This window comes from Sphingomonas sp. AC411 (assembly GCF_979253035.1).
Map to the genome: position 1 here is coordinate 1,434,114 of NZ_CEEDAQ010000001.1, position 103,387 is coordinate 1,537,500.

General features: G+C 64.6%; 84 protein-coding genes, 1 tRNA gene, 2 rRNA genes and 26 pseudogenes (2 of these 113 only partly in view). 59 read left to right on the forward strand and 54 right to left on the reverse strand.

Annotated elements, in window-relative coordinates:
* The 3 genes and pseudogenes from AC0IX7_RS07260 to AC0IX7_RS07270 form a co-directional block, all read left to right on the forward strand.
* Window positions 1-17: pseudogene (locus AC0IX7_RS07260) on the forward strand (GntR family transcriptional regulator) (its annotated part extends 139 nt beyond the left edge of the window); the annotation flags it as partial.
* A gap of 96 nt (window positions 18-113) precedes the next feature.
* Window positions 114-605: a GntR family transcriptional regulator gene (locus AC0IX7_RS07265; RefSeq protein WP_471813786.1), complete on the forward strand. Its 492-nt coding sequence runs from the start codon at window positions 114-116 to the stop codon at window positions 603-605.
* Window positions 606-622: 17 nt separating this feature from the next.
* Window positions 623-1,438 (forward strand): HpcH/HpaI aldolase/citrate lyase family protein, encoded by an 816-nt coding sequence (locus tag AC0IX7_RS07270; protein ID WP_471811012.1) that lies wholly within the window; start codon window positions 623-625, stop codon window positions 1,436-1,438.
* A 99-nt stretch (window positions 1,439-1,537) separates the two neighbouring features.
* Here AC0IX7_RS07270 and AC0IX7_RS07275 read toward each other — a convergent pair whose 3' ends face one another.
* The 5 genes and pseudogenes from AC0IX7_RS07275 to AC0IX7_RS07295 form a co-directional block, all read right to left on the reverse strand.
* On the reverse strand, window positions 1,538-2,275 hold the full coding sequence (locus tag AC0IX7_RS07275) for a DUF885 domain-containing protein (protein WP_471811013.1): 738 nt from the start codon (window positions 2,273-2,275) through the stop codon (window positions 1,538-1,540).
* 10 nt (window positions 2,276-2,285) lie between these two features.
* Window positions 2,286-3,029: a DUF885 family protein gene (locus AC0IX7_RS07280; RefSeq protein ID WP_471811014.1), complete on the reverse strand. Its 744-nt coding sequence runs from the start codon at window positions 3,027-3,029 to the stop codon at window positions 2,286-2,288.
* Entirely contained in the window at window positions 2,921-3,349 is a 429-nt protein-coding gene (locus tag AC0IX7_RS07285) for a hypothetical protein (protein ID WP_471811015.1), read from the reverse strand. Before AC0IX7_RS07285 ends, AC0IX7_RS07280 begins: the two co-directional genes overlap by 109 nt.
* 87 nt (window positions 3,350-3,436) lie before the next feature.
* A complete protein-coding gene (locus tag AC0IX7_RS07290) occupies window positions 3,437-3,694 on the reverse strand; it encodes a dienelactone hydrolase family protein (RefSeq protein ID WP_471813787.1) in 258 nt (85 codons plus the stop codon).
* Between the two features lie 119 nt (window positions 3,695-3,813).
* A pseudogene (locus AC0IX7_RS07295) lies at window positions 3,814-4,209 on the reverse strand (dienelactone hydrolase family protein); the annotation flags it as partial.
* 248 nt (window positions 4,210-4,457) lie between these two features.
* On the opposite strand from AC0IX7_RS07295, the gene AC0IX7_RS07300 reads away from it, so the two are divergent.
* The 15 genes and pseudogenes from AC0IX7_RS07300 (at window position 4,458) to AC0IX7_RS07370 (ending at window position 21,537) form a co-directional block, all read left to right on the forward strand.
* Window positions 4,458-5,516, forward strand: a complete 1,059-nt coding sequence (locus AC0IX7_RS07300) for an AraC family transcriptional regulator (protein ID WP_471811016.1) — start codon at window positions 4,458-4,460, stop codon at window positions 5,514-5,516.
* A 252-nt stretch (window positions 5,517-5,768) separates the two neighbouring features.
* A complete protein-coding gene (locus tag AC0IX7_RS07305) occupies window positions 5,769-6,743 on the forward strand; it encodes an efflux RND transporter periplasmic adaptor subunit (protein ID WP_471813788.1) in 975 nt (324 codons plus the stop codon).
* Between the two features lie 3 nt (window positions 6,744-6,746).
* The gene (locus AC0IX7_RS07310) at window positions 6,747-6,881 is read left to right on the forward strand and encodes a hypothetical protein (RefSeq protein WP_471811017.1); all 135 of its coding nucleotides are present in this window, start codon (window positions 6,747-6,749) and stop codon (window positions 6,879-6,881) included.
* Between the two features lie 5 nt (window positions 6,882-6,886).
* Complete coding sequence (locus AC0IX7_RS07315) at window positions 6,887-9,796, forward strand: efflux RND transporter permease subunit (RefSeq protein WP_471811018.1); 2,910 nt, start codon at window positions 6,887-6,889, stop codon at window positions 9,794-9,796.
* Entirely contained in the window at window positions 9,789-11,210 is a 1,422-nt protein-coding gene (locus tag AC0IX7_RS07320; RefSeq protein ID WP_471811019.1) for an efflux transporter outer membrane subunit, read from the forward strand. Before AC0IX7_RS07315 ends, AC0IX7_RS07320 begins: the two co-directional genes overlap by 8 nt.
* Window positions 11,211-11,383: 173 nt before the next feature.
* Window positions 11,384-12,103, forward strand: a pseudogene (locus AC0IX7_RS07325) (MipA/OmpV family protein).
* A gap of 73 nt (window positions 12,104-12,176) precedes the next feature.
* Complete coding sequence (locus AC0IX7_RS07330; RefSeq protein WP_471811020.1) at window positions 12,177-12,707, forward strand: RNA polymerase sigma factor; 531 nt, start codon at window positions 12,177-12,179, stop codon at window positions 12,705-12,707.
* On the forward strand, window positions 12,704-13,579 hold the full coding sequence (locus tag AC0IX7_RS07335; protein ID WP_471811021.1) for a FecR family protein: 876 nt from the start codon (window positions 12,704-12,706) through the stop codon (window positions 13,577-13,579). The genes AC0IX7_RS07330 and AC0IX7_RS07335 overlap by 4 nt, the downstream gene beginning before the upstream one ends.
* On the forward strand, window positions 13,576-13,752 hold the full coding sequence (locus AC0IX7_RS07340) for a hypothetical protein (protein WP_471811022.1): 177 nt from the start codon (window positions 13,576-13,578) through the stop codon (window positions 13,750-13,752). The genes AC0IX7_RS07335 and AC0IX7_RS07340 overlap by 4 nt, the downstream gene beginning before the upstream one ends.
* A 108-nt stretch (window positions 13,753-13,860) precedes the next feature.
* The gene (locus AC0IX7_RS07345) at window positions 13,861-14,175 is read left to right on the forward strand and encodes an STN domain-containing protein (RefSeq protein WP_471811023.1); all 315 of its coding nucleotides are present in this window, start codon (window positions 13,861-13,863) and stop codon (window positions 14,173-14,175) included.
* Between the two features lie 32 nt (window positions 14,176-14,207).
* Window positions 14,208-14,633: pseudogene (locus AC0IX7_RS07350) on the forward strand (TonB-dependent receptor plug domain-containing protein); the annotation flags it as partial.
* Window positions 14,634-15,409: 776 nt separating this feature from the next.
* Window positions 15,410-17,116, forward strand: coding sequence for a TonB-dependent receptor domain-containing protein (locus AC0IX7_RS07355; protein ID WP_471811024.1), 1,707 nt, complete (start codon window positions 15,410-15,412; stop codon window positions 17,114-17,116).
* Window positions 17,117-17,210: 94 nt separating this feature from the next.
* Window positions 17,211-19,946, forward strand: coding sequence for a glycoside hydrolase family 95 protein (locus AC0IX7_RS07360; RefSeq protein WP_471813789.1), 2,736 nt, complete (start codon window positions 17,211-17,213; stop codon window positions 19,944-19,946).
* A pseudogene (locus AC0IX7_RS07365) lies at window positions 19,828-20,607 on the forward strand (alpha-L-fucosidase); the annotation flags it as partial. The gene AC0IX7_RS07360 and the pseudogene AC0IX7_RS07365, both read left to right, overlap by 119 nt.
* 513 nt (window positions 20,608-21,120) lie before the next feature.
* A complete protein-coding gene (locus tag AC0IX7_RS07370) occupies window positions 21,121-21,537 on the forward strand; it encodes a discoidin domain-containing protein (RefSeq protein WP_471813790.1) in 417 nt (138 codons plus the stop codon).
* Between the two features lie 74 nt (window positions 21,538-21,611).
* Here AC0IX7_RS07370 and AC0IX7_RS07375 read toward each other — a convergent pair whose 3' ends face one another.
* From AC0IX7_RS07375 to AC0IX7_RS07405, 7 genes and pseudogenes are all read right to left on the reverse strand, one after another.
* A complete protein-coding gene (locus AC0IX7_RS07375; RefSeq protein ID WP_471811025.1) occupies window positions 21,612-22,679 on the reverse strand; it encodes an ATP-binding protein in 1,068 nt (355 codons plus the stop codon).
* Entirely contained in the window at window positions 22,676-22,978 is a 303-nt protein-coding gene (locus AC0IX7_RS07380; protein ID WP_471811027.1) for a hypothetical protein, read from the reverse strand. Before AC0IX7_RS07380 ends, AC0IX7_RS07375 begins: the two co-directional genes overlap by 4 nt.
* Window positions 22,975-23,700: a response regulator gene (locus AC0IX7_RS07385; RefSeq protein ID WP_471811028.1), complete on the reverse strand. Its 726-nt coding sequence runs from the start codon at window positions 23,698-23,700 to the stop codon at window positions 22,975-22,977. Before AC0IX7_RS07385 ends, AC0IX7_RS07380 begins: the two co-directional genes overlap by 4 nt.
* A complete protein-coding gene (locus tag AC0IX7_RS07390) occupies window positions 23,693-23,935 on the reverse strand; it encodes a hypothetical protein (protein ID WP_471811029.1) in 243 nt (80 codons plus the stop codon). The genes AC0IX7_RS07385 and AC0IX7_RS07390 overlap by 8 nt, the downstream gene beginning before the upstream one ends.
* Entirely contained in the window at window positions 23,932-25,233 is a 1,302-nt protein-coding gene (locus AC0IX7_RS07395; protein ID WP_471811031.1) for an efflux transporter outer membrane subunit, read from the reverse strand. Before AC0IX7_RS07395 ends, AC0IX7_RS07390 begins: the two co-directional genes overlap by 4 nt.
* 91 nt (window positions 25,234-25,324) lie before the next feature.
* A pseudogene (locus AC0IX7_RS07400) lies at window positions 25,325-28,441 on the reverse strand (efflux RND transporter permease subunit).
* A 1-nt stretch (window position 28,442) separates the two neighbouring features.
* Complete coding sequence (locus tag AC0IX7_RS07405) at window positions 28,443-29,495, reverse strand: efflux RND transporter periplasmic adaptor subunit (RefSeq protein ID WP_471811033.1); 1,053 nt, start codon at window positions 29,493-29,495, stop codon at window positions 28,443-28,445.
* A 130-nt stretch (window positions 29,496-29,625) separates the two neighbouring features.
* Here AC0IX7_RS07405 and AC0IX7_RS07410 point away from each other — a divergent pair, with 130 nt between their 5' ends.
* The gene (locus tag AC0IX7_RS07410) at window positions 29,626-29,796 is read left to right on the forward strand and encodes a hypothetical protein (protein WP_471811035.1); all 171 of its coding nucleotides are present in this window, start codon (window positions 29,626-29,628) and stop codon (window positions 29,794-29,796) included.
* A gap of 378 nt (window positions 29,797-30,174) precedes the next feature.
* On the opposite strand, the pseudogene AC0IX7_RS07415 reads toward AC0IX7_RS07410, so the two are convergent.
* A pseudogene (locus AC0IX7_RS07415) lies at window positions 30,175-31,968 on the reverse strand (M14 family metallopeptidase).
* A gap of 3 nt (window positions 31,969-31,971) precedes the next feature.
* Window positions 31,972-34,148: pseudogene (locus AC0IX7_RS07420) on the reverse strand (TonB-dependent siderophore receptor).
* Window positions 34,149-34,320: 172 nt separating this feature from the next.
* Here AC0IX7_RS07420 and AC0IX7_RS07425 point away from each other — a divergent pair.
* The 5 genes and pseudogenes from AC0IX7_RS07425 to AC0IX7_RS07445 all read left to right on the forward strand — a co-directional run bounded on the left by AC0IX7_RS07425 (window position 34,321) and on the right by AC0IX7_RS07445 (window position 39,299).
* Window positions 34,321-35,048, forward strand: a pseudogene (locus AC0IX7_RS07425) (ABC transporter ATP-binding protein).
* Window positions 35,045-36,480, forward strand: a pseudogene (locus AC0IX7_RS07430) (DUF3526 domain-containing protein). Before AC0IX7_RS07425 ends, AC0IX7_RS07430 begins: the two co-directional pseudogenes overlap by 4 nt.
* Window positions 36,480-37,741 (forward strand): annotated as a pseudogene (locus AC0IX7_RS07435) (DUF3526 domain-containing protein). Before AC0IX7_RS07430 ends, AC0IX7_RS07435 begins: the two co-directional pseudogenes overlap by 1 nt.
* A gap of 260 nt (window positions 37,742-38,001) precedes the next feature.
* Window positions 38,002-38,763, forward strand: a complete 762-nt coding sequence (locus AC0IX7_RS07440) for a hypothetical protein (RefSeq protein ID WP_471811036.1) — start codon at window positions 38,002-38,004, stop codon at window positions 38,761-38,763.
* Complete coding sequence (locus AC0IX7_RS07445; RefSeq protein ID WP_471811038.1) at window positions 38,739-39,299, forward strand: mechanosensitive ion channel family protein; 561 nt, start codon at window positions 38,739-38,741, stop codon at window positions 39,297-39,299. Before AC0IX7_RS07440 ends, AC0IX7_RS07445 begins: the two co-directional genes overlap by 25 nt.
* A 31-nt stretch (window positions 39,300-39,330) precedes the next feature.
* Here the strand turns inward: AC0IX7_RS07445 and AC0IX7_RS07450 are convergent, their stop codons facing one another.
* Complete coding sequence (locus AC0IX7_RS07450) at window positions 39,331-40,482, reverse strand: endonuclease/exonuclease/phosphatase family protein (RefSeq protein WP_471811040.1); 1,152 nt, start codon at window positions 40,480-40,482, stop codon at window positions 39,331-39,333.
* A gap of 83 nt (window positions 40,483-40,565) precedes the next feature.
* On the opposite strand from AC0IX7_RS07450, the gene AC0IX7_RS07455 reads away from it, so the two are divergent.
* From AC0IX7_RS07455 to AC0IX7_RS07465, 3 genes are all read left to right on the forward strand, one after another.
* On the forward strand, window positions 40,566-40,757 hold the full coding sequence (locus AC0IX7_RS07455; protein WP_471811042.1) for a hypothetical protein: 192 nt from the start codon (window positions 40,566-40,568) through the stop codon (window positions 40,755-40,757).
* Window positions 40,758-40,865: 108 nt separating this feature from the next.
* A complete protein-coding gene (locus tag AC0IX7_RS07460; protein ID WP_471811044.1) occupies window positions 40,866-41,381 on the forward strand; it encodes a hypothetical protein in 516 nt (171 codons plus the stop codon).
* A gap of 37 nt (window positions 41,382-41,418) precedes the next feature.
* Window positions 41,419-42,018 carry an MFS transporter gene (locus tag AC0IX7_RS07465; protein WP_471811045.1) on the forward strand — a complete coding sequence of 200 codons (600 nt, stop codon included), beginning with the start codon at window positions 41,419-41,421 and terminating at the stop codon, window positions 42,016-42,018.
* Between the two features lie 529 nt (window positions 42,019-42,547).
* On the opposite strand, the pseudogene AC0IX7_RS07470 reads toward AC0IX7_RS07465, so the two are convergent.
* Window positions 42,548-42,810, reverse strand: a pseudogene (locus tag AC0IX7_RS07470) (hypothetical protein).
* Window positions 42,811-42,971: 161 nt separating this feature from the next.
* On the opposite strand from AC0IX7_RS07470, the gene AC0IX7_RS07475 reads away from it, so the two are divergent.
* On the forward strand, window positions 42,972-43,250 hold the full coding sequence (locus tag AC0IX7_RS07475; RefSeq protein WP_471811047.1) for a hypothetical protein: 279 nt from the start codon (window positions 42,972-42,974) through the stop codon (window positions 43,248-43,250).
* Window positions 43,251-43,421: 171 nt separating this feature from the next.
* Here AC0IX7_RS07475 and AC0IX7_RS07480 read toward each other — a convergent pair.
* A pseudogene (locus AC0IX7_RS07480) lies at window positions 43,422-44,707 on the reverse strand (glycoside hydrolase family 130 protein).
* 124 nt (window positions 44,708-44,831) lie between these two features.
* A pseudogene (locus AC0IX7_RS07485) lies at window positions 44,832-45,603 on the reverse strand (class I SAM-dependent methyltransferase).
* Window positions 45,604-46,144: 541 nt separating this feature from the next.
* On the opposite strand from AC0IX7_RS07485, the gene AC0IX7_RS07490 reads away from it, so the two are divergent.
* From AC0IX7_RS07490 to AC0IX7_RS07510, 5 genes are all read left to right on the forward strand, one after another.
* Entirely contained in the window at window positions 46,145-46,408 is a 264-nt protein-coding gene (locus AC0IX7_RS07490) for a DUF1488 family protein (protein WP_471811049.1), read from the forward strand.
* A 66-nt stretch (window positions 46,409-46,474) separates the two neighbouring features.
* Entirely contained in the window at window positions 46,475-46,873 is a 399-nt protein-coding gene (locus AC0IX7_RS07495) for a barstar family protein (protein WP_471811051.1), read from the forward strand.
* Between the two features lie 114 nt (window positions 46,874-46,987).
* A complete protein-coding gene (locus tag AC0IX7_RS07500; protein ID WP_471811053.1) occupies window positions 46,988-47,194 on the forward strand; it encodes a hypothetical protein in 207 nt (68 codons plus the stop codon).
* Between the two features lie 2 nt (window positions 47,195-47,196).
* Window positions 47,197-47,370: a hypothetical protein gene (locus AC0IX7_RS07505; RefSeq protein WP_471811054.1), complete on the forward strand. Its 174-nt coding sequence runs from the start codon at window positions 47,197-47,199 to the stop codon at window positions 47,368-47,370.
* Window positions 47,371-47,506: 136 nt separating this feature from the next.
* Window positions 47,507-48,580 (forward strand): M20/M25/M40 family metallo-hydrolase, encoded by a 1,074-nt coding sequence (locus tag AC0IX7_RS07510; protein WP_471811055.1) that lies wholly within the window; start codon window positions 47,507-47,509, stop codon window positions 48,578-48,580.
* A 93-nt stretch (window positions 48,581-48,673) separates the two neighbouring features.
* On the opposite strand, the gene AC0IX7_RS07515 is transcribed toward AC0IX7_RS07510, so the two are convergent.
* The 12 genes and pseudogenes from AC0IX7_RS07515 to AC0IX7_RS07570 form a co-directional block, all read right to left on the reverse strand.
* The gene (locus AC0IX7_RS07515) at window positions 48,674-51,481 is read right to left on the reverse strand and encodes a TonB-dependent receptor (RefSeq protein WP_471811056.1); all 2,808 of its coding nucleotides are present in this window, start codon (window positions 51,479-51,481) and stop codon (window positions 48,674-48,676) included.
* Window positions 51,482-52,542: 1,061 nt separating this feature from the next.
* The gene (locus AC0IX7_RS07520; RefSeq protein WP_471811058.1) at window positions 52,543-53,706 is read right to left on the reverse strand and encodes an FtsX-like permease family protein; all 1,164 of its coding nucleotides are present in this window, start codon (window positions 53,704-53,706) and stop codon (window positions 52,543-52,545) included.
* On the reverse strand, window positions 53,676-53,843 hold the full coding sequence (locus AC0IX7_RS07525) for a hypothetical protein (protein ID WP_471811059.1): 168 nt from the start codon (window positions 53,841-53,843) through the stop codon (window positions 53,676-53,678). The genes AC0IX7_RS07520 and AC0IX7_RS07525 overlap by 31 nt, the downstream gene beginning before the upstream one ends.
* Window positions 53,840-54,412, reverse strand: coding sequence for an ABC transporter permease (locus AC0IX7_RS07530; protein WP_471811061.1), 573 nt, complete (start codon window positions 54,410-54,412; stop codon window positions 53,840-53,842). Before AC0IX7_RS07530 ends, AC0IX7_RS07525 begins: the two co-directional genes overlap by 4 nt.
* Complete coding sequence (locus AC0IX7_RS07535; protein WP_471811063.1) at window positions 54,409-54,942, reverse strand: ABC transporter permease; 534 nt, start codon at window positions 54,940-54,942, stop codon at window positions 54,409-54,411. The genes AC0IX7_RS07530 and AC0IX7_RS07535 overlap by 4 nt, the downstream gene beginning before the upstream one ends.
* A gap of 10 nt (window positions 54,943-54,952) precedes the next feature.
* The gene (locus tag AC0IX7_RS07540; protein ID WP_471811065.1) at window positions 54,953-55,243 is read right to left on the reverse strand and encodes an ABC transporter permease; all 291 of its coding nucleotides are present in this window, start codon (window positions 55,241-55,243) and stop codon (window positions 54,953-54,955) included.
* Complete coding sequence (locus tag AC0IX7_RS07545; protein ID WP_471811066.1) at window positions 55,240-56,103, reverse strand: ABC transporter permease; 864 nt, start codon at window positions 56,101-56,103, stop codon at window positions 55,240-55,242. Before AC0IX7_RS07545 ends, AC0IX7_RS07540 begins: the two co-directional genes overlap by 4 nt.
* Window positions 55,998-56,831, reverse strand: coding sequence for an ABC transporter permease (locus AC0IX7_RS07550; protein ID WP_471811068.1), 834 nt, complete (start codon window positions 56,829-56,831; stop codon window positions 55,998-56,000). The genes AC0IX7_RS07545 and AC0IX7_RS07550 overlap by 106 nt, the downstream gene beginning before the upstream one ends.
* Window positions 56,720-57,196 (reverse strand): hypothetical protein, encoded by a 477-nt coding sequence (locus AC0IX7_RS07555; RefSeq protein ID WP_471813983.1) that lies wholly within the window; start codon window positions 57,194-57,196, stop codon window positions 56,720-56,722. The genes AC0IX7_RS07550 and AC0IX7_RS07555 overlap by 112 nt, the downstream gene beginning before the upstream one ends.
* The gene (locus AC0IX7_RS07560; RefSeq protein ID WP_471813984.1) at window positions 57,196-57,366 is read right to left on the reverse strand and encodes a hypothetical protein; all 171 of its coding nucleotides are present in this window, start codon (window positions 57,364-57,366) and stop codon (window positions 57,196-57,198) included. Before AC0IX7_RS07560 ends, AC0IX7_RS07555 begins: the two co-directional genes overlap by 1 nt.
* 359 nt (window positions 57,367-57,725) lie before the next feature.
* A pseudogene (locus AC0IX7_RS07565) lies at window positions 57,726-58,171 on the reverse strand (ABC transporter ATP-binding protein); the annotation flags it as partial.
* 9 nt (window positions 58,172-58,180) lie between these two features.
* Window positions 58,181-58,891 (reverse strand): efflux RND transporter periplasmic adaptor subunit, encoded by a 711-nt coding sequence (locus AC0IX7_RS07570; RefSeq protein WP_471811069.1) that lies wholly within the window; start codon window positions 58,889-58,891, stop codon window positions 58,181-58,183.
* Window positions 58,892-59,019: 128 nt separating this feature from the next.
* Here AC0IX7_RS07570 and AC0IX7_RS07575 point away from each other — a divergent pair, with 128 nt between their 5' ends.
* The 4 genes from AC0IX7_RS07575 to AC0IX7_RS07590 all read left to right on the forward strand — a co-directional run bounded on the left by AC0IX7_RS07575 (window position 59,020) and on the right by AC0IX7_RS07590 (window position 62,006).
* Window positions 59,020-59,499 (forward strand): hypothetical protein, encoded by a 480-nt coding sequence (locus tag AC0IX7_RS07575; RefSeq protein ID WP_471811071.1) that lies wholly within the window; start codon window positions 59,020-59,022, stop codon window positions 59,497-59,499.
* 158 nt (window positions 59,500-59,657) lie between these two features.
* Window positions 59,658-60,065 carry a response regulator gene (locus tag AC0IX7_RS07580; protein WP_471811073.1) on the forward strand — a complete coding sequence of 136 codons (408 nt, stop codon included), beginning with the start codon at window positions 59,658-59,660 and terminating at the stop codon, window positions 60,063-60,065.
* Entirely contained in the window at window positions 60,065-60,823 is a 759-nt protein-coding gene (locus AC0IX7_RS07585; protein ID WP_471813791.1) for a sigma-54-dependent transcriptional regulator, read from the forward strand. The genes AC0IX7_RS07580 and AC0IX7_RS07585 overlap by 1 nt, the downstream gene beginning before the upstream one ends.
* Complete coding sequence (locus tag AC0IX7_RS07590) at window positions 60,813-62,006, forward strand: sensor histidine kinase (protein ID WP_471811074.1); 1,194 nt, start codon at window positions 60,813-60,815, stop codon at window positions 62,004-62,006. The genes AC0IX7_RS07585 and AC0IX7_RS07590 overlap by 11 nt, the downstream gene beginning before the upstream one ends.
* A gap of 32 nt (window positions 62,007-62,038) precedes the next feature.
* Here AC0IX7_RS07590 and AC0IX7_RS07595 read toward each other — a convergent pair whose 3' ends face one another.
* Window positions 62,039-62,656, reverse strand: a complete 618-nt coding sequence (locus AC0IX7_RS07595) for a DsbA family protein (RefSeq protein WP_471811076.1) — start codon at window positions 62,654-62,656, stop codon at window positions 62,039-62,041.
* 38 nt (window positions 62,657-62,694) lie between these two features.
* Between AC0IX7_RS07595 and AC0IX7_RS07600 the strand changes: the two genes are divergently transcribed.
* Window positions 62,695-62,865, forward strand: coding sequence for a hypothetical protein (locus tag AC0IX7_RS07600; RefSeq protein ID WP_471811078.1), 171 nt, complete (start codon window positions 62,695-62,697; stop codon window positions 62,863-62,865).
* On the opposite strand, the gene AC0IX7_RS07605 is transcribed toward AC0IX7_RS07600, so the two are convergent.
* The 7 genes and pseudogenes from AC0IX7_RS07605 to AC0IX7_RS07635 all read right to left on the reverse strand — a co-directional run bounded on the left by AC0IX7_RS07605 (window position 62,840) and on the right by AC0IX7_RS07635 (window position 68,470).
* On the reverse strand, window positions 62,840-63,472 hold the full coding sequence (locus AC0IX7_RS07605) for a TlpA family protein disulfide reductase (protein WP_471813793.1): 633 nt from the start codon (window positions 63,470-63,472) through the stop codon (window positions 62,840-62,842). The two genes, AC0IX7_RS07600 and AC0IX7_RS07605, sit on opposite strands and share 26 nt — an antisense overlap.
* 32 nt (window positions 63,473-63,504) lie before the next feature.
* A pseudogene (locus tag AC0IX7_RS07610) lies at window positions 63,505-64,279 on the reverse strand (sulfite exporter TauE/SafE family protein).
* Window positions 64,280-65,237: 958 nt separating this feature from the next.
* Window positions 65,238-65,966 (reverse strand): annotated as a pseudogene (locus tag AC0IX7_RS07615) (protein tyrosine phosphatase family protein); the annotation flags it as partial.
* Window positions 65,963-66,670, reverse strand: coding sequence for a peroxiredoxin (locus AC0IX7_RS07620; protein ID WP_471813794.1), 708 nt, complete (start codon window positions 66,668-66,670; stop codon window positions 65,963-65,965). The pseudogene AC0IX7_RS07615 and the gene AC0IX7_RS07620, both read right to left, overlap by 4 nt.
* A 42-nt stretch (window positions 66,671-66,712) precedes the next feature.
* Window positions 66,713-67,113: pseudogene (locus AC0IX7_RS07625) on the reverse strand (DUF6691 family protein); the annotation flags it as partial.
* Window positions 67,113-67,551 (reverse strand): annotated as a pseudogene (locus AC0IX7_RS07630) (YeeE/YedE family protein). The pseudogenes AC0IX7_RS07625 and AC0IX7_RS07630, both read right to left, overlap by 1 nt.
* A pseudogene (locus tag AC0IX7_RS07635) lies at window positions 67,551-68,470 on the reverse strand (MBL fold metallo-hydrolase). Before AC0IX7_RS07635 ends, AC0IX7_RS07630 begins: the two co-directional pseudogenes overlap by 1 nt.
* Before the next feature lie 89 nt (window positions 68,471-68,559).
* Between AC0IX7_RS07635 and AC0IX7_RS07640 the strand changes: the two are divergent.
* The 4 genes from AC0IX7_RS07640 to AC0IX7_RS07655 all read left to right on the forward strand — a co-directional run bounded on the left by AC0IX7_RS07640 (window position 68,560) and on the right by AC0IX7_RS07655 (window position 71,063).
* Entirely contained in the window at window positions 68,560-69,225 is a 666-nt protein-coding gene (locus AC0IX7_RS07640; RefSeq protein WP_471811079.1) for a peroxiredoxin, read from the forward strand.
* Window positions 69,222-69,623, forward strand: coding sequence for an ArsR/SmtB family transcription factor (locus AC0IX7_RS07645; protein WP_471811080.1), 402 nt, complete (start codon window positions 69,222-69,224; stop codon window positions 69,621-69,623). Before AC0IX7_RS07640 ends, AC0IX7_RS07645 begins: the two co-directional genes overlap by 4 nt.
* 267 nt (window positions 69,624-69,890) lie before the next feature.
* Complete coding sequence (locus tag AC0IX7_RS07650) at window positions 69,891-70,847, forward strand: hydroxypyruvate isomerase family protein (RefSeq protein ID WP_471811081.1); 957 nt, start codon at window positions 69,891-69,893, stop codon at window positions 70,845-70,847.
* 66 nt (window positions 70,848-70,913) lie between these two features.
* Window positions 70,914-71,063 (forward strand): hypothetical protein, encoded by a 150-nt coding sequence (locus AC0IX7_RS07655; protein WP_471811083.1) that lies wholly within the window; start codon window positions 70,914-70,916, stop codon window positions 71,061-71,063.
* A 605-nt stretch (window positions 71,064-71,668) separates the two neighbouring features.
* Here the strand turns inward: AC0IX7_RS07655 and AC0IX7_RS07660 are convergent.
* The 4 genes and pseudogenes from AC0IX7_RS07660 to AC0IX7_RS07675 all read right to left on the reverse strand — a co-directional run bounded on the left by AC0IX7_RS07660 (window position 71,669) and on the right by AC0IX7_RS07675 (window position 76,457).
* Window positions 71,669-73,117 carry a porin gene (locus tag AC0IX7_RS07660; protein ID WP_471811084.1) on the reverse strand — a complete coding sequence of 483 codons (1,449 nt, stop codon included), beginning with the start codon at window positions 73,115-73,117 and terminating at the stop codon, window positions 71,669-71,671.
* 185 nt (window positions 73,118-73,302) lie between these two features.
* Window positions 73,303-75,353 (reverse strand): annotated as a pseudogene (locus tag AC0IX7_RS07665) (putative bifunctional diguanylate cyclase/phosphodiesterase).
* A 677-nt stretch (window positions 75,354-76,030) separates the two neighbouring features.
* The gene (locus tag AC0IX7_RS07670) at window positions 76,031-76,183 is read right to left on the reverse strand and encodes a hypothetical protein (RefSeq protein ID WP_471813986.1); all 153 of its coding nucleotides are present in this window, start codon (window positions 76,181-76,183) and stop codon (window positions 76,031-76,033) included.
* A complete protein-coding gene (locus tag AC0IX7_RS07675) occupies window positions 76,125-76,457 on the reverse strand; it encodes a globin domain-containing protein (RefSeq protein ID WP_471813796.1) in 333 nt (110 codons plus the stop codon). The genes AC0IX7_RS07670 and AC0IX7_RS07675 overlap by 59 nt, the downstream gene beginning before the upstream one ends.
* Before the next feature lie 269 nt (window positions 76,458-76,726).
* Here AC0IX7_RS07675 and AC0IX7_RS07680 point away from each other — a divergent pair, with 269 nt between their 5' ends.
* The 10 genes and pseudogenes from AC0IX7_RS07680 (at window position 76,727) to AC0IX7_RS07725 (ending at window position 87,972) form a co-directional block, all read left to right on the forward strand.
* Window positions 76,727-77,026: a hypothetical protein gene (locus tag AC0IX7_RS07680; RefSeq protein WP_471811086.1), complete on the forward strand. Its 300-nt coding sequence runs from the start codon at window positions 76,727-76,729 to the stop codon at window positions 77,024-77,026.
* Window positions 77,027-77,084: 58 nt separating this feature from the next.
* A complete protein-coding gene (locus AC0IX7_RS07685; RefSeq protein WP_471811087.1) occupies window positions 77,085-78,107 on the forward strand; it encodes a TonB-dependent receptor plug domain-containing protein in 1,023 nt (340 codons plus the stop codon).
* Window positions 78,068-78,394 (forward strand): hypothetical protein, encoded by a 327-nt coding sequence (locus AC0IX7_RS07690; protein ID WP_471811088.1) that lies wholly within the window; start codon window positions 78,068-78,070, stop codon window positions 78,392-78,394. The genes AC0IX7_RS07685 and AC0IX7_RS07690 overlap by 40 nt, the downstream gene beginning before the upstream one ends.
* A gap of 2 nt (window positions 78,395-78,396) precedes the next feature.
* On the forward strand, window positions 78,397-79,920 hold the full coding sequence (locus tag AC0IX7_RS07695) for a TonB-dependent receptor (RefSeq protein WP_471813797.1): 1,524 nt from the start codon (window positions 78,397-78,399) through the stop codon (window positions 79,918-79,920).
* A gap of 245 nt (window positions 79,921-80,165) precedes the next feature.
* Window positions 80,166-80,728 (forward strand): annotated as a pseudogene (locus AC0IX7_RS07700) (family 43 glycosylhydrolase); the annotation flags it as partial.
* A gap of 47 nt (window positions 80,729-80,775) precedes the next feature.
* Window positions 80,776-81,039 carry a family 43 glycosylhydrolase gene (locus AC0IX7_RS07705; RefSeq protein WP_471811089.1) on the forward strand — a complete coding sequence of 88 codons (264 nt, stop codon included), beginning with the start codon at window positions 80,776-80,778 and terminating at the stop codon, window positions 81,037-81,039.
* 247 nt (window positions 81,040-81,286) lie between these two features.
* On the forward strand, window positions 81,287-81,628 hold the full coding sequence (locus tag AC0IX7_RS07710) for a hypothetical protein (protein WP_471811091.1): 342 nt from the start codon (window positions 81,287-81,289) through the stop codon (window positions 81,626-81,628).
* A 733-nt stretch (window positions 81,629-82,361) separates the two neighbouring features.
* Window positions 82,362-82,757, forward strand: a complete 396-nt coding sequence (locus tag AC0IX7_RS07715; RefSeq protein ID WP_471811092.1) for a hypothetical protein — start codon at window positions 82,362-82,364, stop codon at window positions 82,755-82,757.
* A gap of 276 nt (window positions 82,758-83,033) precedes the next feature.
* Window positions 83,034-85,940, forward strand: coding sequence for a TonB-dependent receptor domain-containing protein (locus AC0IX7_RS07720; protein ID WP_471811094.1), 2,907 nt, complete (start codon window positions 83,034-83,036; stop codon window positions 85,938-85,940).
* Between the two features lie 355 nt (window positions 85,941-86,295).
* Entirely contained in the window at window positions 86,296-87,972 is a 1,677-nt protein-coding gene (locus AC0IX7_RS07725; RefSeq protein ID WP_471811095.1) for a DUF885 family protein, read from the forward strand.
* A gap of 403 nt (window positions 87,973-88,375) precedes the next feature.
* Here the strand turns inward: AC0IX7_RS07725 and AC0IX7_RS07730 are convergent, their stop codons facing one another.
* The 5 genes from AC0IX7_RS07730 to AC0IX7_RS07750 all read right to left on the reverse strand — a co-directional run bounded on the left by AC0IX7_RS07730 (window position 88,376) and on the right by AC0IX7_RS07750 (window position 91,696).
* Entirely contained in the window at window positions 88,376-88,528 is a 153-nt protein-coding gene (locus tag AC0IX7_RS07730; protein ID WP_471811096.1) for a hypothetical protein, read from the reverse strand.
* Window positions 88,529-88,938: 410 nt separating this feature from the next.
* The gene (locus AC0IX7_RS07735) at window positions 88,939-89,379 is read right to left on the reverse strand and encodes a S41 family peptidase (RefSeq protein WP_471811098.1); all 441 of its coding nucleotides are present in this window, start codon (window positions 89,377-89,379) and stop codon (window positions 88,939-88,941) included.
* Window positions 89,304-89,819 (reverse strand): S41 family peptidase, encoded by a 516-nt coding sequence (locus AC0IX7_RS07740; RefSeq protein ID WP_471811100.1) that lies wholly within the window; start codon window positions 89,817-89,819, stop codon window positions 89,304-89,306. The genes AC0IX7_RS07735 and AC0IX7_RS07740 overlap by 76 nt, the downstream gene beginning before the upstream one ends.
* A gap of 257 nt (window positions 89,820-90,076) precedes the next feature.
* The gene (locus AC0IX7_RS07745; protein ID WP_471811102.1) at window positions 90,077-90,529 is read right to left on the reverse strand and encodes a MarR family winged helix-turn-helix transcriptional regulator; all 453 of its coding nucleotides are present in this window, start codon (window positions 90,527-90,529) and stop codon (window positions 90,077-90,079) included.
* 933 nt (window positions 90,530-91,462) lie between these two features.
* Window positions 91,463-91,696 (reverse strand): hypothetical protein, encoded by a 234-nt coding sequence (locus tag AC0IX7_RS07750; RefSeq protein ID WP_471811104.1) that lies wholly within the window; start codon window positions 91,694-91,696, stop codon window positions 91,463-91,465.
* A gap of 55 nt (window positions 91,697-91,751) precedes the next feature.
* Between AC0IX7_RS07750 and AC0IX7_RS07755 the strand changes: the two genes are divergently transcribed.
* From AC0IX7_RS07755 to AC0IX7_RS07775, 5 genes and pseudogenes are all read left to right on the forward strand, one after another.
* Window positions 91,752-91,949: a hypothetical protein gene (locus AC0IX7_RS07755; RefSeq protein WP_471811106.1), complete on the forward strand. Its 198-nt coding sequence runs from the start codon at window positions 91,752-91,754 to the stop codon at window positions 91,947-91,949.
* Window positions 91,919-92,502 (forward strand): annotated as a pseudogene (locus tag AC0IX7_RS07760) (aldo/keto reductase). The gene AC0IX7_RS07755 and the pseudogene AC0IX7_RS07760 overlap by 31 nt, the downstream one beginning before the upstream one ends.
* On the forward strand, window positions 92,499-92,789 hold the full coding sequence (locus AC0IX7_RS07765; RefSeq protein ID WP_471811108.1) for a hypothetical protein: 291 nt from the start codon (window positions 92,499-92,501) through the stop codon (window positions 92,787-92,789). Before AC0IX7_RS07760 ends, AC0IX7_RS07765 begins: the two are co-directional and overlap by 4 nt.
* 390 nt (window positions 92,790-93,179) lie before the next feature.
* Complete coding sequence (locus AC0IX7_RS07770; protein WP_471811110.1) at window positions 93,180-93,944, forward strand: PQQ-dependent sugar dehydrogenase; 765 nt, start codon at window positions 93,180-93,182, stop codon at window positions 93,942-93,944.
* A gap of 11 nt (window positions 93,945-93,955) precedes the next feature.
* On the forward strand, window positions 93,956-94,441 hold the full coding sequence (locus AC0IX7_RS07775; RefSeq protein WP_471813799.1) for a PQQ-dependent sugar dehydrogenase: 486 nt from the start codon (window positions 93,956-93,958) through the stop codon (window positions 94,439-94,441).
* Window positions 94,442-94,463: 22 nt separating this feature from the next.
* Here AC0IX7_RS07775 and AC0IX7_RS07780 read toward each other — a convergent pair.
* The 4 genes and pseudogenes from AC0IX7_RS07780 to AC0IX7_RS07795 all read right to left on the reverse strand — a co-directional run bounded on the left by AC0IX7_RS07780 (window position 94,464) and on the right by AC0IX7_RS07795 (window position 99,205).
* A pseudogene (locus tag AC0IX7_RS07780) lies at window positions 94,464-95,296 on the reverse strand (23S rRNA (adenine(2030)-N(6))-methyltransferase RlmJ).
* 582 nt (window positions 95,297-95,878) lie between these two features.
* A pseudogene (locus tag AC0IX7_RS07785) lies at window positions 95,879-97,803 on the reverse strand (CocE/NonD family hydrolase).
* A gap of 72 nt (window positions 97,804-97,875) precedes the next feature.
* Window positions 97,876-98,619, reverse strand: a pseudogene (locus tag AC0IX7_RS07790) (GH92 family glycosyl hydrolase); the annotation flags it as partial.
* Window positions 98,620-98,959: 340 nt separating this feature from the next.
* Window positions 98,960-99,205 carry a helix-turn-helix domain-containing protein gene (locus AC0IX7_RS07795; protein WP_471811112.1) on the reverse strand — a complete coding sequence of 82 codons (246 nt, stop codon included), beginning with the start codon at window positions 99,203-99,205 and terminating at the stop codon, window positions 98,960-98,962.
* A gap of 285 nt (window positions 99,206-99,490) precedes the next feature.
* Here AC0IX7_RS07795 and AC0IX7_RS07800 point away from each other — a divergent pair, with 285 nt between their 5' ends.
* Window positions 99,491-99,628, forward strand: a complete 138-nt coding sequence (locus AC0IX7_RS07800) for a hypothetical protein (protein ID WP_471811114.1) — start codon at window positions 99,491-99,493, stop codon at window positions 99,626-99,628.
* Window positions 99,629-99,639: 11 nt separating this feature from the next.
* A complete protein-coding gene (locus tag AC0IX7_RS07805) occupies window positions 99,640-101,010 on the forward strand; it encodes a recombinase family protein (RefSeq protein ID WP_471811116.1) in 1,371 nt (456 codons plus the stop codon).
* A 255-nt stretch (window positions 101,011-101,265) separates the two neighbouring features.
* Here AC0IX7_RS07805 and AC0IX7_RS07810 read toward each other — a convergent pair.
* From AC0IX7_RS07810 to AC0IX7_RS07820, 3 genes are all read right to left on the reverse strand, one after another.
* Window positions 101,266-101,341, reverse strand: a tRNA-Met gene (locus tag AC0IX7_RS07810).
* A gap of 116 nt (window positions 101,342-101,457) precedes the next feature.
* A 5S ribosomal RNA gene (rrf, locus tag AC0IX7_RS07815) occupies window positions 101,458-101,572 on the reverse strand.
* A 218-nt stretch (window positions 101,573-101,790) separates the two neighbouring features.
* Window positions 101,791-103,387, reverse strand: a 23S ribosomal RNA gene (locus AC0IX7_RS07820); it runs 1,197 nt beyond the window's last position.

A 103,387-nucleotide genomic window follows, 5' to 3' on the forward strand; every position in this document is an offset into this window, starting at 1 on the left:
TCACCGTGCGCGAGGCGATCAAGCGGCTCGTGCAATCGGGCATGGTCTCGCGTCAGGCCGGAGTCGGCACGCGCGTCCTTGGGCTGTCGCGCCCGGCCGCTTACCGACAGGTGATGGAGGGGCTTTCCGACCTCCAGCAATACACCAACGAAACCAGCCTCACGATCATCGCGCGTGAAACGATCGCGCTGGACGGACCGCTCGCCGAGCAAGTCGGCGCGACATCGGGCCAGACCTGGCTGCATCTCATGGCGCTGCGCCGCGCCGCCGGGACCAGCCCGATCTCCTATTCGGATATCTACCTCCACCCCGCGTTCCGCAGCCTGAAGCTCGACGACGATGTCGGCGACGTGCCGATCTTCAACCGGATCGAGGAACAGTTCGGCGAGCGCGTCGCCGAGGTCCGCCAGCATATCGAAGCGGTGGCGATCCCCGCGCCGATCGCAAGGCTGCTCGAAACCGCGACCGGCGCGCCCGGCTTGCGCCTGACGCGCCAGTATCTGAACGCACGCGGCGAGGTCGTCGAGATAGCGATCAATACCCATCCCGCGGACCGCTATTCCTATTCCCAGACCTTCCGCCGCGATCCCGTATCCGGACTGTAGAGGATTTTTCATGACCATTGCCGCCCGCAGCATCCTGTTCGTCCCCGGCGATCGCGCCGAGCGTTTCGACAAGCGCGCGCGCGAGCGGCGCGGACATGGTGGTGATCGATCTCGAAGACGCGGTCCTGCCCGACCGCAAGGCCGCGGCGCGCGATACAGTCCATGATGCGCTCGCGGGCCTGACGGAGTCGCGCTTCGTCGTGCGGGTGAACAGCCTGGATACCGCGTGGCATGCCGACGACGTCCGCGCATTCGCAGGCCTGCCGGGTGTCGCGGGGTTGATGCTGCCCAAAGCCGAGCGCGCGTCTGACTTCGCCGCGATGCACGAGGCCGCGGCGGGCAAGCCGCTCCATGCGCTGGTCGAAACCGTCTCGGCGATCCTGAATTTGGCCGACCTCGTCACCGCGCGAGGGCTCGCGCGGCTGTCGTTCGGCACGGTGGACTTCCAAGCCGATGCCGGCATCGACGGTGACGGCGCGGAGATCGACTATGTCCGCACGCAGATCGTCCTTCACTCACGCAACGCCGGGCTTGCCGCACCGGTCGACGGGGTCTCGACCGACCTCACCGACGACGCGGCGCTGGCCCGCGACACCGATCATGCGCGCCGCTTCGGCTTCGCCGGAAAACTCTGCGTCCACCCGCGTCAGGTGGGGATCGTCAACGCTGCCTTCCTCCCTTCCGACGCCGACATCGACTGGGCGACCCGCGTCATCGCCGCGATCGACGGCGCGTTCGGGGCCGTCGCGGTCGACGGCAAACTGATCGACAAACCCGTCGTCGACCGCGCCCGCCGCCTTCTCGAAACCCATGCGGCGTTCCAAGCCGGCTGATAGCGAAAACGGTCGGACGACGGGCTCTTCTCATCGTCTCAGTGGATCGCCGCGTCTGAAAAGCGCGATATCATCGTCTCGCAACTGCCGATTGCCGTCCTATTGCCGGTGCGCGGCGATGTACCGGCCGATCTGCTCGTCGAGCACGTCCAGCGGTAGCGCGCCCTGATCCAGCACCGCTTCGTGGAAGTCGCGAATGTCGAAACGCGGCCCAAGCTCTCGCTCGGCCCGCGCCCGCAGCTCCGCGATCTTCAGTTCGCCGACCATGTAGCTCGTCGCCTGCCCCGGCCAGTTGAAATACCGGTCGACTTCGCGCGCGACATCGGTGTCCGCGACCGAGCTGTTCGCCTTGAAATACGCGATAGCCTGTTCGCGGGTCCAGCGCTTGGAGTGGATGCCGGTATCGAGCACCAGCCGGATCGCGCGCCATACCTGCAAAGACAGCATGCCGAACCGGCTATACGGATCCTTGTAGACACCCATCTCGTTCGCCAGCCGCTCCGAATAAAGCCCCCAGCCCTCGACATAGGCGCCATAGCCGCCGAACTTGCGGAACTTCGGGATCCCGGTCAGCTCCTGTTGGCGCGCAATCTGGAAATGATGGCCCGGAGCGCCTTCATGTGCGGCGATACCGGCGACCTGCACCTTCTGCGTCTGGTTCATGTCGACCAGGTTGACGTAATAGATGCCGGGCCGCGATCCGTCTGCCGACGGCGGGTTGTAGAACGCGGTCGACGCGGTGCCCTCGCGCCATTTCTCGACCGCGCGGACCTCCAGCGGCGCCTTGGGCAAGGTCCGGAAATATTTGGGCGCAACCGCCATCACCGATGCGATCACGCCGCGGGCGTCACCCAGATACTGTTCGCGACCGGCCTGTGTATTGGGATATTTGAACTGCGGATCGGTGCGAGATCTTGGCGAAAAACTGCTCGAGCGTTCCCTGGAAGCCGACTTCGCGCTTGATCGCCTCCATCTCCTGCCGGATCGCGGCGACCTGCTTCAGGCCGAGATCGTGAATCTGGTCGGCGGTCAGGTCGGTCGTGGTCGAGGTCTTCAGCCGGTCTGCGTAATAGGCAGCGCCGTTCGGCAGGCTCCACGCCCCGAAATTGCCCTTCGATTGCGGCTCGATCGCATCGAGCGTCGCGAACAGCATGTCGTAGCCACGTCGGAACGGCCCGGTCAGCGCCGCACCCGCATCGCGCAACAGCGTAGCCTTCGTCCCGGCGGGCACGGTCAGCGCGCCAACCTTCTTGCGGAAATCCGCCATTAGGGTCGAGTCCGCACCATTGTCGAACGGCGCACCGAACAGCACGGCGCGGGCATCGGCGCGGGCTGGCGCGAAATTGACCTTGTTTGGAATGATACCGGCTGCCGCCTGTTCGCGCATCGTCGCGGTGACCTCTCGCATCACCCGCTCGGTATCCCGCAGGCGGGCGATATAGGCCTGAGCATCCGCCAGCGTATCGACCTTGTGATTATTGATCAGCAACACCGGGATGTCGCCAGCCGGGCTGCCGTTGGTCGACACCGGAAAGCGGAGCTTGCGGAACTGAAGCGACTGGCGGCCGCGTTCGACCTCATATTCGAACAATCGATAGCTGACGCGGGCGCTTTCGCCGAGTTGGTCGGGACGAAGCGCGACTGCATCGCCTTCAACTGCCGCTCCGACAGCGCCTGCGCGCGGAGTGCGGCGGCATCGGTATAGTCGTCGAGGCGGTCGTAGTGCGTCTTTAGCCCGAGCTGCGTCAGAGACTCAGGGCTGAGATCGAGTTGCTGGTCATACGCGTCGTCGAGGAATTTCAGCAGCGCCGCATCCTGCGCCGCCGTTGCCTGATCCTGGACCGGGACCGGCGCGGCGGCCTGGACGATCGGCAGCGCCGGCAACAGCAATAGGGCAAAGGCAAGACGCATCAGATTCTCCTGTCGAATGCTCGCTTGTCGCGCGCTACTCCGATCGACGCAATCGTCTGCGGTCAGCCGCAATCCAAATCGACAGGCTTATGCGGGCCAAACGGTGTAGCCACCGCTTCGTGCCAAGGTACGACCGTAGAATTCCAGAGTCAGGCCCATTGCTTGTAGGAACAGCGCGGGATCGTATCGCGGCCCCTCGTCTCGCAGGAACGCATGCTGTGCATTGAGTTCATGCCACTGATAGGCCGCCCCGACCTCTTCGAGCCGTCCGCGGATCGTCTCCCGGCCGGCATAGGGAACATGCGGATCCTGACGCCCCCAGACGAACAGGATTTCGGCCTCAATTCGGCCATGCGCTTCAGGCTATCGTCGGACCGCCCCTCGCCTAGCGTGCCCGAATGGATGTCGGTCGGATAAAAGCAGGCGGACGCGGACACGCGCGGATCGAGCGCTGCGCGATAGGCAAGGTGGCCGCCGAGACAGACGCCGAACGTCGCCAGCCTGCCGTTGCAGGCAGGGTGTCCCAGAAGAGCGGTCAAGCCGGCCTCCGCATCGGCATCGAACGCGGCAACGGACTTGGTGATCTTCAGCGCATTGCCTCGATCCGTGCCGGTCGGATCGTAATTCAGCGCCGCCCCCGCCGGCTCATACTCGTGATAGACCTCCGGAACGGCGACGACATAGCCGTTTCCAGCGAGCATCGCCGCCAACCGACGGATCGGCGCCGTCACCTGATAGATTTCCGAAAACAGGAGCAGACCAGGGAAGCGCCCCTCTATCGCCGGCCGGAACAGATGCATCCGCATCGGGCCACCGCCGGGCACGTCGACATCCAGTGTCTCGTCGCTACGCAAGATCATCCGCTAATCCTCATGCCGGTGCCGAACAAAATTCCGGGTCGCCATACAGGCTATCCGGCAATCCTGGACAGCCACCGCAGCAGGAATGTTGGGGCACGGCGATGTCGACGAGCGACCAACGGACCGAGGCCACGGTGCACTGCCCATCCGACAGGTCGCGAGAGGTTCGCAAACCGTCCGTGAAGCGCAGCCATACTGGACAGACCGAGCGCATCATGGTTTTCGCGCGCAATGCCTAGCAATACCCCGTGTCGCCGGTGATCCCGCAGCTCGACCTGTTGTTTCGTGGCGGTGCCACCGGGTTGCTGCTGCTGGCGGCGGTGGTGTTTGCGCGGGCGCCAGCGTCGTTGCCGAGTCGGTTCGGGCTGGCGCTGACGCTGTGCACCGTGGTCGGCACGCTGGCGGGATTGCCGCATGCGCCGGGCGCGTTCGATCCGCTGCTCGATCTGAGTTCGAACGCCGCGATCCCGTTGTTCTGGCTGTTCGCGCGCGCGTGGTTCGACGATGCGTTTCGGCCGAAACCCGTCGATATGGCGCTGGCGGCGGCGTTCCTATGCTGCACGCTGTACGCCAGCCTCGAGGGGCGCGGGCTGGCGGCACCGATCGAGGGGCTGGATATCGCGATCTACATCGGCGGGACGGCGTTCGCGATCCATGCGCAGTGGCTGGCGTGGCGCAACCGGCAGGGCGATCTGGTCGAGGCGCGGCGGCAGGCGCGGACGATCTTCGTCGCATCGGTCGGGCTGATCATCCTGTGGCTGCTCGGCAGCGAGATCGTCGGACGGCTGACGCATCACCTAGCGCTGTCCGGCATGGCGTCGGCGGTGGGATTGTTCATGGGGGCGTTCGTCATCAGCGCGCTGCTGTTCGGGCTGCGCCATCCGGAGGTCTTTCCGAGCGCGGCGTCGGGCACCGCGGTCGGCGAGGTGCAGGCGGCGAGCGCGGCGCGCGAACCGCTCGACGCCGCGCTCGGGGAGAGTCTCGCCCGGATGATGACGCAAGACCGTGCCTATCGCGATCCCGACCTGACGATCGGCGTGATCGCCGCGCGCGTCGAGACGCCGGAGTATCGCGTGCGGCGGCATATCAATGGCGGCCTCGGCTATCGCAACGTCAGCGATTATCTCAACGAACACCGTATCGCCGAAGTCCGCAGCGCGCTGACGGACCGGGCGCAGGCGGACGTGCCGATCCTGACGATCGCGATGGACGCGGGCTTCGGCAGCCTCGTGATGTTCAACCGCGTGTTCAAGGAACGACTCGGCGAAACCCCGAGCGCGTTTCGGCGACGGCACCTCGACGGCTGAGCGAAGCCGGTTTTCAGGACCGCAAACCGGTCGTTTTCGAAAACGACTGGTCGGTTTCGAGGATCGGCAGGCCAGGATCGGCCCGGATCGGCAGGGCGACCGCGTTCACCAACGGGACGCGACGATGCCGAAGATTTTCCCCCGACCACCGGGCTGATTGCCGCCGGTCTGACCCTGTTATCATGCGCCGGCTGCGCGTCGGAGCCGGTCGCATCGCCCGCGCCGGACGGCACGCTGGTCGATGTCGTCACGATCCATCGTGCCGGCGGCCGTACCTCGTCCTTCGACGGCGTCCTGCGACCCCGTCGCGATATCGCGCTCGGGTTCAAGACCGGCGGCCGCGTGCTCGCCTTGACGGTACAGGTCGGCGATCACGTCCGTGCCGGGCAGGTGCTCGCTCGCCTGACGCGGACCGAGGCGATCGCCGATGCCGGGCAGGCGCGCGCCGAACTGGCCGCCGCCACCGCCGAGGCGATCCGGGCCGGCGATGCTGCGCGGCGCGCTTCCGGGCTGGACGGGATCGGTGCACTGTCGGCGGCGGACGTCCATGACCGCGCGCTGACCGCCAGCGCCGCGGTGGCAAAGCGCGACGCGGCGCGCGCAGCATTCGAACGCAGCCGAGCCACGCTCGCGGATAGCGTGCTAGTCGCGCCCGAAGACGGCGTGGTGACCGAACGCGCGATCGAGTCAGGGACAGTGGTCGATGCCGGCGGTGTCGTCGTCCGGCTCGCGGCAGGCGGCCCCGAAATCGAGGTTCGCCTGCCCGAGCGCGTGCGCTTGGCCGGCGGCACGATGGCGGACGTCAGCTTCTGGTCCGCGCCGGATACGATCGCCGAGGCTCGGCTGAGGCTCGTCGGCCCCGCGGCGGACGGCACGCTGCGGTTGCGGACCGCGCGGTTCACGGTGCTGGGCGACGTATCGGCGATCCCGTTCAACAGTTCGGCGACGCTCACCTTGCGGCTGCCCGATCCCAAGGCGACGATCCGCGTGCCGCTGACCGCGCTCGGCGCGCAGGGGCGCCAGCCGCATGTCTGGACGCTGTCGAGCGGTGCCAACGGGGGTGGCAACCGCGTCCACCGCCAGCCGGTGCATCTGGTCGACCTGCGCGGCGACGATGCGATCGTCTCGGGCCTGCCCGATGGCGAGCGGATCGTCGCGAGCGAGGGCGATACGCTGTCGGAAGGGCAGCCTGTCGTCGTGGCCGGCAGCGTCGCGGGCGGCAACTGAGCGATGGACCGCTTCAATTTGTCACGCTGGGCGATCCGCCATCCCGCGCTCGTCGGCTTCCTGATTGCGTTGCTGCTTGCCGCCGGCACCGCGCAATTTTCGCGCTCGGCCGCGACGAGGATCCGAGCTTTACGCTGAAGGAGATGATCGTCGCCGCGGCATGGCCCGGCGCGACGCCCGCGCAGATGCAGGCGCAGGTCGCCGACCCGATCGAACGCCGGCTGCGCGCGACCGAAGACCTCGACTTCCTGCAGACCTATTGCGTCGATGGCCACTGCGTCATCCACGTCTCGCTGACCGACGGCGCGCCCAAGGAGCGCGTGCCGGTGATCTGGCAACAGGTGCGCAAGCGGCTGAAGGATATCGAGCCCGATCTGCCCGCCGGCGCGTCGGTCGCGGCGGATGACGATTATGCCGACGTCTACGGCTATGTCTTCACGCTGACCGGCGCGGACAATGCGCGGCTGGTGACGTTGGCCGAGCAGGCGCGCGACGCGATGCTGCGCGTGCCCGGCGCGGGCAAGTCGCAGATCACCGGCGAAATCCCGCGCAAGCTGTTCGTCGATCTCGACAGCCGCCGGCTCGCCGCGATGGGCGTGTCGCCGGGCGCGATCGCGCAGGCGCTGACGAAACGCACCAGCGTCGCGCCGTCCGGCGTGGCGGAACGATCGATGCGGGTGCCGGTGCGGATCGGCGGTGCGGTCGATGGCGCGGATGCGGTCGAGGACACCGCCGTTGCCGCGGCGAACGGCACGGTGAATGTCAGCGATATCGGGGTCGTCAGCAACGGCTATGCCGATCCGCCAGATGGGCTGGTCCGCCATGCGGCAAAGCCCGCGGTGGTGCTGGCGATCGCGATGGCACCTGGCGCCGACGGCCTCGGCTTCGGCAAGCGGCTGTCGAAGGTCGCCGCCGAGTTCGGGCGCACCCTGCCAGCCGGGGTCAAGCTGACGCAGGTCGAGGACCAGAGCCAGAATATCCGCGAGGCGGTCGACGCGTTCCTCATCAAGTTCTTATGCGCGCTGACGGTGGTGCTGATCGTCGCGTTCGTGACGCTCGGGTGGCGGACCGGCGTGGTGGTCGCGCTGTCGGTACCGCTGACGCTCGCGATCGTCGCCTTGTTCATGGGGGCGAGCGGGATCGGGCTGGAACGGATCTCGCTCGGCGCGCTGATCTTGTCGCTCGGGCTGCTGGTCGACGATGCGATCATCAGCGTCGAGGCGATGGTGGTGCAGCTCGAAAAGGGCGCGACGCGCGCCGATGCCGCCGCTTATGCGTGGACGCACACCGCGTTCCCGATGCTGACGGGGACGCTGCTGACGATCGTCGGCTTCCTGCCGGTCGGCTTCGCGCAATCGACCACCAGCGAATATGCCGGTGGGATCTTCTGGGTGACCGGGTCGGCGTTGCTGGTCAGTTGGGTCGTCGCGGTGGTGTTCACGCCGTATCTGGGCGTGCGGCTGCTGCCCGAGGCGGTCTCGCACCACGATCTAGACGCGATGTACGACACGCCGGTCTATCGACGACTGCGCCGGGTCGTCGATGCGTGCATGGCGCAGCGGGGGACGGTGGTGGCGGTGACCGCCGCGCTGCTGGTAGCAAGTCTCGCGGGCGCGATGCTGGTGCGGCAGCAATTCTTCCCCACCTCCGATCGCGCGGAGATCATCGTCGACGTGAGCCTGCGCTCCGGCGCGTCGCTTTCCGCCACATCGGCGGCGGTGAAACGGATCGAGGCGGGCATCGTGCGGGACCGCGATGTCGCGCAGGTCGACAGCTATATCGGGCAGGGTTCGCCGCGCTTCTATCTGCCCTACGGCCCGTCTTTGCCCGATCCCGCGACCGCGACGATGGTGCTGGTCGCGACCGATCTCCACGCGCGCGAACGCGTGATTGCGCGGCTGCTGGCGAATCATGCGGCACCCGAGGCCAAGCTCCACGTCCGCCGCCTGTCGCTCGGGCCGAGTGCCGGCTTCCCCGTGCAATATCGCGTGATCGGCCCCGATCCGGAGACGCTGCGGAGGATTGCGGCGCCGATCGAGGCGGTGCTGCGCGCGACGCCGGGGACGACCGCGGTGCAGGCCGATTGGGGAACGCCGTCGGTCGCGATGCGGCTCGATCTCGATAGCGATCGGGTCGCGCGGCTGGGGCTCGATCGTGCGCAACTCGCGAGCGAGGTCGCGACGATGCTGTCGGGCCAGCCGGCGGGCGAGGTGCTGCGCGGAACCAAGCGGATCGGCATCGTCGTGCGCGGCACGGCGGCGGATCGCGGCGATCCGGGGCGGCTCGGCGATATGGCGATCAGCACGCCCGGTGGTCCGGTCCCGCTAGCCCAGGTCGCGCGGATCGGCGTGACCACCGAACAGCCGATCGTGTGGACGCGCGACGGTGCGCTCTGCATTACCGTTCAGGCGGACATGACCGGCGACGTGCAGGCCTCCGAAATCGTCGACGCCGCCGCCGCGCGGGTCGCCGCGATCGCTAAGGCACTGCCCGCCGGCTACCGGATCGAGGATGGCGGCGACGGCGAATTGTCCGCCAAGGCGAACGACGCGATCTATGCGCTGCTGCCGATCACCTTCGGGCTGATGCTCCTGCTGCTGATGGTCCAGTTGCAGAGCATCGGCCGCACGCTGCTGGTGCTGGCAACCGCGCCGCTCGGCGTGATCGGCGCGGTGGCGGCGCTGGTGCTGACGGGTGCGCCGTTCGGGTTCGTCGCGCTGCTCGGGCTGATCGCGCTCGCGGGGATGATCATGCGCAACTCGATCATCCTGGTCGATCAGGTGCAGCATAACCAGGCCGAGGGCATGGACCTGCACGCCGCGATCGTCGCGGCGACGATCGGTCGCTCCCGCCCGGTCGTGCTGACCGCGCTGGCGGCGGTGCTCGCGTTCATTCCATTGTGTTTCAACATCTTCTGGGGGCCGATGGCGATCGTCATGATCGGCGGGCTGATCGGTGCGACGATCCTGACGCTGGTCGCCCTGCCCGGGCTCTACGCGCTCGTCTTCGATCGCCCATCCAGCCTTCCGCTGCAGGACCAAGCACATGCATGAACCGAACGTCTCCCGCGCCCTGCCGCTGCTGCTCGCCGCCGGGCTGGCGGGGTGCACGGTCGGGCCGAACTTCACGCGGCCCGCGCCGATCCTGCCGCCGGTGTGGCAGGGGGCAGCCCCGGTGTCGGCTAGCACCGATGCGCGCTGGTGGCGCAGCTTCGACGATCCGGTGCTCGATGCGTTGGAGGCGCGGGCTGGTGCGGCGAACCTCGATATCGCGGCGGCGATCGAGCGGATCACCGCCGCGCGAATCGAGCGCGGGCAGGCGCGCGCCGCTGATGCGCCGCAGGTCGAGGGTCAGACGGGGTACAGCCGCGAGCGGCTCGGTATGGCGGGGATCGCCTCGGTGACGCAGACATTGCTTGGCGTCACCCCGACGACGACTCCGCCCAAGGGTGTCGATTTCGATCTCTACAGCGCGGGCGTCGGCGCGAGCTGGGAGCTCGATCTTTGGGGCGGCCACCGGCGTCAGGCCGAAGCCGCGCAGGCCTCAGTCGAGGCCAGCGAAGCCGCCGCGCGCGGGGTGCGCCTGTCGGTCGAGGCGGAGGTCGCGCGCAGCTATGTCCAGTTGCGCGGCCTCTGGGACGAGCGCCGCATCGCGCAGCAAGACGCCGCGATCGCCGACCGCAACGCCGCGATCGTGCGCGCATTGCTGGCGCGCGGGCTCGCCACCCCGATCGATCTTGCGGCAACCGAGGAGAAGCAGCGCGCGCTGCGCGGCGATATCGTCGAGCTCGACCAGCAGGCGGCGGCGACGCAGCGCGCGCTCGCGATCCTGGTCGGCGGCACGCCCGATACCGCGCCGTTCGACCGCGCGGCGCTGCAACCGCCGAAGCCCCTGCCGGCGGCGGCAGCGCGTCTGCCCTCGGACATCGCCCGCTCGCGGCCCGACATCGTCGAGGCCGAGGCACGACTCCACGCCGCAACCGCGCAGATCGGCGTCGCGCAGGCCGATTTCTATCCCAAGATCAGCCTGACCGGCCTGTTCGATATCGACGTGCTCAGCCTCTCCGACTTCGGCTGGAACGCGCGCAGCACCAGCATCGGGCCAAGCCTGTCGCTACCGATCTTCTCTGGCGGCCGGTTGCAGCGGCAACTCGACCTGCGTCGCTCCGAAGACCGCAGCGCCGCGCTCGCGTACCGCCAGACCGTCCTCACCGCGTGGCGCGAAGTCGACGACGCGCTGTCGGCGACCCGCGCCGCGACCGAACGCACCGACCTGTCCGACCGCGACCTTGCCGCGCGGAGTGAGACGGTCGCGCGGGTCGAGGCGCGCTACGCTCGCGGCGATATCGCGCTGCTGCAGGTGCTCGACGCCCGCCAAGCCGCGCTGGCGGCGGAGCGCGCGGTCGTCCGCCAGCGCGTCGCCGCCATGCTCGCCCACATCCAGCTCCATCGCGCGGTCGGCGGTTAGCGATCAGCGACGCCTGCCCCTTCCCAGACCAAGGACGTTTTCATGCTTCCCAATCGAACTTCAGCGATTATCCTCGGCGGCGCGCTGACCGCGATCGGCGCAGTCCCCGCACGCGCGCAGGACCAGCCCGCCGATCTCTACCGCGATACCGTGACGGTCGGTGCGGGGTCGCGGTGCTACCCGATTACGAAGGCTCCAACGACTACCGGATCACTCCCGTCCCCGCCGCGATCGGCGCGATCAAGGGCTATGGCTTCGTCCTCGCGGGCAACCAGTTGAGCGTCGACGTGATCAAGGACAGGCCCGGTCCGGTCTGGGATTTCCAGGCGGGCCCGATCGCGCAGCTCAATTTCAACCGCAGTTCGCCCGGCAGCATCGACGACCTGCGCGTCCGCGCGCTCGGCAAGCGCGCCATCGCGGTCGAACTCGGCGGTTATGTCGGCATCGGCAAAACCGGCGTGCTGACCAGCCCGTACGACAAGCTGTCGGTCACGCTCGGCTATCGCCACGACGTCGGCGGGGTCCACGACAGCGGCATCTGGAACCCGAGCATCACCTATTTCACGCCGCTGTCGCGCAAAGCCGCGATCGGCCTGTTCGCCTCCGCCGACATCGTCGAACGCGGCTATGCGTAGACCTATTACTCCGTCTCGGCGGCGCAGAGCACGGCGAGCGGGCTACCGGAATATACCGCCGGCGCCGGCCTCAAGAGCTGGACGCTCGGCGCGATCGGCAGCTATTCGCTCACCGGTGACCTCCTGCACGGCGTCAAGATCGTCGGCGGAGGCACCTATGGCCGCATGGAAGGCGACACAGCCCGCAGCCCGCTCGTCACGATCGCCGGATCACGCGACCAGTGGCTGGGGACGCTCGGACTGGCGTACACGTTCTGACGTCCAAAGCGGCAAAATCGGAGGAATCTGCGGTTTCGGCTGTGCACATCGCCTATCCGGACGTCTATCTACCATGATGAAGCGCACGCGACCTGCAGGTGTCATGCCGGAGCACGACCTGTCGGCGCTGATGGAGCGCATGCGTCCGGCGCTGATGGCGTTCTTCGTCCGGCGTCTGAGCGATCCCGTGCAGGCGGAGGATCTCATCCAGGATCTCTTTATCCGCATGGCGACCATGACCGGCCCGGCGACGAACAATCCCGAAGGCTATATCTTCCAGGCCGCCGCCAATCTGCTGCGCGACAATTATCGGCGCGAGGCCACGCGCTCGCGCTATCTGCAATCGCGCGCGGGCGATCCCGACCTTGCCATCGACCCGATCGACGCCGAGCGCTTGCTGTCGGCGCGGCAGAGCGTCGGGTGCGTCGCGCGGACGCTGGGCGGACTGCCCGACCGCACCCGCCAGATCTTCATCCTCTACCGGCTGGAGGGCATGCAGCGGAAGGCGATCGGCGATGCGTTCGGCATCTCGGTCAGCGCGGTCGAAAAACATATCGCGAGCGCGATGCGGGCGTTGCTCGCGGACATGGGAGCCTCGCAATGACCGCGCCCCGCTCGGACGAGGACATGGTCGTCGAATGGTGCCTGCGCTTGAGCGACGGCAGCATGTCGCAGCACGATCGCGAGCGACTGCACGACTGGCTGGCCGGCGACGCGACCCGTGGCGAGCGGCTAGGCGCTGCGCTCGCGGTGTGGGACACGGTCGAGGCGGACGCCGACGCACCCGAGATGCTGGCGCTGCGACGCGAGGCGCTCGGTGCGGTCCACCGCGCCGGACAGCGCCGCTGGCTGCGCACGACGTTCGTGTCCCCGCCCGTCCTGTGGGCGATCGCCGCGGCATTGGTGCTGACGCTGGCGCTCGGGTCGCTGCTGTGGCGGCAGGACGGGCGCGACGAATATCGCACCGCGATCGGCGAACGGCGCGTCATCGCGCTGGCCGATGGCTCGCGCCTGTCGCTGGATGCCGACAGCGTGGTCACGGTTGCGTTCACCGCGCAACGCCGCAACGTCGTCCTCGAACGGGGCCGCGCGCGCTTCAAGGTCGCGAAGGACCCGCTGCGCCCGTTCGCGGTACGGAGCGGCCGCAACATGATCGTCGCGACCGGAACGGAATTCTCGGTCGAACGGCTCAGCCGCGAGGTGCGGGTCGCGCTGTTCGAAGGACGGGTCGCGGTGCTGCGCGATACGCCGCAGGGCCAGACGAGCGAGATCGTCCGGCGCGATGGGCGTAGCGTCACCGCGGAGCGCGCGCTGACGCCCGGCTATGAAATCGGCCTGCCGGTGGCGGGCACGATCGGGTCGATCGGTCCGGTGATCGGCCCGATGGGCGGCGGCGAGGGGGCGGCGGCGAGGGCTGGGGTGCAGAACAGATCAGCTTCACGTCCGAGACGCTCGGCACCGCCGCCGAGCGGATGAACCGCTATGCCGAACGCCGCCGGGTCACCGTCGATCCCGGCGTCGCGGACGTTCGGATCAGCGGGGTCTTCAACGTCGGCGATGTCGATGCGTTCGCGCAGGCCATCGCCGCGACCTTCCCCGTCGATGCCACCGTCGCCGATGCGGAAATCCGGCTCAGTCGACGTCGATAATACCGGTTGGAGGCCAAAATAACATCAATTGAAGATAATCACGGTAATTTGCTGAGCATCTCACGGTCCCATGCGTCATAAAAGTATAACATGACGAGGGGGCGGTTGATGACTGTGACGAAGCGCATGATTCTCGGTGCAAGCTGCGCGGCTATCGCGACGATGATGACGATCACGTCGGCGCAGGCGCAGGCGCCGCAAGGCCAGCGGGTGGTCCGCATCGATATCAAGGCACAGCCGCTGGGTACCGCGCTGCGGTTGCTCGGTCGTCAGATGCATGTGCAGATGGTGTTCGACGAAGCGACACTCGGTGGTCGCGTTGCCCCTTCCGTCAACGGTGCGATGACGGCGGACGCGGCGATCGGCCGCTTGCTCCAGGGCAGCGGCCTCACGATGTCGCGGACCGGCCAGGGGTGTATGTGATCACCCGCCCCGCCGCGCTCACCCGGGTCGCGATGACGGTGCCGGGAACCGCCCAGGATCGCGCGGCGGCCGATACCGACGTCGACACCGCCCCCACGCCCCCGCCCGGCGGCGACATCGTCGTGACCGGGTCGCGCATCCGGTCGAAGAACCTCGTCGAGACCGCACCGGTGACCAGCGTCACGCAGGCCGACATCAAGCTGCAGGCAGCGTTCAGCGTGCAGGAGGTGCTGAACCGCGTCCCCGCGATCAAGAACAGCGATACCAATTTGTCGAACGGCAACGGACGCCAGCAATTCGATTTCCACGGGCTCGGCACCAACCGGACGCTCACGCTGATCGACGGCCAGCGGATCGGCGTCACCGAAGGCATCGACGCCTCCGTCGTGCCGGTCGGGTTGATCGAGCGCGTCGACCTGCTGACCGGCGGGGCGTCCGCGGTCTATGGCTCGGATGCGATCGGCGGGGTCGTGAACTTCATCCTCCGCAAGGACTTCGAAGGGGTCAACGCGAACGTCAACTACGGCTTCTACAACGCCGACAACCGCGACAACATCGCCGCGCAGGCAGCGCGCGATTCGGGGTTTGCGGTCCCCAGCGGCATGACCAACGATGGCGGCCGCTTCGACGCCAATATCAGCATGGGCAAGAACTTCGCTGGCGGCCGGGGGAATATCTCGGTCTTCGGTGCGTACAGCCAGACCGAACCCGTGCTCGCGTCGTCGCGCTCGTTCTCGGTCTGCCCGATCACCTTGTCGGGCCAGACCGTGGTCTGCGCATCGCCGTCGTCCGCCACCTCGGCGGGCTATTTCCAGGCGCTTTCGGGGCCGGCGCAGAATGGCAGCATCCTGACCAACGCGGCCGACGGCGGCCGCGAATTCGTGCCGTTCACGGGTACGAACGGCTACAATTACAACGACAGCTTCTATTTCCAGCGGCAGAACAAGCGCTACAATGGCGCGACCTTCCTGAACTACGAAGTCTCGAAGGCGATCCAGCTTTACGCGAACGGGCTGTACCTGCGGTCCGAATCGCAGAGCCAGTCGGATCCCGCGACCATCCAGCCCGGATCGACCCCGTACGACATCAACTGCAACAACCCCTCCTGTCCGCGCAACAGGCGGGCGCGTTGTGCGGATCGGCGGCCGGCACCAGCACGAACGTCCGCACCGACGTGCGCTACCGCTTCACCGAACCGCAGACGACGCGGTCGTCGAACGAGATCTATCGCGCGGTGGCGGGCGTTCGCGGCGATCTCGGCAGCGCCTGGCATTACGATGTCGGCGGGGTCTATTCGACCACGCTGTACCGCCAGCAGCAGACCGGCCGGATCGACCCGACCAAGGTCGCCAACGCACTCCAGGTGGTCGACGTCAACGGCACGCCGACCTGCGTCTCGGCCGTCAACGGAACCGACCCGAACTGTGTCCCGCTTGACATCTTCTCGACCACCGGGCCGAGTGAGTCGGCGGTGAATTACCTGTCCTATGCGGAGGGCGGCGGCGTGTTCCGTGAACGCTATGAGCAATGGGTCGGCAATGCGAACGTCACCGGCGATCTCGGCGATTACGGCCTGAAAAGCCCGTTCTCGACCAAGGGCATCAACGTCGCGGTCGGCGGCGAATACCGCAAGAATACCTACCGCTCGCGCCCCGATGCGGCGTACCAGGCCGCCTTCGGCTCAACGCCGACGACCCTGTCGAACGAAGCCGCCGACCTGTACGGCGAGATCAACGTGCCGCTGGTCAGCGACAAGCCGTTCATCCGCGACCTGAGCGTCGGTGCGGCGATCCGTGGCTCGAAGTATTCGGGCATCGCGAAGGCGCAGTCGACCTACAAGATCGACGGCAGCTGGCGCCCGGTCGAGGACATCCTGTTCCGCGCGAGCTGCAACAAGGCGACCCGCGCACCGAGCATCTACGAGCTCTCGTCCAACGCCAACACGAGTTACGGCACGCTCGATACGAACACGCTCGGTGATCCCTGTGCGGGGACCAGCCCGGTCGCGAGCCGCGAGATCTGCGCAAGCACCGGCGTGACCGACGCGCAATATGGTTCGATCGCGCAATGTCCCGACTTCCTGTGCACCGTGCGCAACGGCTCGGAGGGGCTGGTGACGCCGGAGGTCGCGCATACCTACACCTATGGCCTGGTCCTGACGCCGCGGATGCTGCGCGGTTTCTCCGCCACCGCAGATTATTACAGCATCGAGATCCAGAACGGCATCGGCTATTACCGGGCGATCGACTTCCTGCAGACCTGCGCCAACACCGGCTATGAATTCTTCTGCAGCCAGCTGAAGCGCAACGCGGACGGGACGCTGTTCAGCAATGCCGGCTCGGCAACGGGCTACATCAACCAGGGGTATAGCAACCTCGGCCGAACCAACGCGCGCGGCTTCAATTTCTCCGCGAACTACGACACGCGCCTGGGCAATTGGGCACGGTTCTCGACCAGCTACACCTCCACGTTGCAGACCGCGAAGGGCGGCGATCTTGGCCTGCCCGATACCGACTATAACGTGGTCGGGCTGTTTGGCCCCTATGCCGGCCAGGGCTATCGCAGCTACCAGCATAATTTCCGGTTCACGCTGAGCTCGCCCGAGTCCGCGCAGACGCAGGGGCTGATTTCAGTCAACTGGCGCCATAATTCGGGGCTCAAGAACTCGCGCCTCGCCGGCAATCCGATCTTCGGCGAGGACGATCCGACCGTGCCGGACGAGTACAAGTACCTGCCCGCCTATGACGTCTTCGATCTCAGCGGCAGCGTGACGATATCGCGCGCGCTGACGCTGCGGGTGGTGGTGAACAATGTGCTGAACCGGGCGGCGCCGGTCCGCCCCAGCCCACCGCTCGAGGCGGCCGAACGCGTCAACACCTCGCCATCGGTCTACGACGCGCTCGGGCGGTCGATCAGCGTCGGGGCGACGGTCGATTTCTGAGGTCGGCACCAAGTCTCCCGCGTCCGGCCGCGTATCGCGTCGCGCCGTGCTGGCCGGGGGCACCGGATCGGTGGTCGCCGGCCTGCTCGCCGGAGTGGGCGATGCCGGTGCGGCCGAGCCCGGGGCAGACGCACGCCACCGAATCACTGCGGATCAGCCCGCCACCGAGTGGTTGCTCGGCCATCCGGTCGGGAATGGGCAATTGGGCGCGATGATGGGCGGCGGGGTCGCGCGCGACGTTCTTTCGCTCAACCACGACACGTTGTGGAGCGGACAGCCCGCCGGCAGCCCCGACCAAGACGGGCGCGAAGCGCTCGCGGCGGTTCGTCAGGCCGTTTTCGCAGGCGACCCGGTAGGCGCCGACCGGCTCAGCAAATCGCTCCAGGGACCGTTCAGCGCCAGCTACGCGCCGATGGCGGATCTCGAACTCGAGATGGATCATGCCGACGCCCCGCAGGCGTATCGACGCGCGCTCGATCTCGATCGCGCGATCGCCTCCGTCGGCTATCGCTGTGGCGACGTCACGTTCAGCCGGGAGCTGTTCGTCTCGCATCCCGACGCGGTGATCGTCCTGCGCCTGACCGCGGATCGTCGGGGGATGATCAACGGCCGCCTCAAGCTGACCAGCAAACTGCGCGCAACCGCGAAAGCGGACAGCAACCGGATCACATTGGTCGGCAAGGCGCCAACGCTGAGCGAACCCAATTACCGCAACGTCCCCGACCCTGTTCGATACTCGGATGCGCCGGGCCACGGCATGGCGTTCGCGACGATCCTGTCGGTCGAGACCGATGGCGGCGACGTCACCGCGTCGGACGGCGCGCTGCGTATCCGCGGCGCCACCGCGGTGATCGTCAGGATCGCCGCCGCCACCGGGTTCCGCCGCTTCGACCTGATGCCGGACACGCCCGTCGAGATCGTCCGTGCATCGGCCGAGCGCGTTCTCGCGGCCGGCACGCGTCATGCCTACAAGACGCTGCTCAGCCGTCACGTTGCCGATCACCAAGCGCTTTATCGCCGCGCCTCGCTCGAACTGCACGGGGCGGCCGGCGACCGCGATACTCCGCGCGCGGAGCGTCTGTTCCAGCTTGGCCGCTATCTCCTGATCGCCAGTTCGCGTACCCACACCATGCCCGCGAACCTTCAGGGCGTGTGGAATACCGAATTGCGCCCACCCTGGAGCGCGAACTACACCACCAACATCAATCTCCAGATGAACTATTGGCCGGCGGAGAGTTGCAATCTCGCGGACTGCCATCTGCCGCTGATCGACCATATCGAGCGGCTGGCCGTCACCGGCACGCAGACCGCCCGATCGCTTTACGGGATGCCCGGCTGGTGCGTGCATCACAACAGCGATCTGTGGGCGATGAGCAATCCGGTCGGTGCAGGTGTCGGCGATCCCAATTGGGCGAACTGGCCGATGGCGGGGCCGTGGCTGGTGCAGCACGTCTGGGAGCATTACCGCTTCGGCGGCGACCGCGCGTTCCTGAGGGCACGCGGCTTCCCGCTGATGCGCAGTTGTGCCGAATTCTGTGCGGCCTGGCTCGTCCGCGATCCCCGCAGCGGCCATTTGACCACCGCACCGTCGATCTCGCCCGAGAACCTGTTCCTGACCGCGAGCGGCAAGTCGGCGGCGATCTCGGCAGGCTGCACGATGGACCTCGCGCTGATCCGCGAGCTGTTCGCCAACTGCATCGCGGCGATGGTGGTGATCGGCGATGTCGACGGGCTCAGCGCCCGCCTCACGGGATTGCTAGAACAGCTCGAACCCTACCGGGTCGGTCGCTACGGCCAGCTTCAGGAATGGTCCGCGGATTTTCCCGAGCAGGATTCCGGGCATCGCCACATCTCGCATCTCTATCCGCTGTATCCGGGCGATGCGATCGACCCGGTCCGGACGCCGCGGCTCGCGCAGGCCGTCCGTGCCTCGATGGCACGCCGGGAGGCGCATGGCGGGGCCAGCACCGGCTGGAGCCGCGCCTGGGCGACCGCGGTGTGGGCCAGACTCGGCGACGGCGCGCAGGCTGGGCGGTCGCTCTCCGCCTTCATCGCCAACAGCGTGGCGGCCAATCTGCTCGACACCCACCCGGCGCAACCGCGCCCGGTATTCCAGATCGACGGCAATCTGGGCATCACCGCCGCGATCGCCGAGATGCTGCTGCAAAGCCGCGAGACGGAGATCGCGCTGCTGCCCGCGCTCCCGCCGCAATGGACCTCGGGCCGCGTCGCCGGGCTTCGCGCGCGCGGGCGTCACGAGGTCGCGATCAGCTGGAGCGGCCTGCACGTCGACGCGACCGTGATCGCCGGGGGAGCGCCTGACGATCCGGATGCCGCCTGGCTTCGAACCGGTGACGATATCGCAACAGGGCAAGGCCATCCGGCTCGAACGGGACCGGCATGCGATCACGTTCGCGACCACGCCGGGCCGCCCCTACCGCATCGCGCTACGCAGGCGCTCCGACGCAGCATGACCCAAGATTTTCCAGGAGCCGCCATGTCGATCATCACCCGCCGCAAGATGCTGGCCTCGGGGTTCGCATCGGGTCTGGCCTCGATCGGCACGTCGGGGGCGTGGGCCGGCAAACCCGCGGCCGGGTCGGCACCGGCGCCCTGGGGAGCAACCCCTCCCGCGCCAGCTCGCCTGGCATGCGCGCGAGCAATATGCCTTCGTCCACTTCTCGATCAACACTTTCACCGATCGCGAATGGGGCTATGGCGACGAGGATCCCAAGCTGTTCGCGCCGACCGACTTCTCGGCGGACCAGATCGTCGGCGCGGCCAAGGCGGGTGGCCTGCGCGGGATCGTCCTGACCGCCAAGCATCATGACGGCTTCTGCCTGTGGCCGACGATGCTGACCGAGCATTGCGTGCGCAACAGCCCGTTCCGCAATGGCAAGGGTGACATCGTCCGCGAATTCGAACAGGCGGCGCGGCGGGCGGGACTCGACTTCGCGATCTACCTGTCGCCGTGGGATCGCAATCACGCGGACTATGGCCGACCCGCCTATCTCGATTACTATCGCAAGCAGATCGTAGAGCTCTGCACGCGCTATGGCACGCTGTTCGAGTTCTGGTTCGACGGCGCCAATGGCGGCGACGGCTATTATGGCGGCGCGCGCGAAACGCGGAAGATCGATTCCGAGACCTATTACGACTGGCCGTCGATCTTCGCGCTGGTCCACAAGCATCAGCCGATGGCCTGCACGTTCGAGCCACTCGGCTCCGACGCACGCTGGGTCGGCAACGAGGACGGGGTCGCCGGCGATCCGTGCTGGCCGACCATGGCCGATCACAAGCCGACCCAGGCGGAGGGCAATGCCGGCTTGCGCGGCGGCCCGCTGTGGTGGCCCGCCGAGACCAACACCTCGATCCGGCCGGGTTGGTTCTACCACGCCGACGAGGATGCGAAGGTCAAGGATCCCCAGCGGATGCTCAAGCTGTTCGACGAATCGATCGCGCGTGGGACCAATCTGATCCTGAACCTGCCACCCGACCGACGCGGTCGCCTTGCCGATCCGGACGTCGCGGTGCTGCAATCCTTCGGTGCGGCGCAGCGCGCGACGTTCGCGAAGAATCTCGCCGACCGCGCGGTCGCCTCGGCCGATCACGTCCGCGGGTCGGGCTTTGCCGCGCGGAACGTGCTCGACGACGATCCCAAGAGCTATTGGTCGTCGCCCGATGCCATCCACACGCCCAGCCTCGTGCTGGACCTGCCGCCCGGCACCAGCTTCGATCTCGTGCGTATCCGCGAGTTCCTGCCGCTCGGCGTGCGCGTGGACCGGTTTGCGATCGACATCGATTCCGGCGCGGGATGGTCGGAAGTCGCGCGCGGCGAATGCATTGCCGCGCAGCGCGTCGTCCGCCTGCCGACTCCCGTGGTCGCACGACGGCTGCGCCTCCGGATCGTCGCGGCCCAGGCATGCCCGGCGATCAGCGAAGTTGCGCTGTTCCGACAGGTCGCCCCGGTTGCCGTTAAACTACCCGAAGGCCGTGCGCGCGACGTGCTGCCGTCCTCCGACCTCTCGATCGTCGCCGCGACGGGGTCTGGCGCCGAGGCCTTGATCGACAATGATCCGGGCAGCGTCTGGCAGGTTCCGGTCGCCGCCGCCTCGGGGACGGCGACAGTCACGATCAAGCTCGCCAGGCCGCAACGACTGGCAGGCTTCATCCTCACCCCGTCGCGCGCCGTGAACACGGACAGCGCGCCACCGAAGCGGTTCGTCGTGGAAACCAGCGTTGACGGTACAGCGTGGAGCAAAGCCGCGTCCGACGAATTCTCGAACATCGCCAACGCGCTATCGCCGCAACGCATCCTGTTCGGCACCAAGACGGACGCGGGCTATGTACGGATGACGTTCGTCGGCCTGGCGGCGCCGAAAAATCATATGGCGATCGCCGGCATCGACCTGTTTGGATAGAGGCTCGGACTGACGACTTAGCCTCGCCCGCACTGCACGACCACGACCACGTGGTGATCGTTCGTCGAAGGTTATCACGACCTGGTGACGGTCAGCGTTGCTTCGAGGCCCCCGTCCGGGTGGTTGTCGAGCGACAATATCGCCCCGGTCGCGGCCGCTTGCGCGCGCGCGATGGTGAGGCCGATCCCGGTGCCGTCCGCGCTTGATCGCGACGTGTCCGCGCGGACGAACGGGTCGAAGGCATGCGCCAGCATCGTCTCCGTCATCCCGAGACCGTGATCGCGGACGGTTATGATCACGACCTTCCGCGCGCGACGGGCCGCGATCTCGGCATTGCCACCATATTTGATCGCATTGTCGATCAAGTTCGACAGGCAGCGGTTAAGCGAATCGGGACGCGCTCGCACCAGGCTGCCGCAGCCCTGCGTGAAGCAGACGGCATGGCCGAATTCGGCGGCATCGTCCGCAAGGCTCGACAATAGCGAGTCGATATCGACGGAGGACCAATCCTCGCCGCTTTCGCCGCTCCGCGCGAGATCCAGGCCGCGCTTCACCATCGACAGCGTCGCCGACAGATCCGCGACCAGGCGTTCGCGAAGGGCCTCGTCCTCGACCTGTTCGAGACGGAGACGGAGGCGGGTCAGCGGGGTCTGGAGATCGTGGCTGATCGCCGCGAGGATGCGGGTCCGCTCGCGCAGGCCCGCCCTCACCCGTTCCTGCATGAGATTGAAGGTGGCGAGCGCCGCGCGAACGTCGCTCGGGCCCCGTTCCGTCACGGGCTCCGCGTCGATCGACCGGGCGAACGCTTCGGCCGCGGCGGACAAGCGCCAGAGCGGCGCTGTAGCGACGCGTGCGACGATCAGCGAGAGGATGAACGCCGCAGTGAAGACCAGCAGCAGGAACCGCCAATCCGTCGTCCAGCTGGGTGGCGCGGGCAGATGAGGCAAAGCCAGCGCGATCGCGACCGGACGTCCCTGCACGCGCACCGCCAGAAGCCAGCAATCCGGCGCCAGGGGTGCATCGAACCCCGCCGCCCGGGGCCGCGTCCAGAACGGGTCGCCGCCCAGGCAGGCCATGCCGGACACGCGGGCGATCGTGGGTCGTGATGCCGGCGTCGCCCGCATGGCCAGCTTCCGGGTCATCTCGTCGTCGGGGTTGCGATCGGGATCGACGCGCCTTGTAGCAGTTGCGCACCGATCAGACGACCGTCGCGCAGGTTCGCGATCATGCCGTCCGGGGCATGGTTCAGTCGCTTGATCACATCGAGCGCACTGGCCACCACGCGTTCTTCGCGACCGCGATCATATTCCGCCTGCCGGCCTCGCTCGGCGATCAGGATCGACGCGACCAAGGCGATCACCACGCCGGTCGCCAGCGTCAACGCCATACGCCCGGTCAGCGTGCCGAAGAACCGAACGCCGCGCGCGAGCCACGGCGTCATGCGAAGGTCACGGTTGCGGCCAGCATATAACCTTGGCCGCGAACGGTGAGGATCAAGTCCTCGCCGTCGGGGCTGAGCTTCTGGCGCAACCGGCTGATCTGGTTGTCGATCGTCCGATCGTGCGCGGCGGTCGCGGCCCGCGCCGGTATCAGCGCCTCGCGAGACAGCGGACGACCGACCGACTGGACGAGGCGGGACAGCATGTCGAATTCGGCGGTGGACAGCATCACCACGCTGTCGCCCGGCGCCAGCAGCCGGCGCTTGATCAGGTCGAGCCGCCATCGCCCGAACGCGGCGAAGCGGACCGGTGCGCCCGCACCTGTTTCGCGCGCGCCACGTCTGAGCAGGTTGCGGATTCGGGCGGTCAGCTCGCGCGGTTCGAACGGCTTGGTGAGATAGTCGTCGGCGCCCAGTTCCAGCCCCAGCACCCGGTCGATCGCGCTGTCGCGGGCGGTGACCATGATGATCGCCCCCGCATAGCCCTCGCTTCGCAGTTCGCGACACAGGGTCAGACCGTCGCCGTCGGGCAAACCGAGATCCAGCACGATCAGATCGACGACGCCTGCCGCGAGCGTCGCGCGGATACCGGACACGTCGCCCGCCGCGCTGAGCGCATAGCCCTCGCGCATCAACTGCGCGGTCACGAGATCGCGGATGTCGGCGTCGTCATCGGCGATCAGGAGATGAGGGCGGTCGACAGTCCCAGTCGCAATCTCAGTCATCATGGTCCCAGATGTTCGGGCCGCAGGTCGCGGACGCGGCAGGAGCATAGGTCAGCGCCCGGCGGATGCACAGCACGGCAAGCCGCCAATGCGCGTCCCGCGCGACGTCGGAATGCGCGTCCCGCGCTATGTCGGAATGCGCGGCGAGCAACTGCGCCGTCTCGTCACACGACCGTTTCGACCAATAGCGAAACTCTTCGTCGGCCGTTTTGGGCGGAGGGCTTCGGTTCGTCACAGCGAATCGTCCGAACCGATCGCCTCGTACAGCGTCACGCGGTTGGTCAGATCGGTCAGGTCGGCGGCGATCGCGGTCTGACGAGCCGAATACAGCGTCCGCTGCGCGACGAGCGCGGTGAGGAAGCTGTCGGTGCCTTCACGGTACTGCGCCTCACTGATCGAATAGCTCTTCTGCGCGGCGGCGACGAGATCCGCCTGGGCCTGTCGCTGACGCAGGATCGTACCACGTCGGGCAAGACCGTCGGCAACATCACGATAGGCCGTTTGCGCAGCCTTGCGATAGGTCGCGAGGTAATAGTCGACTTGCGCCCTCGCATAATCGAGGTTGCCACGATTGGTACCGCCAAGGATCGGTATGCTGGCCGATGGCGTCGCCGACCACGTCGATCCCGAGAAAAGGCTGGTCAACGCGGTGCTGGCCAGCCCGAGCATGCTGGTCAGCGAAATCGTCGGGAAGAACGCCGCGCGTGCCGCACCGACATTGGCGTTCGCCGATTTCAGCTGGTGCTCGGCCTCGACCACGTCGGGCCGATCGAGCAACACGCTCGACGACAACCCGGCGGGGACATTGGCGATCCCCGCATCGAGCGCGCCGAGACTGGTCGGCAACAGCGCGTCCTCGACCGACCCGCCGACGAGCAGCTCGAGCGCGTTGCGGTCCTGCGCGACCTGCGTCGTGTTCTGCGCCACGTCGGCCTGCGCCTGCGCCAGCAACGTGCGGGCATCGGCGACGTCGGCGCCGCTCACCAGCCCGGTGTCGTGCAGGTCCTCGTTCAAACGCACCGTCCGCTCGCTGCTACGCACCTGATCCTGCGACACCTGGAGCAGGTCGCGGTCTGCGGCGAGCGTCAGATACGCGGTCGCGGTTTCCGAGACGACGGTGAACCGCGTCGAGCGCGCGCCGCTGGCGGTGCTCAGATAGGTTTCGAATGCGGCTTTCGAAAGGTTCTTCTGCCGCCCGAACAGGTCGATCACGAACCCGCTGACGCCGACATCGCCGGTGAAGAGGGTCGTGGACCCCGACGATGCGGTGCCGCCACCGGTGACGGCGCGCGTGATCGTCGCTCCCGCATCGGCGGACAGCGTCGGAAGCTGCTCGGACCGCTGCACGTGATATTGCGCGCGTGCCGACGCGACATTGGCGACCGCCGCGGCGAGATCCTGGTTATGCGCGAGCGCTCGCTCGATCACCGTGCGCAGCTTGGCATCCACGACCAGCGACCGCCACGGCATCCCGGCCTTGGTCGAGGTGCCCGTCGAGGCGTAGGAAGCCCCCGATGGCCATTGCGGCGGCACCGACTCCGCGACCGAGCGGACGTAATGGGGGCAAGGTTGCAGCCGGTGAGCGCACTCGCCCCCAGCAACAGCATCGCGCGACGCAACGCGATCATGCCGCTTCCTTTCGCCCGTGGAACAGCCGCGCGATGACGACGAAGAACATCGGCACGTAGAAGATCGCGAGCGCGGTGGCGGTCAGCATGCCGCCGATCACCGCGGTGCCGATCGCGATCCGGCTATTGGCCCCCGCCCCGGTGGCGACCGCGAGCGGGAACACGCCGAACACGAAGGCGAGGCTGGTCATCAGGATCGGCCGCAACCGGGTCCGCGCCGCCTCCAGCGCGGCATCCACGACGTCCTTGCCGGCACGCCGCGCCTCTTCGGCGAATTCCACGATCAGGATCGCGTTCTTGGCGGCGAGACCGATCGTGGTGATCAACCCGACCTGGAAATAGATGTCGTTGTCGAGCCCGCGTATCGTCACCGCCAGCACCGCGCCGACGATCCCGAGCGGCAGCACGAGCAGCACCGCGATCGGCACCGACCAGCTTTCGTACAGCGCGGCGAGGCAGAGGAAGACGATCAGGATCGACACGCCGTAGAGCGTCGTCCCCTGCCCGCTCGCCTGGTTCTCCTGTAACGAGAGTCCCGCCCAGGCATAGCCTGTACCCGGCGCCAACTCGCGCTGCAGCTTGACCATCTCCGCCATCGCATCGCCCGAACTCGCGCCGTCCGCGGGCTCACCCTGGATTTCGTAGGAAGACCGCCCGCTGAAGCGCGAGACGCTGTTCGGCCCCTTCTCCCAGGACAAAGTCGCGATCGCCGAGAACGGCACCATCGTTCCGCTCGCGTTGCGCACGAACCAGCCGTCGAGGTCGCCCGGCAGCATCCGGAAAGGCGCATCCGCCTGCATGTAGACGCGCTTCACCCGGCCGCGGTCGACGAAGTCGTTGACATAGACGCCGCCCCACGCGCTCGACAGCGCATTGGTCACGTCCGCTTCGGTCAGCCCCAGCACCGCGAGCTTGGCGTCGTCGAGCGACACCGCGCAGCTGCGGCGTATCGGGCAAGGTCGAGGCACGGACGCGGGCCAGCTTGGAGTCCTTGTTCGCCGCCGCGATCAGCTTGTCGCGCAGTCCCACGAACGCATCGCGGCTCAACCCGCTGGTGTTGGTCAGTTCGAACGTGAAGCCGTTCGACTGGCCGAGGCCGGATATCGCGGGCGGCGTGAGCGGTATGATGGTCGCATCGCGGATCGATCCGAACGCCTGCATCGCGCGCCCGTTGATCGCCGTCGCGCTCTGGCTCGCCTGTTTGCGTTCGTCGAACGGCGCCAGGCTGGCGAACGCCATGCCGGCATTCTGCCCCGAACCGCTGAAGCCGAAGCCGTTGATCGTGAAGGCGTCCGCGATCGTCGCCTTTTCGGAGGTCGAGAACCAGTTCTGGATCCGATTGCCGACCGCCTCGGTCCGCTCGTTGGTCGCGCCGGCCGGCAGCGTATACATCACCATGATCTGCCCCTGATCCTCGCTCGGCAGAAAGCTCGTGGGCAATCGGACGAACAGCAAACCGAGGACGACGGTGATGCCGCCGACGATCGCCAGATGCAGCCAACGCCGGCCGATGACCGACCGCGTACCATTCACGTACCGCCGCGTGGAGCGATCGAACCAGCGGTTGAACTTTCCGAATGCGCCGCGGCGTTCCAGCGGATCGAGGTGCGTGGGCTTCAGCAGCGTCGCGGTCAGCGCGGGCTCAGGACCAGCGCGACCAGCACCGACAGGAGCATCGCCGAGACGATCGTGATCGAGAATTGCCGATAGATGACCCCGGTCGAGCCGCCGAAGAACGCCATCGGCAGGAACACCGCGGACAGGACCAGCGCGATGCCGACCAGCGCGGACCCGATCTCGCCCATCGAACGGTTCGTGGCGTCCTTGGGCGACAGGCCTTCGTCCGCCATCACCCGCTCGACATTCTCGACCACGACGATCGCATCGTCGACCAGCAGGCCGATCGCCAGCACCATCGCGAACAGCGTCAGCGTGTTGATCGAATAGCCGAACACCGCGAGCACGCCGAACGTGCCGAGCAGCACCACCGGCACCGCGATCGCCGGGATCAGCGTCGCGCGCCAGCTCTGGAGGAAGGCGAACATGACGACCACCACGAGGACGATCGCGATCGCCAGCGTCTCGATGACCTCCTCGATCGACAGCTTGACGAACGCGGTGGTGTCGCGCGGATAGGCGATCGTGTAACCGGCGGGCAGACGGGTCGAGAGTTCGGCCACGCGCGCCTTGACCGCCGCTGCGGTCTGCAGCGCATCGGCGCCCGTCGCCAGCTGGATCGCCATGCCCGACGCGGGATGCCCGTTCAGCTTGGCGGAGGCCGTGTAGCTCTCCTGCCCCAGCTCGACGCGCGCGACATCGGCCAGCCGCACCACCGAGCCGTCGGTATTCGTCTTGACCACGATCTGGCGGAACTGATCGGGGGTCGACAGCCGCGACTTGGCGCGCACGGTGGCGTTCAGCATCTGCCCTTTCACCGCGGGCAGCGCACCTACCTGTCCCGCCGAGACATCGACATTCTGCGCCGTGATCGCCGACTGGACGTCCGACGGCATCAGCTGGACGGCGGCGAGCTTGGTCGGGTCCAGCCAGATCCGCATCGCATATTCCGCGCCGAACACCTGGCTCTGGCCAACGCCGCTGACGCGCGCGATATCATCCTGGAAATTGCTGACCAGATAGTCGGCGACGTCGCTGCCGGTCGCCTTGTCGGTCTTGTCGTACAGCGCGACGATCAGCAGGAAGTCGCTGTTCGACTTGGTCACGGTAACGCCCTGCGCGGTGACCGCGGACGGCAGCCGCGCGGTGGCCTGCTGAACCTTGTTCTGGACCTGGACCTGCGCGATGTCGGGATCGGTCCCCTTGACGAAGGTAACGGTAATCGACGCCGATCCCGACGAGTCCGAGCTGGACTGGAAATATTGCAGGCCGTCGATGCCGGTCAGCTGCTGCTCGATCACCTGCGTCACGCTGGTCTCGAGCGTTTCGGCCGATGCTCCGGGATACGTCGCATTGATCGAGATGGTCGGTGGCGCGACATCGGGATATTGCGCGATCGGCAGCGAGCGCAAGCCGACGACCCCGCCCAGCATGATGACGATCGCGATCACCCATGCGAAGATCGGGCGTTCGACGAAGAAGCGGCTGATACCCATCTCAGTTGGTGGTCCCGGGGTTGGTGGTGCCGGCGGCGGTGGTGCCCGTGGTGACGGTCACGGCCTTCACGGTCGCCCCGGGCTGCGCCTTGTCGGTGCCCTGGACGATCAGCCGGTCGCCGGTCCTTAGCCCCGCGGTGATCAGCCACTGTGCCCCGACGGCCTGCCCGGTGGTGACCTGGCGCAGCGCGACCTTGTTGTCCGCGCCGACGACCAGTGCCGTCGCATTGCCCTTCGCATCGCGGGTGATCCCCTGCTGCGGCGCGAGGATTCCGTTGCGGACGATCGTCTGGGGCACGGTCAGCCGGACGAACATACCCGGCAGCAGGATACCCTGCGGGTTCGGAAAGCGAGCCCGCAGCGTCACCGTGCCGGTCGTGGTGTCGACGCTGACCTCGCCGAATTGGATCGTCCCGGCCTGCGGATAGACGCGTCCATTCTCCAGCACGAGGCGGACGGTCGTGCTGGCCGGCAGCACATCGCCGCTGGCAAGGCTCTCGCGCAGGTCGAGCAGCGCGGTGCTTGATTGCTGGATATCGACATAGATCGGGTCGAGCTGCGAGATCGTCGCCAGCGCGGAGGTCTGCGCGGCGGACACCAGCGCGCCCACGGTAAAGGCCGACCGACCGATCCGGCCCGAGATCGGCGCGTAGACCCGCGTAAAGCCGAGATTGACGTTCGCGGTCCGCAGGCTCGCGCGATATTGCGCGATGCTCGCCTCGGCCTCGCGGTCGGCGGCGACCGCGTCGTCGACATCCTGCCGCGCGACCGCATCGGCGGTCTGGAGCCGATTGTAGCGTGCCACCTTCGCCTGCGCGGTGGCCGCCGATGCCTGCGCACTGGCCAGCTGTGCGGCGGTCTGGTCGCGGGTCGCGCGATAGAGGCGCGGATCGATCTGGTAGAGCGGCTGCCCGGCACGGACCGTCGTACCTTCGGTGAACAACCGGGCCTTGATGATCCCGTCGACCTGGGGCCGGACATCTGCCACCGCGGTCGCGGTGATGCGGCCGGTCAGCTCGGTCGTGGTGGTCACGGGCTGCGCGGTCAACGTCACGACGCCGACCTCGACCGGCCCCTGTCGAGGGGGACCGCCTTTTCCGCACCGCCACAGGCGGCGAGCGAAAAGTCAGCAGCAGCGGTAGCGCGCGGCGCGTCGTCATAAATAGCATGATGATGCCGTTTCAGTGGTTGCGATGGAGGCGCTTGCAACGCGCGATCGGATCGGCGCTGCCGGCCATGCTCGCCTTGCGAAAGGCGGCAAGGCGGCATTGGCTCGATCGCGTGGCCGGATCGAGCGCCTCGGCGGCGTGCCGCTGGGCAGCGGCCGCCATGACGGCGGCGATTTCAAAAGCTAGCATATCGACCGAACCTCATGGTGGTCCGGTCCGGTAGCCGACGCGGCTCCCGCCAAACATGTATGCGGGGTAAGATGATGTAAGCGTTTGTATCAGGCCGCTAGTCTCGACGAGCCGCACGGTTAAACCGGTGAGATGCTCAATGCGACGACTTTACTCGCGCACTCCGTTTGCTGAATTGTTGTACCCTATCTGCGGTCGTGTGCGCGGCGCTATGATGAGCCGCCCCTGTTTTCGATACGGTCGGCTGGAACCTATGGTGGGCAGCCCGCAACTGGATCGTCTCGAGGCGACAAACACATATTGTCGATTGCATTGGTGACTGGGGCTTCAGCTATTCGTGCTCGCCGTTGACCAATCGCTCGTTCGACAAACCCCTCAACGTTCCCGCAGGATCGGGTACGTCAGATGCCCGGTTTTGTGATCGGGAAGGCGCTCCATAAGCCAATCGAGCCGTGCTTCCGGGTCTCTGGCGAACGCAGGGTCATCCGCCAGTTTCGCCGTGAACGCGGTTCTGACGGTCTCGTCCGACGCCAGAAGCGCCTCGGCTAGTGGCGCGCGGACGAAGTCTTCCGCGCCCGGTGGAGACGAGAGCATCTCCGGAAAAGCCCCAGGCTAGCAGGGAGTCCGGGGCTTCCGGCTCCAGCAACGCGGCAGCGAGCAGGCCGAGCGGCTGGTCGGACGGGACGCGGACCGTACCGGCGGGGAGCGTCTCGGTCGCGGGGACGTGCTCGAACGATGCCTTGAGCGGCAGCCGTCCGTCATGCGCGCGCTGCACCACCGCATCGCGCAGGTGGACGCGGTCGAGCGTCAGCGTCCGCGGGTCCGTGATCCGATCGAACCGTATGCCGTGGAGGCGGAGGCGATCGAGTATCTCGGTCTGCTCCGCCGGGACCCACCAGGCGGTCGGCAGAGTCACCGTTTCGACCGGGTCCTGGCCGATGATCGGCATGCGGAATGTGATCGACTTGCCCGTCCAGCGCTGTTCCATCCGTCCGCTCGCCGGGGAGCGATAGGTTTCGAAGCCGATGCCCTTGAACCGCTCGATCCAGCCGATCGGCGTCGCGGCGGGCTTCCAGCGCGCGAGCATCGTGGCCGGTCGGCTCGCACGGTCGGTTGCTTTCGCCGCGACGATCCGGTCCCGGTCGGTTGCGGCCAGTTTCAGCGCCGCTTCGAGCAGGACATAGGTGCCAAGCACGCGCTGCCGATAGGGTTTGAGCATGTGGTTCTCGACCAGCACGGTCGGCACGCCGATGAAATCGCCATAGCCGGTTGAATAGCGCGGGCCCTCGGGCGCCTGGCGGATGCCCTTGGCGGGATCGCGCGTGTCGATCGGGCTCGGGTAGAGCGTCGGTATATGCCCGGCGCGCTCGAGTGCCGTCGTCACCGTCGGGCCGAACCGCTTCGTCAGCCAGTCGGCCGTGGCGCGGTGATAGGCGTAGCGCCCCCAGCCGGCATAGGTGAAGGTGATGTCATACTGCATATCGAAGCCGTCACTGACATGGCAATCGACATAGAGGATCGGATCGAGCCGCCGCAGCAACGCGATCATCGCGCGCGTCTCCGGTGCGTCGGCCTTGGCGTAATCGCGGTTCAGGTTGATGCCGCGCGCGGTGGCGACATAGCCCTTTTCCGACGGTCCGCGCAGCGCCGGGAAGTTCCAGCGGCTCGACGCCTCGTGCCCGTCGATATTGTAGATCGGCACGAACACCAGATCGACCGAATCGAGCAGGCTGTCCTTGCCCCTGAGCGCGATGTCGCGGAGCAGCATCAGCCCTGCGTCCTTGCCGTCGATCTCGCCGGAGTGGATGCCCGCCTGGATCAGGACGACGGGTTTCCCCGCGCCACCTTGCTGGCGCGGACCATGAGCATGTCGCGCCCCTGCGCGGTACGGCCGAACGTCTCGACCCGGATCAGCGGCGACGCGGCGGCGAGCCGTTCCAGCCAAGCGCGCGTCTCCGCATAGCGCGGCGTCGTCGCGAAGCCCGCGCGTTCGGCCGGGGTGATCCACGGATCGTTCGCCGCAACGATAAGACGCTCGCTACCGCCCGACCAGGACTGCACCGGCGGCAGGATCGCGGCCGGCAGCCCCGGTAGCGGTGTCGGCGTTTGCGCCGAGGACGCGGCGGACAGGGCGATGATAGCGAGGGCGATAAGACGCATGGGGATCATTACTCAGAAGCTGGCGCGCAGGCCGATCGTGGCGGTGCGCGGGGTCCCCGGCTGCACCCAGACGGGCGAATAGCTGTTCGCGTACCATTGGTCGTCGAACAGGTTGGCGATCGAGCCGAACAGCTGCACCCCGTCGATCAGGTCGGCCTGACCGAACACGCGGAACAGCGTGTGCGAGGGCAGCGTGAAGTCGGTCCCGGTCTCGCCGTTGCGCGCACCGACATGCTGGACACCGGCACCCACCAGCATGTCGCGCGACCCCGCCTTGAAGCGCTTGGCCGCCTGCAGGTTGAGATTGTGCTTCGGGATGTTGATCAGCGGGTCGCCCGGCTCGATCTGGAACGAGAAGTTCGGGTCGAGCACACGCGACCGCGCCTCGGCATCGGTATAGGCATAGCTCAGCAGCAGTTCGATCCCGCCGGGCAGACGGCCGTTGAGATCGGCCTCGATCCCGCGGCTGCGCGCCTTGCCGATCGCGATCGAGAAACCGGGGTTTGCGGTGTCGGTGGCCAGCACGTTCGATTTCTCGAGCTGATAGGCCGCCAGCGTGCCCGTCAGCCGGCCACCCAGCGCGGTCAGCTTCACCCCGGCCTCGATCGACTTGCTGGTTTCGGGCTCGAACACGTTGCCGTTAGCGTCGGCACCGATATTGGCGCGGTAGCCCTCGCCATACGCGGCATAGAGCGAGAGCGGCGTGCTGAGTTCATAGACGATCCCGGCCTGCGGACTGAATCGGCTGCGCTTGCGCCGACCCAGCACGTTTGTCAGCCGATTGTCGACGCGGAGCAGAAAGTCGTCGTAGCGACCGCCGACACGCACCTGCAACCGATCGGTCAGGTTGATCTGATCCTGGACATAGGCGCCCATCGTTCGCTGTACGTCGAGCCGATTGGTGATCGGCGCGGTGGCGGGCACCGGATAGCGGCCATAAACCGGGGTCTGGAGATCAAGCACATAGCCCGCCTGATCGGTCGTGGTCGCGCTCACCACCGGCCCGCGATAGCGCGTGAACAGCTGGTCGGTATCGAAATAGTCGAAATCCCCGCCCATCAGGACGCGGTGACGCAGCGCCCCCGTGGCGAACTCGCCGGCCAGTTCGGCGCGCAGCACGCTGTGCTCGGAGGTGTATTGGCGGGTGCGCCGCTGCCGCGACAGCGATCGACCGTCGATATAGAGCTTCTGGCGCGAGCGCAGGGTCTCGGCGTCCGACGATGCGCCCGTCAGCCGCGTGTCGCGGTGGCTGGCGCCCACCGACAGCGACCACCTGTCGCTGAAGTCGTGCTGGAGACGCAACTGGTGGCCGGTGGCGCGCGCGACGGTGTCGCCGTCGCTCGGTTCGCCCAGGAACCGCGAGCGCGGCACCGTGTCGAAATCGTTGTTCAGCACAACGATGCCGCGGTCGAATGGCACCTCGACGCGCGTCCATTCGAAATCATACGTGACGCGCGTGGCATCGCCCAGCTTCAGGCCGATCGACGGGAGGAAGCCCCAGCGTTTCTGCGCCACCGTGTCGCGGAACGTGTCGCCGCTCTCGGCATAGCCGATCAGCCGCGCCGACAGCGTGTCGGTCAGCGCCAGGTTCGCATCGCCCTCGGCACGGACGGTGTCGAAGCTGCGATATTGCAGCGAGGCGGTGCCGAACGTCCGGCCGAGCTCCGCCTGCTTGGTCACCAGGTTGATCGAGCCACCGGGTTCGCCGCGGCCCAGCACCGCGGCCGCCGGTCCCTTCAGCACCTCGACACGCTCGATCCCCGCCACGTCGCGCGTGCCCGCTGAACCCGCGTCCGGCGTTGAACCCGTTGACCAGATAGCCGCTCGGCAGATTCTCGTCGCCGGCAAAGCCGCGCACCGCAAAGCTGTCCCACAGCCCGCCCAGCGTGTTCTTGCCGCACCACCGATGCGTTCAGGTCGAGCGCGTCGGTCAGGCGCGTGATGGCATTTTCGGCGATCACCGTGTCGTCGATCGTCGTGATCGCCTGCGGGATCTCGCGTAGTGCGAAGTTGCCGCGATACGGCTGCCGAACCCCGGTCACCGTGATTTCCTCGCGCTCATTTTCGGTTCGGCCGCGTTCGGACCGGCCGCGTTCGGACCGGCCTTCCTCGTCCGACTGCGCAACGGCAGGTGCGTAAGACAAGGCCATGGCAAGCGGAATGGCACCGGCCATCGAGGCGGCACGCATGGACAGACGCAAGACAATATCCCCTTCGGCAATGCGGATCGGGAGCGCGGCGACGCTCCGAACTGGCCCGCCTATGAAGGTTATGATGTAACATCGTCAATGATATCTTGTTACACAGGCCTCGACCGGGCATTGAGCGTCCATGTTCATTGCCGAGGATTTGACAGGCCCGATGACCGAACCGATCCTGATCGACGATCTGACGTTCGCGTACGATACGCATGACGTCCTCAACGGACTGTCGCTGCGCGTACCGGCGGGCAGCATTACCGCGTTGCTGGGTGGCAATGGCGCCGGCAAGTCGACGACCCTGTCGACATTGCTCGGATTCACGCGGGCGCGATCGGGGAGGGTCGAGGTTTGTGGGATGGATCCGGCGACCGATCCCGACGCGGTGCGACGGCGGATTGCGTATCTGCCGGAGAATGTCGCGCTGTACGAGCATCTGACGGCGGTCGAGAACGCCGATTATCTGCTCGCGCTTCCGGCGAGCGCCAGGGGCATGATGCCATCACCGCGGCGCTTGCTGCGGCCGGTTTGCAGGATCAGGCGTGGCACCAGCGGCTCGGGGGCTTCTCCAAGGGGATGCGGCAGAAGGTCGCGATCGCCGTCGCGCTGCTGCGACGGGTGCCGGTACTGCTGCTGGACGAGCCGACATCGGGGCTCGATCCGCGCGCGACCGCCGACTTCTCCCAGCTGCTCTTGCAGGTGCGGGAACGGGGCACCGCCATATTGATGGTGACGCACGACCTTCTCTCCGCCGCGGACATCGCCGACCGCATCGCCTTTCTGGAAGCGGGACGCGTCGCGCACGAAGTGCGGGCGGACGGCCCCGAGCGGTTCGACGTTCGCGCGCTGCACGCCCGTTTCCAGCTCGGCGGCGATCGGTTGGCGGCATGAGCGCGGTCGGACTGATCGCGCGCGACGAAATCCGCCTGATGACGCGCAACCGCGTTGCCATCATCGCCTTCGTCCTGGTCGTGCTGCTGACATTGGTCGCGGTCGCCAGTTCCTGGGCGCACCAGCGCGGGATCGCCGAGCTGCGCGCGCGTCAGGCCGAGGCGGCAGAGACGGCGTTCAAGGCGCAGCCCGACCGGCACCCTCACCGTGTCGTCCATTACGGCACGTTCATCTTCCGCCCGCTGGGGCCGCTCGCCGCGTTCGATCCTGGCGTGGATGCGTTCACGGGCAACAGTATGTTCCTCGAGGGGCATCGCCAGAACAGCGCCAATTTCGGCGATGTGCGACAAAGCTCGTTGCTGGTGCGCTTCGGCCAGCTGACCCCTGCCTTCGTGCTGCAGGTGGTTGCGCCGTTGCTGCTGATCTTCCTGGGCTATGGCGCGCTGGCGCGGAGACCGAACGCGGCACGGTGCGCGCGCTGATGCTGCAAGGTGCCGGCCGCGGGCAGATCGTTCGCGGCAAGCTGCTGGCGCTGGGTGCGGCGGCGCTGCTCGCCGGGCTGCCGGCGATGATCGGCTTGGTCGCGATCACGGCCCAGCCCGGTGTGCTGGGTTGGCCGATGCTCGCAATCGCGCTCGGCTATGGCGGCTATCTGGCGTTGTGGACGGTGCTGATCTTGCTCGTATCGGCGTCGGTCCGCCGTAGCCGCGACGCGCTGCTCGCGCTGGTCGCAGTGTGGGCGGTCGCGGTGGTGCTGTTGCCGCGCGTCGCACCCGATCTCGCCAGCGCCGCGGTTCCCCTGACCAACCGGCTCCAGACCGAAGTCGCGGTCGCGCGCGACCTGCGTACGATGGGGGACAGCCACAATCCCGACGATCCCCATTTCGCGCAGTTCAAGCGGGCGCTGCTCGCGCGCTACGGCGTCGCGAAAGTCGAGGATCTGCCGATCAACTACAAGGGTGCGGTCGGCATCGAGGGCGAGCGGCTGACCTCGGCGGTCTATGGCCGCTATGCGACCGCGAACCACGTCGCGCAGACGCGACAGAATGCCCTGGTCGACGCGGTGGGGTTGCTGAGCCCGACCATCGCACTGCGGTCCTTGTCGATGGCCGCCGCGGGCACCGATCTTGCCGGGCACCAGCGGTTCCTGGAGCAGGCGGAGGCCTATCGCTATGCGCTCGTCCAGCGGCTGAACCGGATGCAGATGGAGGACGTCAGCTATGCCGACGACGGCGCGACCGATGCCGTCGCGGACCGGCGCAAGCGGGTCTCCGCGCGCAATTGGCAGGCCATGCCGGACTTCCGGTTCATCGCGCCCGACGGTCGCGCACTCGCCGCCGCCGCACTGCCCGGGCTGGCCATCGTGTTCGCCTGGCTGGCGGGGGCGCTGATCCTGCTGATGGTCGCGTCGCGTCGACTGGGAGCACGATGATGGGCCTGTTCCGCTATGAATTCCGGCTGTTGCTGCGCCAGCGCCTGACGGTCGGCGCGCTGGCCCTGCTCGCGCTGCTGACGGTGGCCGCCCTTGCGATGGGGATGGCCGAAGTCGCCCGCCAGCGCGCCGCTATCGCCGCCATCCCGGCCGCCCAGGCCGAGGATATCGGGGCGATCGCCGACTATGTCGATCGTACCAAGGATGCCGGGAGCGCCGCCTATTACAGCTTCCACCCGACCTGGGATGCGCCTCGCGCTGCTCGCCTTCGCTGCGCTCGGCATGCGCGACGTTTCGCCGTACATCCTGCGGGTCCGCGCGCTTGGGCTCGAGGCGCAGATCTACGACGGCGACACTTTCAATCCCGAACTCGCCTTGCCCGGCCGGTTCGATTTCGCCTTCGTGCTGGTGTTCCTCGCGCCGTTGTTCGTGATCGCGCTGTTTCACGATCTCAGGTCGGCCGAGCGCGAGGCGGGGCGGCAGCGCATGCTCGACGCGTTGCCGAACGGGGCCGTGCGCTGTGGCGCCGGCGGACGCTGCTTCGCTTCCTGCTGACTTTGAGCGCGCTCGGCATACCCTTCGGTATCGCCGCGGCATTCGCGGGGTCGGCTTCGCATTGATCCTGATCGTCCTTGCGGTGGTCGCCGCCTATCTGCTGTTCTGGATCGTACTCGCCGCGCTGATCGGCCGGCTGCGCTGGAGTTCGGTCGCCAACGCGGCGGCGTTGGCGGCGGCATGGCTCGTGCTGGTGCTGATCGTTCCGACCTTGTGCAACGTCGCGATCAACGCCGCGATCCCCGTCAATCAGGGGGCGGAGATCGCGATGGCGCAGCGTGAAGCGGTTAACGGCGCGTGGGACGTGCCCCGCGAAGCCACGATGCGGCGCTTCTACGCCCGTCATCCCGAATGGGCGGATTCAGCGCCGCTCGGGCCCGAGTTCCACTATAAATGGTATCTGGCCTTCCACGAGAATGGTGACGAAAGCGTCGCCCCCGCAGTTCGCGCCTATCGCCAAGGCCTGGAAGCGCGCGATGCCGCGGCGCGCGCGCTCGGCTGGGTGCTGCCTTCGGTGGGCGTGCAGGCGCTGCTGACCCGGATCGCGCACACCGACCTGACGGCGCAGCTCGCCTATCAGGACCGTATCCGCGCGTTCCACCACCGTCTGCGCACCTTCTATTACGGCTACCTCTTCCGCGACCGACCGTTCGGCAAAACCGATTTCGACCGCGCGCCCCGCTTCGACGATCGAGATCGTAGCTGACGGCAAAGGCGCGGTCCGCGGCATGGCCCTCGATCGAGAACCGCCGTCGTCGGCGGCGGTTCTCGATCTTGACGGTGTGGTCCGCGCCGGTGGCTGACCGCATGCCCTCGCAATCTACGCGAAGTGCGATGCGGCAATGAGGCAAGACGACAAGGGCTGACCGGGGCGCCGATTCTGGCTACCACAGGTCGGGCTACCAGACGTGCATACCATTGCGATGTCGGGGCGATTGTCGGGCGAACGACGCCAAGGAGCTCGCATTGGAGAACCGGTTGGAACACGATGCCTGGTGGCAGACCTATCTGGACCAATGGACGGCGCTGCCGTTTCATGATCTGATCGCGGCTGTCGCGATCCTGAGTACGGCGCTGCTGCTGGGTATCGTCGCGGCGCGCATTGCCTGTCGGTACCTCCTGCCCGCCCTCGCGCCACGCCATGCCGACGTGATCGCGCCGCGACTGATGGCGATCACCCGAGCCGGCGTGACGGCGCTGGTCCTGACGGCGTTCCTCGGCGTCCGTGGACTGAACCCCGGCGCGGATCTTCTCCTTGCTGCGGGTCTCGGCATCGCCGTTGCCGTGCTGGCCTATGAATTCGGCCGCGCGCTTGGCCTGCAAAGCCGGCCCGCATCACTGATCGCCGCAACCTTGTTCCTGATCGTGCTGGCAAGTCGGCTGGGCGGTCTCGACCCCGTTGATCGCGGGACTGGACCGCGCCAGCATGGGGTCGGCACCCGCCGCATCTCGCTGCTCGACATCGTCAACGCGGTCGGCTTGTCGCTCCTGCTGTTCCTCGCCGCGCGCGCTGCTCGGGCTGATCCTGCGCTGGATCGGACAGGCCCGGCTGCTCGATGCGGCGCAACGCGTGCTGTTCCAGAAACTCGCCCAGATCGCGGTCGTCACCGTCGCGATCTTCGTCGGTATCGACCTTCTAGGCATCGATCTCACCGCGCTGGCCGTGTTCTCGGGCGCGTTCGGGCTCGCGATCGGTTTCCGGATTGCAGAAGACGCTCGGCAATCTGATCGCGGGGCTCATCCTGCTGCTCGACCGATCGATCAAGCCCGGCGACGTCATCGCGGTCGGCGATACCTTCGGCTGGGTCAACAAGATCGGCGTTCGCGCGGTCTCGGTGCTGACCCGTGACGGCAAGGAGCATCTGATACCGAACGAACGGCTGATGACCGACGAAGTCGAGAACTGGTCCTTCTCGAGCCGGGACGTCAGGGTGCATGTCGGGTTTCGGGTATCGTTCGATTGCGATCTGCGGCTGGCGCAAAGGCTTGCCGTCGAGGCCGCGTCGGTGTCGCCTCGCGTGCTCACCGAACCGGCGCCCGTGTGCTGGATCAAGGAATTCGGCGACAACGGCGTCGAGTTCGATCTGCGGATCTGGATCGACAGCCCCGAGGCCGGGGTCGGCAACGTCACCAGCGACGTGTTCTTTCGCATCTGGGACCTGTTCAAGGAGCACGGCGTCACGATCCCGGTGCCCCAGCGCGACCTGCGCTCTCATTCGCCGCCGGGCGGGGAAATGGCCCCCAAAGCGGAACCGCACCGATAATCGCCGAATCTCCGCCGCTTTTGCGGCAGGCTCAGCCTGATCGCCCACCACAGCTCGGCAAGGCATCCGCGCTACCCGTCCGAGACCGAGCGCGCGTGGGCCAGCTCACCTTGTAGGTGACCCGAAACCCGTCATGATCCGACAATCGAGGGCTGCCCGCCGAGCCGTCGAAGACCGCCTCGACGCGGATCAGAGTCACGGTGACCGTGGAACCGCTTTCGAAGAGCTGGAGATCCTGCGTGTCCATCCATGGCTCGTCGCCATCCCATGATATGCGCGTATCGCAGGGCAGCGGGTTGGCCGTGCACCATTCCTGCACGATCTCGAACGGCTCCGTCACGTTCCGAAACCGTTCGAACCGGATCGCCGAGTCCTTCATGTTGAAGTCGCCGCCAAGGATCGTCGGCACGTTCTGGTCGCCAACCACGGAAATAAAGGCGCCGAGTTCGTCGACCTGAAGGCGATGCGCGCGCGCGTGGCGCCGGGGCGACACGCGCGACGAGCGCTGCGAGTTCAGATGGGTATTGAAAAGGTTGATAGCGCCGGGAACGCCCGGAATCGCAACCCGCGCATAGAGAACGCCCTTGTTGCCGAGGCAATCCAGGCCCGCGCACCGCCGACGCCCGAACGGTTCCGATCGCGTCTCGATGATCGGATAGCGACTCAGGATGGCAAGGCCCGAACCGACCATGTGCAGGCCGAGCTCGCCCTTCTTCCACCGATACGGTCCCCCCATGCGATCCGCGCCGGGCAGGCTCTTGCGCTGGGTGCGTGACGGCCCGAAAACCATGTTGGGATAGCCGATACCCGTGACCGCGCGGACTGCAGCCTTGCTGAACATCTCCTGCACCATGACAATGTCCGGCGCATCGCCCTGCGCCTCCATCTGCCGGAGCGCGGCGGTGATCCGCGCCAGCGCCGGACCACGCTTTGCTCGCGCCGGCCATCCCAGGCCTTCGATATTGAATGTCAGGACGTCGAATGTCGTGCTGGCACGGGTGCCATCCGCCGAAAGCGACATTTGTGCAGCCGACGCGGTCGACGAGGGCAGGCATGTCTGCATCAGTGGGGGCGGCAAGGTCGTACACGCCGACGAACACGCCAGCAGGCCGATCGCTGCGAGGTATCGCATCCGGATATGAGAGACGGAACGACCCAGCACGGTATGTGTAACGGTCGGCACCGGATTTCGGTTGCCACGGACCGTTCGCGCGCGACGCTAGCGTGCCGCCTGGTCCTGGGATCGATTTCGTCGGCGTCGCGCTCGTGATCGGCAAGGCGGTCTATCGTGTGCACGGCAAGCGCATTCGCGGCCTCCCGATCACCTTCGAACGGATGTTGAATACCATCGGGCTCCTCGAGCCGCGACCGCGACCGATTGATGGCACCATGATGAGCCCAGCTCATCGCTGCATCAACGACGCGGCAAATTGTTCGCGCGAATCCGGCGGCTTATAGTGCGGATCCGCCGTGCAACCCCGTTGCGGCCGCCAGCGCTCGAACGAAGCCATGTGCCTGCGCATGGATCGCCCGGGCACTCCCGAACCGACAGAAGGACGCGCCGACATGGCCACCCTCGTTGCCAAGCCAGTGACCCGACCCGACACGGCGAAAGGCGATGCCACGCCGCCACGCTGGAGCGCCGTGTATGCGATGGCGCTGTGCAGCTTCGTGCTCGTCGCTTCCGAATTCCTGCCGGTCAGCCTCCTAAGCCCGATCGCGAAGACATTGCGTCTAACCGAGGGGCAGGCCGGGCAGGCAATCGCGATCTCCGGTGTGTTCGCGGTCGTCACGAGCCTTTCGTTCTCGGTACTGCTCGGAAGGATCGACCGCCGCCGCGTCGTGCTTGCGCTGATCGCCATGCTGATTGTCTCGGGTATCATGATCTCGTTTGCGCCGAGCTACCTCGTGTTCATGACGGGCGTGCGCTGCTCGGTGTCGCGATCGGCGGGTTCTGGTCGATGTCGGCGGCGATCGCGATCCGGCTGGTGCCCGAGGATTCGATCGGCAAGGCGCTGGCGATCATCAGCGGCGGAACCGCGCTGGCGACCGCGCTCGCCGCGCCGCTCGGAGTTCTCTTAGCAGCCTGATCGGCTGGCGCGGCGCGTTCTTCTGCGTGGTGCCGGTCGCGGTCGGGGCATTCGTCTGGCAGGCGATCGTGCTACCCAAGCTCCCCGTCGCCGAACGTCAGTCGGCGCGTGCGATACTCGGGTTGCTGCGCAACAAGGCGGTTCTGCTCGGACTGTTTGCGGTCGCCATGCTGTTCGTCGGGCAGTTCGCGTTGTTCACGTATCTGTGGCCGTTCCTCGAACAGGTCACGTACGTCAGCGTGTTCATGCTCTCGGTCATGCTGCTGGTTGTCGGCGCGTCCGGCTTCATCGGGACCGTCGTGATCGATCGGCTAGTCGTCAAGCGCCTCTTCGTCACGCTCTGGATGCTCCCGGCTGCGATGGCAGCAGTCGCGATCGGCCTCGCCCTGTTCGGCGGCTCGGCGATCGCGACGGCCGCGTTGCTCGCGATATGGGGCTTTACCGGAACCGCGGCGCCGGTCGGCTGGTGGACCTGGCTCGCCCGGACCCTGCCCGAAGACGCCGAAGCGGGCGGCGGCCTGATGGTCGCGGTGGTCCAGTTGGCGATCACGCTCGGCGCGACCGTGGGCGGCGTGGTGTACAACACCGCCGGCGCCGTGGCCGAGTTCTCACCAGCGCCGCGCTGCTAGGCGTGGCGGCGATCGCAGCGCTCACCGTCGCACGACACGACCGCACCACTGCCGCCCGGCATGAGCGATCCTCACTGCTCCATTGAGTCACGACACCGACGCGAAAGTCGCAGCGCCGCGTTGGATCCACTCAACAGACGCTGACTTGGGTCCAAGCCTGCAAGCATGTCAGCCGGGCGCGAGCCGGTCGGGAAGGAAATTGCGTTTCATGTCGGACGTCGCCGAACTCGAAGTGTCGCGCCGTGGACTGCTCGCCGGCAGCGCCGCGACCTCCCCCGTCGCGGCCACGCCAGCTGCCGCCCCTCTTCCGACCAAGACCGCGTCAACGACCTCGCAAGGTACGAGGTGCCGGTCCATGCTGACATCCCGAACCGGACGTCGTCCTCGGCCCGCGCGGCGTCGCCGCCGAGGTCGCGAACGCGCGTACACGCCATATCCGCTTCCGACTTCCACAATTCGTTAAACCTTTGCAGCGGCACCCTTTACGGATTGGAGCATCTATTCTAGGGAAACGCGGTCAGCGCAAATATTAATTATTCAAGCCTTCGACCAGCTCTACCACTTCGAAGTCGTACGTGGCCCAGCCGCGTTGCCTCGCCGCCTCGCCTGCTGCGGTCCGCTTACCGGCCGCCTCTTTGTGCGAAGCGCAATGTCCCCAGAAAACATCCGTCTTCCCGTTCTGAAGAACGGCGACGATGCGCCAGAAATGCGTGAATGGCGCGGCAGTGGACCGATCGTCTTTACATAGCCATCGGCCATGACCGCAGTCAGGTAGCGCTTCTTTCTCGCCATCGCGTTCCAATAGCCTGCTCATCGCTGGCTGGCATCCGTTTTATGGCAGACTTCCGCCCTCAGCGCCCCGGCGACGCGGTCCATACGAACGATTGGTGTCGATGTGCCCGATATACGGCGTTGTACGTTCTCGTATCGGCGATCACAGGTAAGGAATACATATGACGACCTACCCTTTAAGCGAACCGGCTACGATCTACGCGGTCGAGGTGTGCGACGACGCGATGTCGGATGTTGTGGGCCGAGGAACGCTCGAAGCGTGCATGGATATCGTTGCGAGCCTGCCAGCGGACCGGCAGAGTTCGGTGTCCATCCGAATGGACGCTCTCGACTTGAAGTTCGGACCGCAGGAAATCGGCGAACTCCAAGAGTTTCTCCGCGAGGAAACTGCGGGCCTTTCAAATGGCGACATTACGGCCATCAAGACTTCCATCCTGTGATCAATGAAGTATTTGGCGAAATCTGGCACGTTGATCGTGGTGGCCGACGACCGCCTTGCCGCCTTCCGTGTCGGCGGTCGCTTCCGAACATCGGATTGGGCTAAGTTCATCGGCGCAATGGACGTAAACCATATGCTCGCAACCGCGCCGCGCCCTGCGAGCCAATATGGATCAGGCTGGCTGCATCACGGACAATAGGTCATCGACGTCTCCGACGGCAAACGCCGAATACTCGTCGCCGATCGCGTATGGCAGCAGGATGCGGCGATCCCGTATCAGCGCACCACAGCTATAGGTCACGTTCGGCACATAGCCCCCGCGCTGCTCCGCGCTTGGAAACAGCAGGGGCGACGGCGTGCGGGCGAGCACCTTCGACGGGTCGTCCTTGTCGAGCAGGCAGGCGCCGATGCAGTATCCCCGGACCATGCCGACGCCGTGCGTGAAGACGAGCCAACCCTCGTCGATCTCGATCGGCGACCCGCAATTGCCCAACTGCACGAACTCCCAAGGGTATTTCGGCGCCATGATCGGCGTTCCGGTTTCCACGTGTAAAGATCGTCCGATCGCAGCAGCCAGATATTCTCGCTGTCCTGGCGACCCAGCATCACGAACTGGTTGTTGATCCGGCGCGGGAACAGCGCCATCCCCTTGTACCCGGTCATGGAGCCGGCAAGCGGCCGCATCTCGACCCGCCGCAGATCGATGCCGCGCAGGATTTCCTGGCGCGCATCCTTGCCGTCGAACGCGGTGTACGTGCCGATGACGCTGCGTACCCCGTCGTGATCGGTGAAGTTGACGAGCCGCAGATCCTCGATGCCCTGACGCTGACTGGGCAGGACCGGGAAGATGACGGTTTCCGACGCATCCTGGCTGTCTTCGCATACCAAGCGGACCCACGCGTCGTCCTGCCGCTCGATCCGGGGCGGGACGCCGTGCGGGCTCGACGGGTCGATCACCAGTCGGTCGCCCGGTCCCCATTCGCCGGTCCGAAACGTGATCGACGAGATATGCCCCTCGCCGATCCCGCGGAGCGACATGACGAAACGCACCGCGCCCGGTTCCGACGGCTCTTCATCCGTCAACGCAACGATACTGGGGTTGAATAGCGCGGCGGACTCGAACGCGTATTCCTGGCTGAAATAGGCGCCGATCAAGAGGCGTTCGTCTTGGTCGAATTCGCCCTCACCTATGTCGTCTCGCACATCTTCGAACCGGCGAAGCAGCACCTGCTCGACGTTGCGATGGCGCTCGCGCATCGGCGTTAGCAACAGATCGCGCATCCGTTTGCGCATCGTATCGTCGAGCGCCCGGATACGGTCGACGACGACTTGGCTGCGCGGCGGATGATCGGCCTCGAACGCTGCCGGATACCCGAAGCTGAACGGCCGGATCACGGTGCGTGACGGATCGGGCTTCAACTCGACGTCGAGCGTCGTGAACACATCGGCAGCTTTCATCGGCATCGGCCCTTCGAACAGGATCGCGGACGGAACGCTCGCGACCTGTTAGGTAACGATGCCGAGCCCGTCGCGATCCCAGGTCCGAGGCAAGCGTCCCACGGCCGTAGCCTGCGATGCTCGATCAGCGCCCCTTCACGAACTTGATCGTGAAACGATCGCTCTCGCCGATGGCGGCATATTTCGCGCGATCGACGTCCTTCAGTCGATAGCTCGGCGGCAGCGTCCAGACGCCTTCCGGATGATCGTGGGTATCCTTGGGGTTGGCGTTGATTCGGGACTCCCGGCCAGTTTGAAGCCCGCCGCCTGCGCCAGTCGAACCACCGTCGATCGCTTGATGTAGCCGCTCGTCTTTTCACGCGCCGTATCCATGTCCTCCGGCAGGCGGTGATCGACCACGCCCAGCACGCCACCGGGCTTGAGGGCTGCATAGAACGCCTTGAACACGCGACCCGCCACGGCCGGATCATCCTGCATCAGCAGATTGTGGACGTTGCGAAACGTCAGCAGCACGTCGGCGCTCCCGGCCGGAACCGACGATGCTCCGGTCTTGAAGTCGATCGTCGCGACCTGCACCGCGCCGTACGTCGCGGCCTTCTCGGCAAATACGGTGCGCGTGCGGTCGGCCTGCGCGGTCGGCACCAATGCGACATAGCGCCCACGGCCCTTTACCAACGGCGCCAGGATCTCGGTATACCAGCCGCCGGCCGGCAGGAACTCGACCACCGTCTGCGTCGGCTTCACGCCGAAGAAGGCGAGCGTTTCTGCGGGTGGCGATACCGATCGCGCGCGCGGTTGGCCGGCGCCCGCGTTGGCGACGCGACGGCCGCGGCGATGTCCTCCGAGGGAGCGACGGACTGTGCGACCACCCCGTGGCGCCCAATGTGGCGAGGCAGGTCGCGGCTGTGAGCAGTCGGTTCATATCGTCACTCTCCCTGGATGTATTTTGGCTACCATGCCCCGCCCGAGCCGCCCGTACAATCTCAAGCGGGAGTATCTAACGGTACGCAGCGTGTGTCATCAAGCATCGACGCACGCGGAAGGCTCGGCATTCGTGATCGAAAACAACGCCACTTTCGGCGGAACCAGCCTCCGAAGGTGAGCGCTGTACCAGACGAAAACCGGCATCGCCGGCAATGATGGGGTGCGAGCATGACGGAAGCGACCTGGGGCGACGATGTGAAGACACCGGAGATCGACTGGCGGATGAGTGCCGCGTTGGAGAACGTACCCCGGGGGCGAAGACGTCGCTGAGGTGACCAGCCTGGAGGGCGCTGTCCGTGCCTGGACCGCACTCGACAGGCCCCATCAGGACGCTGCCATACTCACCCGGAACGCGCCGTGCTGATTGACGGCGCATCGCATGTATCCCTCACCGGCGACGGGATCGCCGCGCTGGCCGAGCGGCTGCCCAGTGCGAACGACGAGGGCTGAGACATGGCGCCAGCGAGTGTTCGGTTTGAACGCGGCGAGTATGCGTGGTCGGCAGAGCGGAACGGTGTCCTGTTCCTGGGCCACACCGCGCTCGGAATGGTCGAGTTCTTGATCACCAGCGAGGCGTTGGCCGAGTTGATCAACCCGGATCTCGACGGTATCGACAGTAAGACCGCGATCGAGACGTATGTTGAGTTCGAGGCCGACATCCACCGCATCGCGCGCCGGGAGTTCGTCAGCCGGCCGGGCGGCGAGCCCCTGTCCTGATTACGGCAGCCGACGTTTCGACATGACCCTTGAACGCCCGTCAGAAAAGCGATGCGGGATGGTACAGTGACGGCGACCCCCGTCCTGACGATCGTCGGGAGTGCTATTCACGATATCCCGTCGTTTTACGCAGAGATCAACCGCGTCTTCATGGCACATGAGGACTGGAAATTGGGCGAAAGCCTCGATGCGCTCGATGACATGCTGCGTGGCGGGTACGGTGCGGTTCGCGGAGGCGGGCCCGTTATACTCGTCTGGCAAGATATCGATCGTGCCCGCTCCCATCTCGGTTTTGCCGCAACGTGCGCATTCCTAGAGGCCAAGCTGCAACGACCGGACCGGTATGACGTAGCACGGATCGACCGCCAACTCGCCGATCTGAAATCTGGTACCGGCCAGACCTATTTCGATATCATACTCGACATCATCGCTGGCCACCCAAACATAGATCTTGTCGCTGCCTGATTACCTCGATCGCGTAAGCGTTTCCGATGTTTCGATTGTTCGACGAAGGACACCCTCGCGTTTCGTCGCGCACTTCCACGCTTGACGCCGACGGGGTCCGCTCGGAGAGTTGGCATGATGGCTTCCATTCCGAACCCCAGCGGGTCGAACGATCCGGTCCAGTCCGCGCTGGCTTCGCACGACAACCAGCTTCACGTCGCGGAGCCGCTGCTCGAAACGCGTCTGAAACGGGACTTTCGGGACCATGAATCTCATTCGACAACTGATCGCCCCTTCTTCGCCAGCAGCAGGATCGTGAGTATCCCTTCAAAGAAAGAATGATGATGACGTCCAAGTTCAAGCTTCTCCTGGCCTGCACCGCCGCGATGACCGCCCTCCCCGCCTCGGCGCAGGCCCAGACCGCTGCGACCAGCGGCCTCGAGATCGCCAAGAAGATGATCGCCTTCCGCAGCGTGCGCGGCCCCGGAATCAGACGCCGCAGCTCGCCGCGTATCTGAAATCCGTGCTGGTCGCGGGCGGCTTTGCGGCGAGCGACGTGACGATCACCCCGGTCGACGACACCGCCTATCTGATCGCGACCTGGAAGGCAGCGACGCCGCGCTGAAGCCGATCGTCCTCTCCGGGCATATCGACGTGGTCGAGGCCAAGCCCGCCGACTGGCAGCGCGACCCGTTCGTCCCGGTGGTCGAGAACGGCTATCTCTACGGGCGCGGCGCAACCGACATGAAGCTGGACGCCGCGCTCGCGATCGCGACGCTGCTCGACATGAAGAAGGCGGGCTACGCTCCCAAGCGCGGCATCGTCCTGGCGCTGTCTGGCGACGAGGAAACGATGATGAAGACGTCCTCGCTGATCGCCGACCAGCTCAAGAACGCCGAGATGGCGCTCAACATCGACGGCGGCGGCGGGCTGTACGCCGAAAACGGCAAGGCCGAGTATTTCACGATCGGTGCCGCCGAAAAGACCTATGCCGACTTCCAGCTCGAAGTGACCAACCCAGGCGGTCACTCGTCCGCGCCGCGCAAGGTGAACGCGATCAACGAACTGTCCGCCGCGCTGGTGAAGATCGGCAATTACCGCTTCACGCCGCAATTGTCGCCGATCACCAAGGGCTATTTCGAGGGCGTCGCGCCGCGCCAGCCGCCCGAGATCGGCGCCGCGATGCGCGCCTTCGCGGCCAACCCGAAAGACCAGAAGGCGATCGAAACGCTTGCCCCCAATCCCGGCTATGTCGGCCAGATCGGCACGACCTGCGTCACCACGATGGTCAGCGGTGGCCATGCACTCAACGCCCTGCCCCAGCGCGCGACCGCGAACATCAACTGCCGTATCTTTCCCGGCGTGAAACCGGCCGCGGTGTTGGCCGAACTCGAGAAGGTCGCCGCGGACCCCGGCGTGAAGTTCAGTGACGTCACCGAAGGCTCGAACCCGACCGACGCGTCGCCACTCCGTGCGGACCTCACCGGCGCGGTCAAGACGGCGATGGGCAAGATCCGCCCCGGTGTCCCGGTGTTTCCGAGCATGTCGGCGGGCGCGAGCGATTCGATGTGGTACCGTTCGGTCGGCGTGCCGAGCTATGGCGTCAGCCCGACGTTCATCAAGCAATCCGACGACTTCAGCCACGGCCTGAACGAACGCACCCCGATCGACAACATTCCGCTGGCGATCACCTATTACCGCTCGCTGCTCACCGACCTTACGAGATAGCGAAGTTAACTCTACCCATTCTACGCATCCACCTCTGCCCGTTCCACGACCAAGCGCAATCGGCTTGGCCGTGGTCCGAACAGGATCGTGCGATCAGAACTTCACGCGCACACCGAAATTATAGCGCGCGCCCGTTTCCTGGAGCGCCAGAAAACGGTCTTCGACGGCCGACCATTCGTTCACCCGCTCGTTGGTGACGTTGACGCCCTGGACATAGACCTGGAAGTTGGAGGTCAGGTCATAGGCGACGTTGAAGTCGAGCTGGCCATATGACGACCGGTTACGCGGACGACCCTGGCTCGACCGGCATTGCCGCAGGTAATCCGAGCGCCAGTTGTACGACGTGCGTGCCGAGATGCCGTATTTTTCGTAGAAGACGCTGCCGTTGGCGGAGTGCGGCGACAGCCCGTTATAGCCGCAGTCGAAATCGGCGAGCGTGTCCTCGCGTTGCACCTTGCTGTCCACATAGGTGTAGTTGCCGGTGACGCCGAAGCCCGAGGCGAAGCCCGGAAGCCAGTCGAACGCATATTGCGCGCCCACCTCGATGCCGCGGATATAGCCGGTCTGCCCGTTGCGGGTGCGGGTATCCTGGAACACGCGGCCGAACCGGTTCACCGGCAGCGTCTGGAGTTCGAGGAAGTCGCTCAGATCCTTGTGGAACCCGCCGACGCTGACATAGCTGACCGGCGTCATGTACCATTCCAACGAGAGGTCGTAGTTGGTCGACCTGAACGGCAACAGGCTCGGGTTGCCGCCGCTCGACTGCGGCACCGAAATACGGCCACCGAAATCGTTGTTGACGCCGAGATCGGTCAGCGTTGGGCGCGTGACCGTCTGCGAGAACGCGGCGCGTGCGAGCAGTTTCTCGGTCACGTTGAACCGGATGTTCGCCGATGGCAGCGCATTGACGTAGCTGTTGCTTACCGACACCGGCGTTGCCGGCCCGTAGGTGAACTGCAGCGTGTCGTCGCCAGGGGTGTTGGCGATGTTGACGACGGGCGTGTTGAAGCCCGACGACACGACGTCGGTCTTGATGACACGTACGCCGACGTTGCCCGCCCAGCGATCGCCGCCGAACTGCATGCTTATATAGCCCGCGGTCAGCTTCTCCTGGACGTTGACCGTACCGCGAAGCTGCTCGCGCACGCCGAATGGGCCGCCCGGCAGCGCAGAGCACCTGCTGCGCGAAGGCTGCCTGCTGCTCGGCCGTGCGGCCGTTGGTCGGGATCGACAGAGTCGCGGGATCATTGAGATAGGCGAGGAACGCCTGTGGATCGAACTGGAACAGCGAGGGCGGAATATTCTGGCCGCCCCCAGAAGGTTGGTCCAGTCGTAGCCCTCCAGCAGGCCGGAGGCGATCGGCACCTGGTATCCGCAATAGGTGCAGTTCGAGTCGCTGTTGTTGAACTGCCGATTGATCTTGCGTCGTTGGGTATAGGACCCGCCGATCTGCACCGATTTCAGAACCGAATCCTGGATGTCGTACTTCGTGTCGAGATGGAATTCGGAGCCGCGGTCGCGCGAACGATTGGTGTCGATGCCCATGTAATGCAGGCGCATCCGATCGGGATCGTTGATGATCGCGTTATCGAACGATGCGGTCGGCAGTCCTTGGCCGGGGTTGAGGTCGAACTGATAGCTGTACGGCAGCAACGCACCGATCACGAGATACTGGTTCGGCGAGACGCGGTTCGCGCCGGTGACCGACGCGTCGAGCCGCACTTCGACGTCTTCGGCAGGGTTCCACTTGATGTTGCCGCCGAACTGATAGCTCTCGGACTCGCGCTTCGTCAGATTATAGACATGGTCGATCTTCGAGTTGAGGCCGTTGTTGGTCAGCCTGTCGCGGTTGGCCTCCAGGAACCCCGGATTCTGGGCAATGAAGTCGCCGCCGATCATGCCGAGCCCGGTCGCCGTCCCGTTGCTGTCGAACGTCGGCTCGAAATAAGGCGCGGCCAGGAAGTTATCCATTTTGCGGACCACCCCCGACACGGTGAACTTGGAATAGATCCCGTCGACGGTGATCTCGAGATTGTCGCGCGGCTTGAACTGGACGGCACCGGCCAGGTTAATCCGCTCGCGCTCTTCCTGCGAGCGCTGATAGTACAGGCTCTGGGGAACGTTGACGTTGCCCGCTGCCGGATATCGCGGGTCGGCGCCGGTGATCAGCGTCGGCGTGCCGCCCATTACCGAGATGATGTCGGGCCGGCCATTGATCCAGCCGTCGATCGCGATCGTGTCTTCCTGGTTCTTACGTTTGGTGTACGAGCCCGACAACACCACGCCGAACGTCTTTTCGGTGTTGGTCCAGGACGCGGTAGCCGACGCATCCGGCCCCGCCTTGTCGCGCAAGGTATCGTAGATCGCGCCGACCGAGCCTGAGAAATGGAACCCGTCCCGCCCCGACAGCGGGCGTGCGGTGATGATGTTGACCGTGGCCCCGATGCCGCCCTCCTGAAGCTCGGGCACGTTCGATTTGAACACGTCGGTACGCTGGATCATGTTCGACGACAGCACATCGAACGAGAATTCACGGCCCGGATTGTCGGTCGCCATGATGCGGCCATTGACCAGCACCGTATTGAATTCCGGCCCCAGGCCGCGAACCGTGATGAATTGACCCTCGCCGCCGGACCTGTCGATCGCAACGCCGGTAATACGCTGGAGAGACTCGGCGATGTTCGAGTCGGGGAATTTCCCGACGTCTTCCGCACTGATGCTGTCGACGATCTGCTGCGAGTCCCGCTTTACGCGCGCCGAGTTGGCCAAGCTGCTGCGGATGCCGGTAACGACGATCTCCTCGCCTCCGCCCGGACTATCCTGACCCGCCTCGGCGGTGGCCGGTACCGGTTCCTGAGGGAGCGCGGTGGCGCCGCCCTCAACCGATCCGGGCGTGGGCACGGTCATCTCCTGTGCAAACACCGGAGCGGTAACGAATACGCTGCTAAGCAACAGACACGTATGTGCAGTAAATCTCTTCATACTTCCTCTCCTGTACCGAATCTAAATTAATCAGATTCGTTTTTTATTTACCTCGAAGCTATTATTGCTCGATGGCCTATTTTTAACTTAATATCGAATTGACCGATAATAGTTTGATTTTGATCTTGAGGTTGCACCGGCTGCCACTGCCAACACAGTTCGGCAAAAAGCTTCTCAAGATCCGCTTATACAATTCAGCATCTACGAGTCCCCTGTTGGCTTGTACGGCTTTTGCTGACGGGGCGGCGACCGTGAGCGAAGGTTGGAAGCACGAGGTTGAGGCGATTTCCAGGGCTGTCGGCCACGAAGAAATTGCGCGCCTCATCCGCTCATTCTTCCGCCTGTGAACAGCAACGCGCGCGAGACGCGGCACATCTTGGAATTGATCTATTACTATAGATTGCGTTGCCGGCCCATGATTCCTGTCGTCACACACGCCCTTCATAACGCCGGCGGATCTGCACTCGTCGCAATCTTCAAGATACTCTCTAGCAAACATGCTTTGAAACATATTAGCGTCATTTCGACGCAATACTTGATTACGGCCAAACAACGCGCGGACCTGATGATCTGCTGGAGGCGCTGGCCAATCGCGCACGTCAGTAATTCTCGGACCATCATGCTTCCGCACGCCATGGCCGAAACACACGAAAGGCCAGTCCGATCTCATCGGAATGCTGTACATGCTTTCCTGATCGCCGCATGTGCCGTGATCATGATCACCTCTCCTTTCCCAACGTCTTAGCGTCGGCTTCGGAGAGTATTATTGTTATAAATCGTCTATGTAAAGGATTACATTTCTCCGTTCGTCGATATGCCGCGTAGCGCCAGCCATGCTGGACCGTCGTCATCAGCCAGCCAGATCACGTCCATCTCCTCGAACGCAAACGACATCGATTGCTCAGGCCGGTGGTGTCGCAGTGGTTGACTATTTTGGCGTGCATAGCGTTCCCGGCCCGAGACCACGCCTGCTTCATCGCCTAAAATTGGCGCAGCGCGCGCGCAGGTTCGGCGCTTGCGACTCGCCATGCGTGGCTGGCTACCGTTCCCGTTGCGATGATCAGCGCAAGCACGCTCGCGGCAACAAAATAGAGTGGCGACAAGGCAATTCGGTCGTCGAAGCCGTTCAGCCAGTCCGTCATCGCGACCCACGCGATCGGCCACGCGATCATGTTTGCAAGAAGGACCGGTCTCAGGAACTGACCGAGAAGCAATCGCATGACGTCGGCAGTCGAGGCACCGAGAACCTTGCGGATACCGATCTCCTTGACCCGACGCGTGGTGTCGAACGCGGCAAGACCGTAGAGACCGATACACCCGATCAGCGCCGCGAGCACCGCCCCGGCCGTGAACAACCGGGAACGCTGGACGTCCTGGCGATAATAGGATTCGTACAGCGTTTGATCGACCGTCGTCGCGACTGGCGGCACCGCTGGTGCGACCCGGTGCCACATGGCTTCCAGACGCGCCAGAACGGGTCTGGTATCCTCCGACGTGCGAACCACCAGGATCGAGCGGTTCCCGCCGCCCGGTTGATAGCGATATGCGAACGCCTCGACCGGCTGACGCGGCGTGCCGAACCGCATGTCGGCGATGACCCCGACGATCCTGACCATGCCATCGTCCAGGGAAACCACCTGATCGATCGCATCGGCGGCATGGTCGAACCCCAGGCGCTGGACGGCCGTGCGGTTTAGGATGATGTTTGTTGTGTTCAGCGTATCCTTGTGGTCGGTTGCGCCGGAGCGTTCACGGTCGCCATCAAGCGTAAAACGCTCCGGATCGAAGACCCGGCCCGCGAGCAACCGGGCGCGGTAGATCGCGAAGAAGCGATCGCCGACCGTGGACTGGACGATCATCGGCGGTTCACCGGTTGCCCCTGCGCGTTTCATCTTGGCGATCGCGAACGTACCGCCCCCGGGCACGGCACCGCTCGTCGTGATACCGACAACGCCGGGAAGCCGTCGGATCGAGTCCCTCAACCGGGCACGCTGTTCCATATCGAGTGCGCGATCCCCGTAACCGGTCATCATGATCAGCCCGTCGCGCCCAAAGCCGATGTCCGCCTGCCGGACGTGCCGGGTCTGGGCGTACAGTACCGCCGTACCGATCATCAGCGCGACGGCGATGCCGAACTGGAGCACGACCAGCGCTTGCGTAGCCGCGCGCCTGATCGATCGCCGCCAGGGGTCCGTACCGCGGCAAGAACGCCGGCGGGCTGGAACCGGGAGATCACGAAGGCCGGATAAAACCCCGCGAGCAGCGCCACCATCGCGATCATGACCAATAGCGGCGGCAGGATCGACCGCGTTCCCCAATAGGCGATCGACAGGTCGGTACCCCGATCGTATTGACGAAGGGAAGCGCGATCTCGGCAAGCGCGAGCCCGATCAATGCCGCGAGCATCACAGCGATCAGCGCCTCACCGAGCAACTGGCCGACCAGCGTGCGCCGGGTTGCACCGACGACCTTGCGTATCGCGATCTCCCGCGCTCGGAGACCGGCGCGCGCCGTTGCAAGGTTGATGTAGTTGACCATCGCCAGCAGCAGCGCGACGATTCCCACCGTACCCAGCACGGCGACGACCGTGCTCACGCCCTTGTCGGCGAGGTGGAGGCTCGAGAGCGGCTTCAATCCTTCTTTCAGGAACCGACGTGCCTCGGCATTGAACTGGGGATCGGGGTGGCGCCGCATGAATGAGCCGACCCGGTCCACGGTTGCGGCATCGGGAACCATCAGAAAGGTCGTGACGCCGTAGCTCGCGGATAACGTGTCATCCGCGGGTTTGGCCGGAATCGCGGCGAACATGTCGCTAGTGTAGGTCTGGTTCTTCGGCAGGTCGGCAATCACCGCCCCACCCGATAGACTTTGGGCGTGCCGTCGATCGCGACGGTCAGCGTCCGACCCAGCGGACTGGTCTTGCCGAAATAGCTTTCCGCGACACGATGCGAGACGATGAGCCCGTCGGGCCGCGCGATCGTCGTCGCGACATCGCCTTCGACGACGGGAAACGGGAAGATCCGGAAATACGCGGGGTCGACCAACGCCAGCTTTCGCGTGATGCTGGTGTTTCCTGTCAGCACCGTCGCGGTATCGTAAGGCGTCATTCGCGCTGCGACGAGGTTAGGGAATGCGTCCGCCAATTGCGCGGCGAGCGTGGGCGAAGACGGGATCGGCAATTCCGGGTTTCCCGGAAACTGGACCGTTCGCTCAACCGTCCAAACCCGCTCCCATCCCGGCAGAACGCGGTCGTAACTGGTCTCGAACCGAACGAACAGGAACAGGACGAGAAACACCGCGATGCCGAGCGCGAGCCCGCCGATGTTGAGGATCGCATACAGGCGATGCCGGGCGAGCGACCGGTACAGGGTGAGCCACATCGATCGGCCCCTATTCGTGGCGCAGCGCGCGCGCGGGTTCCGCGCATGCGACACGCCACGCCTGGCCGAAGACGGTGACGCTTGCGATCAGCACCGCGGCGAGCGAGGCGCCGACGAAGAACATCGGCGACAGCGCAATCCGGTCGTCGAACCCGCCTAGCCAGCGCTGCATCGCGACATAGGCGAGCGGCCACGCGACGAGGTTGGCGAGGATCACGGGGCGCAGGAATTGCCCGATCAACAGCCGCAGCACCTCGGCGGTCGAGGCGCCGAGCGTCTTGCGGATACCGATCTCCTTCACGCGCCGTGCGGTGTCGAACGCCGCCAGGCCGTAGAGCCGATGCAACCGATCAGGACCGCCAGCACCGCGCCGATCGTGAACAGTCGCGAGCGTTGCGCGTCGGCCTTGTAATAGCGCTGGTACAAATTGTCCTCGACCGAGCGGGCCTCGAACGGAACGCCGGGAACGACGCGCTTCCATGCCGCCTCGAGCGCCGCCATCATCGTCTTCGCATCGGCGCCGGTATAACGGACCGCCGCGAACGGCGAGAGGATATCGACGGTGTTGTAGGTATAGGCGACCGGCGTGACGGCATCGCGCGGGCTCCTGAAGCGAAGATCGTCGACCACGCCGATGATCGTCGCGCTTCGCTCGCCATCGTTGATCGCCTGCCCGACTGCTGCCGTTGGCGACGCGAAGCCGAGCGCGGTCACCGCCGTGCGGTTGATTACCACGTTCGGCCCTGCCCGCTTGCGTTCGGCGAGCGTTAGCAGGCCGCGATCGTCGGCATGCGCGGCATCGAACAGGCGCCCCGCGACGAGGCGCGCGCCGTACGCCTGGAAATAGTCGCGGCCCGTGCCGACATCCATCAGCGACGCCTTGCTGCCGGGTGCGCCTGTGCGCGCATAGCTCGAGAAATTGGTCGTACTCTGGTCGCCCGGCGCGTTGTTCGCGACCGTGACGCCGGTGACGCCAGGGGCTGCCGCGAGGCTGCGAAGGATCGCTGCGCGCTGCGGAGGATCGATCCCGCCGGTCATCAGCGAGCACACGATCATCAGCCCATCGCGCCGAAAACCGAGATCGGCATCTCGGATATGCGCGGTCTGGCTGAGCATGATGCCGGTCGCGATCGCAAACGCGATCGCGATCGCGAACTGCACGACCACCAACGCACTCCGCAGCCTCGTGCCGCTACGCCCACCACCGGGCGCGCGCGTCGAGGCGAGCACTGCGGCGGGGCGAAACCCCGAGAGCACGAACGCGGGATACAGCCCGCGACCAGCGCGATGCCCAAAACCAGCAGGACCAGCGGCACGACGACGCCGTCCCAACCGACATAGCGGATCGCCAGCGACGTTCCGCCAAGCGCGTTGACGAACGGCAACGCGATCTCGGCCAGCGCGAGCCCGATCAGCGCCGCCACCGCGACGGTCGCCAGTGCCTCGCCCAGGAATTGCCGGATAAGCGACCGCCGCGTGCCGCCCAGCACCTTGCGCATCGCCACCTCGCGCGCGCGCAGCCCGGCGCGAGCGGTCGCCAGATTGACGTAGTTCACGATCGCGATCAGCAGCGTCAGCAGCCCGACCGCGCCCAAGGTCGTGACGATCGCGCGATCACCCGGACTATACAGATGCATCGCAGTCAGCGGTCGCAGCGACTGGAAATACTCGCCTTTCTTGACGTTGCCCCCGGCATAAGCGTGGCGATCGAGAAACGCGGGCAATTGCGCCTCGAACGCGCGCGCGGCGGCATCGTCGGGGAAACGCAGGAACGTGGTCAGCGACGCGCTGCCCCAGTGCTCCCACCATTCGTTGCCGAAGCGCGTCCGCGACAGTTGCGCGAACATCTCGCCCTTGAAGGTGACGTCGTCGGGCATGTCGCGCAGCACCGCCCCGACCTTGTAGGGATAGGTCGTCCCGTCGATGGACAGTTGCAGCGTCCGGCCGATCGCCGACTGGCTCCGAAATATTTCCGCGCAGTCTTCTGCGTGACCACCAGGCCGTTCGGATCGGCAAGCGTTGCTGTCGGATCGCCCTCGACCGCGGGAAAGCGCATAAGATCGAAGAAGTTAGGGTCGACCGTGCCCAGCTCCTCGGCGGTCGCTTGCCCGCCCTGCTGCACGGTCGCGGCCATGTTCATGTAGCGCGTGCCGACCAGCTGCGGGTAATCCGCCTGCAGGATCTTGAGCTCGCTGCCCATCGTGTTCGGATTGGTGTCGGCCGGATAGCCCGGCATCACATAGCGTTCCTCCATTACCCACAACCGGTCTTGCTGCGGTAGCCACGGTCATAGCCGGTCTCGAACCGCACGAAGAGGAACAGGACGAGGAACGTCGCGATCCCGAGCGCGAGACCGCCGATGTTGAGCAGCGCGAACAACCGGTGATGCGCGAGCGAGCGATAGAGACTGGTGAGCGCGGACATGGCGGTTCCTTCAGGCGTCGCTTGCGGAATCGGGGCCGGGCGTGACGCCGGGCTTGGTCGCTGCGAGATGGCGGACGAGCACCACCACGAGCAGCATCAGCACGATCATCTGGAGCGATCGGCGCATCAGGCGGCCCGCCGCGCCGACGAAGGATACGGCCGTCGAGCATGTGCACCGTCCGCTTGGCGATATCGGCGTGCGACGGGCTGTGTGTGACCATCACGATCGTCGCGCCCTCCGCATTGAGCTGGCTGAGGATGTCCATCACCTGTGCGCCGTTCTCGGTATCGAGGTTGCCGGTCGGCTCGTCCGCGAGGATCAGCCGAGGCTCGCCGACGATCGCGCGGGCGATCGCCGCGCGCTGTTGCTGGCCGCCCGACAATTGGTGCGGGTGATGACGCTGGCGGTGGGCGATGCCGACGCGGTCCATCGCCGCTGCCACCGGTCCTTCTTCTCGCGCGCGGGCATCGTCCGATAGGCGAGCCCGAGCGCGACGTTTTCGGCGATGGTCAGCTCGTCGATCAGGTTGAAGCTCTGGAACACGAAGCCCAGCCGGTCGCGGCGAAGCCGAGCGAGCTGCGCTTCCGGCGCATGGGCGATGTCGGCACCTTCGAACAGATATCGCCCGTCCGTCGGTCGGTCGATCGTGCCGATGATGTTGAGTAGCGTCGATTTGCCGCAGCCGGACGGCCCCATGATCGCGACGAATTCGCCCGCCTCGACCGCGAGATCGATGCCGCCAAGCGCGGTCGTCTCGATCTCGTCCGAGGCATAGGTGCGGCTGAGGTCCTGTAGCTGGATCATGATCAGATCCTATCGGATGAGAAGGGTCTGGAAGGGGGTGTAGGTGCCGAGCGCAGTCGTCACGATCCGTTCGCCGGGGGCGAGGCCGGAGACGATCTCGACCTGATCGGGATTGCGGCGGCCGGTGACGATCGCGCGCCTGACGGCCTTCTTGTCGCCGTCGAGCACGAACGCGGTGGTGCCGCCCGCATCGAGCCAGCCGCCCGACGGCGCGACCACCGCCGGCCGGTCCGCGCCCAGGACAAGCCGGACGTCGAGCGTCTGGCCGCGGTTCAGCCCCGCAGGCGCCGCGCCGCGAAAGCCGAGTTCGATACGGAACCGGCCCTCGGTGACCTGCGGCAGGATCTTGATGACCGTCATCGAATAGCTGCGCCCCTCGATGTCGGCCGCTGCGCCTAGCCCGGCCCGGACGCGCCCGAGATAGAATTGGTCGACATCGGCGGTCAGCTTCCACTGGCCTTCGGAGTCGATCTGACCGACGGGATCGCCCGCCTTGAGCGTCTGGCCGGGCTGCAGCGTGAAGGCGGTAAGCCGTCCCGCGACTGGCGCGCGCAACACCAGTGCGGACAGGCTCGCACGGACCATCGCCAGGCTCTCGCGCAACTGTCGCGCGGTCGCGGCGATGCCGGAGGACTGGTCCGCCAGCGTCGCGCCCGCTTCCGCCGTGCCACGATCCAGCGCAGCGACCCGCGCCTGCTGGTAACCGACATCCTCGCGCACCGGATCGATCGCGGCGCGTGTGATGATCCCCGCTCGAACAGGACCTGCTTCTGCGCGAGCAGCGTGCGTGCCTTGGACAGCGCGTTGCGCGCGTCGGCCAGATTGCGCGCGCCGTCCTGGCGCGTGCTTTGCACCGACAGCCGCTGGCCACTGATCGCGCTCAACTGCCCGACGATCTCGGCCGAGCGGCTGGCGACATCGAGCTCGAGCGAAGGGTTGGACAGTCGTGCGAGCGGCGTGCCGGCGACGACCATCGCGCCGTCGCTCGCCACCATTTCGGCGACCTGTCCGCCCGAGATCGCGGTCACGAACACGGTGCGGAGTGGCGCCACCTCGGCGCGCAGCGGCACGAAATCGCGGAACGGCGCGCGGGTGACTTCGCCGGTTCGGATGGCCGCGGCATCGACGGTCAGCGCGTTCGCACCGGGCATGAGCAACCACAGCGCAACCGCTGCCGCCACTACGGCAAGCCCGATAACGCCGCGCACGATCAGCGTGCGCCGTTTGGCGTGCGGGCGCTCGATACGCCGGTCCATCGCGGCGCCAGTTCCGGGCAGGGTCGTCTGCGTCATGCGGACAGTGTACGGGACCGCACGCAAACAGACTAAAGCGCTGTAATCTAATCAAAGATTGGCGGTCGAGGGTCCCGGCCAGCGCGCAGACTGTACCGACTGTCCGTTTCCGGACACTATGGCCGCCATGTCAACCGAGATCGCATATCCTGGTCGTCGACGACGATCCCGACATCGCCAAGGCCGCTAGACTGTTGCTGGAGCGGCACGGCATGCGCGTGTCGACCGCAGCGAGTCCGGAGGCGGCCTGGGTCCTGCTCGCGGGCGAGCCGGTCGACGTCATCCTGCTCGATCTCAATTTCGCGCGCGGGCGAACCACCGGCGAGGAAGGCTTCGCGATGCTCGACCGGCTGATCGCGGGGGATGCCCGCGCGGTGGTCATTGTCGTCACCGGGCATAGCGGGATCGCGGTCGCGGTCCGTGCGATGCGCGGTGGCGCGACCGATTTCGTGATCAAGCCCTGGAACAACGAACGCCTGCTGACGACGGTCGAACGCGGTCTGGCGTTGCGTCGCGCGAAGCTGGAAACGGCAGCGACGCCGCGCGTCCCGACGGCATCCTGCTCGGCGAGAGTCCCGGCATCGGGCGCGCACGAGACCTGATCGCTCGCGTCGCGCCGACCGCCGCCCCGATCCTCGTTCACGGCGCAGCCGGCACGGGCAAGACGCTGATCGCGCGGCTGATCCATCAGGCCTCGGCCCATGCGCACCTACCACTCGTCACGCTGGACGCCGAAGCCGCCGACGCCGCCGTCATCGCCACGCAAACGGCGGCCGCCGCCGGTGGCATGCTCGTGATCGATCATATCGACCGCCTGCCCCGCGCACTCCACGGCGTCCTCCTTGCCGCCCTCGATGGCATACGGGTCGTCGCGACGACGCGGCTGGACCGCGCCGGCCTTCGGGCAGCGATCGGTGAAGACCTGCTCGACCGGGTCGGCACGATCGACATCGCCCTTCCTCCGCTCGTCGATCGGACGGGCGACGCGCTGCTGCTAGCCCGCCATTTCCTCGCGCTGTTCGCATACCGCCATGACAAACCGAACCGGCCGCTGGGCGACGACGCCGCGCATGCAATCGCGACGGAACGCTGGCCCGACAATGTCCGCGGCCTGCGCCAGACGATGGAGCGCGCGGTGTTGCTCGGTAACGGCGAGGCCTATGCGATCGCCGACTTCAGGCTGTCCCCCGATATGGCCGAGCCCCAATCGCTGGCACCCGACCTGTCGCTGGCCCGTAACGAGGAGACGCTGATCACCGCAGCCCTCGAACGCCACGCGTTCAACGTCAGCCGCGCCGCCGCCCAGCTCGGGCTGACGCGTGCTGCGCTCTATCGACGGATGGCGCGCTATGGCCTCTGACCGGGTCCGCGCGATGCTACGCGCGCTGGTGATCGCCGCAGCCGGGGCCGCCGGTGCGGTCGCCGCCACGCGTGGCCTGTACGCCACGGCGTTGCTCTCCGCATTGCTCGCCGTCTGGATCGCGGCGCTCAACCTGGTCGATACCGGTCAGCGCCCGCCATTGCCGCCACCACCGGCACCGGTCTCTGCCGGAGAGGAGGAACGCCGCCGCCTGAACGCCTATCTCGATCTGTCACCCGCGCCGCTGGTCGCGCTCGACGACGGCCGCCTGCGCGTCGTCAACCGCGCCGCACGGCGTTTGCTCGGAGCGAGCGATCTCGTCGCCGATCCGCCCGACGGGCTCGTGGCCGCGCTCTCCGATACCCGCCCCGGCCGCACCGCCACGATCGACATCGGCGACGATACCGACGTCCGGAGCTTCGCGCTGGCCACCGGCGACCTTGCATTGGCAGGCCGGATGACGCGGATCGGCGCGCTGATCGATATCGACGCCGAACTGAAGGCCGCCGAGGCCGGCGCGCTCCGCGATCTCGTCCAGGTCCTGAGCCACGAAATCGTCAACGCGCTGACTCCGATCGCCTCGCTCGCCGAGACCGCGGTCGCGATGCTCGACGATCCCGAGCCCGCGCTACCCAAGGTCCGCGACGCGATCGAGACGGTCGCGCGCCGTGCCGCCAGTCTGCACCGTTTCGGCGAAAGCTACCGTGCGCTCGCGAGGTTGCCGGCGCCCAGCCCGGAACGGATCCCGCTGGCCGGATTCGTGAACGACCTGACGGCGCTGTTCACGACCCGATGGCCGACGATCAGCTTTACGACGGACCTTCAACGCGCGCCGGCCTATCTGCTCGCCGATCCGGACCAATTGACCGCCGCACTCTGGGCAGTCCTGCAGAACGCGGCCGAAGCTTTACACGAGGCGCCAGATGCTCGCGTCACGTTCGCTGTCTCGACCATGGTCGGCCAAACACAGTTCACCATGACGGACACCGGTCCCGGCATTCCCGCCGGGCATCAGGCCGACATCTTTCGCCCCTTCTTCACTACCAAGACCGAAGGCACGGGTGTTGGTCTGGCCCTGGCTCGGCAGATCCTTCGCGGCCACAACGGCGATCTCGGCCTCGTATCTTCCGTCCCCGGCGAAACGCGGTTCGAGGGCGCAGTCGGGTCCGTTTTGACCAGCTGAATAATTATTCGTCATACGCCTGTGACCATCCATCAGCGCGCCTTGGCCGGACCATTCGGGTTCCGGCGTGCTTCCGCGACCGCCTTACGCAAGGTCGCAAGGTCGAGCGTGCCGGGCGCTAGATAGGCGCCGATGATGAACGCGGGCGTACCTTGGAGGCCGATTGCCGGGGCCTGCTCGCTGGTTCTTGCGAGCAGTGCGTCGATCTCAGCCTTGTGTTTTACGAGATCGGCTTGCAGCCGGGGCCAGCTCACCCCTGCCCGATTTGCGGCGGTCCTTATCGCGGAAGAATCCAGTTTCCCTGCCCCTGCATACAGTGCTGCGTTGAAGGCTTCGTGCTTGCCCTGCCACTGGCTGGCGATGGCGGCGCGCGCGGCTTCTACCGACACGGGCCCAAAAATCGGCCAGTCCCGATAGACCAGCCGGATCTTCGGATCGGAGGCGATCAAGGCTGCGACCACGGAATGCATGCGCCGGCAATAGCCGCAATTATAGTCCGCGAACTGGACGATCGTGATGTCATAGCCTTTGGGCGCGACTTTTGGGGCAACCGGATCTTCCAGGATCGCCGACTTGGTGATCGTTGCGGCGACCGCCGGTGGGGTCAGCGCGTCCGTGGCCCCTATGCCAAGGCCGGTGATCGCGAGCACTGCGAGCGTCGCCACCGAGGAGCGAATGCAGTTCATTGATGGGTCTCCAGAATGTCGTCGATACCGTCGTCGAGCGCAGCCCGCGAAATCTCTCCGGCATGGCTCTCGCGTATCATGCCGTCCCCGGCGACGAACAGGGTAGTCGGCAGGGCTCCCGAACCAGCAGCGTGGCTGAAATCCTGGCTACGATCGACCAGCAGATGCGGTGATGTCCAGTCGCTTCGTGGCCAGGAAAGCCTTAACGACGTCCGGCGTCTCGCCTTGATCGACGAACAGAGCCGGCACTGCGGGACGTGCCGCCGCGGCCCGCACCAGCATCGGCATCTCGCGCTGGCACGGGCCGCACCAGGTCGCCCACAGGTTGATGACGAACGGCTTTCCCCGAAAACTATCGATAGCAACCGGCTGTCCGTCGATCGTGTACGCGACAAGTCCCTTGGGCAGAGGAATGGCGGTATCCTCGACGAGGAGATGAGCAGCCGCTGCCCAGACCATGACGGCGATACCCAGGCTCGCCAGCGATCGATAGAGCGCGGTGGAACCGCGGAGCATGGCGACGAGCACCAACGCCGCCCCGACGATGCCCGCTATCGCGGAAAATCCGCCCTGCCAGATCGCGAGCGCCGACAGGGGATCATCGCTGTAGCTAGGGATGTGCATGGCAACATAGCCAATGCGTCCCATGACCAAGCCCGCCACGACCGCCGCCGTAGCCGCGTTCGACGTCGGCCGGAGCGACTTGCGCGTCAGAAACGACACCAGGCCGATAAAGGCCGCGATCGCGAGCAGCGCGAGCAACCGGTCGGTCGACAGCACCAGCGGACCGAGGGCGACGGTATTGCCGATCGTCACAACGCGGCCGCACTCTTCCACAGCATATAGGCTGCAACGACGAAGATCAGGATCGCGAAGACGGTCGTGAGCGTCCCGCGGCCGGAAAGGCGCTTGCAAAGACCGTCCCGACCATGCCGCCGACGACACCACCAGCGATGAAGACGCCCGCAAGCGGCCAGTCGACGAGCCCGGACAGCGCGTAGTTGGTCGCGGTCGCCAGACCGAACGCCGCGACGGCGACCAGCGATGTGCCGACCGCGTTGATCATCGGCATCCTGGTCGATGCGATCAGTCCGGGCACGATCAGAAATCCGCCGCCGATGCCGAAAAAGCCCGAGAAAATTCCTGTACCAAGCCCGAAGCCTAGCACTTTCGGGGCGTTTGCGCGATTGCAGGCTGCGCCCTCGACACCGAGGTTGCGCCGGCCGCGCAGCATCAGGATGCCGACCGCGACCATGACGATGGCGAACAGGAACAGCAGATGCTGGCCATCGACGGCCTTGCCCGCCGTCGATCCGCGAATGCACCGAGCACGCCTGCCCCCGCATACATCAGACCGCAACGCCATTTGACGGTGCCGGCCCGCGCATGGCTGAGCAGGCCTGTCGCCGCATTCGCCGCGACCGCGAGCGCGCTCGTCCCGATCGCCACGTGCGGATTGGTGACGCCGACCAGATAGACCATCAGCGGCACGGCAAGGATCGAGCCGCCCCCGCCGACGAGGCCAAGCGTGAAGCCGACTAGGCCTCCGGACACTGCGCCCAGCAGGTATTGGATGGTATCGAGCATGAAAACGGAACCTTGGACGGCGGAGCTGGCTCAGGCGGCTTGGCGATGCTCGGGATGCGCCATCCACTCGCGGCCCTTGAGCATGCCGTTCCAGTAAATCCATGGCAGGCCTTCGGACTTCAGCAGCCAGGACAGCCGCTGCGGCAATGCCCTCGATGATCCACTTCGGAAAACTCGGCAGCAGCTTTCCGCCGTAACCGAACTCGGCGAGCAGGATCTTGCCGCGCTCGACCGTCAGCGGACACGAGCCATAGCCGTCGTAGAGCGCCATCGGCGCCTTGCCGGCGAGCATCGACAGCAGATTTTCGGCGACGATCGGGGCCTGCTTGCGCGCGGCGGCCATGGTCTTGGCGTTGGGCGTCGATCCGCCATCACCCAGACCGAACACGTTGGCGTAGCGAATGTGTTGCAGGGTCGTCTGATCGACATCCACATACCCCGCTTCGTTGGCGAGCGGACTACGCGCGACGAACGCCGGTGCCTTCTGGGGCGGCGTGACGTGGATCATGTCGAACGATTTGGTGATCTCTCCGCCCTTCTCCCGGAAGGTGGCGGTTCGATCAGATCCGTCGACCGCGACCAGGGTGGACTCGAACTGGAGGTCGATACCGTAGCGGTCGACATAGGCCATCAGCGGCGGGACGAACTCCTTTACGCCGAACAATACGCTCCCGGCGTTGTGAAACTGCACGTCGATGTCCTTGAGTACGCCCTGCCGCTGCCAATGATCGCACGACAGGTACATCGCCTTCTGTGGCGCGCCGGCGCACTTGATCGGCATCGGCGGCTGGGAGAACAGCGCGGTACCGCCCCTCAGGGACCGAACCAGTTCCCACGTATAGGGTGCGGTGTCGTAACTATAGTTGGACGTGACGCCGTTGCGTCCGAGCGTGTCGACAAGCCCATCCACCCCGGCCCAGTCGAGCGCGATCCCCGGCGCGACGACGAGCGCGCGGTATCCGACGGTGGAGCCGTCTTCCAGTGTCACGGTATCGCGCTCGGGCTCGAAGCTGGCGACCGCGCCTTTGATCCAGCGCACGCCGGCGGGCATGACGCTCGCCTCGGATCGCCGCGTATCCTTGGCATCGAACACGCCGCCGCCGACCATCGTCCAGCCCGGCTGATAGTCATGCTCGGTGCGCGGCTCGATGACGACGATGGCGAGTGAGCGGTTACGCTCGCGCAGCGACGCAGCCGTGGCCAGCCCTGCCGAGCCACCGCCGACGATGACGACATCGGCCCGCGATGGCCCCGCTCCTTCCGGAATGACGGCGGTTGTTTCAAGTCGGGGACGAAGTGCCGTCAGGTCATAGCCGGCGTCGCTCGCCGTCCTGAGGATCGTATCCGCCGGCAGCGCCCCGGCTTGCGAGAGCGCCCATAGCGAGGTCGAGCGCGTGCCGGTGCGGCAATAGGCGAGGACCGGAGCGCCGAGACGCGACAGCGCATCGGCCATACGCGCGACATCCTCATCGCCGATCTTGCCCGGGACGACCGGCACATGCGCAAACGCCATGCCATGCGCCGCCGCAAGCCGCTCCATGTCGGCGGCCGATAATTGCCCCGGCTCCTCGCCATCCGGCCTGTTGTCGATGATGGCGCGAAACCCGTCCCGCGCTGCCTGGGCGATATCCGCCTCGGTCAGCTGGGGCGATACCGACAATGCGGGGGTAAGCAGCTTGATGGTCATGCGGATCGTCCTCGAGGGGCGCTCCGGAACGCAACGCGCGCGCCGGAGACGAAGTCAGGCGGCGAGCAGGCGCTTCGAGAAATACCAGTCGGTATAGGCAAAGCCTTCGCCCTCGCGGCCGGCGGCGGCGGCGATCGTCTTGGGCGGCGGCACGATGGCGTCCTCCCCGGCTGCCAACCGGCCGGCGTCGCGACGCCATTGGCATCGCTTGCCTGCATCGCGGTGACGAGGCGGACGATTTCGGGGATCGAACGACCGTTGCTCATCGGGTAGTAGAGCATCGCACGGAGCACGCCGTCGGGGTCGATCACGAAGGTCGCGCGCACGGCCGACGTGTCGCTCGCGCCCTCGTGGATCATGCCATAGGCCCGCGCGACCTCCATCTTGAGGTCTTCGATGATCGGAAAGGGGATTTCGACGCCGAACTTCTCGGCGATGTTCCGGGTCCAGGCGATGTGCGAATAGATGCTGTCGATCGAAAGACCGAGCAGCTCGCAATTCCTCGCCTTCAGCTCGGCCGCGACCCCGGCGAAACCGATGAACTCGGTGGTGCAGACGGGCGTGAAGTCGGACGGGTGCGAGAACAGCACCAGCCACTTGCCCTTATAGTCGGCGAGCGTGCGATCGCCGTGCGTCGTCTTGGCGGAGAAGCCCGGTGCGGGCGCATTGATGCGCGGCAGGCCGACCGTCGATGTATCAGACATGGGGATTCTCCAGGGAGGCCGCTTTGCCGGGCGGGCAGGCAGCAGGCGGTGCAGGATCATGCCGCCGAGCATCGCGGCGACGAAGATGGCTGCGGGAACAGGGGCGATGGCGAGATCGGCGATGGCAGGCCCGGGGCAAAGCCCGGCGATGCCCCAGCCGATGCCGAACAGCACCGACCCGCCGATAAGGGACCGCGTGATCCCGGTCGTGGCTGGCAGGACGAAGGATGTGTCGGCGAGCGGGAGTCGAGCCGTTGACGGATGCTCCAGGCGACCGCCATCGGCAGGATGGCGCCGACCATCACGAATGCGAGGGTCGGGTCCCACGCGCCGCCGAACAGGTCGAGAAACGCGCGGACTCGAGCGGGATCTGACATGCCCGAACGCGCGAGGCCTGCACCGAACAGCATGCCCGCCAGCAGAGCGATCAGCACGCGGCGCATCACGACGTCACGCCCAGCGCGCGCACCGCCGCCACAGTGGCAAACCCTGCGGCCATGAAGCTGGCGGTCGCGGCGATCGACCGCGGCGAGAGGCGCGACAGGCCGCGAGACACCGTGACCGCTGGTGCAGCCGCTACCCATGCGCGTGCCGAACCCCACGATCAGGCCACCAAGCACGAGGGCCGCGATGGATGTCGGAAAACGGGTCGTCACCGGTCCGACGGCAAACGCGACCAGCAAGGCGCCGAGTGGCAAACCCAGGATGAACGCGCTGGCGATCGGCCATGGCGTCCCGCCCGGCGCGATACCCGTCGCGCGCGCGACCATGCCGCTGACGCCGGCGATCCGGCCCAGTCCCAGCAGCATGATCGTGCCGGCAAGGCCGATCAGCAGGCCGCCGGTCAACCCGGCAAGCGGCATGGCGCCCGTCCAGTTCATCAGAGGACGTTCAGCGGAATCTGGAGGTAGCGCGTGCCGTTCGCTTCGGGCTCGGGCAAGTGGCCACCGCGCATGTTGACCTGGATCGACGGCAGGATCAGCTTCGGCATTCCCAGGGGCGCGTCGCGGGCGGTCCGCATCGCGACGAACGCGTCCTCTTCGACACCGTCATGAACATGGACGTTGCCGGTCCGCTGCGCGCCGACCGTTGTCTCCCAGACATAGCGGTCACGCCCGGGCGCCTTGTAATCGTGGCACAGGAACAGTCGTGTCTCGGCAGGAAGGGTCAGCAGCCGCCGGATCGAGCGGTAGAGCTGCCGCGCATCGCCGCCCGGAAAATCGGCGCGTGCCGAGCCATAGTCGGGCATGAACAGCGTATCGCCGGTGAACACCGCCTCGCCGATGACATAGGCCATGTCGGCCGGGGTGTGCCCAGGTACGTGGAGCGCGATCGCCGGTATCGAACCGATCGCGAATGCATCGCCGTCGTCGAACAGCCGGTCGAACTCGGAGCCGTCGCGGGCGAAATCGGTACCGGCGTTGAAGATCTTGCCGAACACGTCCTGCACCCGCAGGATGTCGCGGCCGATGGCGAGCGCGCCGCCCAGCGCCTTCTGCAGATAGGGTGCCGCCGACAGGTGGTCGGCATGGGCGTGTGTCTCGAGCAGCCAGTCGATCGTGAGCCCCTCCCTCGCACATACGCGATGATCGCATCGGCGGAGGCGGTATCCGTCCGGCCTGCGGCCGCATCGAAATCGAGCACGCTGTCGATGATCGCCGCACGCAGCGTCGTCGGATCGTGCGCGACGTAGCTCGCGGTGTTCGTCGGCTCGTCGAAGAAGCTGCGAACGACGAGTTTGGGGCCCTCCCGAGCGATGGACACTTGCGATGCGGCAGCGGCGAGAATCAGGTCGGTCATGACGCCCATATACGGCCACACTTTCAGACTTGCAATACTTCTGTAATTACGTATGTACGTTGCGTGTGAAAGCGTGTCGAGGCAATCAGATGGCGATGATACAAAACGCAGATGCAGCGCACGTCGGCGCTACGGGACCGCGACCGCTGCGGATCGGCGATACCGCGCCGAACTTTCACGCCCGCACGACGCGTGGCGAAGTCAGTCTCGACCAGTATCGCGGTCGCTGGGTGGTGTTCTTTTCGCATCCGGCCGACTTCACGCCGGTCTGCACGAGCGAATTCATCGCGCTGGCCAAGGCGATGCCGCAGTTCGAGGCACTGGACGCTGTCCTGCTCGGGCTTTCGGTGGACAGCCTGTATTCGCACATCGCATGGCTGCGTGCGATCCGAGAACTGTTCGGCGTCGAAATCCGCTTCCCGGTCATCGAGGACCCATCGATGGCGGTCGGTCGCGCTTATGGCATGATCGACGACGATGCCGCCGATGCGTCCGCGGTCCGGGCCACGTATTTCATCGACCCCGACGGCGTCATTCGCGGCGTGACCTGGTATCCGATGACGATCGGCCGCTCTATCGACGAAATGATCCGCATGCTCGCCGCGCTGAAGCGGTCGGCCGATGGCAGCGTCCTCACGCCCGCCGGCTGGCAACCTGGCAACGATGTGCTGGTGCCCCCGGCCCAGACCGCGGAGACGGCGATCGGCGAGAACGCTCCTGCGGACTGGTTTCATCAGACCCAGCCCGATCGATGACGGCGATCTATCAGTCCCGCGAGCGCGCCAATGCCGCGGCCGACCGCCTCAAAACCTATGCACAGCCGCAGCGGCTCATGATCCTGTCCCGCCTGCTAGACGGCGAACAGATCGTCGCCGAGCTCGAACGCTCCACGGGGATCGTCCAGCCGGCCCTCAGCCAGCAGCTTGCCGAATTGCGAAAGGCCGATCTCGTCGTGATGCGCCGCGCGGCGAAACAGGTTTTCTACCGACTGGCGGATGACGACGTGACGCTCTGCGTCCGCGCGATCGAGGCGATGTTCGGCAGCGGCGAGTCCGTGGCGACCGCCTTGGAACGCGTCACCGAGTCTGCCAAAGCGTCACCGGCAGCTACCCCTAAGCCCAGTGTCGCAGCGATGTTCGCTCGGGTCGGTTGAGCCCGCCCGAACCGCGGATCCGAACCGGGCCGGTGCAGTATTCCGCGATGCAGGGGTCCGCAGCGCCCGTGGCTGATCGCGGTTGACGGCATAAGATCGCGGTCGTCGACTTTCCGCGCGCGTGACCATCCCGCCGGAATCAGACCCGGCGTCGGGTTCGGTGATTCGAAGGAGCCGATGTATTCGCCGGACGCGGCTTAACCGGTGCCGCGGCCATTGGTCGGCCCCAGACATCACCGGCAAACACGTTACCGCGACGAGCTGCCTATGGTTGGCGGCCGCAAAATTCGCTTTTCGCATCCGCTGGATGGCGAGGATCCGGTGGCGGCTAGCGGCTTTAGGCAATACACCTTGCCGCCATTGTCTTCTAGATTAGTGTGCAGGCATGATCACAAGACGCTCTGTCATCGCTTCTTCTCTCGCCATGTGCGCGACCTCGGGGATGGCTGCCGCGCCTCGCGTCGTGGCCGACTGAAGCAGTCGGTTAGCCGTTGGTGCTACCAGAATATTCCGCTCGATCAGTTGTGCGCCGCCGCAGCCCGCATCGGGTTGGAAGGCATCGATCTTCTGGAGCCTGCCGATTACGAGGTGCCGCGCCGGCATGGATTGCGCTGCACGATGGGCTACGCCGCCGACATCATGACGATCCCCAATGGTTTGAACCGGCGTGAAAACCACGCTGCGATCGAACGAGCCTTCCGGATTGGTATCCCGCAAGCTGCGAAGGCCGGCGTGCCCAACGTGATCGCCTTTTCAGGCAATCGCCGCGGCATGTCCGATGCGGAAGGCGCCGACAACGCCGTCGCAGGCCTGAACCGTGTCAGGAAAATCGCCGAGGATTATGGTGTGACGATCTGCGTCGAGCTGCTCAATAGCAAGGTCGACCACCCTGACTATATGGCCGACCATACCGCCTGGGGCGCGCGCGTCGCCAAGGAGGTCGCCTCGCCACACGTCAAGCTACTGTACGACATATATCATATGCAGATCATGGAAGGCGACCTGATCGATACGATCCGGAAGAATATCCAGTGGATCGGCCATTTCCATACCGGCGGGGTTCCTGGGCGCCATAACCTCGACGACAAACAGGAGGTGCATTGGCATGCGGTTGCGCGCAGCGTTGCCGATCTCGGCTTCCAAGGCTTTTTCGCGCACGAATTCGTGCCTGTTGGCGATCCACTGGCCGCACTTGCGGAGGCGGTCCGGACCTGTACCGTGTGACCCGGAATCGGACGCTCACACCCCTTCCCTCGCTTCCCAACTTCGGACGCTGGTTCATTTTTGCGAATGACCGATTTTGAAAGCTGGCTAACCGCGCGCGAATGTCGTGATGGGGAAGGAAAAGCGGATTGGCAGCTTTCGGCGCTGCACTTCGAGAAACCTGCCGCCGAATGCGCCCCCAAACTGCATCAGCTTTTTGCACCGGCGGATACCTAGCTTCTTCCCGTTCGCTGGCCGACGCAAAATCCGTAGGTTTTTTATTGCGATCGCCAATTGGTCGTCCCGACCCGGTGGGTTATACAAGTGAAGCAGCAGCTGCGAACGGGGACATGGTTATGCCTGTCAAAGACCTAATCGGGCGTCCAAGGCCTACCGCTGAACAAAGAGCTTTGAAGAAAGAGCTGTTCGAACGCCTGCAGTCTTTCCTACGTCGCCGTCCTGGCTCTTCTGATGATGAGGGGCTATCTCCTGTGGGGCCTCCATCCGGTCCCAGTCCCATGCCGCTAGCAGGTGCAGCTGAGATCGCCGGCGACTGATCCTGCTAGGCATAACAAAACTTTTGACTTCTGCATCACCGTAAACAGCAGTTCGTTCAGGTAGCGGGGCAGGAGCCAAAGGACCGCTTCGGGTTGATAGCGGCCGGCCCGCTTTCAAGCAGCAAGCGAGAAACGGATGTTCAAACTCAATGGCGCCACGCCGCCTGACCTTGGCTGAGGCGGGCCGCAGCCTGCGATAGGCCGTGTCGAATGCCGTTGCGCGCGGTCAAGTGAACGGAAGGTAAGGCACCCCGCTCCAGGTGCGGCGCACGGCGCCTCCCCGGCTCAGTAATTCCACTGCAATTGCGTACGGATCACGTCGCCTTCGGCGCGCCCCGCCAGCCGCTCGTCGCCTTCGCGCCGCTGCATATGGGCATAGGCAAGCGTCAGCTCGAGCTCGGGGTTCGGCTGGAACTCAATCCCCAATTCGATCTCGTCGGTCTCGAGCCGGGGCGCGTTGGTCAGTGCCTTCCAGCCGCCGCGGTAATATTGCCAGCGCGCATAGGGCATGAACGGCCCGACCGGCGAGCGTCGCACGCGTGCCATCGTCTGGACGTAGCCGCCGTTCAGCGGAAGAGAGCGGATCGCCTGGCGGGACACGTCAAATTCGGGACCACGCCCCCAGTTCCATTCCGCCTGGAAGCCCAACGGTTGCGGGTAGAGCACCGCATGGATCCCGCCGCGTTCCTCGCGGTAGACGGTGTCGCTCGTCCCACCGCTGCGGATTTCAGGCTGTACGCCATTGCGCAACAGAGCACCGCCCAGTTCGAGCACCTGCCCGTCGAACGCCCCGCCCAGCCCGTCGAGCGCGAACGGCCAGGTAGCCATCGCGACCGTCATCACGCCGTCGTTGGTTTCGGTCCGGTTGATCCCTTGCCCGTTGAAGACGCCAAAGCCGAACGCGCCGTAATTGCCGAACAGCTTCTGCCCGTCCTCCTCCAGCCTCTGCCAGATGCGTTCGACCTGGCGTGGAGTGTAATAGGCGATCACGCCGATATCGCGTTCCCCTGGCACCGCGCTATTGATGCCGTCACTGCGATCGAGCGTCAGGCGGTTGGACGAGGATTGCATGTTCTCCCACCCGAACGGCACCTTCGACTGACCGAAGCGCAGCCGGAACCGCTTGTCGCGGTCGAGGAAGGTATCGACGTACGCGTCGCGGAGCTGGACAAACCCTTCCCGGCGTTCACCGCCCGACTGATTGGCGACGCTGTTTGCGAAGTCAGGCTGGAAGTAGAAGGAGACGCGGTCGCTCAGATCGCCCTGCAGGATCAGGCGAATTCGGCGGAAGGTGAAGTTGGTATCGTCGCCGATCCCGCCGTCCCCGACCGAGCGCAACCGCGAGATTCCGTCCGGCGCGCGGCGGTCGCCGCTGATGATCTCGTTGAAGCGCAATTGCGTATAGCCGCGAATGGCGATGCGGTCGTACCATTGCTGTTTGGCGGGTTTCTCGACGGCAGCGATCGCGACCGTCGGTTCCGCACGCGGCGCGGCCGGCGCGGCCGGCGCGGCCCGCGCGGTCGTCGGCGCCGCTGCGACGGCCACACTGGCGGGCGGTGTCGGCGCGGGGCCGGGCGACGCCTTACCCTTTTGCGCGGCTTTCATCTCGGCGATCGTCGCCTTCAGTTCATCGATCTGCGCCTGCAATTCCTGCACCGTTTGCGCCTCCGCGCCTTCTACGGGGAGGATCGCGAAGATTGCGCCGAACGAGGCCGATAAAAGTCGTCGTTGCACGGATCATACTCACGGATCGTCGACGCTGTAGGCGATACGGCACCGCCCCTGATCGTCGCTGCAACCCCGAACGAGGGCCGCCGATCGGCCCGCCTATTGCCGCAGGATCAGGACCTCGGCAAGATCCCGTCGCAGTGCCGATACTGCTGCTGCCAACGTCCGGCTTTGGGCGAACGCACCCTGCGCTACGGCTTCCTACCAGACCCACTTGCACACGTCGCGTGTTGCCCAGCAGAAGCAACAGCTGAACAGTCTGCCGGCATTCCGATCAAAAACCCTTGAACCTGGTCACACCCCCATTGACGCAAAATCGACAGCTGTTCGTCGGTTTCGACCCCTTCGGCAACGATGATCAGCCCCAGGCTTTTGCCGAGACCGATCGTCGCCTTGACGATCGATGATGACGAAGCATGACTGTCCATCGTGGCAACGAAGCTCCGATCGATTTTGATCTTATCGAAAGTGAACTCCTTAAGATTGCTTAGCGACGAATGCCCTGTTCGAAGTCGTCCATCACGACCTTGGCCCCGTAATCGCGCAACGTCTTGAGCGTGGCGAGAACGTTGTCGCGCTGGAATCCCAGAAGGGTCGCACTTTCGGTCACTTCGAGTTCCAATCGGTCAAAAGCGACGCCCCAATGTCTTGAGAGATCGCGTATTTCGGTCGCAAGGCTCACGGAGCGAAACTGTATTGGCGACAGGTTGATCGCCAGTGATACCCGGGGATCCCAGGTCGATGCAGCACGAAGTGCCTGATCGATCATCCATGAACCGATAGTCCCGATGAGTCCGCTGGACTCGGCGATGGGTACGAAGACGTCCGGTGGTATTTCGCCCCGGCTGGGATGCAGCCAGCGAAGCAGCGCTTCGTACGCGACAATCTCCAGCGATACCGTGTCCGCGATCGGCTGGAACGCCAGACGAAGTTCATTCGCCGAGATAGCATTTTCCAAGTCCCGAGCGAGTTGCACGCGCTGGCTCTCCTCGTCCTTCAAATGCTTGTCGTAGATCCGCGCCGTATTCCTGCCGTCGAACTTGGCGCGGTAGAGCGCGAGGTCCGCGCGTTCGTGAAGCTCCTCTCCTGCCTGACCCGGTTCCGAAAGGGCCACTCCGACGCTCATCTTGATGGCGACCCCCTCGTCCGACGGTGCCGACGCCATCTTGAAGATGCGCGAAATCAGTGCTTCCGCCGCCACGGGCTGTGAGCGCGCTACCTGAATGATGGCGAATTCGTCACCACCGATGCGCGCGACCAGGTCATCGCCACGGGCACACGAGGACAGGAGCTGTGCCGTACGTTTGAGGACGCGATCTCCACCCGCATGACCCAGTCGATCGTTGATCGCCTTGAACGCGTCCAGATCGACGGCAAACACCGCTACGATGTCACCTGTCCGCGCGCTGCGAGCGAGTTCATGGCCGAGGCGGTTCTCAAACAACAGGCGGTTCGCCAAGCCAGTCAGCATATCGTGGTTGGCTAGGAACTCGGCGCGGCGTTCGGCGGCTCGCCGGCTCTCCACAGCGTTGCGGTATTCGTACAGTCCGCGGGCCAGGTCGCCGAGCTCGTCGGCCCGCTCCAGTCCGGGAACCTCTCCGTCGCTTGCACCCACTTTGAATTCGCGCAGTCGCGCAGCCATGACCGTTATCGGTGATACCAGTCTCCGACGAAGCCAGATGGCCATGCCGAATATTATCGCTACGATCACGAGGCCCCCGAGTAACACCGAGACGATGTCCCGACGGCTCTCCCGCCTATTCTGGTCCGCCGCCTTCCATATTGCCGAGGTGAGTGCCCGGCGCGCCTGACTACGGCTCGTCTCCAAGGCCGTTAGCGAGCCCAGGAAGCGAGGCATGGCGGACTTGATTCCGGAGGGCCTTAACCGGCTCGTTTCAATCAACTGGTCCGAAGCCTTGGCAAAAGCAGCGGCCGCTTGCTGCACCTCCTTAATCGGAGCCGATCTCACTTGGGATCTGCCATCAGGTGATCGGGCTGTCTGCGACGAACGCCGTTTGAAGTCCGCGATCCGCTCGCGAAGGTCTCTCCAACTCGCGTTGGATACTTTCACGCCGCGTTCGGCGTCGCGGGTCAGGCGGCCAATGTCCTGACGCAACCGACGTTGTGCCTGATCCAGCCGATCCTCGTGGCCGAGCGCCTCGCTAAGCCGCGTAATCCGCAGATCCGCCTGATGGATTTTATTGCTGACCGAAAGGCCGATTGCCAACAGCGCCAGTGCCATCACGATGACCGACGTGCAGGCTATGGATACGCGTGCTGATATCGATAGTCTCACAGGCTACTCCCAGAACCCTGATTGACGCCAAAGCGTTACGTTGTGGTTATGGGAAGCGCCCGGCGCGGTAATTCTTAAAACGAGCTATGCTCAGAATATGCCCAGTGCGAGATCCGCCCATATGAGCATGGCGATAATCGCGGATACGCCAATCACGGATGCACGCCTTCGCATTTGATGAACCAGCAAAAAGGCTAGTTCAAAAACTATACCAAGGGGCGATAAGCAGCGCCGCGGCCGCTACACAATCGGTTTGGTCCCAACGCATTTCGTCGGTGATTCACATCGCCACGAGGGGCGATATAAGGACCACAGCGAAATTTCCGCATACAGGCCAAACGCCTCGTACCCCGCGAGCCGACCGTATCTGGCGAAATGAATGTCATCGGCAGCTTCATCAAAAATCTATCTTGAGTTGCAGCCGTTCGATCTACTCGATTTTCGCCCCCTATTGTTTTGTACGACAAGCCTCGACTCATATCGCTTGAAAGTGACGACGTTCATTATAGTCGTCCGTCGATACCACAGCGTACCGCTGTCAGTGGCCCGTATTGCCTGAACATCGGCGACACTCCTTCCGCTCCACGAATCCAATTGTCATTCTTGCGAGCGGTGAGACGGTATCATTCCAAAGTTTTGTGTCCCGGGTCGCCATACGCATCCGCAATCATGGCGCCCGCAGTTTCTCTGTAGACGGCCTCCCACGCCTGACGGATATCAGGGGTAAAACCGATGCCCAGGATTTCTTCGAATGTGTCGATTAAAACTTTTTCCAACTGCCGCGTATTGATACGCGCGGACGCCGTATTTGACGTGCCTTTTGGCCAAATCCGATAATGTTGGGCGTAGGCTATCGAGATTTGCAACATTCTGAACGAGAACGTCCATCGTTTTAGCAAATATGACGATCTGGTGTGTCATATCGTCGGGAAAGAGCGCTCGGGCAAAGGGGTGATCCAGGAACAATCGATGATAGAAAAGTTCGGAATACGAGCGAGGAGATCGTGCGATTAGCGCATAGCTCTGAGTCACGAGCTGGACTTGTTCCATCGTAAGAGACACTCAACCCTCCTACCAATGCCCCCATCTGCTTCGCGACTTACCATAGCAGGTGCATGATATGATTACCGTTTCTAGCCATGAGGCAAGCGGAATCCGATCTGGCCGTTCGAATACCGTAAACCGTTTAATCCTAGGGTCAGGTCGCGGCAACGTGGGAGCGGGCCTGAGCGTGTCGATCAACTTTAGCCTGCCCCGAGTTCGACAGAGCCTCTCGAAATACCGACTGAGCTGCTGGATAGCGTGCATCGCTCTGCGCGATGGACACCCGCCCAAGACAATTTAGCCCGGCGGACGTCGCCATACTCGGCAACTTCGCCAACATCGTTTCCGACCAGTTCGAACTAAGGCAGATCTTCGGCGCAAAATTGCCATCGTCCACGGGCGTTCCTCTCCCGTCCGACGGTTTCGCCGCTCGGCATATCGACGATACGCAGTTGTCTCACCGCGGTGCTTTTTCCGCATCCGCGGCAACGGATAGCGGGCCAAGCCTCGGATCAACAAGACCCCACGAAGAATCCACGCTCTTGTCCTACAAAAGGATTGATTGCGCGGATTGATCGTTTTAGCGTGACGCCAAGTCGCATGGAAAACCAGCGACACTAAGGGGAGAGAGACATGAACGCGAAAGCGCGCCTTTGCGCATCCGTGGCCGCCGTGGCGATCGCCACGGCGGCACCGGCAACCGCACAGACTTCCAGCACCACCACTCGGGTCAAAGCCGGCGGCCAGGATCTGCCCAAGCCGACGACGGCTTCGGACCAGAATGCCAACCCCGCCGCACCACAGCCATCGGTCCAGGAAAGCCCGACCGAGGGCGGTGACGAGATCGTCGTGACCGGCCTTCGTCGCAGCCTCCAGTCGGCGCAGGCGATCAAGCGCAATTCCGACGGCATCGTCGATGCGATCGTCGCCGAGGACATCGGCAAGCTGCCGGACACGTTCGCGTCGTCCGCACTCGCGCGGGTGTCGGGCGTGCAGGTGACGCGTGGCGGCGGCGAGTCGGCCGGTGTCACCGTGCGCGGGCTGCCCGATCTCAGCACGACCTATAACGGCCGCGAGATCTTCACCGCGGAAGGCCGCTTCGTCCAGATCCAGGATTTCCCTGCCGGCACGGTCGCCGCGCTCGAAGTCTATAAATCGGGCACCGCCAACCTGATCGAGGGCGGCATCGGCGGCCAGGTCAACGTTCGCGGCCGTCGGCCATTCGATTTCAACGGCTTCGAACTGTCGGGGTCGTTGAACGGCGTGAACTGGCAGCAATCGGGCAAGATGTCGTGGAACGGCAACCTGCTCGTTAGCGACCGGTGGGATACCGGGATCGGCGAGATGGGCCTGCTCGTCAACGCCTCCTATGTCGGCATCAATTTCCTCGATGCCACGCGCGAGCAGTCGCTGGTAATCGGCACCACCAATTCGGCGAACACGCCGGATACCGCCGGCGGAGTCCGCTATCCAGACGCACAATCGCTCTTCCTCGGTTACGGTCGACGTTGGCGGCCATCCGCCAACGCGGCGTTCCAGTGGAAGCCGACGCCCGAGCTCGAAATCTATGTCGACGGCCTGTACCAGGGCTATCGCGGACGCGACTCAACCGGTTCATGTTCGTCCCGATCTTCGGCGGTGCCGACTTCCAGCTGACGAACCTGACCACGCGTCCCGGCAACGCGAACGTGGCGCAAAGCGCGACCGTGACGGGCGCCAATGCGCCCGACGGCTATTATGGGTCGGCCAACGGCACGACCAACACCTATCAGGCGGGTGGCGGCGCGATCTGGAAGCATGACAATCTGCAGATCTCGGGCGACGTTGCCTATACCGACAGCAGCTACACGTTCGACCTGATCAACATCGACTATACGTTCCGCAGTTCGCCGGTACGCAACGTCGTGTTCGAAGCCCCGGTACCGATGGCGGCCCGACGCTGAACCTGGGCGACTTCAACCTGACCGACCCGGCCAACTACCTCAGCCGCGGCTTCTTCCAGGAATATACCAAGGTCGGCGGCAAGGACATCCAGTCGCGCGTCGACGTCCAGTACGATTTCGGCGATGGGCTATTGAAGCGGTTGCAGTTCGGCGTCCGCTACAATGATCGCGACGCCAACCGCGATCGCGGCGCGCCGTACATCTTCAACCTGACCGCGCAACTGCCGATCACCGCGCTGCCGGTGAGCACGGAATCCACGCTAGCCGGGTTCGGCTACAACAACACCTTCCCCATCCGCACCTTCACCGCGATCCCGTCGAGCAGCATCCGCGATAATCTGGTCGCGCTGCGAAGCTTCTACGGGGCGCCGGCAGGCCGACCGGAATTCAACCCGTCGGAGAATTTCCGCGCGAACGAAAAGGCGCTGGCCGCCTATGCCCAGGTCAAATACGGCTTCGATATCGGCAGCGTGGTCGTCGACGGCGTCGTCGGCTTGCGCGCGATCCGCACGAAGAACCGCATCAGCGGCTTCCTGCGCGACGAACAGACGCCGGGAAATTTCGTCATAACGCCCGTCACCGCGAAGAACGAATACACCGACTACCTGCCTAACGTCAGCGCACGTGTCGCCGCTACCGATGAGTTGCAGCTCCGACTCGCCTATACGCAGACCCGGACCCGGCCGAACTTCTTCGACCTCAATCCTGCGCTGACCGTCGGATCGCCGCCGACGATCGATCCGAACAATCCGCCGAACTCGAACGACCCCAACAGCAACGCGCGCACTATCACGGCCGGCAACCCTAACCTGTCGCCGTTGACGTCGAACAATTACGATGCGAGCCTCGAATGGTATTTCTCGCGGAGCGGTTCGCTGACCGGCGCGATCTTCCGTCGCGATGCGCAGGGCTTTATCTCGAACACGACGGTCTTCACCACCGACCCCACTTATGGTCGTGTACGTTTCACGCAGCCCGAAAACACCGGCGCGACGCGGTTCCAGGGTGTCGAAGTCGGCTTTACGAGCTTCCTCGATATCGACGGCCTCCCCAATTGGGCAAAGGGCTTCGGCCTCCAGGCCAATGGGACCTATGTCGACTCTAAGGGCGATCTCGCCTCGACACTCGCGACGTCGCCCAACGTCGCCGGCCAACAGCAGCGCTTCAACGGCGTATCGAAATGGACCTATAATCTGGTCGGACTGTACGAGCGCCCGTTCTTCTCGGCGCGGGTCGCGTATAATTACCGCTCGGACTTCGTGCAATATTACAGCCAGGAGCCGCTCGACGTTGACGTCAACGGCGCGCAACGCACAGGCGGGGTCATCGAGAAAGCGCGCGGACAGCTCGATCTGTCGGCAACGGTCACGCCAGTGCCGAGCGTCACGCTGGCATTCGACATCGTCAACGTGCTGGGCAATCCGATCCGGCGCTATCGTGAGTTTAACGACGCCGGCAACCAGTTCGCACGCCAGATCTTCTACCTCGAACGCACCTATTCGCTCGGCGTACGATTTCGGTTCTGACCTGACACAGCGGTCAAAGGAGATATACTCATGCAGCGTACGGATTTCAGACGGATGGGCGTAAGGAACTTGGCTTTCAAGGCGGTCTTCGCGCTCAATTATGGGCGGCCAGCGCAATGACGCGGCGTTGGAGACCGTGGATCGCGGGCGCGATCGGGGGCGCACTGGTTACCGCGGCGGCAGCCACCGCGCGCAACCCGGTGTTCCAAGGTGCCGACCCGCACGCGATGATGATCGACGACGAGATGTGGATCTTTCCTACCGGCGGTCCGGGTGGAAGCTGGGCCGCGGACAGGTTCGGTGCGTTCTCGTCGCGTGATCTCCAGACCTGGACCAGCCGTGGCGAGATCCTGCGCCGCGATCAGATCCGTTGGATCGGCGACGACGGCGCAAAGGCGCATTTCCTGTGGGCGCCGGGCGTCGCGACACGCGACGGCAAATGGTATCTCTATTATTCGGTCGGGCCGCAGAACCCGACCCCGAGCCGGATCGGCGTCGCCGTCGCGGACGCACCGCAGGGCCCCTACCGCGACAGCGGCCAGCCTTTGGTGACCGGCGGGCGGCAGGCGAATGGCCAGTTCGAGGCGATCGATCCGATGGCCTTCGTCGATCCACGTTCCGGCAAGGCCTATCTCTACGCCGGCGGCAGCGCGGGCGCGAGGCTGCGAGTCTGGGAGCTCGGTCGCGACATGGTCAGTCTTGCGCGGGAAGTCCCGGTCGACCAGCCCCCAACTTCACGGAGGGCGCGTTCATGCACGAGCGCGACGGCGTCTATTACCTGTCTTACAGCCACGGCCATTGGGACCGGCCGGATTACTCGGTCCATTACGCAACGGCCCGCTCGCCGATCGGCCCGTGGCGCTATCGGGGGAGATTCTCAAAAGCGACGCATCACATCAGGGACCCGGCCACCACAGCTTCGTCCGAACGCCGGCAGGCGATTGGCTCATCGTATATCACCGTTGGGATCAGCGATCCGGTACCGGACCGTTAAAGGGCGAGCGCCAAGTGGCAATCGACCGTGTTCGCTACGGCACCGACGGATCTATAGCACCTATCGCAATGACTGACGGCGATGACGCGCCGATGCTGCCCCGCATTGGGAGACGGCGCGAATAGAATGGTACAGTTACTACCCACCGGATGGAAAATTATTTATGTTCGAACAATGTTAATTTCTGAGCAAGCGGCTAACCGGTAGCGTCGATACTTGAGGCACGTGTGGCGCGGGCTATGCCAAATCGGGCAAGAGCCGGTTCGGCTGCTAGGGCGCCGCCGAGAATGGATCCACCTCGTGCAGCAAACGGCTGACGATCCGCCAGGCCGAAATCAACACACGCGCGTGCTGGCAAGCCTATCGAGGTAGATGCTGCGTGACGACCTCGTTGCAGCATTCCTCGCCGAGTATGAGGCAGAGCCCCTTCGCCTGACGGCTGAAACTGTCAGTGCCCGCCCCGAGCGGGAGGCCGAACTCGCGAATCTGGATCACCAACTCTCACGCGCAACGATAGCCATTCTGAAGGGGGCGGATGCGACGGTGTTCGTCGAGGACATCACGGTCTGGAACGAGCGTCGCCATGTCCTGCTCGCCGAACAGGACGCCGCGCAGACCGCATCCGCAGAAGCCCAGTTGCTGCAACCCGACCTTGGTGCCTGTATCGCGAGAAGGTCGGACAGCTCACTGCGGCGTTCCAGGACGATGCGCTAAAGGCGCAGGCGTTCGAACATCGCGAGCGGTAGTCCTGACGCCGGACAACGATGATCTCACTATCGAGCTGCGCAGCGAGCGCGCGACAATGCTGACGCTATCTGCTCGAGCAGAAAAGCAAAAAGCCTTCGCGGGTAATCCCTCGGAGGCATTGCAAATTACGATGGTTGCGGGACAGGATTTGACCGCTGCAGAACTCGGTTCCGACTACTGGGCGGTGCCATCGCGAACTTACGATAAGGATAATCAAGCCAGCGCCAGAAGATACGTGGCGATTTTTTGCGGCCCGCTTCGATCCAGCGCGTCTTGTCGACGGCTCCTTCTCAGGATGGAATAAAAATGCATCGGGTGCCGCCAGGGACTGCAAAGCTCGAAATGAAGGGCTCATTTTCACCCCTATTTTCGGGGAAGCATCCCATTCCTCGAAAACGCGGATAAAAGGTTTTTAAGATTCTTCGTGAGCCACTTAAGGTGCCGCGGGAATAGTTCAGTCCCATTTCCGGGGACCCTACGCCGGGAACCGTGCGCCCGGCATGGAAAAGTACAGCAAGTCGTATCGTATCCACCGCGCTTCGCGTCAGGCCGTCTGTCGCTTCGCTCTGTCCGGCCCCCGGTGGAACGACGGGACCTGGCGGGAGGCCCCCATCTCATCCCCCTCCCCAGCACAATCCGGCGTTCATACATGCCTACCACTCCGGCCCGCGTCCCCAAACTCAGGTTAGGGAGACGCTCGATGAGCAGCACTTCAGTATCCGAACAGCGTCGGCGGCACCCTAATGTGCGCATCCGCCTGCGCGATGAAGATGAACTGGACCAGTTCGATCAGCCAGTCGAAGACGCAGGCTTTTACGGCGCCCATGCGCGCGGCGACTGGCTCCGCAGCCGTCTGCCCAGCGTCATCGTCCGGCCTACGCCGCCGCCAGCTCTGCCAGCGGACAATCCGTGGGCCGATACAATTGCCGCCACTGACGGGTTGGCGAACGAACTGGCCGATATCCACTTGCTGGTCGACCGCCTCGTAACGGGAACCCTGCGTGTCGCAGACGCCGACGGACTGCGTGACACCCTTTGCAAAACTGTCGCTGCCATCCTCGCTCCGAAGGCCTGCTGGAATACCAGCGTTGCCTAAATAAAACCCCGGAAGAGCAGGCCCGGCGTTCGCGCCTTCGCGAAGCAGGGCACCCACAACGTCGAAAATGCGGCAATTTCGCTTCTTGGATCGAAGGCGCACGATTTGACGCCGGTTATTACCCAGGCCACGCCGATACCAGATTCACATGATGTTGCAAATATGTAACGGACATTGGAACTTCGCAACAGGGCGACCGTCACGAAATAACAGTCTATTGCGCCGCAGCAAATTTTCCGAGACACCCCCGTTGAATAAAAAGGGGGCCTAACAATGATGAACCTGACCTTGCTGCGCGCGGGCGTGTGCCTGCCCGCCATGCTTCTAGCTGCGGCCAACGCACACGCGCAGGCGGTAGACGTGGAACCTGCGGCTGCCGCAAGCGCTTCGAACAACAAGGCGGCGGACACGGCCGACGACATTATCGTCACCGGGTCGCGCATCCGTCAAAGCCCGCTCGAACAGCGTTCTCCGGTCGTCACACTGGATTCTGCCGCGCTTGCGCAAACCGGCCTGACCTCGGTGGCTGATATTCTCCAGCGGCTCCCCAGCGCAGCGGGTGGGCTGAACACGAAGGCGAATAATTCGGGCAACATCGGCAACCCGCAGGATGGCGGCGGAGTCGGCGCTGGCTCGGCCGAAATCGACCTGCGGTACCTGCTCGCCAAGCGGACGCTCGTGCTGGTCGACGGGCTTCGCTACGTCAACGGTGCGTCCGCGAGCGGCATTCCCGGCACGGTCGATCTGAACACCATTCCCAACAGTTCGATCGAGCGCATCGAGGTGCTGCAATCGGGCCAGTCACCGCTGTACGGTTCGGATGCCATTGCCGGCGTCGTCAACATCATAACCAAGGCCAACCAAAAGGGACTGCGCATGTCCGGCCAGTTCGGTACGTTCCGCGCAGGGGATGGCCATTCCTATAACGGCGACATCAGCTACGGCGTGAAGGGCCCGAATACATCGCTCGTCTTTGGCGCGAGCTACGTTAAGGAAGGCAGCGTCCGCACGAGTGACCGGGCCGGTTCGCAATTCCCCAACCCGGGGCAGACGACCTGCCTAGATCCTCGCGGCGGTTGCTCGGGCGCGGCTCTGGGCGGTCGCATCGTCTTTAACCCCGGCAACGCCATCCGTCCGCAGGGCGGCACGCTCACGGTCCGCCAGAACGGCCTGACCAGTCGCGGTGTTTACGATCCAACCCTCGTGGGCGGGGATTTCCGTGCTTTCACCGCCGCGGACCGGTTCAACTTCTCTCCGTTCAACTATTTCCTGACCCCGTCCGAACGCTACGGTGCGTTCGTGAGCTTCAAAGGCGAACTCGGCTCAGGTATCAATCTGCGGGTCAAGACGGTGTACAATCACCGCAACTCGCAGAACCAGGCCGCCTTCCTACCATTGAACGTTGGTCCCGACGCGGGAACCGGCACGCTCACTGACCGGATCTCGATCGACGCGACCAATCCGTTCAACCCGTTTGGCGTTACGCTGTCAGCCGGTGGCGCCGGCCAGCCCCCGGCGAACTATGCCTTGGTCGGACGCCGCCTCGTCGAGGCGGGCCAGCGCACCTACAATCAAAGCGTTGACACGATGTCGGTCACCGCAACGCTGGACGGCAAGTTCCAAGTCGGCGGGAAGACGTTCTACTGGGACGTGAACGCGGTCCAGGGCTTCAATGACGCCAAGCAGGTGTTCACGGGCAACATCAATACCCAGCGCCTCGCGCAGGCACTTGGCCCGCTTTCGCAATGCACGGGCGAGTGCGTGCCGTTCAACATCTTCGGCGGCGCAGGATCAATCACGCCGCAGATGCTGGCCTTCGTCGGCTTCACCGAGCGCGCTAAGAGCAACCAGGAATTGCGCGATTACACCGCCAACCTCACGGGTGAACTGTTCGACCTCCCCGCCGGCCCGATCGGCGTCGCGGTCGGCTACGAACATCGCTACCAGAAGGGATCGTTCACTCCCGACGCGTTGATCCAGGCAGGTTTCGGCGCTGACATTCCCGCTCAGGCGGCCAGCGGCGCATTCAACTCGGACGAGGTATACGGCGAAATCCGCGTGCCGCTGCTGAAGGACGTGCCGTTCTTTAGTTCGCTGGAAGCGTCGGGCGCGGTTCGCCATGTGAACTATTCGATCAGCGGGAGTAACACCACCTACACCGGTACGGGTCTTTGGAAGCCGATCCCGGATCTGCTGCTGCGTGCCTCCTATGCCACGGGATTCCGTGCGCCCAGCATCGGCGAGTTGTTCGGCGCGCAGTCGCGGTCCGATATCGGCATCCCCGATCCGTGCAGCAACATCGCCGGCTCCCGCTATCAGGCGTCCGCCACGGTACGGACCAACTGCGCGGCCAACGGCGTTCCCACGAACGGCAGCTATCAGGAACCGACGGGTCAGCTCGGCGTGACGACCGGCGGCAACAGGGCGCTCGCGCCGGAAACTTCGAAGACCTGGCTGTTCGGCGGCGTGCTCAGCCCGGCGTTCATGCGCGAAAGCGGCCTTGCCAGCCAATTCGCGCTGGAAGCCAATTATTACGACATCAAGGTATCGGGCGCGATCGCCTCGACCAATCCGCAGGTGACGTTGGCGCGGTGTTCCGAGGCGGGCGACGCGCTGAGCTGCGCGAACGTGGTGCGCAGCAGCAGCGGCCGTATTTCGAGCATCGTCGGCTTGTTGCAGAACATCGGGCAGATCCGCACCCGCGGCATCGACCTGACGCTCAACTATCGTTCGCCCCAGACCGGCGCGGGTATTTTTGGCTTGTCGCTTAACGGCAATCATCTCATGAAATACAGCGAGACGACGCCGACCTCGACCGGATTCAGTGCGATCAGCTATCGTGGCACAACCCGCGGTTCACCCGACCAGTCCTATCCCAAGTTCAAGGGAACGGGTGTCGTCAGTTGGAGCATCGCCGATATCGAGGCGTCGTTCACCGGCCGCTACATCAACCATGTCCGTGAGGCGACGGGCGCCCGGCTGGACAACACCTTCTACGGTGACTTGCAGCTGACCTTCTCGCCGGCCTTCCTGGACAGGAAGTTCGATTTCACGGCAGGCGTACGGAACATCTTTAATCAGGATCCGCCGGCGTGCACGACCTGCACCGGTCCGAACTACGATCCCACTACCTACGATGTCCCGGGGCAGTTCGGCTATCTGCGCCTCTCTTACCGGATGTGATATGGCCGTACGATTGCTCAGGTGACCTTGGATAGCCTGACCGAACTTCGAGGAAGGACGTCACGCCTTCCTCGAAGTACGAATAACCTGCATTCTTCCGGCATTTGTTCAAGAACAAAATTTGCCGCGATCTGCGTCTTTCCTTGAACATCAGGCACCGACGTGACCGCAACAACGCTCGCTCAGAATGCAACTCTCTAATTTTGACAGTATCTAGCAACCCGGTAGCGGCTGCGACTTTCAGATCTGCTTCGGATCGGAACCTCTGCCTCGCATCAAGACAGTGATCGGCAATGATGGCGCGGCCGTTAAACCTACTGCCGGGCTCCACAATGTAAAAGAAGGGCGACGCAAAATGCGGCTATGGACCTGGATCATCGGCCTGGGGTGTCTTGCCGGCATGGCGACGGCACCAGCCGCGGGGACGCCCGATCGCACGCCACCGCCCGCGGTACTGGTCCGCCTGTTCGACGCGTGGCGCGCAGCCGCTGTACCGCCGCGACGGGATGGCGTCGCAGACTTCAGTTCGGTCGCGCTGGCCGGACAGGCCGCGGAACTCCGCCGGTTGAAGCATCGCCTCGCCGCCCTCGATCGTGCGGGCTGGCGCCCGGCAGCCATCGCCGACGCCGCCCTGATCGAAGCCGAGATGAACGGTCTGGATTTCGATCTACGGGTGCGCCAGCCTTGGGCGCGCGACCCAAGCTATTACGCCACGGTTTTCGGGGAGGAAAGCGACGTCCCGGCGCATGAAGGACCATCCGCCGATACGATCGACCTGTTCCGCTACGACTATCCACTGTCCCCGGGCGATGCCCGCGATCTTACGAAGCGGCTCGCGGGTGTGCCCCTGTTGCTGGCACGTGCTCGGGTCACATTAGCGGACGGCAATGCCGCAGACCTGTGGCGCTACGCCGGTCGCGCGCTGGACGAACAGGCCGATGTATTGGCTGCGCTGGCCGCCGGCACGCTGACGATGCGGACAATCGACGGGCCGAAGCGGGGCACGCTGGCCGGTGCCGGCGCGCCAGTACGCACCGCCGCCCTCGCCGCCGAGGCTGCAACCCGTGAATTCGCGCGCTGGGTCGCCGTGCAGGCACCGACGAAGACCGGCCCGTCGGGGGTCGGCAAGGTTAATTACGACTGGTATATGAAGCACGTTCAGCTCGTGCCGTATGACTGGGACGAACAGGTCGTGCTGCTACAGCGCGAACTCGATCGCGCCTGGGCCGGACTTGCGATGGAACAGGTGCGCAACCGTTCCCTCACCCCGGCGACCGCGATGACCGACCCTGCCGCCTATCGCAGCTTCGCGGCCGAGCGGATGAAATACTTTACCGATTTCGTCATTGGCGTTGGCTTCGTGCCCGATCGACACTTTTACCGAGCAGCGCTGGCCGCACAGACGGTCGATTATATTACGCCTGCAAAGCGCAACTTCTTCCATCACGTCACGGCGCTCGATCCGCGTCCGCTCTATTCGCACGACATCCATTGGGTCGAACTGGCGCGGATCAGGCAAGAACCGCACCCAGACCCGATTAGACGGACGGCGCCTCTCTTCAACATCTTTGCCGCGCGTTCGGAAGGGTTCGCCACCGCGTTTGAGGAACTGACGATGCAGGCCGGCCTGTACGACGATAGCCCGCGCGGTCGCGAGCTCGTCTGGATCATGCTCGCAAACCGCGCCGCGCGCGGGCTCGCTTCGCTGCACGTTCAAGCGAACACAATCGATCTGGCGGCTGCTGGCCGCTTTCATGCCGCATGGACGCCACGCGGCTGGTCCGATCCCGACAATGTGCTCGTCGGCTTCGAACAGCTTCTCTACCTGCGCCAGCCTGGCTACGGCACCAGCTACGTCACGGGCAAGCTGTTGCTCGATGCCCGCATCGCTGCATTTTCGCAGGAGGCGGACCGTGCCCATCGTACGCCGCCGTCCACCGCCGCAATCTTGTCCGATATCGCGGACCAGGGCATCCTGCCCTGGCCGCTACTACCGCAACCGTCGGGCGCCCCGCGAGCTGAAGGGAAGTAAGGTGTCCGAGAACGAGGGTGCTCCAACCATCGGTTGGGCGGAGCTTACGTCCCTGTTTGATTGGCCCGAAATTCGAGGAACGCCCATTAATCGGTAACTCGGACCCAATTTGGGAAGCAAAGCTCGGCAGCGTGACCCAAGCGGACACTTACGGCCTCTTTCCAGTACCCCCAAACCGGCCGTTCGTTCACGTAAAATCGAGAGTGACAAATTGGTTAGAACCGCCACTTTAGGGTTACCGCCGCAGCGGGTGTTACAACCGCAGGGTTTTGGCTTTTAATGACATGGAGCTTTGTTTCTGCGTTAAGGGGCCCGGCGAACTCACCGCTTAGCGGCTTCGTTGCAAATTTCGCCTTATCGGCGTCCGAAATCCAGATGTTCATGTTTTTGGGGGCGCAAACGATTATTTCATCAGCCGGGCTGCGGTCTGGGCAAGTTTTTCTTTATGGTGAACCTTTTCAAGATCAAATTCAGCCATCTGCGGTGTGATGGTGGTCTGAGCACCAGATGCGGCAAAAAAGGCGGTCACGATCGCAGCGATCACGTCAATCACCATGAAGCATTCCGTACTAGCACGGCCTCACCCCCCAACATGACAGCAATTACCGGGTTGATCGGGAGCAGCCATGTCGCGTCCGTCCTCGGCATCATTCAGGGCAATAACATAGCTGGCTTGCGGAAAAGCATTGGTTCGTCTCCGTTCGCAGTCGACGCGCCTCCATCCCGATCAACGATCTAGTTTCGGTAGAGGCGCAGCGTGAACCTTACTTGCTAGGATCAGGGCCGATGAGGTCAATAAACTTACCGGCCGGGTCGAGCCCGATCGCGACGAGCAAGGTGTGATCGGGGTAGACGAGGCTGAACTCGTCGTACCCAAACCCATCGGGCCGTCGAAAGCGGATGGCCTGTGGAATGCCGAGCGGCTGTAGGCGGCGGTGTGCGTCCACAAACGCTACGCGGCCTGCATCAAGATGTCCGGTGGCAGCAACGTGTAATCAGGCTCGGGCGCGGCACGGCCGGCCAGAAGGCGGCGCAGCATCGCCTCCCCGCCCGGAAGCGGCACGGTCCGGGGCGTGAAGACCGAGACGGGGAAGCTGCTTCGATCGTAGCAGCAGCGGGCGCTTGACCGAGGCGGCGCAGCGTAGTCGCGAGCGCATCGGCGGCGGGGACCTTGAGATCGGGCTGCACGCCACGTCCTTCCCAGTTCGATCCGGTAACGGGGCTCTCCGCACGACCAGCAGGAATAAACGCCATGACACCGTGCCCGATCGAAACACGCTCCCCAGGGTTCGCGCCGCCACCAGTCACCTCGCCGACCACTGTGCCGAGCTTCAGTGTCTGCAGGTCGTAGGCGAGTTCCTCGCCGCCCGAAAAGGTGTTGCCGCTCGTAAGGACATAGGCAGGCACACCGGCGAAGCTGACAGGGTCGGCTCGCTGAAGAAGGACTTGCGCGTGAGGTTGGTCGTCCCCGCCTTACGCCACACGATGCTGCTGATCCCGATCCGCTGGCCCGCTGGCACGAGATAGCTGACCAGGTAGCTCACCGACGCCGGATCGCCGCCACCGTTGCCGCGCATGTCGAGGATCAAAATGCGACTGCCCTTCAACCCTGCCATGGCGCGGTCGAGCGCGGGTTTGAACGCCCAGGGATTAGCGAAGCCAAAGATTTCGAGGTAGCCGATTCCACCCGGCAGCCGATCGGCGCGGACGATGCCGGCCTCACCTTCTGGTAGTGACGCGACGCTCTCCGCTGGTCGGCTGGTTGTGTCGAACACCATAAGATGCTTGTCGGTCATGACACCGCGTAGGTCGTCGGTCAGTCGCGTGGCGAAAGCGGGCAGGTCCACAATCCGATCGTAGGCGCCCGACGTCGCTGCGGCGGTGATCGCGGCGGCCCCTTCTCACCGACAACCGGATATATGTATTTGCTGCGCAACTCGGTCGACAAGCGCGTCACGATCGCTGCGCGGGCGGCCGGGTCGAGCTTCGTAGTCCGTGCAGGTGTAGCCGAACCCGTGGCGGTTTGAGCGCCGGCAGACGGTGACACGGCTAAAGCTAACAAGGGGAGGAGCATCACGAGGGCATGGCGACGGCGGGACATCGATTACTCCTTGGTCGATTTGAGAGCGGCGAGGCGCATTGGGATCGATAACGCATCAAGCTGGGCGTCAAAGCGATCAAGGACTGAGATCAGAGAAGCGTCGATGTCCGCAAACAGGCCATCAAACAGGGCGTTGAGGTCCGCGTTGAAAGCCCTGAGCGCGGCAGCGTCGTGACGTGCTTTGTCCGTCGGGCTTAAGACCCGTCGCCGGCCATCGGACGGATCAGCGTTGACCTCGACCAAGCCTCGCTCTTGGAATTCCCGTGCCATGCGAACGATAAGCGGGTGAGACAATCGCAGGCGCCGCGAGATTTCTACCACCCCGATCTGTTGGTGCTCAACGATCAGTAACAACATTGAAGCGTCGCGGGGTGGAACGTCGATACCTAGCTGGAGAAGGACTCCGCTTATCTTGATCGACGATTCGGTCCGACGAGCGGCGCAGTCGATGCGCAAGGAACGCGCTTCCGTGTGACTCGATATAGTCAGTCATCCTCAAAAGATGATCGGTAACAGGTTACGTATCAAGTTACGTATGTTAGTTTTCGATTTATCAACACGGAGAACTACGACTGCTCAGGTTTATCGGAACGGTTGGTTCGGGATCTCTCGCCGATCTACTGAACCGCCTGGGATCAGTCGAAGGACTGCCAAATCTCCCGGCCAATCCCAATACCCGTGATTAACGCGACTTCCCGCGCTTTCCGACATGAGGCACTCGGTCATTCTGCCAGTTACGCGTCGCAAGCAAGCGTGGCTGCGAGAAGCCTCCATCTAATTAAGGCTGTCGGGTCGACCGCGACTTTGCTCGTTCCGCGGCAAACGACTCGGCCGCGGACCAGCTGGGCCAACTACGTCCCATAGCGATCTCGCGACCGAGCCCATATGCAACGCCGCCCTCTTGCGCGGCGCCCGTCATGCCCCGGCGGGGATCGAATTCGTCGCAAGTCTGATGGCAGCAAGCCGCGTTGTAGCGCGCGCTCCCGCCCCCTGGCAACGAGACCACTATTGATGAGATCGCGGCCCGCTCTGAACTACACACCGGGCACGCCTTTTGCGCCAACGCGTAGTGATCAGACCGGTAGTACCAGCCTGCCTCGGTGTTTTCCTCGGGCACGATCTTGATCCCTTGCGCGCCAGCGATGCGCGCTAGGTCGGTTTTTCGCGGCGTCCTGCTGACAGTAATCAGCTTGAGATCACGCGTCCGGTCCAAAACGACATGCGGAAAAGACATCTTGACGATGCCATCGCAGAGCTGGGGCTTAGCGAGGTCGAACTCGCGTGGCTGGAGGAGCCTTATGTGCCGCATGCAGTGATCGGATTCGCGTGAACGCATCTACCCGATCGTGCTTGAGCGAAAAGGAGGGCTGGCCGCCAGCCACGATACTATCACGGCAAGGAGAACATGCTGATCCCCGACGGCAAGCGAGACAAGCTGACGACCTTGCGCGCCATAGCCAGTCGCCACAGCATTGACCTGATCGCCGCCGCGCTCCAGTTCAGCCTCGCACCCAACGTCGCGTCGGCGTTGATCGTCGGCACCGGCAACCCCGCCCATAGAGCCTCGCCGACCATGCCGTGCTCCAGGCGAAGATACCGCCCGCCTTCTGTGAGGAACTGCACTCGACCGGCATTCTCCATCACGACGCCGCCGTTCCGACTAACAAGGACTGATCCGATGCAGACCCGCAAACTCGGCCGCCAAGGCCTCCAAGTCACCGCTTTCGGCCTCGGCTGCATGGGCATGTCCGATTTCTACGGCAGCCGCGACGAGGCGGAGTCGATGGCCACGATCAACAGCGCACGGGTCGACCCGGACGTTCCTATCGGGAGACGGTGGGCGCGATGGCCGAACTCGTCTCCGCGGGCAAGGTGATATATCTGGGCCAGTCGGAGGCTGCGCCCGCAACGATCCGCAGCGCGCATGCCGTGCACCCGATCACCGCTCTTCAAACCGGATATTCGCTTTGGAGCCGCCACGTCGAAGCCGAGATACTGCCCACCTGCCCCAAGCTCGGCATCGGCATCGGCATCGGCATCGGGCCCTACAGTCCCCTCGGCCGCGGCTTCCCGACCAGCCAGTTCAAGTCGCCCGACGATGTGGACCAGAGCGGCAGTCGTCGCGACCATCCCCGCTTCCAAGGCGAGGTATTCCAGAAGAACCTCGACCTCGTCGCCGCGATCGCGCGATGGCGAGCGACAAGGGCTGCACCCTATCTCGGTTGGCGCTCGCCTGGGTTCTGGCGCAAGGTAAGGACATCGTGCCGATGCCCGAAACTAAGCGTCGCAAATATCTCGAAGACAATCTCGGTGCGCTCGATGTGGCGTTGTCCGACGCTGACCTTGCGCGCATCGACGAAGCACTGCCACCGGGCGCCGCGCAGGGGACCCGCTATCCGCAGGCCTCCATGGCGAGCATTGATCAGTGAGCACGCCCTCTTTCACCGCGATCGCGCCGAGTAGGCTCGCTGTCGTCACGGGCGCCGCCAGCATCGGCTCAGGCGGTAACGTGTTTGCCGATCCGGCGGTGTGGGACCAAGTGATCGGCGTCAACCTGCTTGGCGTGTTAAACGGCATACAGGCGTTCGTCCCCGCGATGATCGAGCGCATTGCGCCTGCGGTCGTCATCAACCCAGCCGCCGGGCAACACCGCCTACAATGTCAGCAAGGCCGGCGTGAAGGCGCTAACCGAGGGGCTGGCGCACAGCCTGGGTGAGCGCACGGGTGACCGAGTCAGCGCACATCTACTCGTGCCCGGCTTCACCTGGACTGGCATGAGCATGCGCGGCACCGCCCCTGTGCTCGGACGATAAGACCACCCCCGAACAGGATGCGAAGCGTATCGCCTGGGCGGCCGGCGACCTGATCGAGAACCGTCCGGCGTTGTCGCGGTGGCATTCCGCCTGGAAGGATCCTTTTTTCGCGGTTCATGCAAGACTGACCGTCTGTACTGACCGCCCGCACTGACCGGCCGCATTGACCGGCCGTCGCTTTCCTGAATCGGTCGGAATTTGCTAGCCCACGAACGCATACTGCAACACACGCGGAACCCCTGCCCGTTTCTCGAACCCGATCGCCAAAACAGTCCCCTATCGAAAGGCCGACGATGCTCCGTCCCACTCTGATCGGTTTCGCCCTGGTATCGCTCGCGGGGTGCGGCTCGTCCGCCACGACCCCAACGCCCGTAGCGCAGCCGGCCGCCCCGCCGGTAAATTACGGCGCGTCGACGCCGGCCAAGGTCAAGCCATTCAAGGCAACACCGGTCGCGACGTTCGACTCGCCCTGGGCGCTTGCGTTCCTGCCCGACGGCACGATGCTAGTCACCGAGAAATCCGGTCACCTTTGGCTGGTTCAGGCCAGTGGCACCAAAACCGAAGTCGGCGGCGTGCCGGCGGTGCATGCCGAAGGCCAAGGCGAGCTGCTCTTCGTCGCGACCGCGCCGACCTTTGGACAGGACCGCCACGTCTATCTTACCTATTCCGAACCGGGCGACGGCGGCGACGGCCTCGCTCTTGCGCGCGCGACGCTCAGAACGGTCGCTGGCAAGCCTGTGCTGCAAGGACTTCAGGTCATCTGGCGCCAGCTTCCTCGCGGTGCGGGCGGCCAGTTCGGCGGGTACATCGCCTTCTCGCCCGACGGCCAATATCTGTTCCTCACCTCGGGCGAGCGCCAGCGCTTCAGTCCGGCGCAGGACCCGGACCAGGCGCTTGGCAAGATCCTGCGCCTCACGCTCGACGGCAAGCCCGCTCCGGGCAATCCCGGCGAAGGTAAGACCGGCAGGACGACGGTTCCCGTCTTCGATCCACCGGCCAATACCGGATCGGTCGCCATAGCCCCAACCCATAATGTGACGATCCCCGCCCCAATCTGACCCCGGCAAAGATCTGGTCGACGGGTCATCGCAACGCCTATGGTCTCGCCTTCGACGCACAAGGACGTCTGTGGGAGACCGAGATGGGACCGCAGGGCGGCGACGAACTGAACCTCATCGAACCCGGCAAGAACTACGGCTGGCCGATCGTCTCCTACGGCAAAAATTACGACGATACGCCCATCGCGTCGCCCGCCGGCCGGCGCGAGTTCCAAGAACCCGCGCTGTACTGGAACCCGGTCATCGCGCCCGCTGGCTTCACGTTCTACTCCGGCAAGATGTTTCCTCAGTGGCGCGGGTCGGCCTTCGTCGGCGGCTTGGCCAGCACGGCGCTGATCCGCATCACCTTCGATGGCACGACGCCGCGCGAGGCCGAACGCTGGGACATGGGCGCGCGGATCCGTGCGGTGATGACCGGCCGCGACGGCGCGCTCTGGATACTCGAGGACGGCACTGACGGCCGGCTGTTTCGCCTCACAACGACGCGGGGCGCATGATTGACTGACGCACGCTAAGACTTTAACCCTCCAACCAATCGGTTGTGATCTCGCCTTTATGCCCCTCCGGCGCCAGCACGGCGCGCAGGGCTCCCAGCAGAGGTGGTAGCGCCTGTATGAAGGCGTAGGGCAGGTTGACGATATAAAGGCCTGCGCCATTATAGATGCCGTGCTGATCGTCATCGTACAGCCAATGCTCCACACTCAGCAATTTCGGGATACCGATTTGGCGTAACTGCTCCTTCCACCGCCGATGCGCGGCGCGGTCTTTCAGCGGATACCAGATCATCGTCACGCCGTGCGCCCATTTACGGTAAGCAGCGGCGAGAGTGGCCGTGATACGTGCGCGGTCATCGGGCTGCTCGTACGGCGGGTCGACCACCACCACGCCGCGCGCGGGTTTCGGGGCGGGAGCAACGCCAGCCAAAGTTCGTAGGCGTCGCGCTCATGCACGGCAGCGGACGTGTCGCGCATCACACCGCGCAGAGTATAGGCGTCCTGGGGATGCTTTTCGTTCAGGATGAGAAAATCCTGCGGGCGCAGTAGCTGCGCCAGGATCCGCGGCGAGCCGGGGTAGAACCGTGGCTCGGCTCCGGCATTCACCGCCTGCACGACGGCGCGGTAGTCGTTCAGCAAGGAGTTCAGGTCGGCAAAGGCCCGCAGCACGCCCTGCGTGGACTCGCCGGTGCGTTGTGCATCCTCGCCGTCGAGGTCGTACAGCCCGCAGCCGGCATGGGTGTCGATCAGGGTCAGCGCACCCGGTTTTTGCTGCAGCGCCCGCACGAGGGCGATCAGTAGGCTGTGTTTCACGACGTCGGCACTGTTGCCGGCATGGAAGGAATGGCGATAATTCATTTCAATTCGAAATCCTGACGGTCTACCTTTATGCGCGCCCCTTGGCGCGGTTGCCGAAGCGCGAGGCGATTGAAGTCACCGAGCCCGTGCTGGTATAAAGTCGGGCGGAAACCTGCAACGGACTTGTGCGCGAGGCCTTGAGCCCGCGTTAGCGGTCGTCACCAGGAACGGAGGCGCTAGGCTCCGGGAGCGGCGCTGACCAAGTTGCGGTCATTCAGGTGCCGTTCCCCGCCTCCCAACTCAGCCATTCGTTCATCGGACTGGGCGGTAGCGTTCGGCGGACGATCCATTGCCTCTACGGCTTGAAAGTCGGATTCCGGCCTGCCCGTTTATGGGTTGCGCTAGCAGAGTTCCATATACGTTCATTCATGCGGCGAGACGAGGAACTCAAATGCCTGTTGGCGGAGAGAGCTACCGACGCATGACCAGTTTCACCCTGAAAATCGCTACGTGCTAAGTCCCCACAGACCTGAGGCAAGGTAGTAAAATGATTGGCCGTCCGAGCGGCAAGTCTAGTGTCGAGCGTCGCCGCGAAAGCGATCGGGCGACGGCGCTGTTGTATCGAAGGTTCGGTTGTCCCGGTTATTTCGCCAGCGCGTCGGCTTGATCCAGCGGTACCACCGGAAGCCAGACCGCGCTCGCCGATGTTCCGCCGCGAACGATCGTGACCGTCGCCGCCTTATAGTCCGCTTTCTGGGCGAGGAAGATATTCGGCACGAACGTCTGCGGGTTGCGATCGTAGAGCGGGAACAGGCTCGACTGGACCTGGATCATGATCTTGTGGCCCGGCTGGAACACATGGTTCACGGTCGGCAGGCGGAACTTGTATTCCTGCACCTTACCCGCCGGGATTGCCGTCGGCTCGGCGAAGCTCTGGCGATAGCGGCCGCGGAAGATGTCGAGGCTGATCGGCAGTTCATAGCCCCCATCTTCGGATCGCTCGCGTTCTCGGCCGGGTAGACGTCGATCACCTTGACGACGAAATCGCCATCGGTGCCGGTCGTCTTCGCAAAGATGTCGGCGATCGGTGCTCCCGACACGCGCACCGGCGTGGTCAGCGCCTCGGTGGTGTAGGTCATCACGTCGGGACGGCCATCGACGCCGCGCTGGTCGCCGACGAGCCAATCGCCCCAGCGGCCATCACCAAAGTTCACCGGGCGTGGCAGATGCGGCACGGGCTTCGACGGATCGGAGACATAGCTATCACCGCCGGTCGTCGCCTTTCCGAACCCGAGCGCGCCGCCGTCCTGCAGGTATATCGGCTTCAGCGGCAAGGCGCATCCCGTCTCGCACGCGAGCGGCCACGTCGCGAACTTGTCCCAGTGGTTCTCGCCGGTGTTGTAAATCGCGGCGGCGGGCAGCGTGATCGCCGGGCCGTCCTTCAAATACTGATTGAAATAGGGGAGCAGCATGTCTTCGCGGAATTGCTGTGCGGTGTCGCCATTCCACTGGAACGGCCCGAGGCTGCGGCCCTCGCGGTTGATCTGGCTGTGACGCCACGGACCCATGACGAGGTGGTTGTTGCCGAGCTTGCCCTTGGCTTTCAGCGCCTCCCACGCGGTGATCGCGCCGTACATGTCTTCCTGGTCCCACAGGCCCTGTTCCCAGATCGTCGGCACGTTCGACGGATTGGCGGCGAGCAGCTTGTCGAGCGCCTGGCCCTGCCAGAAGCCGTCATAGGCAGGGTGCGACACCATTCGCTGCCAATAGGGTAGTTGATCGTAGCCGGACTTCTTCGCCCAGTCGCCGGCCGAGCCGACCTCGCGGAAATTGTCGTAATCGTCATAGCCGCCGGTGGGTGGTGCCTTGCCCGCGCCCTTGTAGCCGGTCTGGCTGCCAAGCCACGCGATGTTGGCGAGTCGGAAGGCGCCATAGTGGAACCAGTCGTCGCCCATCCAGCCGTCGATCATCGGGCTTTCCGGCGCGGCGACCTTCAGCGCGGGGTGTGGATTGAGAAGTGCCATCGCGACCGTAAAGCCTTCGTATGACGAACCGATCATGCCGACGCGGCCGTTGCTCTCCGGCAGGTTCGCCTTGTTCACCAGCCAGTCGATCGTGTCGTACGCGTCGGTGACGTGATCGACCTTGGTCGGGTTGAGCGGGCCGATGACGGGGCGCGTGACGACGTACTCGCCCTCCGACCCGTATTTGCCGCGAATGTCCTGGTAGACCCGGATATAACCCGCTTTGACAAACATTTCGTCGGCGAGCGGCAGCGTGGCGAGGATGCTCGCGCTGTCGGAACGGTTCGCGCGACCCTTTGCGTTGTAGGGCGTGCGGGTCAGGACGATCGGCGCGTTCGCTACGCCCTTTGGATAGACGATGACGGTGTAGAGCTTGGTCCCGTCGCGCATCGGGATCATCACTTCGCGTTTCACGTAATCCTGCGCGGCGGTCGGCGGCACGAACTTGGCGGGGATGTCGCCGCCGACGGGTACAGCCCTGTCCTGCGCGATTGCGGTGGTTGCGAGGGCAATCGAGGCGAGCAGGACGAATTTGACGGACATGGCGAAGGCTCCGGAAGCGTTGGGGCGAAGCTACGCGCAACCAGGGCGCGGGGGCAATCGGTCTGACAGTCTTTAATTGCGCGGCATGGTCGATGGCGCGGTGGAGGACGAGAACGGCCGGGCCTTCGCACCCTTGCCCCAGGCCTTGTTCGGCTGCGCACCCATCACGAACCGCAATTCACCACCCTGCCGGATCTCGTCGTCGCGCAGATAGCTGCGGGTGAGGGGCGTGCCGTTCAGCGTGACCGACCGGATATACGGGTTCGCATCCGACAGATTGTCCGTCCGGATCGCGAATTGCTTGCCGCCGGGCAGCGCTAGCGTCGCCTGCGACAGGAACGGGCGGCCGATGACATATTCGTTCGATCCCGGCGCAACCGGGTAGAAACCAAGCGCAGTGAACACCAGCCATGCCGACATCTGGCCGAGGTCGTCGTTGCCGCTCAGCCCCTCGGGCTTGGCGCCATATTGGCTCGCGACGATCTGCCCGAGCCGCTCCTGCGTCCGCCACGGCGCGCCGGCGTAACTGTAGAGATAGGCGACGTGGTGGCTCAGTTCGTTGCCGTGGATATATTGGCCGATCAGCCCGGCAATATCCTCCGCATGGCTGTAATCGACCTTCGAATTGTCGAACTCGAACATCGCGTCGAGCTTCTTCACGGTCTTCGCATCGCCGCCGAGCAGCCGGAACAAGCCGGCCTGGTCCTGCGGCACGAACCAGCTATATTGCCACGCATTGCCCTCCGTATAATCAGAGCCGTAGTTGATCGCGGTCGGATCGAACGGCGTGCGGAACGCGCCGTTCGCCAGCCGTGCGACCCGCGCACCGCGCGTCGACCCGTCTCACGATGAGAAAGTATTGTTTTCCGTATCTGTCTGCCTCGTCCAGAGCGCCGATCTATATGCTGGACCATAATTTCGGTTGGTTCACCACAACGATCGCCCACCCGGAGCAAACAAGCAACGCGGATCGCGTCGGTGTCAGCATCAGCGACGAACCCGCTCCGCTCGAACGCACGGTGCAGCGATAGCATTAACGATCGTCGCTAAGATCAGAATGAGGCGCGACGCAGTTTGCCCCCGCGACCGCAGCGATGAGCGGGTGGCCGAATACAATCCTCCGATTCTCACGAACGATGTTTCCGTCTTCCGGGTGCTAGGTGAACACCGCGGAGCGTGCAACCTGACCGCGCTCGATCCGGGACAACTGCGATGCGGAGACGCCGCTACGGCGAGCGAGCTCGGCGAGCGTCCAACCAAGCCGTCGACGTCCCCATCGCAGAGAATCGCAAAGATAAACTTGCTGACCATCTTGGGCGGTGTCTGGCATCCGGGGATGAGGCCCCGCGTTCGGTCCGACCTCTGCCACTTGTGTCCAGTCCAATTCAAAGATTGCCATCATTCGCTTGAGCGTCTCGGAACGGGGCCACGCTTTCCCGTTTTCGATCCGCGAAAGCGCAACCGACTGATCCCGACCTGCACCGCAAAACGTTCGGCGCGATCGGCTCGCCCATTCCCGCCTCGCCTTGTCGATAGCTCCGTATGATCTCACCCAAATCGGCACGAAGCCCGCCAAAGCCTGCAGGCAGACGCATGCGGGGACGCGGACGTGCGCAAGACATTGAGGGCATTTACCGATTTTGTATCGTTGATGCACGCTAGATAACGACCATCCCAAAACGTCAGCATGGTCGCTGTGCAAATCGAGTGGGTGGAAGACGAGAAGGCGCAGGAGGCGCTTGCCGATCTCGTCCGGCTGCTCGCGCATCAGGCAGCAAGAGAGGCTCATCGGGAAGCGCAGGATTCCGGCGCCTCGAAGTTATGAAAGAATAAGTCATGCTGACTCCCCTACCCCGCCGCATCGCGCTCTACGGCCGTCACTCGACCATCATGCAGACCGCGTCATCAAGCGCTGATCAGGTTGCGGCCTGTGCACCGCTGGTCAGCTTTCTGGGCGGAAACGTCGTGGCGACCCAGCTTGATCCTCAGCTGTCAGGTTATCGCCGCAATCGCCCAGGACTACAGCTGTTGCTGCGCGCAGCGGAAGCTGGCGAAATCGACATCATCGTCTGCGAGTCGCTCGACCGGCTGGCGCGTGATGCAGAAGACGTGGCCTGGCTGGGCAAGAAGCTCGCCTATCACCGCGTCCAGCTCCACACGGTTAGCGAAGGCCATGTCGACGAGATCAAATTCGCAGTGGCAGGGCTACTCGGATCGATCTTCCTGAAGCATCTCGTCGACAAGACGCTGCGTGGCATGGAGGCAGCCGTGCTTGCGGGGCGGTTCGCCGGAGGGCGTGCATATGGATACAAGCGGATGGTGCGGCTCGATGCGAGCGGAGAGGTTCAACGCGGGCTGCTCGAAATTGACGAAGCGCAGGCCGAGGTGGTGGGCCGCATCTTCGCATGGTTCGCCGCGGGGTTGTCCTCTATTCAGATCGCCACCCGGCTGAACGACGAGGGCGTGCCGGGCCCCCGTGGTGGGGAGTGGAACGCCTCGACGATCCGAGGCGATCCCGCCAAACTAGTCGGCATCCTCAACAACCCGCTCTATGTGGGACGCCTAGTATGGGGGCGCCGGGAGTGGCGCAGGAACCCCGACAGTGAGAAGCGCGAACGCCGCTATCGGCTCCGTGACCAGTCTGAGTGGGTCGAGGTTGCGGTCCCTGACCTGCGGATCATCGACGATACTGTCTTCGAGGCCGCGCGCGATGAAATCGAACGCCGCAAGCGCCCGGCAACCGCATCGTCGACGGTCGGCAGCAAGCGCGCAAAGCATCTCCTGTCCGGGCTCATCCGCTGCGGTTGCTGCGGGGCAAACTATACGATCAGCGGGAAGGATTATTACCGCTGCGCTGGTCAGAAGGAGCGAGGCACGTGCGGTAATCGTGTTTCCGTGCGCAAGGAACCTCTGGAGGCCGCGACGCTGGCGGTTCTGCAGGAGCATCTGCTGACCGAGAACCATGTGCGCCTATTTATAGAAGAATTCGAGCACGAGATGCAGCGATTGGGCCGCCAGGACGCGGGCATGGAGCACGCAGCTCAACACCGCCTCAAGCAGGTCACTACTGAACTCGACAATCTGTACCAGAACCTGCTCGCTGGCATTGCCAGTCCGGTGCTCCGGGCGATGATCGCGGAGCGAGAGGCGGAGAAGGAGCGGCTGGAGGCACAAAGAATTGCAACAATTACCGGAAACCGATCGTAGTCTCCCTGCCCCACCCGGTGCTTGTGGGCCGCTTCCGCAGCAAGGTTGCGGCACTCCGCCAGTCGCTCGACGACGAAGCGATCCGGACCGAGGCTGCGGCAGTGATGTCGACGCTCATCGAAAGCGTGACGATCTGCCCCGACGAACCCGGCGGCCCGGAGGCGGAGGTGGTCGCCAAAGTATCGGACCTGCTAGCCTGGGCCACAAACGACAACGCCGCCCCAGGGGGCGGCGTGATGTCGAGTTCTGTAATGGTGGTTGCGGGGACAGGATTTGAACCTGTGACCTTCAGGTTATGAGCCTGACGAGCTACCGGGCTGCTCCACCCGCGCCGAGATCCCATTAAAGTGTTACTTTAATGGGGCCCGAGTTCCCGTGAGGGAATAGGTGTATGGGACGTTGTGAATGGGTTTTTGATATGTGCTTGCATGTCGCACGGGCTTCAATGCCTGGCGACGACCTACTCTTCCATCGCTTGAGCGATAGTACCATTGGCGCAGTCGGGTTTCACGGCCGAGTTCGGAATGGGATCGGGTGGGACACCGACGCTATAGCCACCAGGCAATGGAGCCGGTGCGACATGCGTTGCGTCATATCTGGGTCCCTCAGCTTTGCTTTGCAGCGTGGCTGAGGGTTTAAAATCGATACCGTGCAAGGTTTGTAGTGGTATTCGACCAATCCCTCGACGGCGAGGGGATTGGCAATCTGGCGTCGTCTTAATCATCCGCACTATCGAATGGCTAGCTGGTTGCCCAGTGTTGTCATTGATGGTGTGAGATTCTCAAGCGCGAATAGAGCAATTAGTATCGGTTAGCTCCATGCGTTACCGCACTTCTACATCCGATCTATCAACGTCGTGGTCTCCGACGGCTCTATGAAATCTTATCTCGAGGGAGGCTTCCCGCTTAGATGCTTTCAGCGGTTATCCCGTCCATACATAGCTACCCAGCTGCGCTCCTGGCGGAACGACTGGTACACCAGAGGTATGTTCAACCCGGTCCTCTCGTACTAGGGTCAACTCCTCTCAAATTTCGACGCCCACGGCGAGATAGGGACCAAACTGTCTCGCGACGTTCTGAACCCAGCTCACGTACCACTTTAATTGGCGAACAGCCAAACCCTTGGGACCTGCTCCAGCCCCAGGATGTGATGAGCCGACATCGAGGTGCCAAACAACCCCGTCGATATGAGCTCTTGGGGGTTATCAGCCTGTTATCCCCGGCGTACCTTTTATCCGTTGAGCGATGGCCCTTCCACGAGGGACCACCGGATCACTATGACCGACTTTCGTCTCTGCTCGACTTGTCAGTCTCGCAGTCAGGCGGGCTTATGCCATTGCACTCTAACAGACGGTTTCCGACCGTCCTGAGCCCACCATTGCGCGCCTCCGTTACTCTTTAGGAGGCGACCGCCCCAGTCAAACTACCCGCCACAGAGGGTCCCTGTTCCGGCTTACGGAACGAGGTTAGACATCAGAAACAAACAGGGTGGTATTTCACCTATGGCTCCACATCAGCTGGCGCCGATGCTTCAAAGCCTCCCACCTATGCTACACAGTTTCTTCCTAATGCCACTCTGAAGCTGCAGTAAAGGTGCACGGGGTCTTTCCGTCTAACCGCGGGTACTCCGCATCTTCACGGAGAATTCAATTTCGCTGAGCATGTCCTGGAGACAGTGGGGAAGTCGTTACGCCATTCGTGCAGGTCGGAACTTACCCGACAAGGAATTTCGCTACCTTAGGACCGTTATAGTTACGGCCGCCGTTTACCTGGGCTTCATTTCAGAGCTTGCACCCCTCCACTTAACCTTCAGGCACCGGGCAGGCGTCAGGCCCTATACGTCGTCTTGAAGCCGACTTAGCAGAGCCCTGTGTTTTTGCTAAACAGTCGCTACCCCCTGGCCTGTGCCCCCTCAAAGTGCTTGCGCATAGTGAGGGCCTCCTTCTTCCGAAGGTACGGAGGCAATTTGCCGAGTTCCTTCAGGACACTTCTCTCAAGCGCCTTGGTATACTCTACCTGACCACCTGTGTCGGTTTCGGGTACGGTCTATACGGTGGGGCTATTTCCTGGAACCATTTCGAAGCCATCCCAATCCGATAAGGGATGACAACACACATGATCCGTCACACACCACCAGGCCCACGAATATTAACGTGGTTCCCATCGACTACCCCCTTCGGGCTCGTCTTAGGGGCCGGCTCACCCTGCGCGGATTAGCCTTGCGCAGGAACCCTTGGTCTTTCGGCGAGAGGGCATCTCACCCTCTTTATCGCTACTCATGTCTGCATTCGCACTTCCGATACCTCCACGACCCATTACCAGATCGCTTCACAGGCTTACGGAACGCTCGCTACCGCGTACCACATAAAGTGGCACAC

Bases quoted from the DNA above. Each gene is read 5' to 3' on its own strand.
- AC0IX7_RS07265 (WP_471813786.1), top strand. From the start codon at position 114: ATGGAGGGGCTTTCCGACCTCCAGCAATACACCAACGAAACCAGCCTC.
- AC0IX7_RS07285 (WP_471811015.1), bottom strand. From the start codon at position 3,349: ATGCGTCTTGCCTTTGCCCTATTGCTGTTGCCGGCGCTGCCGATCGTC.
- AC0IX7_RS07310 (WP_471811017.1), top strand. From the start codon at position 6,747: ATGGACCGCTTCAATTTGTCACGCTGGGCGATCCGCCATCCCGCGCTC.
- AC0IX7_RS07315 (WP_471811018.1), top strand. From the start codon at position 6,887: ATGATCGTCGCCGCGGCATGGCCCGGCGCGACGCCCGCGCAGATGCAG.
- AC0IX7_RS07320 (WP_471811019.1), top strand. From the start codon at position 9,789: ATGCATGAACCGAACGTCTCCCGCGCCCTGCCGCTGCTGCTCGCCGCC.
- AC0IX7_RS07330 (WP_471811020.1), top strand. From the start codon at position 12,177: ATGATGAAGCGCACGCGACCTGCAGGTGTCATGCCGGAGCACGACCTG.
- AC0IX7_RS07335 (WP_471811021.1), top strand. From the start codon at position 12,704: ATGACCGCGCCCCGCTCGGACGAGGACATGGTCGTCGAATGGTGCCTG.
- AC0IX7_RS07340 (WP_471811022.1), top strand. From the start codon at position 13,576: ATGAACCGCTATGCCGAACGCCGCCGGGTCACCGTCGATCCCGGCGTC.
- AC0IX7_RS07345 (WP_471811023.1), top strand. From the start codon at position 13,861: ATGACTGTGACGAAGCGCATGATTCTCGGTGCAAGCTGCGCGGCTATC.
- AC0IX7_RS07375 (WP_471811025.1), bottom strand. From the start codon at position 22,679: ATGACCCGGAAGCTGGCCATGCGGGCGACGCCGGCATCACGACCCACG.
- AC0IX7_RS07380 (WP_471811027.1), bottom strand. From the start codon at position 22,978: ATGACGCCGTGGCTCGCGCGCGGCGTTCGGTTCTTCGGCACGCTGACC.
- AC0IX7_RS07385 (WP_471811028.1), bottom strand. From the start codon at position 23,700: ATGACTGAGATTGCGACTGGGACTGTCGACCGCCCTCATCTCCTGATC.
- AC0IX7_RS07460 (WP_471811044.1), top strand. From the start codon at position 40,866: ATGGCCACCCTCGTTGCCAAGCCAGTGACCCGACCCGACACGGCGAAA.
- AC0IX7_RS07475 (WP_471811047.1), top strand. From the start codon at position 42,972: ATGACGACCTACCCTTTAAGCGAACCGGCTACGATCTACGCGGTCGAG.
- AC0IX7_RS07490 (WP_471811049.1), top strand. From the start codon at position 46,145: ATGGCGCCAGCGAGTGTTCGGTTTGAACGCGGCGAGTATGCGTGGTCG.
- AC0IX7_RS07500 (WP_471811053.1), top strand. From the start codon at position 46,988: ATGATGGCTTCCATTCCGAACCCCAGCGGGTCGAACGATCCGGTCCAG.
- AC0IX7_RS07505 (WP_471811054.1), top strand. From the start codon at position 47,197: ATGACGTCCAAGTTCAAGCTTCTCCTGGCCTGCACCGCCGCGATGACC.
- AC0IX7_RS07525 (WP_471811059.1), bottom strand. From the start codon at position 53,843: ATGATCGCGATGGTGGCGCTGCTCGCGGGGTTTTATCCGGCCTTCGTG.
- AC0IX7_RS07535 (WP_471811063.1), bottom strand. From the start codon at position 54,942: ATGTGGCTCACCCTGTACCGGTCGCTCGCCCGGCATCGCCTGTATGCG.
- AC0IX7_RS07555 (WP_471813983.1), bottom strand. From the start codon at position 57,196: ATGGAGGAACGCTATGTGATGCCGGGCTATCCGGCCGACACCAATCCG.
- AC0IX7_RS07560 (WP_471813984.1), bottom strand. From the start codon at position 57,366: ATGTCCGCGCTCACCAGTCTCTATCGCTCGCTCGCGCATCACCGGTTG.
- AC0IX7_RS07590 (WP_471811074.1), top strand. From the start codon at position 60,813: ATGGCCTCTGACCGGGTCCGCGCGATGCTACGCGCGCTGGTGATCGCC.
- AC0IX7_RS07600 (WP_471811078.1), top strand. From the start codon at position 62,695: ATGGGTCTCCAGAATGTCGTCGATACCGTCGTCGAGCGCAGCCCGCGA.
- AC0IX7_RS07620 (WP_471813794.1), bottom strand. From the start codon at position 66,670: ATGTCTGATACATCGACGGTCGGCCTGCCGCGCATCAATGCGCCCGCA.
- AC0IX7_RS07640 (WP_471811079.1), top strand. From the start codon at position 68,560: ATGGCGATGATACAAAACGCAGATGCAGCGCACGTCGGCGCTACGGGA.
- AC0IX7_RS07645 (WP_471811080.1), top strand. From the start codon at position 69,222: ATGACGGCGATCTATCAGTCCCGCGAGCGCGCCAATGCCGCGGCCGAC.
- AC0IX7_RS07650 (WP_471811081.1), top strand. From the start codon at position 69,891: ATGGTTGGCGGCCGCAAAATTCGCTTTTCGCATCCGCTGGATGGCGAG.
- AC0IX7_RS07655 (WP_471811083.1), top strand. From the start codon at position 70,914: ATGACCGATTTTGAAAGCTGGCTAACCGCGCGCGAATGTCGTGATGGG.
- AC0IX7_RS07675 (WP_471813796.1), bottom strand. From the start codon at position 76,457: ATGGAACAAGTCCAGCTCGTGACTCAGAGCTATGCGCTAATCGCACGA.
- AC0IX7_RS07680 (WP_471811086.1), top strand. From the start codon at position 76,727: ATGGACACCCGCCCAAGACAATTTAGCCCGGCGGACGTCGCCATACTC.
- AC0IX7_RS07685 (WP_471811087.1), top strand. From the start codon at position 77,085: ATGAACGCGAAAGCGCGCCTTTGCGCATCCGTGGCCGCCGTGGCGATC.
- AC0IX7_RS07690 (WP_471811088.1), top strand. From the start codon at position 78,068: ATGTTCGTCCCGATCTTCGGCGGTGCCGACTTCCAGCTGACGAACCTG.
- AC0IX7_RS07710 (WP_471811091.1), top strand. From the start codon at position 81,287: ATGCTGCGTGACGACCTCGTTGCAGCATTCCTCGCCGAGTATGAGGCA.
- AC0IX7_RS07715 (WP_471811092.1), top strand. From the start codon at position 82,362: ATGAGCAGCACTTCAGTATCCGAACAGCGTCGGCGGCACCCTAATGTG.
- AC0IX7_RS07720 (WP_471811094.1), top strand. From the start codon at position 83,034: ATGAACCTGACCTTGCTGCGCGCGGGCGTGTGCCTGCCCGCCATGCTT.
- AC0IX7_RS07725 (WP_471811095.1), top strand. From the start codon at position 86,296: ATGCGGCTATGGACCTGGATCATCGGCCTGGGGTGTCTTGCCGGCATG.
- AC0IX7_RS07730 (WP_471811096.1), bottom strand. From the start codon at position 88,528: ATGGTGATTGACGTGATCGCTGCGATCGTGACCGCCTTTTTTGCCGCA.
- AC0IX7_RS07755 (WP_471811106.1), top strand. From the start codon at position 91,752: ATGCAGACCCGCAAACTCGGCCGCCAAGGCCTCCAAGTCACCGCTTTC.
- AC0IX7_RS07770 (WP_471811110.1), top strand. From the start codon at position 93,180: ATGCTCCGTCCCACTCTGATCGGTTTCGCCCTGGTATCGCTCGCGGGG.
- AC0IX7_RS07795 (WP_471811112.1), bottom strand. From the start codon at position 99,205: ATGATGGCAATCTTTGAATTGGACTGGACACAAGTGGCAGAGGTCGGA.
- AC0IX7_RS07800 (WP_471811114.1), top strand. From the start codon at position 99,491: ATGGTCGCTGTGCAAATCGAGTGGGTGGAAGACGAGAAGGCGCAGGAG.
- AC0IX7_RS07805 (WP_471811116.1), top strand. From the start codon at position 99,640: ATGCTGACTCCCCTACCCCGCCGCATCGCGCTCTACGGCCGTCACTCG.